This is a genomic window from Stanieria cyanosphaera PCC 7437 (genome assembly GCF_000317575.1).
Taxonomy (GTDB): Bacteria; Cyanobacteriota; Cyanobacteriia; order Cyanobacteriales; family Xenococcaceae; genus Stanieria; species Stanieria cyanosphaera.
Map to the genome: position 1 here is coordinate 565,344 of NC_019748.1, position 115,343 is coordinate 680,686.

The 115,343-nt window shown below is 35.3% G+C and carries 96 protein-coding genes and 5 pseudogenes (2 of these 101 cut by a window edge); 56 read left to right on the forward strand and 45 right to left on the reverse strand.

The genetic code is table 11. The features are described 5' to 3' along the window. Window positions 1-3,403, reverse strand: the 5' portion of a protein-coding gene (locus STA7437_RS26785) for a PAS domain S-box protein (RefSeq protein WP_015191771.1). Its footprint begins 2,420 nt before the window's first position; the window shows 3,403 of its 5,823 coding nt (coding positions 1-3,403); the start codon lies at window positions 3,401-3,403; the stop codon falls past the left edge of the window. Window positions 3,404-4,028: 625 nt separating this feature from the next. Between STA7437_RS26785 and STA7437_RS02400 the strand changes: the two genes are divergently transcribed. Next, window positions 4,029-4,724: a hypothetical protein gene (locus STA7437_RS02400; protein ID WP_015191772.1), complete on the forward strand. Its 696-nt coding sequence runs from the start codon at window positions 4,029-4,031 to the stop codon at window positions 4,722-4,724. Window positions 4,725-4,766: 42 nt separating this feature from the next. Here the strand turns inward: STA7437_RS02400 and STA7437_RS02405 are convergent, their stop codons facing one another. Together STA7437_RS02405 and vapB are read right to left on the reverse strand one after the other, a co-directional pair. Continuing rightward, on the reverse strand, window positions 4,767-5,096 hold the full coding sequence (locus STA7437_RS02405; RefSeq protein ID WP_015191773.1) for a type II toxin-antitoxin system VapC family toxin: 330 nt from the start codon (window positions 5,094-5,096) through the stop codon (window positions 4,767-4,769). Beyond that, complete coding sequence (gene vapB / locus STA7437_RS02410; protein WP_015191774.1) at window positions 5,093-5,329, reverse strand: type II toxin-antitoxin system antitoxin VapB; 237 nt, start codon at window positions 5,327-5,329, stop codon at window positions 5,093-5,095. The genes STA7437_RS02405 and vapB overlap by 4 nt, the downstream gene beginning before the upstream one ends. Before the next feature lie 261 nt (window positions 5,330-5,590). Here vapB and STA7437_RS02415 point away from each other — a divergent pair, with 261 nt between their 5' ends. After that, window positions 5,591-8,482, forward strand: a complete 2,892-nt coding sequence (locus STA7437_RS02415) for a hypothetical protein (RefSeq protein ID WP_015191775.1) — start codon at window positions 5,591-5,593, stop codon at window positions 8,480-8,482. Between the two features lie 92 nt (window positions 8,483-8,574). On the opposite strand, the gene STA7437_RS02420 is transcribed toward STA7437_RS02415, so the two are convergent. Next, entirely contained in the window at window positions 8,575-9,306 is a 732-nt protein-coding gene (locus STA7437_RS02420; RefSeq protein ID WP_015191776.1) for a polysaccharide deacetylase family protein, read from the reverse strand. A 276-nt stretch (window positions 9,307-9,582) separates the two neighbouring features. Here STA7437_RS02420 and STA7437_RS02425 point away from each other — a divergent pair, with 276 nt between their 5' ends. Then, window positions 9,583-10,299 carry a hypothetical protein gene (locus STA7437_RS02425; protein ID WP_150109028.1) on the forward strand — a complete coding sequence of 239 codons (717 nt, stop codon included), beginning with the start codon at window positions 9,583-9,585 and terminating at the stop codon, window positions 10,297-10,299. 161 nt (window positions 10,300-10,460) lie between these two features. On the opposite strand, the gene STA7437_RS02430 is transcribed toward STA7437_RS02425, so the two are convergent. Beyond that, window positions 10,461-13,214 carry a UPF0182 family membrane protein gene (locus tag STA7437_RS02430; protein ID WP_015191778.1) on the reverse strand — a complete coding sequence of 918 codons (2,754 nt, stop codon included), beginning with the start codon at window positions 13,212-13,214 and terminating at the stop codon, window positions 10,461-10,463. A gap of 267 nt (window positions 13,215-13,481) precedes the next feature. Here STA7437_RS02430 and STA7437_RS02435 point away from each other — a divergent pair, with 267 nt between their 5' ends. The 3 genes from STA7437_RS02435 to STA7437_RS02445 all read left to right on the forward strand — a co-directional run bounded on the left by STA7437_RS02435 (window position 13,482) and on the right by STA7437_RS02445 (window position 15,288). Continuing rightward, window positions 13,482-14,039 carry a manganese efflux pump MntP gene (locus STA7437_RS02435; RefSeq protein ID WP_015191779.1) on the forward strand — a complete coding sequence of 186 codons (558 nt, stop codon included), beginning with the start codon at window positions 13,482-13,484 and terminating at the stop codon, window positions 14,037-14,039. Window positions 14,040-14,219: 180 nt separating this feature from the next. After that, window positions 14,220-14,561 (forward strand): histidine triad nucleotide-binding protein, encoded by a 342-nt coding sequence (locus tag STA7437_RS02440; protein WP_015191780.1) that lies wholly within the window; start codon window positions 14,220-14,222, stop codon window positions 14,559-14,561. A 169-nt stretch (window positions 14,562-14,730) separates the two neighbouring features. Continuing rightward, window positions 14,731-15,288 (forward strand): retropepsin-like aspartic protease family protein, encoded by a 558-nt coding sequence (locus STA7437_RS02445; RefSeq protein WP_015191781.1) that lies wholly within the window; start codon window positions 14,731-14,733, stop codon window positions 15,286-15,288. A 148-nt stretch (window positions 15,289-15,436) separates the two neighbouring features. On the opposite strand, the gene STA7437_RS02450 is transcribed toward STA7437_RS02445, so the two are convergent. Continuing rightward, a complete protein-coding gene (locus tag STA7437_RS02450) occupies window positions 15,437-16,999 on the reverse strand; it encodes an iron uptake porin (RefSeq protein WP_015191782.1) in 1,563 nt (520 codons plus the stop codon). Window positions 17,000-17,225: 226 nt separating this feature from the next. Continuing rightward, the gene (locus tag STA7437_RS02455; RefSeq protein ID WP_015191783.1) at window positions 17,226-18,698 is read right to left on the reverse strand and encodes a leucyl aminopeptidase; all 1,473 of its coding nucleotides are present in this window, start codon (window positions 18,696-18,698) and stop codon (window positions 17,226-17,228) included. A gap of 277 nt (window positions 18,699-18,975) precedes the next feature. On the opposite strand from STA7437_RS02455, the gene mreB reads away from it, so the two are divergent. From mreB to mreD, 3 genes are read left to right on the forward strand one after another with little or no spacing between them, the layout of a single operon-like run. Beyond that, on the forward strand, window positions 18,976-20,022 hold the full coding sequence (gene mreB, locus STA7437_RS02460) for a rod shape-determining protein (RefSeq protein ID WP_015191784.1): 1,047 nt from the start codon (window positions 18,976-18,978) through the stop codon (window positions 20,020-20,022). Window positions 20,023-20,078: 56 nt separating this feature from the next. Then, entirely contained in the window at window positions 20,079-20,834 is a 756-nt protein-coding gene (gene mreC / locus STA7437_RS02465) for a rod shape-determining protein MreC (protein WP_015191785.1), read from the forward strand. Continuing rightward, on the forward strand, window positions 20,835-21,380 hold the full coding sequence (mreD, locus tag STA7437_RS02470; protein WP_015191786.1) for a rod shape-determining protein MreD: 546 nt from the start codon (window positions 20,835-20,837) through the stop codon (window positions 21,378-21,380). Between the two features lie 150 nt (window positions 21,381-21,530). Here the strand turns inward: mreD and STA7437_RS02475 are convergent, their stop codons facing one another. Genes STA7437_RS02475 through STA7437_RS02485 form a run of 3 tightly spaced genes read right to left on the reverse strand, consistent with a single transcriptional unit; the run spans window position 21,531 to window position 23,913 of the window. Beyond that, window positions 21,531-21,932 (reverse strand): hypothetical protein, encoded by a 402-nt coding sequence (locus STA7437_RS02475; RefSeq protein ID WP_015191787.1) that lies wholly within the window; start codon window positions 21,930-21,932, stop codon window positions 21,531-21,533. Between the two features lie 56 nt (window positions 21,933-21,988). Next, a complete protein-coding gene (locus STA7437_RS02480; protein WP_015191788.1) occupies window positions 21,989-23,542 on the reverse strand; it encodes a phytoene desaturase family protein in 1,554 nt (517 codons plus the stop codon). Between the two features lie 56 nt (window positions 23,543-23,598). Next, the gene (locus STA7437_RS02485) at window positions 23,599-23,913 is read right to left on the reverse strand and encodes a hypothetical protein (RefSeq protein WP_015191789.1); all 315 of its coding nucleotides are present in this window, start codon (window positions 23,911-23,913) and stop codon (window positions 23,599-23,601) included. 428 nt (window positions 23,914-24,341) lie between these two features. Here STA7437_RS02485 and STA7437_RS02490 point away from each other — a divergent pair, with 428 nt between their 5' ends. Then, a complete protein-coding gene (locus tag STA7437_RS02490; RefSeq protein ID WP_015191790.1) occupies window positions 24,342-25,409 on the forward strand; it encodes a YheT family hydrolase in 1,068 nt (355 codons plus the stop codon). Here STA7437_RS02490 and STA7437_RS02495 read toward each other — a convergent pair. Further along, window positions 25,406-26,302 carry a UTP--glucose-1-phosphate uridylyltransferase gene (locus STA7437_RS02495; RefSeq protein WP_015191791.1) on the reverse strand — a complete coding sequence of 299 codons (897 nt, stop codon included), beginning with the start codon at window positions 26,300-26,302 and terminating at the stop codon, window positions 25,406-25,408. The two genes, STA7437_RS02490 and STA7437_RS02495, sit on opposite strands and share 4 nt — an antisense overlap. Window positions 26,303-26,909: 607 nt before the next feature. On the opposite strand from STA7437_RS02495, the gene STA7437_RS24620 reads away from it, so the two are divergent. Continuing rightward, the gene (locus STA7437_RS24620) at window positions 26,910-33,341 is read left to right on the forward strand and encodes a PAS domain S-box protein (protein ID WP_015191792.1); all 6,432 of its coding nucleotides are present in this window, start codon (window positions 26,910-26,912) and stop codon (window positions 33,339-33,341) included. A 586-nt stretch (window positions 33,342-33,927) separates the two neighbouring features. Further along, entirely contained in the window at window positions 33,928-35,742 is a 1,815-nt protein-coding gene (locus STA7437_RS02505; protein ID WP_015191793.1) for an EAL domain-containing response regulator, read from the forward strand. Between the two features lie 9 nt (window positions 35,743-35,751). Here STA7437_RS02505 and STA7437_RS02510 read toward each other — a convergent pair whose 3' ends face one another. Together STA7437_RS02510 and STA7437_RS02515 are read right to left on the reverse strand one after the other, a co-directional pair. Next, on the reverse strand, window positions 35,752-36,855 hold the full coding sequence (locus tag STA7437_RS02510; protein WP_015191794.1) for a hypothetical protein: 1,104 nt from the start codon (window positions 36,853-36,855) through the stop codon (window positions 35,752-35,754). A gap of 159 nt (window positions 36,856-37,014) precedes the next feature. Next, complete coding sequence (locus STA7437_RS02515; RefSeq protein WP_015191795.1) at window positions 37,015-37,512, reverse strand: Spy/CpxP family protein refolding chaperone; 498 nt, start codon at window positions 37,510-37,512, stop codon at window positions 37,015-37,017. Between the two features lie 202 nt (window positions 37,513-37,714). Between STA7437_RS02515 and STA7437_RS02520 the strand changes: the two genes are divergently transcribed. Together STA7437_RS02520 and STA7437_RS02525 are read left to right on the forward strand one after the other, a co-directional pair. After that, entirely contained in the window at window positions 37,715-39,001 is a 1,287-nt protein-coding gene (locus STA7437_RS02520) for a sensor histidine kinase (RefSeq protein WP_015191796.1), read from the forward strand. Further along, window positions 38,994-39,620, forward strand: coding sequence for a response regulator transcription factor (locus STA7437_RS02525; protein ID WP_015191797.1), 627 nt, complete (start codon window positions 38,994-38,996; stop codon window positions 39,618-39,620). The genes STA7437_RS02520 and STA7437_RS02525 overlap by 8 nt, the downstream gene beginning before the upstream one ends. A 92-nt stretch (window positions 39,621-39,712) precedes the next feature. Here STA7437_RS02525 and STA7437_RS02530 read toward each other — a convergent pair whose 3' ends face one another. Next, on the reverse strand, window positions 39,713-40,198 hold the full coding sequence (locus tag STA7437_RS02530; protein ID WP_015191798.1) for a DUF29 family protein: 486 nt from the start codon (window positions 40,196-40,198) through the stop codon (window positions 39,713-39,715). Between the two features lie 155 nt (window positions 40,199-40,353). Here STA7437_RS02530 and STA7437_RS02535 point away from each other — a divergent pair, with 155 nt between their 5' ends. After that, entirely contained in the window at window positions 40,354-40,842 is a 489-nt protein-coding gene (locus STA7437_RS02535) for a DUF29 family protein (RefSeq protein ID WP_015191799.1), read from the forward strand. 228 nt (window positions 40,843-41,070) lie between these two features. Here the strand turns inward: STA7437_RS02535 and STA7437_RS02540 are convergent, their stop codons facing one another. The 4 genes and pseudogenes from STA7437_RS02540 to STA7437_RS27615 all read right to left on the reverse strand — a co-directional run bounded on the left by STA7437_RS02540 (window position 41,071) and on the right by STA7437_RS27615 (window position 42,330). Next, entirely contained in the window at window positions 41,071-41,283 is a 213-nt protein-coding gene (locus STA7437_RS02540) for a type II toxin-antitoxin system HicB family antitoxin (protein ID WP_015191800.1), read from the reverse strand. Continuing rightward, window positions 41,273-41,533: a type II toxin-antitoxin system HicA family toxin gene (locus STA7437_RS02545; protein ID WP_015191801.1), complete on the reverse strand. Its 261-nt coding sequence runs from the start codon at window positions 41,531-41,533 to the stop codon at window positions 41,273-41,275. The genes STA7437_RS02540 and STA7437_RS02545 overlap by 11 nt, the downstream gene beginning before the upstream one ends. A 134-nt stretch (window positions 41,534-41,667) precedes the next feature. Continuing rightward, on the reverse strand, window positions 41,668-41,991 hold the full coding sequence (locus STA7437_RS02550) for a helix-turn-helix domain-containing transcriptional regulator (protein WP_015191802.1): 324 nt from the start codon (window positions 41,989-41,991) through the stop codon (window positions 41,668-41,670). A 5-nt stretch (window positions 41,992-41,996) separates the two neighbouring features. Then, window positions 41,997-42,330 (reverse strand): annotated as a pseudogene (locus STA7437_RS27615) (type II toxin-antitoxin system RelE/ParE family toxin). Window positions 42,331-42,505: 175 nt separating this feature from the next. Here STA7437_RS27615 and STA7437_RS02560 point away from each other — a divergent pair. The 3 genes and pseudogenes from STA7437_RS02560 to STA7437_RS27620 form a co-directional block, all read left to right on the forward strand. Then, window positions 42,506-42,772 carry a type II toxin-antitoxin system HicB family antitoxin gene (locus tag STA7437_RS02560; RefSeq protein WP_041619703.1) on the forward strand — a complete coding sequence of 89 codons (267 nt, stop codon included), beginning with the start codon at window positions 42,506-42,508 and terminating at the stop codon, window positions 42,770-42,772. Then, window positions 42,765-43,004 carry a type II toxin-antitoxin system HicA family toxin gene (locus tag STA7437_RS02565; protein WP_015191804.1) on the forward strand — a complete coding sequence of 80 codons (240 nt, stop codon included), beginning with the start codon at window positions 42,765-42,767 and terminating at the stop codon, window positions 43,002-43,004. The genes STA7437_RS02560 and STA7437_RS02565 overlap by 8 nt, the downstream gene beginning before the upstream one ends. A 306-nt stretch (window positions 43,005-43,310) precedes the next feature. After that, window positions 43,311-43,478: pseudogene (locus tag STA7437_RS27620) on the forward strand (transposase); the annotation flags it as partial. Here the strand turns inward: STA7437_RS27620 and STA7437_RS27625 are convergent. From STA7437_RS27625 to STA7437_RS02580, 3 genes and pseudogenes are all read right to left on the reverse strand, one after another. After that, window positions 43,476-43,679, reverse strand: a pseudogene (locus STA7437_RS27625) (type II toxin-antitoxin system HicB family antitoxin). The pseudogenes STA7437_RS27620 and STA7437_RS27625 overlap by 3 nt on opposite strands. 30 nt (window positions 43,680-43,709) lie before the next feature. After that, window positions 43,710-43,976 (reverse strand): type II toxin-antitoxin system RelE family toxin, encoded by a 267-nt coding sequence (locus tag STA7437_RS02575; protein WP_015191805.1) that lies wholly within the window; start codon window positions 43,974-43,976, stop codon window positions 43,710-43,712. After that, entirely contained in the window at window positions 43,963-44,163 is a 201-nt protein-coding gene (locus tag STA7437_RS02580) for a hypothetical protein (RefSeq protein ID WP_041619704.1), read from the reverse strand. The genes STA7437_RS02575 and STA7437_RS02580 overlap by 14 nt, the downstream gene beginning before the upstream one ends. Before the next feature lie 682 nt (window positions 44,164-44,845). Between STA7437_RS02580 and STA7437_RS02585 the strand changes: the two genes are divergently transcribed. Beyond that, entirely contained in the window at window positions 44,846-46,135 is a 1,290-nt protein-coding gene (locus STA7437_RS02585) for a Card1-like endonuclease domain-containing protein (RefSeq protein ID WP_015191808.1), read from the forward strand. A gap of 285 nt (window positions 46,136-46,420) precedes the next feature. After that, the gene (gene glcD, locus STA7437_RS02590; protein WP_015191809.1) at window positions 46,421-47,902 is read left to right on the forward strand and encodes a glycolate oxidase subunit GlcD; all 1,482 of its coding nucleotides are present in this window, start codon (window positions 46,421-46,423) and stop codon (window positions 47,900-47,902) included. 104 nt (window positions 47,903-48,006) lie between these two features. Here the strand turns inward: glcD and STA7437_RS02595 are convergent, their stop codons facing one another. Then, window positions 48,007-49,191, reverse strand: a complete 1,185-nt coding sequence (locus tag STA7437_RS02595) for an RNA-guided endonuclease InsQ/TnpB family protein (protein WP_015191810.1) — start codon at window positions 49,189-49,191, stop codon at window positions 48,007-48,009. A gap of 51 nt (window positions 49,192-49,242) precedes the next feature. On the opposite strand from STA7437_RS02595, the gene tnpA reads away from it, so the two are divergent. Both tnpA and STA7437_RS02605 read left to right on the forward strand, forming a co-directional pair. Continuing rightward, complete coding sequence (tnpA, locus tag STA7437_RS02600; protein ID WP_015191811.1) at window positions 49,243-49,644, forward strand: IS200/IS605 family transposase; 402 nt, start codon at window positions 49,243-49,245, stop codon at window positions 49,642-49,644. A 256-nt stretch (window positions 49,645-49,900) separates the two neighbouring features. Then, complete coding sequence (locus STA7437_RS02605) at window positions 49,901-50,569, forward strand: PD-(D/E)XK nuclease family protein (RefSeq protein ID WP_015191812.1); 669 nt, start codon at window positions 49,901-49,903, stop codon at window positions 50,567-50,569. 42 nt (window positions 50,570-50,611) lie between these two features. Here the strand turns inward: STA7437_RS02605 and STA7437_RS02610 are convergent, their stop codons facing one another. The 4 genes from STA7437_RS02610 to STA7437_RS02625 all read right to left on the reverse strand — a co-directional run bounded on the left by STA7437_RS02610 (window position 50,612) and on the right by STA7437_RS02625 (window position 54,672). Next, window positions 50,612-50,872, reverse strand: a complete 261-nt coding sequence (locus STA7437_RS02610) for a MoaD/ThiS family protein (RefSeq protein WP_015191813.1) — start codon at window positions 50,870-50,872, stop codon at window positions 50,612-50,614. Between the two features lie 14 nt (window positions 50,873-50,886). Further along, window positions 50,887-51,816 (reverse strand): GTPase Era, encoded by a 930-nt coding sequence (gene era, locus STA7437_RS02615; protein WP_015191814.1) that lies wholly within the window; start codon window positions 51,814-51,816, stop codon window positions 50,887-50,889. Between the two features lie 30 nt (window positions 51,817-51,846). After that, window positions 51,847-52,968: a succinylglutamate desuccinylase/aspartoacylase family protein gene (locus STA7437_RS02620; RefSeq protein ID WP_015191815.1), complete on the reverse strand. Its 1,122-nt coding sequence runs from the start codon at window positions 52,966-52,968 to the stop codon at window positions 51,847-51,849. Between the two features lie 210 nt (window positions 52,969-53,178). After that, window positions 53,179-54,672 carry a site-2 protease family protein gene (locus STA7437_RS02625; RefSeq protein ID WP_015191816.1) on the reverse strand — a complete coding sequence of 498 codons (1,494 nt, stop codon included), beginning with the start codon at window positions 54,670-54,672 and terminating at the stop codon, window positions 53,179-53,181. A gap of 488 nt (window positions 54,673-55,160) precedes the next feature. Between STA7437_RS02625 and STA7437_RS26800 the strand changes: the two are divergent. The 7 genes and pseudogenes from STA7437_RS26800 to galE form a co-directional block, all read left to right on the forward strand. After that, window positions 55,161-55,475, forward strand: a pseudogene (locus STA7437_RS26800) (chromate transporter); the annotation flags it as partial. Window positions 55,476-55,645: 170 nt separating this feature from the next. Then, window positions 55,646-56,560, forward strand: a complete 915-nt coding sequence (locus STA7437_RS02635) for an alpha/beta fold hydrolase (protein ID WP_015191817.1) — start codon at window positions 55,646-55,648, stop codon at window positions 56,558-56,560. A 127-nt stretch (window positions 56,561-56,687) separates the two neighbouring features. Continuing rightward, window positions 56,688-57,110, forward strand: coding sequence for a hypothetical protein (locus STA7437_RS24625; protein ID WP_015191819.1), 423 nt, complete (start codon window positions 56,688-56,690; stop codon window positions 57,108-57,110). A gap of 651 nt (window positions 57,111-57,761) precedes the next feature. Further along, window positions 57,762-58,652, forward strand: coding sequence for a glycosyltransferase family 2 protein (locus STA7437_RS02645; protein ID WP_015191820.1), 891 nt, complete (start codon window positions 57,762-57,764; stop codon window positions 58,650-58,652). Between the two features lie 370 nt (window positions 58,653-59,022). Further along, on the forward strand, window positions 59,023-59,940 hold the full coding sequence (locus STA7437_RS02650; protein ID WP_015191821.1) for a DUF6492 family protein: 918 nt from the start codon (window positions 59,023-59,025) through the stop codon (window positions 59,938-59,940). A 659-nt stretch (window positions 59,941-60,599) separates the two neighbouring features. Then, window positions 60,600-62,915 (forward strand): carbohydrate-binding protein, encoded by a 2,316-nt coding sequence (locus STA7437_RS24630; RefSeq protein ID WP_171815439.1) that lies wholly within the window; start codon window positions 60,600-60,602, stop codon window positions 62,913-62,915. A gap of 343 nt (window positions 62,916-63,258) precedes the next feature. Beyond that, the gene (gene galE / locus STA7437_RS02660) at window positions 63,259-64,323 is read left to right on the forward strand and encodes a UDP-glucose 4-epimerase GalE (protein WP_015191823.1); all 1,065 of its coding nucleotides are present in this window, start codon (window positions 63,259-63,261) and stop codon (window positions 64,321-64,323) included. Between the two features lie 346 nt (window positions 64,324-64,669). On the opposite strand, the gene STA7437_RS02665 is transcribed toward galE, so the two are convergent. Continuing rightward, window positions 64,670-65,281 (reverse strand): Uma2 family endonuclease, encoded by a 612-nt coding sequence (locus tag STA7437_RS02665; RefSeq protein WP_015191824.1) that lies wholly within the window; start codon window positions 65,279-65,281, stop codon window positions 64,670-64,672. Between the two features lie 220 nt (window positions 65,282-65,501). On the opposite strand from STA7437_RS02665, the gene STA7437_RS25775 reads away from it, so the two are divergent. After that, window positions 65,502-65,837: a hypothetical protein gene (locus STA7437_RS25775; protein ID WP_216087085.1), complete on the forward strand. Its 336-nt coding sequence runs from the start codon at window positions 65,502-65,504 to the stop codon at window positions 65,835-65,837. Here the strand turns inward: STA7437_RS25775 and STA7437_RS02670 are convergent. Next, entirely contained in the window at window positions 65,753-68,281 is a 2,529-nt protein-coding gene (locus STA7437_RS02670) for a sigma 54-interacting transcriptional regulator (protein WP_015191825.1), read from the reverse strand. The genes STA7437_RS25775 and STA7437_RS02670 overlap by 85 nt on opposite strands. 305 nt (window positions 68,282-68,586) lie before the next feature. Between STA7437_RS02670 and STA7437_RS02675 the strand changes: the two genes are divergently transcribed. Further along, window positions 68,587-69,363: an ABC transporter ATP-binding protein gene (locus STA7437_RS02675; protein WP_015191826.1), complete on the forward strand. Its 777-nt coding sequence runs from the start codon at window positions 68,587-68,589 to the stop codon at window positions 69,361-69,363. A gap of 100 nt (window positions 69,364-69,463) precedes the next feature. Here STA7437_RS02675 and STA7437_RS02680 read toward each other — a convergent pair whose 3' ends face one another. The 3 genes from STA7437_RS02680 to STA7437_RS02690 form a co-directional block, all read right to left on the reverse strand. Next, complete coding sequence (locus tag STA7437_RS02680; protein WP_015191827.1) at window positions 69,464-70,567, reverse strand: hypothetical protein; 1,104 nt, start codon at window positions 70,565-70,567, stop codon at window positions 69,464-69,466. Between the two features lie 91 nt (window positions 70,568-70,658). After that, window positions 70,659-71,783 (reverse strand): ATP-dependent 6-phosphofructokinase, encoded by a 1,125-nt coding sequence (locus STA7437_RS02685; RefSeq protein ID WP_015191828.1) that lies wholly within the window; start codon window positions 71,781-71,783, stop codon window positions 70,659-70,661. Window positions 71,784-72,035: 252 nt separating this feature from the next. Then, a complete protein-coding gene (locus STA7437_RS02690) occupies window positions 72,036-72,464 on the reverse strand; it encodes a hypothetical protein (protein WP_015191829.1) in 429 nt (142 codons plus the stop codon). Window positions 72,465-72,504: 40 nt separating this feature from the next. On the opposite strand from STA7437_RS02690, the gene STA7437_RS02695 reads away from it, so the two are divergent. The 4 genes from STA7437_RS02695 to cysE all read left to right on the forward strand — a co-directional run bounded on the left by STA7437_RS02695 (window position 72,505) and on the right by cysE (window position 75,263). Continuing rightward, window positions 72,505-73,014 carry a GNAT family N-acetyltransferase gene (locus STA7437_RS02695; protein ID WP_015191830.1) on the forward strand — a complete coding sequence of 170 codons (510 nt, stop codon included), beginning with the start codon at window positions 72,505-72,507 and terminating at the stop codon, window positions 73,012-73,014. A 285-nt stretch (window positions 73,015-73,299) separates the two neighbouring features. Then, window positions 73,300-73,410 (forward strand): PEP-CTERM sorting domain-containing protein, encoded by a 111-nt coding sequence (locus tag STA7437_RS27630; RefSeq protein ID WP_407696426.1) that lies wholly within the window; start codon window positions 73,300-73,302, stop codon window positions 73,408-73,410. Between the two features lie 514 nt (window positions 73,411-73,924). Next, window positions 73,925-74,398, forward strand: a complete 474-nt coding sequence (locus STA7437_RS02700; RefSeq protein WP_015191832.1) for a hypothetical protein — start codon at window positions 73,925-73,927, stop codon at window positions 74,396-74,398. Between the two features lie 97 nt (window positions 74,399-74,495). Then, window positions 74,496-75,263, forward strand: coding sequence for a serine O-acetyltransferase (gene cysE / locus STA7437_RS02705; protein WP_015191833.1), 768 nt, complete (start codon window positions 74,496-74,498; stop codon window positions 75,261-75,263). Here the strand turns inward: cysE and STA7437_RS02710 are convergent. Then, on the reverse strand, window positions 75,260-75,844 hold the full coding sequence (locus tag STA7437_RS02710) for an Npun_F5749 family FMN-dependent PPOX-type flavoprotein (protein ID WP_015191834.1): 585 nt from the start codon (window positions 75,842-75,844) through the stop codon (window positions 75,260-75,262). The two genes, cysE and STA7437_RS02710, sit on opposite strands and share 4 nt — an antisense overlap. 543 nt (window positions 75,845-76,387) lie before the next feature. Between STA7437_RS02710 and STA7437_RS25335 the strand changes: the two genes are divergently transcribed. Further along, complete coding sequence (locus tag STA7437_RS25335; protein ID WP_015191835.1) at window positions 76,388-77,251, forward strand: CAP domain-containing protein; 864 nt, start codon at window positions 76,388-76,390, stop codon at window positions 77,249-77,251. A gap of 412 nt (window positions 77,252-77,663) precedes the next feature. Further along, on the forward strand, window positions 77,664-77,813 hold the full coding sequence (locus STA7437_RS26430; protein WP_171815431.1) for a hypothetical protein: 150 nt from the start codon (window positions 77,664-77,666) through the stop codon (window positions 77,811-77,813). Window positions 77,814-77,853: 40 nt separating this feature from the next. On the opposite strand, the gene STA7437_RS02720 is transcribed toward STA7437_RS26430, so the two are convergent. Next, complete coding sequence (locus STA7437_RS02720) at window positions 77,854-78,138, reverse strand: hypothetical protein (RefSeq protein ID WP_015191837.1); 285 nt, start codon at window positions 78,136-78,138, stop codon at window positions 77,854-77,856. 255 nt (window positions 78,139-78,393) lie between these two features. Next, entirely contained in the window at window positions 78,394-79,206 is an 813-nt protein-coding gene (locus STA7437_RS02725; protein ID WP_015191838.1) for a pantothenate kinase, read from the reverse strand. A 69-nt stretch (window positions 79,207-79,275) separates the two neighbouring features. On the opposite strand from STA7437_RS02725, the gene STA7437_RS02730 reads away from it, so the two are divergent. Together STA7437_RS02730 and STA7437_RS02735 are read left to right on the forward strand one after the other, a co-directional pair. Next, on the forward strand, window positions 79,276-81,003 hold the full coding sequence (locus STA7437_RS02730) for a diflavin flavoprotein (RefSeq protein ID WP_015191839.1): 1,728 nt from the start codon (window positions 79,276-79,278) through the stop codon (window positions 81,001-81,003). 209 nt (window positions 81,004-81,212) lie between these two features. Further along, on the forward strand, window positions 81,213-81,641 hold the full coding sequence (locus STA7437_RS02735) for a DUF29 domain-containing protein (RefSeq protein WP_015191840.1): 429 nt from the start codon (window positions 81,213-81,215) through the stop codon (window positions 81,639-81,641). A 127-nt stretch (window positions 81,642-81,768) separates the two neighbouring features. Here STA7437_RS02735 and STA7437_RS02740 read toward each other — a convergent pair whose 3' ends face one another. Beyond that, window positions 81,769-82,143: a nuclear transport factor 2 family protein gene (locus STA7437_RS02740; RefSeq protein ID WP_041619099.1), complete on the reverse strand. Its 375-nt coding sequence runs from the start codon at window positions 82,141-82,143 to the stop codon at window positions 81,769-81,771. Between the two features lie 308 nt (window positions 82,144-82,451). Between STA7437_RS02740 and STA7437_RS02745 the strand changes: the two genes are divergently transcribed. From STA7437_RS02745 to STA7437_RS27845, 5 genes and pseudogenes are all read left to right on the forward strand, one after another. Next, complete coding sequence (locus tag STA7437_RS02745; protein ID WP_015191842.1) at window positions 82,452-83,378, forward strand: alpha/beta fold hydrolase; 927 nt, start codon at window positions 82,452-82,454, stop codon at window positions 83,376-83,378. 14 nt (window positions 83,379-83,392) lie between these two features. After that, the gene (locus STA7437_RS02750; protein WP_015191843.1) at window positions 83,393-83,707 is read left to right on the forward strand and encodes a hypothetical protein; all 315 of its coding nucleotides are present in this window, start codon (window positions 83,393-83,395) and stop codon (window positions 83,705-83,707) included. Window positions 83,708-83,725: 18 nt separating this feature from the next. After that, a complete protein-coding gene (locus STA7437_RS02755) occupies window positions 83,726-84,376 on the forward strand; it encodes a DUF1361 domain-containing protein (protein ID WP_015191844.1) in 651 nt (216 codons plus the stop codon). Window positions 84,377-84,502: 126 nt separating this feature from the next. Beyond that, window positions 84,503-84,700: a hypothetical protein gene (locus STA7437_RS02760; protein WP_015191845.1), complete on the forward strand. Its 198-nt coding sequence runs from the start codon at window positions 84,503-84,505 to the stop codon at window positions 84,698-84,700. 433 nt (window positions 84,701-85,133) lie between these two features. Then, a pseudogene (locus tag STA7437_RS27845) lies at window positions 85,134-85,259 on the forward strand (DUF1614 domain-containing protein); the annotation flags it as partial. A 9-nt stretch (window positions 85,260-85,268) separates the two neighbouring features. Here the strand turns inward: STA7437_RS27845 and STA7437_RS02765 are convergent. Beyond that, window positions 85,269-85,523 carry a FeoA family protein gene (locus STA7437_RS02765; RefSeq protein ID WP_015191847.1) on the reverse strand — a complete coding sequence of 85 codons (255 nt, stop codon included), beginning with the start codon at window positions 85,521-85,523 and terminating at the stop codon, window positions 85,269-85,271. Between the two features lie 782 nt (window positions 85,524-86,305). Here STA7437_RS02765 and cphA point away from each other — a divergent pair. After that, window positions 86,306-88,924 (forward strand): cyanophycin synthetase, encoded by a 2,619-nt coding sequence (gene cphA / locus STA7437_RS02770; protein ID WP_015191848.1) that lies wholly within the window; start codon window positions 86,306-86,308, stop codon window positions 88,922-88,924. A 62-nt stretch (window positions 88,925-88,986) separates the two neighbouring features. On the opposite strand, the gene STA7437_RS02775 is transcribed toward cphA, so the two are convergent. Together STA7437_RS02775 and msrB are read right to left on the reverse strand one after the other, a co-directional pair. Next, complete coding sequence (locus STA7437_RS02775; protein WP_015191849.1) at window positions 88,987-90,114, reverse strand: hypothetical protein; 1,128 nt, start codon at window positions 90,112-90,114, stop codon at window positions 88,987-88,989. Between the two features lie 667 nt (window positions 90,115-90,781). After that, window positions 90,782-91,207, reverse strand: coding sequence for a peptide-methionine (R)-S-oxide reductase MsrB (gene msrB / locus STA7437_RS02780; protein WP_015191850.1), 426 nt, complete (start codon window positions 91,205-91,207; stop codon window positions 90,782-90,784). 129 nt (window positions 91,208-91,336) lie between these two features. Here msrB and STA7437_RS02785 point away from each other — a divergent pair, with 129 nt between their 5' ends. The 5 genes from STA7437_RS02785 (at window position 91,337) to STA7437_RS02805 (ending at window position 95,631) form a co-directional block, all read left to right on the forward strand. Then, window positions 91,337-91,843: a hypothetical protein gene (locus STA7437_RS02785; RefSeq protein WP_015191851.1), complete on the forward strand. Its 507-nt coding sequence runs from the start codon at window positions 91,337-91,339 to the stop codon at window positions 91,841-91,843. 64 nt (window positions 91,844-91,907) lie between these two features. After that, window positions 91,908-92,687, forward strand: coding sequence for a photosystem II S4 domain protein (locus tag STA7437_RS02790; RefSeq protein WP_015191852.1), 780 nt, complete (start codon window positions 91,908-91,910; stop codon window positions 92,685-92,687). A gap of 327 nt (window positions 92,688-93,014) precedes the next feature. Further along, a complete protein-coding gene (locus STA7437_RS02795) occupies window positions 93,015-93,653 on the forward strand; it encodes a hypothetical protein (RefSeq protein ID WP_015191853.1) in 639 nt (212 codons plus the stop codon). Between the two features lie 207 nt (window positions 93,654-93,860). Further along, window positions 93,861-94,295: a peroxiredoxin gene (locus tag STA7437_RS02800; RefSeq protein ID WP_015191854.1), complete on the forward strand. Its 435-nt coding sequence runs from the start codon at window positions 93,861-93,863 to the stop codon at window positions 94,293-94,295. Window positions 94,296-94,434: 139 nt separating this feature from the next. Next, a complete protein-coding gene (locus tag STA7437_RS02805) occupies window positions 94,435-95,631 on the forward strand; it encodes a Coenzyme F420 hydrogenase/dehydrogenase, beta subunit C-terminal domain (protein WP_015191855.1) in 1,197 nt (398 codons plus the stop codon). Window positions 95,632-95,748: 117 nt separating this feature from the next. On the opposite strand, the gene topA is transcribed toward STA7437_RS02805, so the two are convergent. After that, a complete protein-coding gene (gene topA / locus STA7437_RS02810; RefSeq protein ID WP_015191856.1) occupies window positions 95,749-98,388 on the reverse strand; it encodes a type I DNA topoisomerase in 2,640 nt (879 codons plus the stop codon). Between the two features lie 272 nt (window positions 98,389-98,660). Here topA and STA7437_RS02815 point away from each other — a divergent pair, with 272 nt between their 5' ends. After that, entirely contained in the window at window positions 98,661-100,238 is a 1,578-nt protein-coding gene (locus STA7437_RS02815; protein WP_015191857.1) for an NAD(P)H-quinone oxidoreductase subunit N, read from the forward strand. Between the two features lie 123 nt (window positions 100,239-100,361). Here STA7437_RS02815 and STA7437_RS02820 read toward each other — a convergent pair whose 3' ends face one another. Both STA7437_RS02820 and STA7437_RS02825 read right to left on the reverse strand, forming a co-directional pair. After that, window positions 100,362-100,742 (reverse strand): hypothetical protein, encoded by a 381-nt coding sequence (locus STA7437_RS02820; RefSeq protein ID WP_015191858.1) that lies wholly within the window; start codon window positions 100,740-100,742, stop codon window positions 100,362-100,364. Window positions 100,743-101,157: 415 nt separating this feature from the next. Beyond that, on the reverse strand, window positions 101,158-103,773 hold the full coding sequence (locus STA7437_RS02825; RefSeq protein ID WP_015191859.1) for a CHAT domain-containing protein: 2,616 nt from the start codon (window positions 103,771-103,773) through the stop codon (window positions 101,158-101,160). Window positions 103,774-104,392: 619 nt separating this feature from the next. On the opposite strand from STA7437_RS02825, the gene STA7437_RS02830 reads away from it, so the two are divergent. Then, on the forward strand, window positions 104,393-106,120 hold the full coding sequence (locus STA7437_RS02830; RefSeq protein WP_015191860.1) for a diflavin flavoprotein: 1,728 nt from the start codon (window positions 104,393-104,395) through the stop codon (window positions 106,118-106,120). A gap of 51 nt (window positions 106,121-106,171) precedes the next feature. Here the strand turns inward: STA7437_RS02830 and STA7437_RS02835 are convergent, their stop codons facing one another. Beyond that, the gene (locus STA7437_RS02835) at window positions 106,172-106,957 is read right to left on the reverse strand and encodes a DUF4079 domain-containing protein (RefSeq protein WP_015191861.1); all 786 of its coding nucleotides are present in this window, start codon (window positions 106,955-106,957) and stop codon (window positions 106,172-106,174) included. Window positions 106,958-107,337: 380 nt separating this feature from the next. On the opposite strand from STA7437_RS02835, the gene STA7437_RS02840 reads away from it, so the two are divergent. Together STA7437_RS02840 and STA7437_RS02845 are read left to right on the forward strand one after the other, a co-directional pair. Further along, complete coding sequence (locus STA7437_RS02840) at window positions 107,338-108,675, forward strand: hypothetical protein (protein WP_015191862.1); 1,338 nt, start codon at window positions 107,338-107,340, stop codon at window positions 108,673-108,675. A gap of 123 nt (window positions 108,676-108,798) precedes the next feature. Next, complete coding sequence (locus STA7437_RS02845; RefSeq protein WP_015191863.1) at window positions 108,799-109,197, forward strand: hypothetical protein; 399 nt, start codon at window positions 108,799-108,801, stop codon at window positions 109,195-109,197. A gap of 231 nt (window positions 109,198-109,428) precedes the next feature. Here the strand turns inward: STA7437_RS02845 and STA7437_RS02850 are convergent, their stop codons facing one another. Next, entirely contained in the window at window positions 109,429-110,646 is a 1,218-nt protein-coding gene (locus STA7437_RS02850; RefSeq protein ID WP_015191864.1) for a M20 metallopeptidase family protein, read from the reverse strand. Window positions 110,647-110,906: 260 nt separating this feature from the next. On the opposite strand from STA7437_RS02850, the gene STA7437_RS02855 reads away from it, so the two are divergent. Further along, window positions 110,907-112,103, forward strand: a complete 1,197-nt coding sequence (locus STA7437_RS02855; protein WP_015191865.1) for a hybrid sensor histidine kinase/response regulator — start codon at window positions 110,907-110,909, stop codon at window positions 112,101-112,103. A 7-nt stretch (window positions 112,104-112,110) separates the two neighbouring features. On the opposite strand, the gene STA7437_RS02860 is transcribed toward STA7437_RS02855, so the two are convergent. After that, complete coding sequence (locus STA7437_RS02860; protein ID WP_015191866.1) at window positions 112,111-113,403, reverse strand: sensor histidine kinase; 1,293 nt, start codon at window positions 113,401-113,403, stop codon at window positions 112,111-112,113. A 431-nt stretch (window positions 113,404-113,834) separates the two neighbouring features. Here STA7437_RS02860 and STA7437_RS02865 point away from each other — a divergent pair, with 431 nt between their 5' ends. Beyond that, on the forward strand, window positions 113,835-114,815 hold the full coding sequence (locus STA7437_RS02865) for an ABC transporter ATP-binding protein (protein WP_015191867.1): 981 nt from the start codon (window positions 113,835-113,837) through the stop codon (window positions 114,813-114,815). Window positions 114,816-114,987: 172 nt separating this feature from the next. Here STA7437_RS02865 and STA7437_RS02870 read toward each other — a convergent pair whose 3' ends face one another. Continuing rightward, window positions 114,988-115,343, reverse strand: the 3' portion of a protein-coding gene (locus STA7437_RS02870) for a DUF1815 family protein (RefSeq protein ID WP_015191868.1). Its footprint extends 16 nt past the window's final position; 356 of the gene's 372 nt are visible here — the last part of the coding sequence; its start codon lies beyond the right edge, outside the window — the gene reads right to left on this strand; the stop codon is at window positions 114,988-114,990.

Below are 115,343 nucleotides of genomic sequence, written 5' to 3' on the forward strand. Positions count from 1 at the left end.
TGTGGTTTGACTGTCTTTCAAACACAGCATTACTAGCTTGAAACCAACGATATTGACCGTTTTTATGACGCAGACGATATTCATGAAGCAAATTCTCTCCATCTTTAGCTACCCGAGAGCGTTTAACAAAGTTCATTGTTGCTTCGAGGTCTTCTGGATGAATCAAAACCTGTGCTTCTTCACTACTAATGGCATAGAATTCTGCTACAGAAAAGCCCAAAACTTGCTCGACGTAGTTGTTAACATAGACAACTTTATCGGTCACTAAATCGTAAAGAACAATGACAACTTTGGCGGTGTTGTTAATAGCCGAAATAAAAGCTTCGCGATCGCGCAAAGCTTCGAGTGCAGTGCGTTGTTGATGGATATCAGTGGCAGCCCCAAACCATTGTAAAATCTGACCATCTTGATCGAATAAAGGCTCTGCTCGAATCAAAAACCAGCGATAAGTTCCATCTGCGCCACGAATGCGATACTCGTGTTTAAAGGGTAAGCTTGCATTAACAGCATTTTGAAAATTAGTTAGAGAATACTCACGCTGATCTGGATGAATCAGATCAAACCAGCTAGATTTCTGCCCATCTCCAGATGATTGACCAGTATATTCACTCCAACGTCGGTTGCACCATTGAGTTACGCCTTGTGCGTCATTGCGCCAGAGTAGATCGGGTACAAGATCTGCAACTGTATGAAAACGTGCTTCAATTTCTGCTACTCGTTCTTGCGATCGCTTTTGTTCGCTAATATCTCTAAAGAAAATGCTAAGTCCTTCCTCAGAAGGATAGGCATGAATTTCTAGCCACAGATCATAGTCAGGAGGAGCATAGTAATGATGCTCAAAATGAACCGGTACTTGCTCTGCCATTGCTTGTCGATAATTATGCTCGATCGCTGTACCCACAGAGGCTGACCACTCTTCCCATTGAGTTTTTCCTAGTACTTGCGATCGCGGTTTTTGATTGATTCTTTCTGCTGCTAGATTTTGATAAACAATACGCCAATCTCGGTCTAACATCACAAAGGCATCAGTCATTTTGTCTAAGCGATCGCTTAATTGTTGTTGAACTGCTTCTTTTTCATTACGAAGCTTTTGCTCTCTCTGATTCGCCTCTTTTCTTAACTGAGCAAGTTTGAGAGTAGAATCAACTCTTGCCAATAGTTCTCTTGCCGAAAAAGGTTTGATCAAATAATCATCTGCCCCGGCTGCTAATCCTTCAACTCGTGCTTCTTCACCAGCCCTTGCCGAGAGTAAAATAATCGGAATTGATTGAGTTTGCGGGTTGTTGCGTAGCGATCGCAATAATTCAAAGCCATCCAGTTCAGGCATCATGACATCAGTCAGAATTAAGTCGGGAAGGTTCTGACGGGCAACAGACAAAGCAGCTAAACCATCAGCAACAGTTTCCACCTGATAATGCTGACTTAATAATCGTTGCAAATAATCCCGCATATCATTATTATCATCAGCCAGCAAGATGCGGGCAGGAGAAGGAAACTCCGTACCTTGGGAACTGGGTAAGTGGCGGATTGAAGAAAATCTTTCCTTTACCTTATCTCCCTCTCTTCCCATCTCTCTTTGCTCTTCGGGTAACCAACTCAAAACTTCTTCTAAGTAAGAAGTAGCAACTGTTGAAGTTGAAGCTTTACTAACACAGATATGATTTGGTGGTAAATGAGTTTTTCCTGTCGGAATCGCTACAGTAAAGCAACTACCTTCCTCAACCACACTAGTAACTTCAATAGTTCCGTTATGAATTCGCACCAATTCTTGCACCAGCGATAAGCCAATCCCCGAGCCTTCAAAACTACGTCCTTGCATACCTTTGACTCGGTGAAATCGTTTAAATAAATGAGGAATCTCTGCGACTGGAATACCAATTCCCGTATCTTTTACCTTTAATTCAACTCGATCATGTTGCCACTGCAAACTAACTTTAATTTCTCCTGTAAAAGTAAATTTAAAGGCATTGGAAAGCAGATTAAACACAATTTTTTCCCACATTTCCCGATCCACGTAGATTGGTTCGGGCAAAGCAGGACAATCAACCACTAAATTTATTTTTGCCCGTTCTATCGCCGAACGAAATAAACTAGTAAGTTCTGTCGTCAAGGTAGCAAGATCGGTAGGTTCGTAGGAAACTTCAATTCTGCCAGCTTCAATTCGAGAAAAATCAAGCAAGGTATTAACCAATTTCAGCAGGCGGAGTCCATTTCGTTGTACCATTTCTAACTGCTTTCGTTCTTGAGGTGGCAGTATGGCACAATTAGTTAAAGTTTCTTCTAAAGGACTTAGCATCAAAGTAAGGGGAGTCCGAAATTCATGGCTGACGTTGCTAAAAAAAGTTGTTTTAGCGCGGTCTAGTTCTGCCAAAGCTTCAGCCCGTTTACTTTCTTCTTCATAAGCTTGGGCATTAGCCAAACTAGCTGAAATTTGTGCTGAAACCAAATCAATGAATCTTTGATAATTATCGTCAAACAATCGAAACGGATTTAACCCGACAACTAAAATACCTATTTTGCCAGTCTCACCAGAAGGAGAAATTGGTACGACTACCACCTGATTAGGCGATCGCTCCCAAGCTCCTTTCGGTAAATTATTAAAATTGGTTGTTAAATCCGAAACAACAATACTTTGATTCTTTTTCAGGACTTCTTCCCAAGACCATAGCCAATTATTATCAAAATTTACTGTTTTTGGTGCTATCTTGTGACCAGGCTCAATTCCACAAGTTCCCGCCAAAAAAGCACCTTGTTGATCCCTATTGACCAAATAAATCATGGCAAAGGGTAAATCATAAGGATTTGTTTCTAAACATTGACTACTAAGAGTGCAAGCTTGATCAAAAGTTCTTGCGTCTGCCGTTTTAGCTGCTAGTTCTCGTAATAGTGCTAATTGCCGTTCCCCAATAATGCGTTGTGTGTCGTCTGTGTTGGCACAAATAATTCCGCTCGTATTGCCTTGATCATCAGGAATCGGACTATAAGAAAAAGTGTAATAGGTTTCTTCGCGATAGCCATTGCGTTCCATCATTAACATGAGAGCTTCGTCGTAAGTTCCCTCATTGTTAAGCATGACTGATTCTGCCCGAGGACCTACTTGATCCCAAATCTCTCGCCAAACTACTGAAGCAGGTTGCCCTAATACTTCTGGATGTTTACCCCCTACAATAGATTTATAAGCATCGTTGTAAAGATTGATCAGTTCTTTACCCCACCAAACAAACATTGGTTGACGAGAAGTCAGCATGATACGCACTGCTGTTTTTAAACTTTGTGACCACTTCTCTACCGAACCTAACGGAGTATTTGACCAGTCTTTAGCTCTGATTCTCGCTCCCATTTCTCCGCCACCAAACAAAAAATTGGTGTTAGGGTTGTTAGATGCAATTGACTGTTTTTTCATCTAAATTATAAAAGCGCAATTCTGGTTTTTTTCTTTTTTAAGTAAATATACTTAGATAAAACTAAAAATAATTTGCCGATTTTTTGCTTTGATATAGCGGTTCTCAGAGTAATAAGATACAGTTCATTTTCCTGGTTGAGCGTTGATAGTTGAGACCTACGGTAGTGCGCTTCGCTTATGTTAATAGTTGATTATTCATCCCTCATAATTCATAACTTTTTACTTTGATCCTTCGCTGTCGCTGGCTGACGCTTCGCGCTTTTTACTTCCTAATAACTGGTGTACCTCACCAAGAGCGAGAAAGGCTATACTCGTATCGTGGTTTGTTATTAAATTAAATTGACGGGGCATACAAGCTGCTAACCTCTTTAAAAAAAGTCTTGAGATACGTTAATAATATTAAATAAGTTTTTAAATTAATAGTTTCATATTATTAATAAAGCATAAATTAAAATTTACCAGAGGAGCGATGTTCAATAAAATTGTACTTATGATTTTACAGTAAAAATGATTGCTAATTGATTTCTAAATAAATTAAAAAATGCACAACACCTTACTCGTAATCACATTAACAAATAGATCTAACTCATTATTACTGAATAGCAAATTTATCTAAATGCTAATTATGACCACAATCACAGCATTAGATCGCTTTTGGAGTCTGGTGGCTGGAGTTTTAACGCTCAACAGTGAAACTTTTCAACTTTTAAACCATTTACCTTTGAGCTTAATTGCCAGTATCTTGGTAGTTTTGTTAGCAGCCTTGTCTCAAGGTATTGGTCAGAGTGTCGTTTTATTTATCAATCGAGTGCGACCAATTAGATTTATTTTATCACTTGCGATCGCAGCAGTTCTTTTTACTTTTAACTATAATTTTTGGGTTTTAAGTACTTGGTTGGTAGCTACTCAACTTTTTCATGCTTCTCTTTCTCTAATCGAAGTGATTCAAACTTTTGGCTTTAGCTATGCTCCTTTATTATTAGGTTTTTTGATGGTGATTCCTTATTTTGGAATGCCTATTTTTGTCATTTTATCGATTTGGACACTTTTAGCCATTGTCACAGGAATAGATGCCATAGCTAACTTAGGATTATGGCAAGTTTTTGAATGTTGTATTGGTGGTTGGATTGTGCTACAAGTTTCGCAACGTCTTCTTGGTCGTCCGATTGAAATAATTACTAATTGGCTGATGGAAAAAATTGCAGGAGTAGACTTAATTACCGATCAACTTGAATTAGAACAAATACTTTACACAGGCTTACCTATTGCGCCCGCACCTACTAATATTCCTAATTTTTTTGGTGATCTAGAAGAAAACTAGTAACATTATAAAAATAAGGATTTAACTATACAGTTCTCACGCCTAGGAGAGAGAATTCCCGCTCACAAAAGTTAAAGTATCTAAAGAGCCGATTGGAGTTTCTTGTTTTTCTAGTTTCGAGCGAATTATGCCATACATAGTAGTAGCAGCAAGATCGAAATCTACTACTGTTAAAGGCAGTAAAAATTGTGCTAATGCTTGTTGATTTTTTCCTGGAGATTGACTCTTCTGGACACCAAATTCAAGTTCAGCAACAGTAATTGAAGATATACCTATATCTCCGACATTGTAAGCTTTAAATTTCTTTAATACTGCTGAAGGCTTCTGTTTGATGATATAAATGCAAATATTAGTGTCTAGTAAAAATTTCATTCAAAAGCATTTTCTCGCTCTTGTTGTCTAGGTTGTTGACGGTTGCCATCCATAAAATCATCGGAAAATTGTTCTAAACTTTCAAATAAAGTTTCCCAAGAATTTTGATAAGGTAAAAGCACAACTGCATTACCCATACGCTTAATTAGAACTTTATATCCTGGAAAACGATATTGCTTAGGTAGCCGAACCGCCTGACTTTTACCATTTTGAAAAAGTTTAGCTGTTTCCACTGTTAATCAACATTAAATATATATTTTTAGTATATATTTGAACTAGAAATAATGACCATTCACCAAAAAAATAGTAATTGGCATTCTAAACTATTAGAGTTGTTGCATAAGTACTTTCATCCTTGGTTTAGTTGAAAAAACGGGCATTTATGCCAAAAATATTAATCTAGATTTCTAATCTATTTTTGCAAGAAGTCTATTAATTAAGAGTTAAGATTTTTTCTAATTTAAAGGAAAAAGAAGAAATTCATAGGAAGTGTAGTGAACAAGCAATCATTGAAAAGTTGGGCTTTAATTTGTTTAGCTTTAAGTTTAATTGTTTTTCTCTCTCCAATTAATATTTGGTGGTTAAGCTGGTATCGAGTTGCGGAAAATCAATTGTTTAACCTCAGCCTAGATCTGATCCGAATTGGTTTATTAACTTTAACCTTTGCTGGTTTACTCGCTCCTTTTGAAGCGTTGGGTTGGTGGGCAGGATGGTATGGCAATAATCCCGATCCTAAGCAACAACCGTTACTCAAAAAAAATAGTACAACTTATCGAGCGCAACCTACTTCAGATCAAGACAACACAAATCACTACATCATTTATCTTGATGGCATTGGCATTAGTTCCTTTGAAGATGCTTTTGGAGTGGGAACATTTTTAGAACGGTTAACCGAGGCAGTTGGCAGCGAGTTTATTTTAATTCGCGAGATTATGCCTTATTCAGTCTTTAATCTGCCTTTAACTTTGGGAAGACCCCTAGCAGCTTTTTGGCGATGGGTTAATCAAAGCAAAATTTCTGGACTTGGAGTTTTGATTCTGTTGCGGAATATGTTTCAGGTAGCAGTATCGGTTGATAGTCGCTACGGACCAATATTTAATCGGGGTACAGCACAAATTATTATTGATAGTTTACTTGAGCGTGGTTATCGCCCAGGAAGCGGTACTCCTGTCACAATTATTGGTTATAGTGGTGGCGGACAGGTTGCTTTAGGAACTATACCTTATTTAAAAAAAGTTTTGGCTGCGCCTTTGGAAGTGATTTCTTTGGCTGGAGTCTTGAGTGGTAACACAGAAGTAGTAAAATTAGAACATCTCTATCATTTAGTAGGGGAAAAAGATTTAGTTGCTCGTTTTGTTCCTTTTCTATTTCCGCAAAGATGGGCATTTATTTCTTGGTCAAATTGGAACTTGGCTAAAAGTCGAGGAGAAATCAGTTTTATTTCTTTAGGGCCGGTGGGACATGATGATATTGGGGGGCCTTTAGATGATACAAGTTATCTTCCTGATGGTCGTAGTTATTTAACTCAGACGGTAGAAATCGTTACTAAGATTTTGCTTCGTGAAGATGGAATTGAACCTTTTCCTGCTAACGTTCCAGAAAAAGCTTATCAACCAAGAATATTAAGTAATTACGAGCGTTATCTTCAAGCTCCTTTCAATCAATATACTTATTATCCAACTAAACAATCTGTACCATTAGGTTATCAACCTGTAGCTAATTGGATCGGTCGTTTAATTTTACCTAGGCTTGAAGAACGTTCTGAGATTAAAGGAATTTTTTTAGAAATTTATTATGTGCCGAAACAGTATCAAGATTTAATTGGAAAAAAAGTAATTTTAAGTTGGAGCGATCGCGCGGATTTACAAGTATATCTTAATCAAGTTAAATGTAGCATTCATTTTTCTGCTCAAGCGTACGAAAGTATGAAGCAGGGGATAGTTCACCCTCTTCGTTTGAATTTTTGGCGCGAGATCGATGCTTTGGAATCTTTGGTTGGTGCTAGACCAATTGATGATGTGATTGTTGCTTTAGAACCAGTAAAGATTATTTCTGAGGAACAACAGCCTACATTATATATTGAGCGAGAACCTACAGTTATTACTGGTCGCTTTTATGGTTTAGTAACTATTTTAGGTAAAGTAAACCAATCAGATCATTTTCGAGTTTGTCACTATAATCCCACTTCGCAACAGTTTGATGGTGATGCAGAAATTGTTTATCTTCCTCAAGTAATTCCCGATCTCAATGGAGTATTTCCTTCTACTACTAATAAAATTGAAGACTCTCCTGTCAATTCTACTGGTTGGTATATCTATGGCGAGTTTAATCAAGATCAAGTTTTTACCGTAAGAGCGATCGCGCCTAGAGCATTATTTCAACTTCAACCCCAACGAATTATTTCGGGTGTATCTGCTACTACCAATTACATCCATAACGAATATTGGCAGGATATTAAAGCACAAAAAGGTCAGATCGATTCAATTTTACTTAATCCCAAATCTCTATCCGAAACCGAAGCAATAGCTCAATATCAAGAAGGCGATCGCTTGTTACTGTTACACACTTATGGCGGAATTGGCGGAAAAAAAGCCGAAGTCCCCCCGATTGGTTTGTTTTTCGGACATTTTGCCTTTGGCATCGCTACAGTAATACGCGACCCGATCACACAAGAACTACGATTTAAAATAGTTTATGACCAAGTTTATACCCAAAATCTCGATGGCATTATTGCAGGTAACTTAGACTGGAGTAATTATTTAGGCGATCGCCAGTTTGGTTGGTTGGGAAGTCGTCCTGTGGTCGATATCATTGTCAAATTAGATGTTTTAGAAGAGTACAACTTTGGTGGCAATATTCGTTTTCCCCTCAATGCTTTAGCCTATCAATTAGAAAAGATGATGGCGCGTTATCGTACAGGAGATGGAACAGGTGCAACCTTTGCAGGACTTGCCAACTCTTGTGTGCAAGATTCCTGTCAAGCTTTATATCTAGCTATTAAAATGGTTTTAACCGAAATCAAAAGTAACTCAGAAATTCAAAACTGGATCGCAGCCTATCCAGAAGACCCTCAAACCAAACGCTTAGAAAGGTTAGTGGCATTGTACAATAATATCCAACGAAAATTAGTTCCCTGGAAAACAGTTCGTTCCGATTGGTTAGACCCCTATGAATCTTTAATTGGTACAAGACTCGCCGAACAACCAGTAACTACGATTATTAGTGCTTTAACCAGTTGGCGATCGCTTTTACCTCGTTTAGCTAACGATCAATTAGCAGAAATTTTACTTCAACATGGTGCTTCTTTGTGGTTGTTACGGACTAACCAAGTTGGCGGTTGGGACGAAGAAATTGAACCTATTGCACCAACAAAATTATGGATTTAGCAAGCTTGTTGATGGTTGATAGTTAATTGTTAATGGTTGATGATTAATCTCTCATAATTAGTAATTAGTAATTAGTAATTAGTAACTGCTAACTAATCACTATCCCACAGTTCACTCAAAGTAACTACACGATAATTTTTGCGTCTAAGTTCTTGAAGAATTATACTTAGTGCTGCTGCGGTATGTTTTGCTCTGGCAATAGAACCACCGTGTAGAACTAAAATAGCTCCTGGAAACACAAATTGATTAATATACCAAGCAATAAACTGAGGATTACCGTGTAAAATCTCATAAGTATCAATGGGAACCATCGAAGCTAACGCTAATTTTAAATTGTAATCAGTACTATCGCCAAGACGTTTGATTGCTTTGAGCATTTCTTGATTATAAAGACCACGACCAGGACGATACCAGCGAATTTGTTCTAATCCAGTCAAAAATAACAAGCGGTCATGAGCTTCCTTTAATTGTCTCTCGAATTCTTGTGGATGTAACCAAGCATGAGTATCATCAATCATGCCATGATTACCAATTTCATGACCATCTTGAAGAATTCGTTTGAGAATAGTGGAATGCTCACTCAGATGACCACCAATAATAAAAAAAGTAGCACGAGAACGCTCTTCGGGATTAGTAATGCCTTGGTTGTCACAAGCGATCGCATCTAAAATAAGTTGAGTAGAGTAATCGTCAGGATCTTCAGGCGTAGGTGCATCATCAATCGTCAGTGCCACAATTCGTTCTTGTGTCGGTTTATAAAAAAGAGCATCGGGAAATAGTTTTGATACTCCGAATGCCAATTCTTTTAGTAGTAGCTCAATCACTATTAGTATCTATCAACAAGTTTTAAATTGCTTTTATTTAATTGTAAAAAACTTTTGTTGTCGCTCATTTATAGTTAATCGCCAAATAATTTACAAAACGTGAGTTCTTTGTTACCTCTTGCCCGTTACCTTGGACAGACGAAAATTGTAATTTTACCAACCAATAACTATAGTCCAGTTTGATTGACACTTAACTTTTTTATAAGTTAATCTATGCTTCAATTAAATTTAACTTATGTTTAATCTATCTAATGTGATTTTCTCTAAATGAACTTTTTGAACAAAAATACACAATTCTTAGCATTATTGGTTTTGTTAGTTGCAACAGATTTGGTTTTTATAGTAGTTGGTTTTTTCTACGAGTGTTCTAGATTAGAATTAGCAACTTTTTGTCAAAATTTTCCTGTATATCATCACTATTCAATTGCTTCAGATAAAAGCTATGCAGAACTTTTCCAATATATCAAAGCTTATTGGATGATTCTTTTGTTTGGCTATTTAATAATTATTAGAAATAAACCAATATATTTAAGTTGGTGTTTCCTTTTTTGTTATATTCTCCTAGATGATTTAGCTCAGCTACATGAAGAAATTGGATTCAAGATTAGTAACCAATTAAATTTAGTTCCCGCGCTAGGTTTAAGGGCGCAAGATTACGGAGAATTGTTAGTTAGTAGTGTAGTAGGAATATTTTTTCTATGTGCAATTGGCATTAGTTATCGTTTAGCTCAACCTCAAGAAAAATCTGTATTTAAAAAGCTGATTGTAATGTTATTTGCTTTGGCAGTTTTTGGGATAGTCATTGATTTAGTTCATATTTTATTCGACGACTATAAATGGTGGGACGCCATTTTTACTATCTTAGAAGATGGTGGCGAACATATAGTTATGAGTGTAATAACTTGTTTTGTTTATTTGCTAGTGATCAAAACACCGCAGTTGAAAGGCGATGATTGCGATAAACGCATTCGACGGTCAATTTTTATCAATTAAAGCAGCAAATATAGCATTAAGTTTTTAGGTTAGAACATCATATTTTTTGGGTAGGGACGATTCATGAATCGTCCTTACAGTTATTTTTTTGTCCTACTATGAATTAGTACCGCTTTTAAAGAAACAATTAAAAAAGTAATTGAAATTGCATTCAAGTTATTTTACTCAACTTTTTGATTGAGTTGACGTAAAATTTGTTCTAATTCTTCCTGATAACGACCATATTCTAACCAATTACCTTGACGCAATGCCGATTGAGCTTGATTATAGACTCCCCAAGCAGACTGAATCAAACGAGGATCTATATTAGTCAAAGTAGATGGCGATTGTGGGTTTAAAATTGCTTCTCTCTCAAAGACAGCAGCTAAAGATTGTTCTAGTGTCGGCATCATAACTATTTCTTTGTCATAAGCTACGATCACTCGTTTTAATTCGGGTAATTGTCCTTGTTCGGCACGTAAATAAATAGGTTCAATATAAAGTAAAGCACCATCAATCGGAATTACTAAAATATCACCACGAATCACCCGTGAACCTTCTTGACTCCATAAAGTTAGTTGTTGAGAAATTTCTGGGTTTTGGTTAATACGTGCTTCAATTTGAAAAGGGCCATAAATCAGTTCTTGTTTAGGAAATTCATAAAGAACTAAGTTGCCATAATTATCTCCATCACAACGCGCTGCCATCCAGGCAATCATATTGTCTTTATTGACTGGTGTAAAAGGAAGAATCAGTACAAATTCTTCTTTAGGTTGTCCTGGCAAACGCATAATTAAATAATAAGGTTCAATTGCTTCTCGTTCGCTTTCAGACATTTTGTTAGCAAAACGCCACAAATCTTCGCGATTATAAAATACTTGAGGATCGCTCATGTGATAAGCAGTATAAATCTGTGCCTGGATGTTAAATAGATCGAGGGGATAACGAAAATGAGCTTTAATGTCGGCAGGAATCGTATTGTTTGCTTGGAAAAGATCGGGAAATATTTTGCTGTAGGTTTGTAGTACAGGATCGTTGGGATCGACTACAAAAAACTGCATCGTTCCGTTTTTCGCATCTACTAAAACTTTAACCGAGTTGCGAATATAGTTGATTTTCTGATCTGTAATTAATTCTGTGCTTTTGTTGCTAACTACTTCTGAATAAGGATAGCGATCGCTTGTGGTATAAGCATCAATAATCCACTGTAGTTTACCATCGATCAGGGCAATATAAGGATCATGATCATATTGTAAAAAGGGTGCTACATGACGAACTCGTTCTTCAATTTGTCGATAGTAGTGGATGCGAGTAGAGGCAGTTTGCGAACTGCCCGTACTTAAATAGTTAGAAATGAGAATTTTCCAACTGCCAAGATCATAGGCATAAGCTAATTTGCGCCAGAAGGAAGAAAGAGGGACACCACCTGTTCCTTGATAATAAACAAAAGCATTTTCATCACCTTTGGGATAATCAAATTCTGGTGTAGTTGTGCCTGTAAAAATATAGCGGTCTTTTTCTTCGCCATAATAAATAGCAGGTTCTTGTATTTGTAAATCTACTTGAGATACGGGAGGAATATTTCTAATCAATAAAATCGGTAAACCATCAGCAGCAACTTCGTTAACTGGACTCATTACTAACCCGTAACCGTGAGTATATTTTAAGCGTTGGTTAACCCAGGTTTTTGCTTGTTGAGGTACTTGTTCATAGGATAATTCTCTTGCTGCAAGCATGATCTGACGATAGTTGCCATCAAGGGTGTAGCGGTCAACATCAACATCATTAAATTGATAATAAAGACGAATTTCTTGAATTTGACGGTAGGTATCTAAAAGGGGTTGATAATCCCAAAGTCTAATATTATCAATTGTGGCTTGGTTTTCTTGTGAAAGGGTTAATTGAGCAGAAGCAGGATAATCAGTTGCATTGATTTTATCTAAATTGTAAGCTTGACGGGTATATTCCAGATTGTATTTTATATAAGGTAATTCTTTATTTAATTCATTGGGTTCAACGATAAATTTTTGTTGAAGCGCGGGATAAATTCCATTTACCAAAACCAAAACAGCTAAATAAATTGCTACTGCATACAGTGATAGTAAAAATCTGCGCGACCAAATCGTTACAATCAAAATAATACTGAGTAACAAAGACCCAATACTCATAATCCAGTAAGCAAACAATCTGGCATGAGTATCTGTATAACCAGCACCCCAAACCACACTACGAGAAGAATAAAGCAACTCATAACGCTCTAACCAAAAATAGACAGCAATAGTTAAAGCGATCGCAGCAAATAACAAACTAAGATGAGTTTTAATTCTATTATTTAATAACTTTTGCCATTGACGGTCGATAGTCATAGCTTTCCATCGCCAATCAAATCCAACCGTACCTTTAAACACATAAATTAAACTGGCTAAAATTAATCCTGCTAACAAAAGTATAATCAGCCAATTTTGAAAATCTTTGTAAAAAGGTAAACGAAACACATAAAAACCGATATTTCTGGCATAAATCGGTTCATTCAGCTTAAATTCAGTAGCATTTAAATACTTTAGGATAGTTTCCCAATGCGCTGCACTACTACTCGCTGCACTTAAAGAAATCAAAAAAATCAGGATTAAAGCCAAATAATTAGCAATTTTGTTGGTAAATAACTCTAAAGGATTACCCTCCAGAAACCGAAAAACGCGATCGCGGGTTAAATGAAGAGCAAGTCCATAATTAATTCCTAAAAAAGCAGCATAAATAACAAAAGTAGCCAACCAAACCACAATTTGCCAAGAAATTCGCGTCTGAAACACATTACTAAAGCCGACAGCAGCAAACCACCATGATTCTGTTAAAAGGTGAACTAAAGTTGAAGCAATAGTTAAACAAATTGCCATTACTAAAATTGTGGCGACAATAGCTTTCTGTCGAAGTTGCATATGTTAACGGCTACTGTAGTTAGTTATTTGGCTTACGATCTAAGCCTAGCTTAATTATGGTTATCTTGATTTCGTTTCCCACAATACTTAATTTCATTATTCTGTGAGTTTTGAGTTTATAGATTAAACAGCCTTAATCATTAATTTTTTCCTCCCAAAAATATGAGAAATAAATGAAAAGAAAATGACGAAAAAATGATAAGAAATGTTAAGCAAATCGGGTACACTTAAGTTGATCGCAAAATTCTTGATAAATAAAATTAATCTATGGAATTAGCTAATATTTCTTTAATTGGTATCGGTTTAGCTGCTGATGCTTGTGCTGTTTCCTTAAGTAGTGGTTTAGTTATTAGACATATTAAAATTAATAAAGCCTTAAAAATTGCCCTGGCTTTTGGTATTTTTCAAGGCATAATGCCCTTAATTGGTTGGATTACTGGCTTAACCTTTCGGGAATTTATTATTCAAATAGATCATTGGATTGCCTTTGTTTTATTAGTCGCGATCGGTGGCAAAATGATTTATGAAACCTTTCAAGAAGAAAAAGAAAATAAATTTAATCCTTTAGATAATTATACTTTATTAGGACTTGCGATCGCGACTAGTATTGATGCCTTAGCAGTTGGTTTGAGTTTATCGGTCTTAAAAACTTCTATTTTATCCTCAGCAGGAGTTATTGCTATTATTACTTTTTCTTTATCTTTTATAAGTGTTTATTTGGGTCATAAATGGGGCAATTTATGCAAGTTTAAATTAGAATTTGTCGGAGGAGTTATTTTAATTTTTATTGGTCTTAAAATTTTAATGAGTCATTTAGTAGCGTAGTTATCAGTAGAGGCAAGCTTACAAAAAGTAAGTTCTTTACAATTAAGAAGAAAATGCTGGTTTACAGCGATTCATTCCTAAGATTAAATTTTCTTAATTATTTTTTGCATTATATTCAATACAATCAACCTACTGTTTTAAAATTGCATCTGTGACTAGCAAAATTAGCTGATAAAAACTATGAGCGATACCATTTTTGGTAAAATTATCCGTCGGGAAATACCAGCAACTATTGTTTACGAAGATGATTTGGCTTTAGCTTTTAAAGATGTTCAGCCTCAAGCACCTACTCATATTCTTGTAATTCCTAAAAAACCAATTCCTCGTTTATCAGATTCAACTGAAGCCGATCAAAGTTTACTGGGTCATTTGTTATTAACTGTGAAAAAAGTTGCTGAACAAGCAGGATTAAAAAATGGCTATCGGATAGTAATTAATAATGGTGATGATGGCGGTCAATCGGTCGATCATTTACACTTTCATATTTTAGGCGATCGCCAGATGCAATGGCCACCAGGATAAATGGTTTTACTACTGAAAATAAACCTCGGTAAAAACCTAGAAAAAAAAATTAATAGTTTATTGAATCTTTTTATTTAATAGCACTCCTGAGTTTAATTACCTGGTTGTCTTTGGGCATTATTTGTTTAGAGATTAACAAAATCAATAATTAACTTAGGAGTATTTTTAAATGAAAAAACTTTTAAATTTATTATTAATATCTGTGATGTTTAATCCTATTGGTTTAATTGCTACAGCACAATCTGACTCAGAATGTCTTCTGTTAGATGCTAATGGGAAACCGATGGATCTTGGTTATCTTTGTGGCGGTCAAGTTACCCCTAAAACTAACCATTCCAATCTTTCAAATTCTTCTTCCAATTCAGGTGTTTTTACTGTCAAAATTAAAAGAAGAGAATTCGGCATTCCTGTAATTGATGTTCAATTTAATAATCAACACACTTTTGAAATGTTAGTAGATACAGGAGCAAGTTTAACCATACTTACTGAAAAAATGGCACAAACACTTCAAATTCAGCCACAAGGTACTATGTTACTCTATACCGCCAACAATTCTATTACCGTTCCTACCAGTACAGTTTCCTCTATTGCTGCTGCGGGAATTAGAAGTAAAAATATAGGAGTTGCGATCGCACCTTCTTTAGATATTGGTTTGTTAGGACAAAACTTCTTTGGTCACTACGATATCACAATTAAACAAGATGCGATCGAATTTAAAACGAGATAAAAAAACCCACGTTTAAGCGTGGGCTGTCAACACGAGGTGTGAAGTAAACTTAAACAATTTATGTTTATTTCTTCTTTTCAAGACAACTATGGCAAGGAATCATCACCAAGAAATCTTACGCCTCTAAAATAAAAACTTTCTTTGAGAATTAGAAAGTAAAGGTGGTTCTTAAGACACCAATAATGGCATCATCAGCATCTTTGTCTCCTCCAGGAGCATTCAACCAAATTACCCCAGGAGTAACAGAAATATTATCGTTTAATTGGTACTTGTAGAAACCTTCGACGTGGAGAGGTATATCATCTGTTTCTCCGTTATAAGGTTCTGCACCAACAATAACACCACCTAAACTACCTTCTTTAATCAAGTCTGGGAAAGCTAAACCAGCACCATAAGACCAAATTTCAGCTTCATCTCCATCACCTGTTTGACTGGCATCGGTGTACATACCAAAAGCGTTGAAGGCAATTTTGTCGGAAAGTTGAAACGAGCCTTCCAAACCAAAAGAGTTAGTATTTAATGCTCCAGCTAAAGGATTTTTGGCATTAGGTGTACCCACACCAAGATCGAAGATAGTGTTATCCTCGGGGGTAAAGTAACCACGAACGTATGTTGCAGCCAACTGGAGTTTCTCAAAAGGACTAAAAGTTACTTGTCCTAAAGCAGAATATTCACCATTGAACAAACCATTACCTTCGCTAGGATCGGGAGCATTACCACCAAAATAACCAGCACTAACAGTTAATTGCTCGAAGGGAGTAAAGTTAAATCCGATACCACCACCAGCACCAAGACCAATTTTATAAATCGGACTAGATTCACCAAAGCTAGATAGAGAACCTGTAGCACCAGTAAAAGAATCTAAATAAGGACTAACAGTGGGAACAAAATCTTGCCACAAAGGATAAGCTGCGGGTAAATAAACTTGAATTTTGTCGCCGATGGGGAAATAGTAAGCTAACCAACCAATTTCAACATTATTATCATTGTCAAAATTGTAAGTCAGAGTACCTTGGTCTAAAGGTTCTGTTTCTCCATTAAAGGTACTAGAATTACCTGCATCTAAACGAGTGTATAAAGAATCTTTACCAGTAAAACTAGAAACAAAGGCTAACCGAACTCGGTTTTGGAAAACAGCTTGGTTATCGTAGTTAAACTCTTGAGCAAGACTAAAAACTGCCTCCCCTTGTAGTTTAGTAGTTGTAGAGAATTGATGGTCTTCTAAGAAAGCAGTACGACTTTCTAAATCATCAACTCTGCCTCCTAGGGTAGCGAGTTCTGCTTCAAACTCTTGAGTCAGTCGATTAATAGTGTCTAAGTCTTCACGTAAAACTGATTCAGAAGAAGCAATCAAACGTTCGATTTGATTAAGACAAGAATTTAAGCCCGCAGCAAATTCATAACGCGATAAAGCTTGGCTTCCACGATAGGTCTGATTAGGATAACCGACAATACAACCATAACGATCTACCAACGAACGAAGTGCTTCATAAGCCCAATCCGTAGGTGAAACGTCTCTGAGTTGATTAACATTTGTAACTTGATTAATCTGATTTTTTTTGCCTTCTTGGCTGTAGTTTTCTACTTGATTGAGTAACTGACTATTATCAGTCTGAGCTATTAAAGTTTCAGCGTTGCTAGGAATTGCTGCAATAGCTAAACCAACTAGTGCTGGACTAACCAATAAAAAACCACGTAGTAATCTATACATAATTTCCTCACACCTTAGTATTACTACTTACATTAATTGCAAATTTACTATGTAAAAGTGTAAATTGCTCCAGCTAAATTAGCAAATTTTTTTGAGCTTTTTTTGTATTTTAAGATACAAAAGCCTGTCAATATTGAACTTGATGTGGTATGATTAGCTCCGCCCGAAGCCGAGACGAAGCGGATTGTTAAATACAGGTGAATTTGAGAAAATTGTCAGGAAATGATTAAGAATTCAGAATCCAGTTCACCAAAGTCCGTACAGGAAAACCTGTCGCCCCCACATTATTTACACCATTGGGTTTATCTGTCCAAACTGGACCAGCAATATCTAAATGTACCCAAGGAGTATCTTTGATAAACTGTTTCAAAAATAAAGCAGCCGTAATTGATCCTCCTGCCCGAGGTCCGGTATTTTTCATATCGGCAATAGCAGATTTCATGCCATCAAAATAAGGCTCTTCTAGTGGCATTTGCCAAAACTTTTCTCCTGCTAATTCTGCTGCGGTTTTGATTTGATTAGCTAAGTCGTCATCCGTACTCCATAAACCAGCAATCTGATCTCCTAGGGCAATGATACAAGCTCCTGTTAAAGTTGCTAAATCTACGATCGCGTCTAAGCCTAATTTTTCCGCATAGATTAGCGCATCAGCCAATGTTAATCTTCCTTCAGCATCAGTATTGTTAACCTCAATGGTTTTGCCATTAGCAGCTTTGAGGATATCACCAGGATGCATTGCACGACCACTAATCATGTTTTCTGTAGCTGCACAAATAAAATGAACTTCTACATTGGGTTTGAGTTGAGCGATCGCTTTAGCTGCACCAAGCGTAGCTGCACCACCACCCATATCCATTTTCATGGTTTCAATGCCACTGCCCGAAACTTTGAGATTGAGTCCGCCAGAATCAAAAGTCAAACTCTTGCCCACAATAGCTACTTTACGCTTTGGTGTTTCTGTTGGTTTGTAGGTAAGATGAATAAACTTAGGTGGGATGTCAGAAGCTTTGGCAACACCTAAAAACGCTCCCATTCCTTGTTCAAACTGCTCACAATCTTCCTGTTCAAGAATTTCCAGACTCAAACCATACTCAGACGCGATCGCTTCTGCGGTAGCTGCCATTGTCAGAGGAGTAACCTCGTTAGCAGGAGCATTAACTAACTCTCGTGCCAAAATCACCCCAGAAGCCACAATTTCAGCCCGTTTAATTGCTGCATCCTGACCATTTAAACCGAGTAAATCAATAGTTTCTAATTTGATTTCTTTTTCTTCTGGTTCAGACTTAAAACGATTATCTTGATGAAGAGCTAGTAAAATTCCTTCAGTCATTGTTTGAGCAACTGCATCTGGCGAGCCTTGAATAGGAAAACTTATAGCAAGACTGTGGTCTTTTTTCGCTAATCGAACGACTGTAGCAGCAGTATTCTGATAATTTTCTAGTTTAAATTTATCTGACTTACCCAAACCTACCAAGATCAGTTTGCGGAGGGAACTATTGCCCATTAAACGAGTTACTGCTGTAGTCCCGCTTTTACCTTCAAATTCTTCTACGGCAATTAATTCTTGAATTGTACCTGCTAATTGTTCATTCAGTTGTGCTAGCTCGCCAGTTAATTCTGTTTGTCCTTCAAAAATACCGATAGCGAGTGTATCACCTGTCCAATCTAATAATGACCGATCTGTAGCTAGAATTTGCATTCTTAATTTTTGCTCTCTTGAAATAGGATATGTTTTATTGTGACATTAACTATTTTGCCGAACATTGCACGCACTAAGAGCGATTGATGAGATAAAATTTTGTCGTAGCGTCGAGGAAAATACGATTAACTTTGCCATTAGTTTAAGCAAAGTACAGTAATTTCAACTATTGAAAGATAATTGAGTTTCGACATAATTGCTATATTGGGTGTAAATTGGATTCGACTCATATCAGATCAAGCAATAATACAAAAATTACCGGGAGTGATAAATCAACGTGGGGTTTTTTAAACGTTTAACCCTGTCAAGGGATATAGGAATTGATCTAGGTACTGCCAACACGCTTATATACATATCAGGCAAAGGAATTGTTTTGGAAGAGCCTTCAGTGGTGGCAATTGATAGCAAAACAGAAGAACCAAGAGCGGTAGGCAGAGAAGCTAAATGTTTATTGGGGAAAGCTCCAGAAAACATCCAAGCAATTCGTCCTCTGAAAAATGGTGTGATTGCCGATTTTGATGCTACGGAAATAATGCTCAAGGAATTTATTCGTCAAGTCTACGAAGGTAATCCTTTGGTTCATCCTCGAATGGTAATTGGTATTCCTAGTGGGGTGACTAAAGTAGAGCGCAGAGCAGTGATGGAAGCTGCTGCCCAAGCAGGAGCAAGAGAGGTAGATTTAATAGAAGAACCCCTTGCAGCAGCCATTGGTGCAGGATTACCCGTTACCGAACCGATTGGCAATCTGATTGTTGATATTGGTGGTGGAACGACAGAAGTAGCGGTAATTAGTTCTCAAGGTAAGGTTGTCAGTGAATCGATTCGGATTGCTGGTGATGAATTAACTTGGTCAATTGCTAACTATTTGAAACATACTTATAAACTTGCCATTGGAGAAAATACGGCTGAAAACCTTAAAATTAAATTAGCTTCGGTTCATCCCATCGGTAAAGTAGAACAAGACCAATCAACTGTCGAAGTAAGAGGTCTTCATCTTGTTTCTGGATTACCTAGAACGGTTACCCTTAAAGTAGTAGAGATTCGGGAAGCTATCTTAGATCCAGTTAAAAAAATTGTCGAAGCAGTTAAAATTACTCTCGAACAAACTCCTCCCGATTTGGCAGCAGATATTATTGATCGAGGAATTATGTTGGCAGGAGGTGGGGCTAATTTGAAGGGATTAGATGCTTTGATTAGTCATGAAACTGGAATTGTAACTCATATAGCTCCTGAACCATTAAAATGTGTGGCGTTGGGTACTGGTCGAGTTCTAGAAGATAAAACTCTTGACAAGGTTTTGAGCGATCGCTCTCAATTAATTTGAGTTGTCCTAGCTCTTAATTAACTCTTGATAAACATTAACCAATTAAGCCTAAACTAATGCATCGTTGGTGGGATCGATACGGTTTTCAAGCAACTGTTACGGTTGCAGTTATTAGCATTGCTTGGTTACTTAGACAAAGCCAAACCGCAGTCTTAACTGAAGCTTATTATTTTTTGGTAAGTCCTTTTCAGTCAAAACAGCAGTTGATTTTGGAAGATAGATTAAGTAATGCTCGTATTTTGGAATTAGAACAGCAAGTTATTGAACTAGAACAGGAAAATCGACAATTTAAACAGTTAATTAATTCTGATACTACCAAAAAATCCTCTCAAATAATCGCCCCAATTATTGGACGAAGTATCCAAGGTTGGTGGAATCAAGTTACTTTGGGTAAAGGTAGTAAGGATGGTATTCAACCAGGATTTATCGTTTCAGGAATTGGTGGAGTAGTAGGTAGAGTTATTCAAGTTACTCCTCATACTAGTAGAGTTGCTTTGATTAGCGATCCTGATAGTCGGATCGGGGCAATAGTAAGTCGTAATCGTCAGTTGGGATTTATTCAGGGTAAAGATTCTCAAACCTTGGTGATGCGTTTTTTTACTAAAGTTACCGATCTTAAACCTGGAGATGCGATCGCAACTTCTAATTTAAGTAATCTCTATCCACCCGGTTTACCAATTGGCAAAGTCAAATCGGTTAACTTTGATACTAGTTCAGTTCCCGAAGCAGAAGTTGAATTAACTGCCCCCATTGATGTTTTGGAATGGGTTGTAGTTGATCCTTTTAAACCAAAAATAAACCTGAGTCCGTAAATGTTCAATCTCACTAAAACTCCTAACGGTTTCTTACAATTATTAAATGGATTGATTATTTGCACTTCTGTTTGGCTCTGCTCAATCTTAGTTTTACTTCATTTACCAGGGATGAAGTTACTAGGAATGAGTCCCAATTGGTTTTTAATTTGGCTGGTTGCCTGGAGTGTCAAGCGGAAAGTTTGGCAAGCTGCGATCGCAGGATTAGCCTTGGGTTTAATTTATGATGGCATGACTACTTCTGAGCCTTCTCACATCTTAAGTTTTATTTTAGTAAGTGTTTTAACTACTAAACTCAATAAACAGCGATATATCGGCGAAGATTTTATTTCTGTAGCTTTAATTGTCTTTTTTATGGCAATTATGACGGAAACTCTCTTAGCAATTCAATCGATTTGGCAATCGACTCTTTCTTTGGGTGTAATTTGGCAAAATTATTGGCGTATTGCGATTGTTTCAGCAGTTTTGAGCAGTCTGTGGGCTCCTGCTCTTTATTTTCCTCTAGAAAGATGGTGGGAATATGTTCGTCAGCAAGAAAGACTCTAAATTAATTATTTGTTTAGATCAAAATCAAGGAAAGAAACAGTATTAGAGATTAATATTTTTCCTGCCAATTGTTTTTTTGCTCAGGAAGATGTTTTAAATAGCGATCGCTTGATTGAAGGGTAAGATCAAGTCTGTTTAATTAATTGATTTTTACTCCATATTATTATTATTATCGTTGCCAAAAACTCGATCTATGATGCGACGATTTTCGACTTGTAATCCTCTCACTTCGCTTTGCATTTCCCTAATGTCTGTTTGCATGGTTTCAATATTGGTTTGCATAGTCTGAATTACTCTGATTGAATCGATAAACATTTCAGTTGCTCTTCCCATTTGTTCTGTAAGTCGATCTACTCTATTAGTTAAACCAGCGATCGCTTCAAGATTAGTTTCAACTTTTTGACCGATTCGCTCAATCATTTCATTATTAGTTGCGACTTTTTCGCTTAAACTATTAATCTTGGCTGTATTACTATGACTGAGTTTAATTGCTGATTGAAGAATTTTTTCAATTTGGGTTAGTCTTTGTTGAGGGGTTAGCTCTTGGGTCATTTTATCGAAGAATTTTTAAATTTAATCCTAATTATAAAGCGATCGCTCTTCGTTTATTACAAGCCGATTTGAGACAACATTTCTAAATGTTGATGTAAAGGTGCAATGGTATTAGCTGCGATCGCGCCACTGGCTGCTACGGGTGGTAAACCAATCCCTGGAAAGGTTGAATCTCCACAACACAAAAATCCTGCTAAAGGAGTAGTTGAACCTGGAAATAAACCTTGATTGGCTGCAATAGCAGGGCCATAAGTGCCACGATGACGACGTAAAAAACGTTCGTGGGTTAAGGGTGTACCTACCAAAGTTACTTCACAACGAGAGCGAATATCGGGGATAATTCTAGCCAATGCTTGCCACATTATTTCTGCTCGTTTTTGTTTTAATTGGGCATAAGCTTCACTACGACGATCTAATCCTTGCCAAAGAGAATATGGTTCATTGCCAGGGGTATAGACGTGAATCACGTGTTTACCTGGAGGTGCTAGAGAAGGATCTAAAACTGAGGGGATAGAAACTACGACAACATTTTGTGGTGCGTTAATACCTTTGTTCCAGTCGTTAACCACAATATAATGACATTGCAAGTCTTCAGCTAATCCTGTTGCGTCGATACCTAAATGTAGATGAAGAAAACTATCACATTCAGGAGTTGCTTGTCTTTCTTGAATAAAACTGTCTGGTAATGCCGATGATGGTAATAACTTTAAACTGTCCCAAACCGAAGCATTGGAAACAACGGCTTTAGTCGCTCTAATTTCTTGTCCTCCTCGTAAGCGGACTCCTACCGCACGATTGTTTTTAACTACAATCTCTTTAACGTGGGCATTGAGTAACAACTTGCCACCATGTTTAGTAAATGCGTTTACTAATGCCTCTACCATCGCACCGCTACCACCTACAGGATAATCTAGTACCACCCCAGGTTTGTACCATTCAGCAAACATAAAAGCCATTTCTGCCCCACTTGTACCAGTGGCAGGTAACCCTGAGAGGAGAAAACATAATAAATCTAGCCAATTACGGATAAAGGAATCGCTGACAACTTCATCCATAATCTTGCTAAAAGGTTGTGTTAGTTGTAGAAGATTAGGAGTATGCCGAATTAAAGAAGGTAAGTATCGCCCTACTGTAATGGTTGCAGCCCAATCATTTCTAATTGCTAAAGTAGGAAGAGCATTAACCGCTTCTGCCAAAGGTTGCATGACGCGCTGTAATTCTCGCCATTGTTGTACAGCCTGATTTCCTCGCAGCTTGGCTAAAACCTCACAAAAGTGATCCGCCCCGACAGTTGTGTTGAAATTGCCTTCTGGTAACTGACAACCCCAAGTATCATAATTAATCCATTTCAAATCTGCTTCAACAGCATCGAAAACTTGACGTAAAGGATTGTTAGAAGGGCTGTAAGACATTCCCGAATAAAGAGAGGGGCCCGAATCAAACTTGAAACCATTTCGTTCAAAAGCATGGGCTGCACCTCCAGCGATCGCATGACTTTCACAAACTACTACTTGAAAACCATAACGTGCTAGTAATGCAGCACAAGATAAACCACCAATTCCGCTACCAATTATTACTACATCTGTTGTTTCTAGATCAGAGGCTGTCATAATTTTGATTCGTTTGCTAACTTTTAAAAAATGTAACAAACTTCTCTGTTTATCTTTTAAGTCAACTCGATAATTTGATGTGTGGCTTTGGTAAAAACGTCTTCAATAATAGATTCCCACGATTCGTATTCTTGAGCATAATCAGGATTACGAACAACTAGAAATTCTTGATCTGGGGCAACACTGAGATGAAGAGTAACTCGATAAGAAGTTCCACTTTTTTGATATTCATGGGCATTTTCAATGGCTATATAACAATTTTGAATGGCATGGCAGACAGATTCTAATTGATTTAGCTGTTCTTTGATTAAGGAATTAACTTTTTGATTTTGTTCTAGATTGAGGTAATTGATGGTTGGTGTAATGTTCATTGATTCAGTGATAATTTTTTTTATAATAATTTATAGTTTGAAATAATTTTTAATTTAGTTCTTCTATCAAAAGCAAGATGCAAAGTTAATTTATTTTTTTGAATAACATTATCTAACTATAGCGTTTCTTATTTTCGTGAGGTACATTAGCACCCTGGTTTTTGTTAATGGTTAATTAAAAATTGGTAACTAGTCACGGATAATGGTGTACCTTATAACTTCGAGAATTGCTATATTGTTTTACTCCCCTAGATAGATGTATTTTTTGATTTACTTAAATCTAGTTATTATTTTTTATTCGCAAAAAACGAAAACAAATGAAGGCAATAGTTTAAAGCTTGGGAAAAATTAATCATAATCAAGTCTAACTTTGGACGCGATCGCTTTGATTTTTATCAATTATTTGTTGTAGATTATTTAAAATTAAAATGTTTAATTCTCAACGTCAAAATCAAAAACAATTTAGCACAACAAAGCTGTCTAATTATCTTCCTCCTCGCTCGCTTCAAAATGGTTTATTAATGACGTTATATGTTGCTTTTAGAGCTAATAAAATTTGGCAAAAAAATATTATAGAAACAGAACCTTTTTATCAAGAAAAGATTTTTTTAGGCGCGCAAGAAGTTCCTATTTATGGATTAGTTGCTATTCCAAAGCAGGCTAAAGGTACAATTATTGGGACTTATGGAATTACTGGCGATTTAGATAATCAATGGTTTTTGAGAATTTTAGGTAGAAAAGCCTACGCTAGAGGTTATGCAGTCGTACTATTTGACTGGCGCGGACATGGAAAAACGGCTTCATTATCTCCCACTCTTACTTCCGATGGTTTGTATGAAGGAGAAGATTTTGTCAAAATTGCGGGCGCAGCAAAAGAAATGGGATGTCCTGCACCTTTTTGGTTTACAGGATATTCTTTAGGAGGACAATTGGCATTATGGGGAATTAAATCAGCTTTAAATCATCCAGATCTTGCTGGTGGTGCAGTTATTTGTCCTAGTTTAGATTCTAATCGCTCTTTAACTTATTTAGAACAACATCCTGTGGGTAAATATGTGGAACAAAAAATTGCCCAAAGTTTAAAACAACTTGCTTTAAAACTTCATTCTTATCATCCTAACGATTTTGATTTGGCAGCAATTAATCGAGCAAATAGTATTAGATGTTTTGACCACGAACTAGTTATTAATAGATTAGGTTTTAGTTCAACTGAAGAATATTATGAAGCTTGTAATGCTCTTTATTTATTACCTCAATTAACTAAGCCTACTTTAATTCTTTATGCAGAAGACGATCCTTTATTTAATCCTGCTATTATTCCCGATTTAAAACAAGCTTGTGACCATAATCGAGCGATAGACTTAATCTTAACTAAATATGGTGGTCATGTTGGTTATATTAGCAATCAAACTTGTCAACAAAACTACGGCGATCGCGATTGTTGGTGGGCATGGAATCGAGTTTTAGATTGGTGCGATCAAACTGATTTTAATTAGTTTTTAGAATTCTGATAAAAATCAATCATAGTCTGACGATAAAACAAAGGCATTCCTGTATCAAAATATTGTCCTTGAACTAAATAACCGAGTGTAGCTTGCTCTTGACGTAATTTATCTAAGCAAGTAGTTAACTGAAATTCTCCTTTAAATCGATAGTTATGATTAATATCCTCTTCTAGTAAATCAAAAATTTTTGACTCAAGAATATACATTCCAAATACGCCTAAAAATTCATCCTTTTTCATTCCGTTAACTTTTAAATTTTGACGAGCATATTCTAAACTTGGTTTTTCATATATTTCAGTTATTTTTAAAAGCGAATTTGGCTGTTGCCAAACACCAGTAACACAACCTGCCTTGTGGATGATTTCGGCTGACATGATCGTCAAACCAATAATATTTTGTTCAAATTGTTGATAAACATCAAGCATTTGTTTAGCACAAGAACGCTCTGTATTAGTTGTATAAACATGATCGCCTAGTAACAATAAAAAAGATTCTTGATCAACCCAATCTTTAGCACAATAAACTGCATGACCATATCCTTCTTGTTCTGTTTGAATCAGAATAGTAATTTGTTTACCTAAATCTTGTAAATATTGACTGTATTTCTGATTTTCAGGAGACAATTTTTTAAATAATTCTGGTTTAGGTGGAGCTTTAAACAAGTCAGTAAATAATTCTCGATCTTCTGGTTGAACGACAATTCCAACTTCTTCTATCCCTGCATTAATTGCTTCTTCTACAATTGCCATAATAATTGGTTTGGCTCGTCCATCACGATCAATAATCGGAAACAATTCTTTTTTGACAATTTTTGTAGCTGGAAATAATCGAGTACCAAAACCAGCAGCAGGAATTAAGGCTTTACGGACTTTCTTTTGAGACATATTTATATCATAAAAAACTAAATCAATTAACAATCGACTCTCATACTGGAGTGTAGCTCAGTTTTCAACTTAAGTTCTTTTTTTTCGAGAGAAAGTTTTGCTTTGTTTTTACTTTACTCAACTAAAATGTTAATGAATAAATAAACAAGTCTATTTTATGTAATCTAGATTTCATTTTAAAACGAGCAATTTTTCTAGCATTCGTTTTCAAGCGCAATTAATATCAAACAATGACTAATAAATTAATTTTTATTGATAATTAATAAACTCCAGCTAATAATTATTAATTTTTGTTTCATTTTAACAAGACAAAAAAATCATTTGCTTTCGCAAATAGAGCAAACAAAGAGTATTAATAAAGCGATCAGCCAAAGGCTGGCACTGCGTGATCGCGTTTAAATTTGTTTTTTGATTAAAAACAGTAAAAAAAAGAGAAAATAAGTTAGTAAATTAAAAAGTAATTTTAGTTAAATATTTATATTTCAACATATATTTTAATTTTTCTTTTCTAGATTATTTGTGTTACATTCGATTGTTTACTTCTAACCTTAAATCAATAAAAACCACTCAGTTTACAAATTAAACAGACAAAAAACTGCATTTAATAATGTTCTTTGATCTTTTAGCAGAAATCGATTTATCAAACGCTTTGATCCACAATCCTTTGAGCGTAGCATCTAATCTAAAAATTGCTGAAGCTATTTCTTTAATGAGTGCAAGTAGAACAACCTGTGAACTTGATTTAGAAAAGTCTTCAATTCTTACTGAAGCTCAATCAAGTTGTGTTTTGGTAGTAGAAAATAACCAACTAGTTGGCATCTTGACAGCAGGAGATGTCGTGCGACTGGCGACAAAAAAACAACTTTTAACAGAAATTACTCTTGCTGAGGTAATCAGTCATCCTGTGGTGACTCTACAACAATCTGAATTGAGTGATTTGTTTGTTGTTTTGAATTTGTTTGAGAATCATCAAATTAGCCACCTACCTGTAGTTGATCAACAAGGATTAATAGTAGGATTATTAACTGCTCAAAGTCTAGAACAACTTTTTGTATCGATTGATTGGTTACGTTTTCGACAAGTAGCTGAAACCCAGACTTCTCAGGTGATTCATGCTCAACTAACTACTTCCGTTGCTACACTGACTCAACTTATGGCAGATCATCAAGTGAGTTCAGTTGTAATTGTAGAGGAAAAAGAAAACCATAAATTGTATCCAATCGGAATTGTCTCAGCCAAAGATCTGGTGCAGTTACTACCTTTAGAACTAAATTTGGCACAAGTTCAGGCACAGCAGGTGATGAGTTTTACTGTTTATTGTGTCACACCAGATGACTCTCTCCGAACAGTTTGGATGATGATGCAACACAAACAAATTGAGCAGGTAGTGATTCAAGATCATCAAGATTGTTTATTAGGTACTATCACGCTAACTGATTTATTAAAAGCTTTCAACCCAGTCGAAATCTATTGTATGGTTGACAAGTTAGAAAAACGAGTGTCACAACTAGAAGCAGAAAAACTAGAACTGATAGAAAGCCAATCACGAGAATTAGAGAAACAAGTACAGAAACGTACTACCGAATTACAAACTCAGTATCAAAAAGAACGTTTAGTAGCAGATATCACCAGCCAAATTCGAGAATCTTTAAACCTACAAAATGTTCTCAATACCACAGTAGCTGCGGTACGATCGTTTTTACAATGCGATCGCGTTTTGCTTTACCAGTTCGATCAAAATTGGAATGGCAAGGTTGTGGTTGAATCGGTGAGTAAGGGTGAGTTATCTATTATTAATCAAGAAATCAACGATCCTTGTCTCATTTCCAAATGGCATAACCTTTATCAACAAGGTTGGATCACGAGCATTGATAATGTTGAAACAAGCTTGATTGAGTCCTGTCATAAAGAAATGTTGGCTAACTTTCAGGTACGTGCCAATTTAGTCTTGCCTATTTTACAAGATGCTCATCTATGGGGATTATTGATTGTTCACGAATGTTGTCAGCCTCGCCATTGGCATCTTTCAGAGCTAGATTTACTGAAACAAATTACTGAGCAAGTAGCGATCGCACTACAACAAGCAGCAGCCTATGAACAAGCTCAAATCGAACTAGAAGAACGACGACGCACAGAACAAGCCTTACGAGAAAGCGAAGCACAACTGAAATTAGCTTTTGCAGCAGCGCGCATGGGAAGTTGGAACTGGAATATTCAGAAAGGCAAAATCAAGTGGTCAGATAACATGGAAAGCCTATTCGGGCTAGAACCAGGGCAGTTTGATGGCTCTTACGAAATGTTTGTTGCTAGCCTTCATCCCCAAGACCGCGATCGCGTTTTAAGCGCAATCAACCATGCTGTTACCACTGGTGCAAATTACGATATTGAATTTAGGGTAGTTTTTCCTGATGGCACAATGCGTTGGGCTTTAAGTCAAGGCAAAGTTTTTTACGACCACAACGGGCAACCAGTTCAAATGGCTGGTGTAGATCTAGACATTAGCGCTCGCAAGGAAATTGAAACTGAATTGTATCAACTAAACCAAGAACTAGAACAAAGAGTAGCAGAACGTACAGCAGATTTGCAGCAAAGCGAAGCTCGCCTTCAAGAAGCCCAAAAAATAGCTCGGATGGGCAATTGGGAATTTGATGTTATTACAGAAAAAATTACTTGGTCACCTGAAGTTTTTCAAATTTTTGGTCTTGATCCAGAAAGCAGTGAACCAATTTACAAAGATTTAAATCAATATATTCACCCTGATAGCCGAGATTATCACCAATTTCTAGTCAACAGAGCAATTGTCGACGCTGAATCTTATGAAACAGATCTAAAAATTCTTCGTCAAGACGGAACGTCAGGTTACATGTTTGTCAAAGGACAAGCATTTTGTAATCAGAAAAATCAAGTAGTTCGGCTGTTTGGAATTGTTATGGATATCACCGAACGCAAACAAGCAGAAGCAGAAATTCAACTGTTACAAGAACGGTTACAATATTTGCTTTCTTCTAGTCCCACCATGATTTTTGCTTGTAAGCCCGATGGAGACTTTGGAGCAACTTTTATCAGTGATAATATTAAAACTATCTTAGGCTACACATCACAAGAATTTATAGCTGATTCAGCATTTTGGTTTAGTCTTATTCATCCAGAAGATTTAGACAAAGTAAGAGCAACACTAGTCCAAATTTCAGAGTTGGAATACATTCGCTACGAATATCGTTTGTTAGATAAAGATGGTAACTATCGCTGGATGCAAGAAGAATCTCAACTGATAGTTAATCAAGAAGGACAAGCGATCGAGATTGTTGGCTCTTTGTCTGACATCACAGAACGCAAACAAACAGAAGCAGCATTAGAGCAATATACTCGCGAAGTGGAAGATTTGTATAATAATTCCCCCTGCGGATACCACTCCCTGGATACTCAAGGACGATATCTCAAAGTCAACCAAACAGAATTGCAATTGTTAGGCTACACTCGCGAAGAAATGATTGGTAAAGGCATCTGGGAATTTTTTACCGAAGCGAGTCAGCAAAATTTCTTAACAAACTTTTCATTGTTTAAGCAACAGGGTTGGATCAAAGATCTTGAATACGAAATGATCTGTAAAGATGGCAGTGTTTTACCCGTAATGATTAGTGCGATCGCTGTCAAGGATGAAGCAGGAAAGCTGCTTTATAACCGAGCCACACTGGTTGATATTACAGAGCGTAAACAAGCTGAAGCAGCCATAGCACAATCTGCGCGAGAAGTCGAAGATTTGTATAATAACGCGCCTTGTGGATATCACTCCCTGGATGCCGAAGGACGGTTTATTAGGGTTAATAACACAGAATTACAATTTTTAGGTTATACCCGTGAGGAAATGCTGGGTAGATTTTTTGTTGAGTTTATCACCGAATCTAGTCGCAATAACTTTATCAAGAACTTTCCTCTCTTTAAACAACGGGGTTGGGTCAAAGAGCTTGAATACGAAATGATTTGTAAAGATGGCAGTATTTTAAATACAATGCTGAGTGCTAGTGCAGTCAAAAATGTAGACGGAACTTTTTTATATAGTCGCTCTACTGTAGTTGATATCACAGAACGCAAACGAGCGGAACTAGCTTTACAAGCTTCAGAAGCCAAACTCCAAGGTATCATTCAGAGTGCGCCAGGTTTTATTACGACCTTTGATCGTCACGGAACAATCACCTATGTAAATCGTACAACGGAAAGTTTTTCTGTCGAACAAGTCATTGGCAGAAATATCTCAGAATTTTTATTGCCTCAATATCAAGACTTACAAAACAATTCACTCAAGCGACTCTTTGAGCAAGGAGAAACCGTTCAATTTGAGGTCGAAGGTTATGTCGATCAAAAAGGCAATACAACTTGGTATAGAGTGCAAACCAGTCCAGTCTGGGATGGCGAACAAGTAGTGATGGGAATTTCCACCGCGATCGATATTAGTGATCTTAAACAGGCAGAAACAGACTTACGAGAAAGTGAAAATCGTTATGCAACTTTAGCCGAAACAGCACCAGTTGGGATTTTTCGGGTTGATACTACGGGTAAAAGTATTTATGTCAACCATTATTGGGTTGAAATGACGGGAAGATCAAAAGAAGCAGTTTTGGGAGATGGCTGGATCGAAGCTTTACATCCAGAAGACCGCGAGCAACTCCTCTCCAAATGGTCTGAAAGTATCAAACAGCAACAATTTTATCGCAATGAAGCGAGATTTCTTCGTCCTGATGGTAGTATTGTCTGGTTTTTCTGTCGGGCATTACCTGAAACTAATCTAGAAGGTAAGATTGTTGGCTACATCGGTACTGTAACTGACATCAGCGAACTCAAACAAACCGAAGCAGCATTACGAGAAAGTGAACGCCGTTATGCAACCTTGGCAGAAAATATTCCTGTTGCTCTGTTTCGATTTAATTCAGAAGGCGACTGTATTTATGTCAATGAGCGTTGGCAAACAATGACAGGAAGACCAACTCAATCGGCATTAGGAAAAGGTTGGCTTGAAGCCGTTCATCCAGAAGACCGCGATCGCATTGTTAAAGAAAGTAAAAAAAAATTGACTGAGCCAAGTAAATTTCAATCCGAAGGAAGGCATTTGCTTCCCGATGGCACGATTAAATGGTTTTTGACCCAAACACTACCCGAAATCGCTCCTGGTGGTCAACAAATTGGTTTCTTTGGCACTTTGACAGATATTACCGAGCGTAAAAAAGCAGAACACATCATTCATCAACAAGCACAAAGAGAATTATCTTTAAGATTAATTACCCAAAGAATTCGTCAATCTCTTGACCTAAATATCATTTTTGATACGGCTGTCTATGAAATTCGTCAATTTATTCAAGCCGACAGAGTGGCTATTTATCGCTTTAACTCTGACTGGAGCGGTAACTTTGTCGCAGAATCGATGACAGAAGGTTGGACACCATTAGTAGGAACTTTACCCAAAATCCGCGATACTCATCTGCAAGAAACTCAAGGTGGTAGGTATGCTCACAATGAAACTTTCGTCGTTAATGATATTTATCAAGTAGGTCATGCTCAATGTCACCTGGAGTTATTGAAACAATTTGAAGCCCAAGCTTACGCGATCGCTCCGATCTTTCAAGGCGAAAAGCTTTGGGGATTATTAGCTGCTTATCAAAACTCTGCTCCTCGTCATTGGGAAGAAGATGAAATTTCTTTACTACGCCAGATAGGTTGGCAACTTGGAGTAGCTCTTCAACAGGCAGATTTATTTAAACGGCTACAAAAAGAATTAACAGAAAGAAAGCAAGCAGAAGCAAAACTTCAGCACATGAATCAACAATTAGAATTGAGTAACCAACAATTAGAGCGTGCCACTTCTCTTAAAGATGAGTTTCTCGCCAACATGAGCCACGAATTTCGCACACCTCTCAACACGATTTTAGGAATGTCCGAAGCTTTACAAGAAGAAGTATTTGGCAACCTCAACGAAGAACAGCAAAAAACCATTGCTGCAATTGAAAGTAGTGGCAGACACCTGTTGGAATTAATCAACGATATTCTAGATGTAGCCAAAATCGAAGCAGGTAAATTAGAATTACACCTCTCTGCCATTTCCCTTCAACAGCTATGCCAATCCAGTCTAATCTTTATTCAACAACAAGCTATTAAGAAAAGAATTCAACTCAATACTAAGATTACGTCAGATCTAGGAGTGATCCAAGTCGATCAACGGCGGATGCGACAAGTTTTAATTAATTTACTCAATAATGCCGTAAAATTTACTCCCTCGGGTGGGTTAATTACTTTGGAAGTTCAAGTAGAGTCAGCCGAACGCTATGACAATGCTCAAACAAATCAATTAATCTGTTTTTCTGTGATTGATACAGGTATTGGTATTGCTGCCGAAAACCTCAATCAACTCTTTCAACCTTTTATTCAAATTGATAGTGCCTTAAATCGTCAGTATTCAGGAACAGGTTTAGGACTCAGTTTAGTCAAGCAAATTACTGAACTGCATGGCGGGTTTGTGACTGTAAGTAGTGAATTGGGTTGTGGTAGTTGTTTTAAAGTATATCTACCCTACACTCCTCAAGCAAACGAAACAAAATCTTCTGAGCTAATTTCTGCTTCCCGTGCCAATGGTTTAGAAACCATCCCAAATTCTGTATTGCTTGAAATCCCTCAATCTCAAAGACAACGACCAGTAGTCTTATTAGCAGAAGATAACCAAGCAAACGCTGAAACTTTTGCTGATTATTTAGAAAGTCGGGGCTATCAAATTATTGTGGCTCAAAATGGGCAAGAAGCGATCGAGTTTGCCATCACGCATAATCCTGATTTGATTATTATAGATATTCAATTGTCAATGATCGATGGATTAGAAACTATTCGTCATTTACGCACTATTTCTCAGTTTATTTCTATACCAATTATTGCTTTGACTTGCTCGACTATCGCTCAAGATCGAGAAAATGGTTTAGCAGCAGGAGCTACAGAATATTTAATCAAACCAGTGAGACTTAAACAGCTTGTAACCACGATTGAACAATTATTAAATTAATAAATAGCCTCAAAACTTGAGAATGTATTAGTTTTTACGAAGGTGGAGTACCTTCGACCATTTATTCAAACTTCAAAAATCAAAAAATATGTTATAAAAGTGGAACAAATAACGACATAGTTAAGCTAATGAATATTAGTCAGTTAGTTAAAATTGACTATTTTTAGATTTATTTTTATTGAAAATATGTTTTAATCCAGCCACTAAGTTTTATTTATGAAACTAGGACTAAACAAAAATTGTTTCACTAATCTGTTATTCAAACTAGACTTCTAAAACTTTTATCAATTTTAACTTCAGTAAAAAAAATAGTTAATTGTCCGTAGTTATACGCAAGGGTTAATCTTTAAGATTTTTTCTGAAAATTGATTATTTTAATACTCAAAAATAAAATAAGAAACCGAGCAAAATTTACAAGAGATTAACTTGTGGTTTTAAAAAGGGTTAAAAATGGTTTCAAAAAGTAAACTAGATTACTTAACTACTTCAAAATTGTCCAATATTTGGCGTTTATCTTTTACGTAATAATAATTAGAGAAAATATTTAAAACAAAATTTGAAAAATTATTTAGAGTGAATTGTGCCAATGAATTCATTTTTTTCCATTATGGTTGTTGATGATGAACCCAATAATTTTGATGTAATTGAAACTCTTCTTTACACCGAAGGTTATGTGTTGAACTACGCTTCCAATGGTCAAAAAGCGTTAGAGAGATTGAATAAGTATAAACCCGATCTTATTTTGCTTGATGTCATGATGCCTGAGTTAAATGGGTTTGAAGTTTGTCAAAGGATCAAAGCCAACCCAACTTCGCAGCATATTCCCATTATTATGATCACAGCACTTGATTCCAAAGAAACTTTAGCACATTCTTTAGAAGTAGGAGCCGATGACTTTATCTCTAAACCAGTCAGTGGAATTGAATTAAAAGCAAGGATTCGCTCTTTATTAAGAATTAGTCAACAGCATCAATCAATTCAGGTACTTTGTCAACAACTCCAGGGTGTTAATCAACAATTAATCGAACTTAATGCTGTTTTAGAACAACAAGTTGAAGAAAGAACTGCTCGGTTAGAAAAAATAATTTTGTATGATGAGTTAACTCAACTACCTAGTCGCATATTTTTATTTGAGAAATTAGAAGAAATTCTGCGATACAGAAAAAAACAATCTCAAACCCAAAATATGTTTGCATTGCTCTACCTAGATTGCGATCGCTTTAAATTGGTCAATAGTGCTTTAGGATATCAAATGGGCGATCAATTATTAGTTGCGATTGCTCAACGTTTACAACAATATTTATCTCCGCAAGATCTGCTTGCTTATTTGGGAGGAGATGAGTTTTGTTTTTTTCTAGATCAAAGGAAAAACAAGTCAGAAATCGATCAGTTTGCTCAAACTATTTTAGAAAGCTTTAATTTACCTTTTATTGTCAAAAACCAGGAAATTTTTACTACAGCTTGTATTGGTATTGCGCTGGAAGATTGTACTTATCAAACGCCTCAACATTATCTACAAAATGCAGATACGGCAATGTACAAAGCCAAATTAAAAGGTAAAGGATGCTATCAATTTTTTGATATGCTCATGTACACTTCCAGCATTCAAAACTTGCAACTCAATAATGATTTGCGACGGGGATTAGAAAGACAAGAATTTTTGGTTTACTATCAACCGATTGTTAAACTTACTACTTTAGAAATTATTGGATTTGAGGCTTTAATCCGTTGGCAACATCCTCAACGTGGTTTAGTTGCTCCCAGTGAATTTATTCCCTTTATCGAGGAAACTGGGTTGATTATCCCGATTGGATTGTTAGTTCTTAAACAAGCGTGTCAACAACTTCGACTTTGGGAGCAAAATGGCTATTCGGATTTAATCATGAGTGTTAATTTATCAGTTTATCAATTTGCTCATCCTACTCTTTTAGAAGATATTGACCGCATTTTGGCAGAGACTGAGATTTCTCCTGCCTGTCTGAAATTGGAAATTACCGAAACTGCCATTATGGAGAACACCAACACGGCAATTTTACTTACTCAAGAGTTACAAGCAAGGCAAATCCAAATTAGTATTGATGATTTTGGAACTGGTTATTCTTCCCTTGGTTATCTCAGTCAATTTCCTGTTGATAGCATTAAAATAGACCGTTCTTTTGTGAAGAATATTAGTGATAATCAGCAGAATGTCGAAATTATCAAAGCGATTACCAGTATTGGACATACACTCTCGATGACAATTATTGCTGAAGGAATAGAAACCCAACAACAACTTGCTTATCTACGAGATTTAGGTTGTGAACTTGGTCAAGGTTATCTTTTTGCTAAACCTCTCAATAGCGAACAAGCAACAGCTATATTAAAGCATCGGATTTTAGATACCAACAAAGCAATTAACTAAGCAATTTAATCAAAATAATAACTCAGTCGCCAAATTTTCTTGCCAATCAACCATAAATTCATTAGCTCTTTGATAATCAAGAGAATCTTTAGGTATTAATTGCGCTGCTGCGATCGCACCTACAAAATCTCCTTGAGCAGCACGAGAATGAGCAATTAAGTATATTTGTTTACTCCACCTCCCGATCCAATGTTGAGCTAATTGATAATCTTGAGCATCAACAGGAACTTGTCGTAAAACTGCGATCGCTCGATTATAACTAGAAGCTTGACTAGGCTCGATCATTGTTTGGGCTACAGTTACCAAATTTTGCTTTCTTCCTTCTATTTGTGCTTGTAACTGCCATTGTCGAACTGCTACTTCGGTTTCCTCGATCAGAGATTGGATTGGAGGTTGTTGTTGCAGAATTAATTGTGCTGCTGCGATCGCGCCAACCCAATCCCCTTGACTAGCACGTCCTTGAGCAATATCTAAAATTACATGACTCCAACGAATAATATCTGATTGTGCTTCGGAAAAGAATGGTGAATTTGGTTGAACTTCTTGAGCTTTTTGAATTGCTTTTTGAAAATCAGAAGCTTGACTTGATTGAAGATAGCTTTTGCCACTTTCAGGAAGAGCAGTTGTTACCGAAGAATCTAAATGAAGATAAATTTTGGCTTTTGATAAAAGCTCATGAGCATCGGAAGTATTCGGTAAAATTAAAATCACGCTAATACCCCACAACAACCATTGCCACCAAAATCTTTTGGTTGAAGTAGATATTTTTGGTTTGAAATTATGATTCTGATGAGGAATCACCTCAGCACAAGTCATGGCTACCGCAGTTTTAGAATAAATAAATGAAGGTAATTCTGGGTGTTTATGAGTAACCGAATTTTGAGCATTAGCCCGTAGAAACTGTTGATTTGAGATGATCTCAAAAGATGTATTGGTGATCCTTACTGGTGAAATTTTAGTCCTAATAGGTTGAGTTTGACCGCCCTTCTCACAGGGCGACGGAACGTCGGATGTGCCGACGAGGAAACTTCGGCTTACAGAATCGCGGTGTTGGCAAAAAAAAGGTAGAACTGGTTCAGGGTTCTTTTTTAAGGTGGATTCATAGCTATTCATTTGCTCAATTTCCACTCAACTATAAGACTAAAAAATATTTGTCCTTACAGTCTACTCGCTTTCTTAAAATCTGGTATAAATTTTTTTTAAGCGGTATATTTAAGCGAGAAGATTGCATAAGCGCAGAGTTTTAATACGCTCATAATTACAAAAAACTAATTAGCGATCACGCATACCTCTTCTTTGGTGATGTTGTTCAATTAAATCAGCCATTTGGGTAAGTTGTTCGGGAGTTAACACCTCTCTCATTTGCAACATTGTTTCAAATTTTTGATTTTTTAACTGTTGTTCAAGATTCTGAACTTGTTGCTGTTGTTGTCGAAGTTGCTCGACACTAGTATCACTACTAGCTAAAAGCGATCGCATTTGGTCTTTAGCTTGCCGTAATTCTTCACGCAAAGTTTCGTGATCTGCTTGAGAATTTTGCTTAATTGTCTCAATTTGTTCTGATTGCTCGGGAGTAAGATTGAGTTGCTCAAATAATCTCATAGGCCCTTTTTTTTCACTTCTAAAATTGTCATCAGGAGGAGTTTGAGCGATTGATTGAGATACTATTGAAGTAGATTTTGTTTGCTGTGGATGGAACTGTGCAGCATAAGCACTAACAGGTAGTATTAAAGATAGTGCTGCTACGGTAGAAAGAGTACGCCACTTCATAATTAATTTTTTCTTCCTCAAATTAAAGGTTGTCTGTTGAATAACCCAATCTTAGGCAATTTTGCCTTGAAGCAACTTCGATCCTAATTCCCAACTGATCTATAACTTTGGTACTAAATTAATTTGGTACTTTGGAACTAGAGTGAATCAATTAATTCAATGACATGATCGTTACATCAGCTTTTTAAGTAAATTTAAACTGATGAATTATGAATGGAAAAAACACCCTTTTCGTTTACTACTTTATCTAGAGTGGATTTTGCTTGGAATTGCTTTAGTAGCAGGATTTTCTCTATTTCTAGAACGTCATCGATTGCCATTTCCTGTTCATAACCCAAGCACAATCTTTCCTATCGGCGCAACTATTAGTATCATTCTTTTAGGAGTGATGGGTTGGAGATTGCCAATTGGTTCTCGATTGGTACAAGGATTATATATTAGTTTTGGGTTTGGTTTAAGTTGGTTGGCAGTGCTGTTAGGAGGTAGAGGAGACAGAGTTTTTCCTGCTTTACTTTTAATTGTGGTCATTCGTGCTTGTTTGCTTTTTCCTTGGAGTGGGAGGATTGTTGTATCGGTTTTCAGTTATCTGAGTTTTCTTTTGCTACAGGTAATGTCTTGGCTCAAAATTAGTCCTTTTGGTATTCCCCTAGGTAAACCTTTACCGCGAGTAATTAGATATTTGCCCTCCGAAGAATTACAGAATCTTCTTTTGAGTTTAATCATTAACTCGGCATTACTATTTGGATTAGTGTTAGCTTTTGTATTGTTATTAGTAGGAGCAGTTTTAGCCGAAAACCAAAGTCGAGAAAAATTAGCTGTTGCCAACCGTCGTTTACGTCAGTATGCTTTAACCATCGAAAATCAAGCAACTTTACAAGAAAGAAATCGAATTGCTCGTGAAATCCACGATTCTGTAGGTCATTATCTGACTGCTCAAAGTATTCAATTAGAAAATACTGCTTTATTCTTATTTCAAGAACCTCAAAAAGCTGCCAATCATCTTCAAAAAGCAAGACAATTAGGTAAAGAAGCCTTACAAAATGTTCGCAATGCTGTCGCAACCTTGAGAAACGATCCGCTCAAAACGCGATCGCTTTCTATTTCTTTAGAACAGTTAATTACAGAATTTAAACGCAATACTGGGATTGAAGTTAAGTCAGAAATTAATTTATCTGTAGGACTTGCTTCAGAAGTTGCATTGGTTTTATATCGTATTATTCAAGAAGCATTAACTAATATTTCTAAACATAGTCAAGCCACTTTGGTGCAATTAAGGTTAACCGAACAGAAGCAAATGATTCAACTTCAAATTGAAGATAATGGTCAGGGTTTTAACCCAACTGACAACACCACAGGTTTTGGTTTACAAAGTATGCGAGAACGCACCGAAGCACTGAATGGTAATTTTTGCCTAGCTAGTAAACTAGAACAAGGATGCCACATCAAAGTTGAGATTCCGCTTTGGAGAATAATCAATCGCGATGATTAAAGTATTGATAGTAGACGATCAAAGTATAGTTAGGGAAGGATTAACTAGTTTACTGCAAACCAAACCCGATCTAGAAATAGTCGGAGAAGCAGAAAATGGGCGAGTAGCAATAGAACAAACTTTGGCGTTACAACCCGATGTAGTTTTGATGGATGTGAGAATGCCTGTGATGGATGGAGTGGCTGCTATTCGGATTCTAACAGAACAAATGCCTGGAGTTAAGGTGTTAGTTTTGACTACTTTTGACGATGATCAATACGTCACCCAAGCCATGAGTTACGGTGCTAAAGGCTATCTTCTCAAAGATACTCCTTCTGAAGAACTAGCCCAAGCAATCCGTTCGGTTAATCAAGGCTATACTCAATTAGGACCCGGATTATTTGAAAAAGTCATTATTAATCATCACTCTACCAAAAAATCTCCTCCAGAATTAACTTCTCTAACCCCTAGAGAAAAAGAAGTATTGCAACTGATAGCCAAAGGCTACAATAATCTCGAAATCGCCGAAAAACTCTATATATCAGAACGGACTGTCAAAAATCACGTTAATAGTATCTTACGACGTTTAAACTTACGCGATCGCACTCAAGCTGCTATCTTTGCGACTAATTATTTATAAAGTTTTTTGTTTTTGATCTTAAAAGCGATCGCGCCTTCTGATTCTACTGGTTACTGATAATGCGATCGTATTCTATTTAAATCGTTTCAGTACTATTCTAAACTTCCAATGGGAAAGCGATCGCAAATTAAGTTGATTATACTATCTGCATCCAAAGTATAAATAAGATCGAGTAATTCTAAAGCAAGATTTTGCAAAGAATTGAAATCAACTAAAGACTTGAGTTCTGTTATTTCAATTCCTCCAAAAGTTTCATCAGCAGCTTTAAAAATAGCATCTGCATAAATAGCTTTAAAATGCTCGTTCCATTGATTTGGTTTGATATAGTGCGATCTATTACCTAATCTGTTACGTTTTTGAATTTCTCTAAAACTATTTACAATTGAACTACGCCAACTTCGAGTCACTCTTTTTTCTACTTGAATCTTAATAAGATGAATCAACAAAATAACTAAAAAAGATTCTAAATTATTAATCTTATCTTGTCTGCCCATCAGTTCTAGTTCTTCAACTATAGTCATCGCACGTTCGTATTGACGATTTAGCAGACACTCTTTTAACTCTAATATTTCTTCCATAATCTACTCAATCGCGGATTTGGAGGTTTTACAGTTCAATTATAAACAGTTATATTTTTATCTTCTCTTAGCGATCGCTCTACTTATTCTATTTGTTGCTCTAGATAATATAAACTAGAAACAACGTAAGTATAGAGTTCTAAGGTATCGAAACAATGGAAGAACTCGCAAAATTGAGACAGTTGCTGGTTGCTGGTAATACGAGAGAAGCGATCGCACTTGTTGATGAACTAGAAGAAATGAGCAAGAAAGCGATTATTAGAAATATTGAATCCTATTTAGTATTGTTGTTAGCTCATTTAATTAAATATCAAGCAGAACAAAGAATTACTAATTTCTGGTTGGCTTCGATTGTCAATGCAGTAGTGGGAATTAAGAAATTAAACCTCAGAGATAAAAACTCTTACTATATTAAAAAAGAAGACGACTGGAATGATTATTTAGAAGAAGCGATAGAATTAGCTAGTTTAGAAGCAGCCAAAGAAGCGTTTGGTGGAATTTATTCTGTCGAACAATTATCGACTAAATTTGACCGCGATCGCGTGATAAAAATGGGATTTCAACTATTGCAATTAACTTATCAAGAAGAAACCAAAAAATTACCACAAATAATACAAGAATTTTTAAGCGATCGGCCTACTTGAAAATTTAAAATGCGACCGCTGCGAACAAGAGTACTTTTGATTAAATTAGCTAAATCTCAAGTTGAAAACTAGCTACAATGCAATCATTTTATTTATTTCATTTTTACTTATAGCGATCGCTCTACTTATTCTATTTGTTTTGTTGCTAAGGATGCAATTACGCTTATATTGAGATGGAACATCAAAGTGGTCGCGATTTTACCCAATCATTTTCATTGTTGATGGACATTAAGCATAAAGTAAACGACCTTTGGGAGTAGGAATAGTACGCCCTAATTCTTGAGCGGTTTCAATCCATTCTTGGATTACAATTTGTACATTAGTTACTGCTTCAAGATAAGTTTGACCATCTGCCATGCATCCAGGTAATTCTGGAACTTCTACGATAAAAGCTTGGTCTGACTCACTCCAATAAATAATTAATTCGTATTTAATCAACATCACTATCTCCTAAACCATACTTCACGATGAGATTCCTGATTTGCTTGACTTGATAACCTTTAGCTTTGCCACTTGTGGGTTGAATGTTAATTATTTCTTCTACATTATCTTTAGTAAAAATGTAATGATCGCCTCTAATTCTCTCTTCAAACCGCAGTTTCTTGAGTAGCTGGCATAACTCAGAAAATTTAATATTATGATCAGACGTACCGAAAAGTATTCTTTGCAGTAATTTTTTATATTTTCCCATAATCCCATCTAATCGGCGATCGCTTTTATCGTTTCTAGCAGAAGAATTGGTTTTTGTTATTGTAAATTATGCTAAATCTGGATAATATTGCTCTACCTGAAAATTTAAAAGATGATCACTGCGAGCAATACTATCTATGAAGAGGAAACCGTATGAACTTCTAAATTAACATTTAGTTGTTTGCGTAAAACAGTGAAAATAGCAGTCAAATTATTCATGGTTGGATTACCTTTTGCCGATAACATTCTGTGTAAACTTTTACTTGGTAATGAAGTTTCACTAGCTAGTTTTTCAAAGCCTGTAGTCGCATTAACCAAGTCTCTTAAAATAAGTCTGGCTGTTTCTGGTTCGCCGTTCAGAAAAAGAGAAGCAGCTTCATCTAGCAATGCTTTAGCAAATTCAGGTTCTCTTTGAACCCTGGCATTAATTGTTTCTTTAAAATTTCTAGTTATAGACATAATAATTACCTTTTTTTCTGCTTAGATTTTTTCTTCCGCTCTTTGTATTTTTTGTATAACTCTTTAGCTCGTTCTAGATCGGCTTGCTGCTTTTTCTTTGTTCCACCACCAAAAAAATTATAAGTTGCTTACCTTCTTGTGCTAGATATATTCGATAACCTGCTCTCAATTAATCCTGTATTCACCGATTCCATCAAACCATTTAATATTTGAAGTATTACCTAACTCTAGACGAGCTTTGGCAACTGTTACTTTGGCAGCAGCTTGAGGTTCTAGACTATCGAACCATTTTTGGTATGGGTTTGAACCATCTTCTCTGATATATTCCTGAACTTTCATTTGATTATAGTAACATTTATGTTACCATAAATCGCATCCATTTTTAACTCGTTTCAACTCTCTCGTAGGTTGGGTAGAACGAAGTGAAACCCAACATCAACAAACAAAAGTTATTTTTATTGATACGATTTAAGAAATGTAGAGCATAAATATCCTAATGGAACAATCGATTAAAATGGATTTTTACACTGTAGTTTTGCGAAAAAGTTCACTTTACTGGGTTGCTCTTTGTTTAGAAAATGGAATTGTTGGTCAAGGAGATACGCGAGATGAAGCTATTAAAAAGTTAAAAGAAGCAATCGAATCTGTGCAAGATATTCTTAAAACTGATTTTGACAGTCAATCTACTCCTATTTCCATTAAAGAATTACACGAATTTTTAACTGTAGAGTCAGAACAACCTATTACAGAAGCTTACGAACTTAGAGCTGTTTATGCCTAAAAATATTCCTTCTCTAAAACTGAAACAACTTATCAAAATTTTGGAGAAAGGAGGCTGTAAATTTTATCGAGAAGGAAAAGGAGACCACTGTATCTATATTCGCATTATTGATGATAAAAGATGGATTGTGCCAATCGATCTAGGAGCAAGAGAAATGTCTCCTGCTTATGTACTAAGGATTTTTAGACAGTTTGGTTTTACAGACAAGGAAATTGAAAAACTACTTAGATAAGCAGATAACTTGATTTTTGTTGAGTAGATGATTGCCATCGAGTTTTAAGTATTTATGGCTTTTCCAACAGATAGTTATTTGGTTTTTTGTTTCCACGCTCGCGCCCGTAATTCCAGTTTTCATACATAGGGATCGCCCTACTTGTTTTATTCTTCCCAATAAATAACGGGATCGCACCCTCCTAGGTTGGGGAGCCACTGCGTTGCGGAGGTTTCCTCAAGAGTTTATAAGCCCCGTTCCGTTGTAGCACGTGGCGTTAGAACAAAGTGAAACCCAACAACCAATATTCTCGGCTATGATTAATTCATGCAATATCGCCGAGCCAAAGTCCCAGGAAGTACCTATTTTTTTACTTTAGTCACTCACAATCGGCATCCTATTCTCTGTGAGCCTGAAAATATCAATTTATTGCGCGATTGTTTTAAAAGAATAATGAATAAGCATCCTTTTACAATTGATGCAATTGCAATTTTATGGATAATCAAAGGATTCGGCAATAGGACTTAGGGTTGTATCTGTTTGAGATTCGAGCAGTTTTTGGGCAACATCACGCGCAATTTCTAAAGTTTCAGTGATGGTTTTACCTTGAACAACAAGTCCTTGAAGGTCATCTGTTGTCGCTAAATAGTAACCTTATGGAAGTTTCTCGATGTGCAAGTTAATAATCTTTTCCATTGCTATTTATAAAGTGTAGGTTATAAACAATTACTGCTTACGATAAATTTCTCGACGATGACCAACTTTGATAATTTCTATTGTTAATACAGATGATTTTATATTATAAATAATGCGATAATCTCCTACACGAATACGATAGATAGAGTCACTACCAATCAGTTTTTTACTACCTGATGAATAAGGATTATCTGCTAAATCTTCTATAGCTTGTAAAATTCTGAAAATTATTTGCTTATCCAGCTTTTTTAGTTCTTTTTTAGCCGACTGCTTCCATTCAATTTTATATGATGCCATCTTGTTTTAACTCAGCAATTAAATCTTGATGGCTAATAGTTGGTTCGTCTCGCCTTTCTGCTACGATTGCTAAATCTTCTAGATCTTCTAGTAGTTCTTCAAATTGGGCAATAGATAAGATAACTGCTGTTTTTTCCCCTAATTCATTAGTAATGTAATTTAAAGCTAAATCTTTAGTATTAATCATGCTTGCCATTATTTAGATTATAGAATTAATTATAAACAGTGATACCTTTGGTTAGCTGCCATCTATGGGATCATCCTCATAGCTTGTAGGTTAGGGAGCCACTGCGTTGTGGAGGTTTCCGAGGGGCTGTCTCTTGAGGAAACCTCAAGAGTTTATAAGCCCCGTTCCGTTGTAGCACGTGGCGTTAGAACGAAGTGAAACCCAACAAAATTTATTCTCGGCTATGATTAATTTATGCAATATCGTCGAGCCAGATCCCTAGGAAGCACCTATTTTTTTACTTTAGTCACTCACAATCGTCGTTGTTTTCTCTGTAAACCTGAAAATACCGATTGGCATGGATTAGTTTGTATTTGTTGAGTTGAGGAACGAAACCTAACCTACAAGATCGGCGATCAACTAAGATCACACTTTTTGTCAACACTTCAATATATAAATAAATTAATTAATATATGTTTTAAATATATCGTGATTTAAGGATGTATAAAGACAAAAAAAAATTATTTTTATACATCGAAATTATCACATGGAGTTTTAGTTTCAATGAAAAAAGAATATATTAAAGAAAGTATTTTAGCTGCTTCCGCTGCAATGTTACTTACTGGATTAATAGGATTAATACCATCTAAATAATCCCAAATTTTTTCTATTACTAAGTGCTGTAGGAGCAGGTGGAGTAACATTGGCTCTTAAAAGATTTGAGTTAAAACTTACAGAAAAAATAAAACAAGATATTAAAACACAACTTAATTATCATGAATCTACACAAAATCGACTCCATTATCTTGGAAATCAGTTGCAAAATCTTGATGATATCTTGCAAAATCTACAAAAAAATATCCCATCAGAAGTTATAACAGAGAATGAAATCAATAGCTTTCTTAATCTACATCAGGCGGAATTTGAGCAAAAACTACTAAAAATTAATGGACAATTAAAAGCTTCAATAGAAACATTAAATCGTCAGAATCAATCAGCACAAGATCAGATTAAAAATATCAAACAGAAGTTAAATACTGTTGAACAATCTAACAAACCACAGCCTGCTACTCAGGAATGTTTACCTACAAATATTAACCAGGAAGAAATAGAAATTTCTAAAGGTGATGCAGTTATCAAATGGCTAAACGAGCGGGATATCAAAGTTGAAAAACATTTTCTAACAAAAGGTTCGGCGTACGATCAAGCATTCAAGAAACTAGCAATCTATTTAGGGAAAAACTACGCTAGTCTTGCTCAATTTCATGAAAAACTGATAAATAGTATTAACCAACATGGTAATAAATTTCAGTTACCTCTGAGAAATCAAACTCAAAATGATCTTCAAATTCACACTCAATTTGGTTCATATTTAAAAAATGCTGGCTGTTTTTCAACTTATTATTATGATCAAAAAACTAAAATTATAAATTTTGCCGTTCATGCCAGAGAAGATTTAAAAAGGTTTTTATGTGGTGATTGGTTTGAGCTTTTTATATTTGATAAAATTTCCAAATTCTTTAGATCACGAGAATTAAGCTACGAAAGTTTAGTTAATGCCAAAGTAATTTTTCCAAATAATGACATATGTGAATTAGATTTGATTTTTCTAGTCCAAGAACATCTCTTTTGGATAGAATGCAAAGCAGGTAAGAACTTAGATAATATTGAGCGATATCTGCCTAAATACTCCAATAATCATCAAAATTTTTTACAAATTCCTAAACCAAATGCTTTGATAGTGTGTCTGCATCTTAATAACGAAAAAGCAAATATACGAACGGCTGGGTGGAAAAATGTAACAGTAACAAATCCAGAATTACTTCTAACATCAATTCAATCTGTTCTAGAAGGAACTGTTAACTATGAAATAGCAGACGAGAACAATAAACAACCAATAACACCCAATTCTGAAAAAAATGGTGATTTAGTTTATCTATATCCTTCAACTATTTCAGAAGATAAATCAAGTGTTCAAGCTTTAGTGTTGTAATGTGGAGAGAAAAACTTAAGAAACGTTAATTTCACCAAAAAATTGGGATTAAATTAAATAGTGATTATTTGTAGGCTTGGCTTAATCAAGTAAATTAGCTTATTTTTAAAAATTTAAAGCTTTATTAAGGCTTAAGCAGTTAATCAACTCAGCCAATATTTTTAAGATGCCTAAATGATTTAGGAAATTTTACATTGATACAGAGAAATTAAAGGGCGTTATGGTTTATCGTTCGGTTGCTATAAAAGGGATAATAAAAATAACCTAGATATTAATTAACTAGCAATGATGCTTCGCAATCTCTTTAAACCGACAGATAACAAATGGCAACCGATTATTAACCAATTAGAAGCTGCGATTGGTAAAGATGGGGTTGTGCGTCGCAAAGAAGAATTACTTACCTACGAATGTGATGGGTTAGCTAGTTACCGTCAACGCCCTGCTTTAGTCGTACTACCTCGCACTACCGAACAAGTAGCAGCAGCAGTAAAAATCTGCCATGACAATGATATTCCTTGGGTGGCTAGAGGTGCAGGTACGGGTTTATCTGGTGGTGCTTTACCTGTAGAAGATTGCGTTTTAATTGTTACGGCTAGGATGAAACAAATTTTAGATATTGATCTTGAAAATCATCGTATCACCGTACAACCAGGCATTATTAATAATTGGGTAACTCAAGCTGTTAGTGGTGCAGGTTTTTATTATGCCCCCGATCCTTCTAGTCAAATTATCTGTTCGATTGGTGGGAATGTAGCGGAAAATTCTGGTGGAGTTCACTGTCTTAAATATGGTGTCACTACCAACCACGTAATCGGTTTAAAATTAGTTATTCCTGACGGTTCGGTTATTGATGTCGGTGGTACAATTCCTGAAATGCCAGGCTATGATTTAACTGGTTTATTTGTGGGTTCGGAAGGTACGCTAGGTATCGCTACAGAAGTAACACTACGTATTCTTAAAACTCCTGAATCGATTTGTGTAGTTTTAGCCGATTTTCCAAGCATTGAAGATGCTGGTGCAGCCGTGGCAGGGATTATCAGTGCAGGGATTATTCCTGCGGGCATGGAAATTATGGATAATCTTAGTATCAATGCCGTAGAAGATGTGGTGGCAACTGGATGTTATCCTCGCGATGCCGAAGCTATTTTGTTAGTAGAATTGGATGGTTTGGAAGTAGAAGTTGCAGAAGGTAAAAAACGCATAGCAGAAATTTGTCGGCAAAATAATTCTCGCAATCTTACCTCGGCTAACGATGCCGAAACCCGTTTAAAATTGTGGAAAGGCAGAAAAGCAGCCTTCGCAGCAGCAGGACATATTAGTGTTAATTACTTTGTCCAAGATGGTGTAATTCCCCGTACTAAATTAGTTTCGGTACTAAAAGAAATTAATCGTCTTAGTGAAGAATCTGGGTATCGTATTGCTAATGTTTTCCATGCAGGTGATGGTAATTTACATCCTTTAATTCTTTACGATAATTCTGTCCCAGGTGAGTTTGAAGAAGTTGAGAAATTAGGAGGAGAAATTCTTAAACTCTGTGTGGAAGCAGGAGGAAGTCTTTCCGGTGAACACGGTATTGGTTCAGATAAAAATTGTTATATGCCTTATATGTTCAATGAAACTGATTTGGAAACAATGGGATATGTACGCAATGCCTTTAATCATAAAGGTTTAGCTAATCCAGGTAAAATGTTTCCTACACCCCGTACCTGTGGCGAAGTTGCTAATGCAGGGATGATTAAACCAATTAAAGATGCAGAATTGTTTTAACGACTCCCGCCAACTTTAGTGGGGGATTTTCTCTTCACTAGGAAGTGCTAACGTGCGTAAGTCTTACCTTTTTGTTATTAATGTATTTGGGTTCTTTGACATACTCACTGGGCTGAAGCCACAGTGATTCTTGACACTTCATCGAGTCCTGCCAGCGAACTGGTCCTACAGTCTCTCTGCGTCCGTTTAAGGTCGTGGCAATGCCCTATCCCGACCATTTCTATATTTTTTGCTGCATTTTCGTCTCTGTCTTGCTCTATACCGCAACTCAAACAGACTACAAAACGTACTGAAAGATCGATCTTCCCCCACCTGAAACCACAGTCACAGCAAACTTGGCTAGTCGGTTGCCATCTATCAATCGTTTGAAATGTCCGACCAGACTTTTCCGACTTAGCTTCACACAAATTTCTAAACTCTCGCCAGCCTTGCAAACTAATCGCTCTGGCTAATCGACGATTCTTAACCATTCCTGACACATTTAAATCTTCCAAAACAATCACTTGGTTGTCGTTAACTGTTTTAGTCGATAGTTTATGTAGAAAATCTTTCCGAGTCTCGACAATCCGATTATGCAGTTTGGCAATTTGAAGACGAGTCTTATTTCTCCGTTTAGAGTCCTTTTGTTGGCGTGCTAACTTCTTCTGTAGTTTGCGAACTTTACGATTCTGTTTCGAGTAGTCGGGGCTTGTTGCCTTAAAGCCATTGCTCATCACAGCAAACGTTTTGATACCCAAATCAATTCCAATACTTTGATTTTTAGCCTCAACTTGATTAGGTACAACCTCAACTACAAAGCTTAGAAAATAGCGTCCAGCACAATCTTTAATCACAGTTACAGAACTTGGATGTGAGGGAAGTTCTCTAGACCAAACTGGCTTTAAATTACCAATCTTAGCTAAATAGACTTCACCATCAGAAACCTTAAAAGCCGTATTGGCAAAGGTTGCTGACTGGCGACTCACTTTCTTCTTAAATTTAGGTGAGCCTACTTTGCTGCCTTTTCTCTTTCCATTTCTGGACTCGAAAAAGTTCTTGTAGGCAGTGTCTAATTGTCTTAAGGATTGCTGCAATGGGACAGAAGAAACCTCCCTTAACCATTCTCTTGTTTCGAGTCTTTTGGTTTGAGTCAACCTGGCAGCAAGCTTGTTATACCCTGGCAGCTTTTCCGACTCCTTGCAGAAAGCTAAGGCATCATTCCAGACAACTCGAACACAGCCAAACAGTTGAGCTAAACTCACCTGTTGTTGGATGGTTGGGTAAAATCTGTATTGATATCGAGCTTTCATCGCTTATAATAAGATTGGTCTGTGATTCGATTATACATTGGTCTGTTAAAAATGACAACTCAACTTCGCCAGGAAAGACACAGCGTATCTGACCTTAAGATTCACTTGGTCTGTGTAATTAAATACCGTAGGTCGATTCTAACGGCTGAAAGCCTGAGCGTAATTGAGAAATCTTTTGCGGAAGTTGCGCGAAAGATGAATTTCAAAATTCTGGAATTTAATGGAGAATCTGACCATATCCATGCGCTCATTGAGTTTCCTCCAAAGTTGTCTGTATCGCAGATGGTTAATGCTTTAAAAGGAGTCTCTAGTCGTCGCTATGGTCAAGCAGGGTTTAAAAAGCCTTACGGAAAGGACGCTCTGTGGAGTCCAAGCTACTTCACTTCAACCGTAGGCGGCGCACCTCTTGAAGTCTTAAAGAAATACATTCAAAAGCAAGAAAAGCCCTGCTAGAAGCACGGGGTTTTAAACCCAAAATTTTCGATAAATCAGGCGATCGCTCTTATAATTATCAAACGCCTATTAGTTCTTATACTCATCATTTGTGTCCGTTCTATGGCACTAATTACAAACAAATAGCTTCACTGAAAGAATGGAAAGCTAAATTAACGCACATTTCTACATCCGAAAAAGAGAAATTATAACCATAATAAAAATAAGATTCATGGGTTTATCTATTTGATTTGCTCTTTAACGAAAAAAAAATTAAATGTTTATTCCTTATCAACCAACTTATCAAACGATTAATCGTAAAAAATATTTTTGTATTGATAATTTGATTTATCCTTCAGTTACCAGTATTTTATCTGCTACTAAACCCCAAAAAGATAAACAAGCTTTACAGCGATGGCGTAACAAAATTGGCAAAGCACAAGCTCAAAAAATTACTATAGATGCTTGTAATCGGGGTATTTCTTTGCACTCAGGCATAAAATCTTTTCTCAATCGACAAGAAATCCCACCAGAAATTAATGATAATCCTTATTGGCATTCAATTGAGCCTGTTTTAAACCAAATAGAACAAGTTCATCTCATTGAATCTTTTACTTACCACTCTAAGCATCAATATGCAGGTTATTTTGATTGTTTAGGAGAATGGCAAGGAGAACTTTGTGTATTTGATTGGAAAACTGCGTCTCGTCCTAAAAAAACTGAATGGATTGGTGATTATTTTTTACAAGTTGTAGCTTATCTTGCTGCTATTAACAATTTATATCAGGTGAAAATTAATCAAGGAATTATTGCAGTTGCACTACCCGAAGAACCAGCCCAAATTTTTACTTTAAATCTAGATAATTTGCAAGTGTATTGGGAGCAATTTTTACAAAGATTAGCTCTTTGGCAACAACTTTACTCCGATAAAATTGTTGATAATTAATTGTTTAATTTTTCACTGGTAACTGATAACTGATAACTGAAATCACCCACCACTTACAGGCGGAATAAATACTACTTCATCACCATTATGTAAGATAGTATTTTCTTCAACAAATTGCAGATTCACTCCAAAGCGAGTAATTGTTCGCCATTGTTCTAATTGAGGTTTTTCCTGTACCATAAAATCTAAAACTTCTTGCACAGAAGTATTGATTGGAAAACTTAATTGAAGTTCTGGTACTCCATAGACTTCTTGATAAGCAGCAAATAGCTTTACGGTTATTTGAATTGAAGATTCTCTCATTCAAAAAAAACACATTATTCCTCTACACGATAACCAAACTCTGCCAAATGAAATCTGGATTGTCGCCATTTTGGTTCGACTTTGACAAATAATTCCAGATAAACATCTCCAGCAATTAATTTTTGAATTTGCCGACGAGCTTGAATACCTATTTCTTTGAGCATACTACCTTTTTTGCCAATAATTATTCCTTTTTGAGAATCTCGCTCAACATTAATAGCAGCATAAACTTTAGTTATTTTGGGAGTTTCTTCCATCCGTTCAATTGTAATGGCAACTGAATGAGGTACTTCTTGACGAGTGAGTAACAGAATTTGCTCTCGAATTAATTCTGCCATAATAAAACGTTCTGGTTGGTCGGTAACTAAATCGGGAGGATAATAATAAGGGCCTGTGGGTAAATTTTCAATCAGAAGTTGTTGTAACTGTTCTATTCCTTGACTGGTAGTAGCAGAAAATTTAATAGTTTGCCAGTTGGTTGCTTCGATTAATTTGGCGTAACTATCATCAATTAACTGAGAATCATCAGTTGGCAAATCAATTTTATTTAGTCCTACAATCACTGGAAGAGAAGTATTTTGTAACAATTGAACGATAAATTTATCTCCTCCTCCTGCTGGCATAGAACTATCAACTACAAACAAAATTAAATCAACAGTATTAATTGCTGCTTGAGCATTTTGAACTAAAATCTTGCCAAGTTCGTGATGCGGTTTATGAATTCCTGGAGTATCAACAAAAATAATTTGTGCTTCAGAAGTAGTTAAAATCCCACGCAAACGGTTACGAGTAGTTTGAGCAACAGGAGAAGTAATAGCTATTTTTTGTCCAACTAATTTGTTCATTAAAGTTGATTTACCTACATTTGGTCTACCAATAATGCCGATAAATCCTGATTTAAATCCTTCTGGTGCAATCGGGATAGTAACTAATTCATTGCTCATGGCTAAATTTTAATAGCTAGTTGTCAGAAATTAATCATTTAAAAGATCGAGAACATATTCACCTTGATTGACACTTTGATTAGTGGAAAGATCGAAAATTAAACCATCTGTTTCTGCATAAACATTAATTACTTCTGGTAATTTTTGATGTTTATTAAAACTAAGAAGTTGATAAAGTCTTTCCCCTGTTCGTACTTTTGTTCCCAATGCAACTCTATTTTGAATCATACCGCCCGTAGGGGCATGGTAGCTTATAAGTTTATTTTTATTAACTAGTTTAATTGATTCTGTTTGAAGTTCGTCTTTTGCTGATAAGACATTTTTATAAGCTAAATAATTTTTAATTCCTTTAACTCCTTTTACTACTGATAGGGGATTAATTTGCATTCCTGTACCTAATTCTAAAGTCCAGGATTCTAAATCAAATTTAATTACTTTTCCTAAGTTAGCTAATTCTTTTTCTAAAGCCAACCAAGGTTTTAAAAATGCCTCATCAAAAGCCTCTCCCTCATATTCAGTCATCAAAATTCCATATTCAAATAAAAAATATTTAGCACTTTCTTCGCTGCCTTGAAAGCAAAATAAATAATCAATTCCTTGATTACTAGAACTATGAATATCAATTACATAATCAGCATCCAAACACAAAGATTGAAGTCGATAACGATATTGTTCAGCAAGAGGAATACTACTAGGTTGATTAATTTTTTCTAATTGTTGTTGCCAAGCAAGATAGATTTTTTCAAGATAATTTTTTCTAATTATTTCTGGTTTTTTATTTAATTGCGACCGCGCAAATTCAGACAAATCTAAACATTCTTTTTCATAATCCCAAAAAATACGATTCCAGTTTTTGCCATCGTAGCTACTAAATCTTCCTGTAGAAAAAACATGATGGCGTTGATTAATTCCCAAAGGATTACAAACAGGAACTAACCATATTTCTCCTGTAATTTGATTGGGTTCTAAAGTTGATAAGTATTCAATTAATTGGTGAATTACTGCGTTACCAACTATTTCTGAGCCATGAAGATTAGCTTGAATATAAACCTTTTTTCCTCGTTTTTCACCAATAAATTTATAAACTTGAAGGGATACAAAATCCCCAGACGCAAGTTTACATAATTCAACATTAGAAATAATTGGAGTCATTAGTCATTGGTTGATAGTTAATGGTTGATTATTCATATAGCAGTTTTCATCTTGGTGAGGTACAAAGTTAGTCGTTTTGAGGCAGGGGGCAGAGGGCAGAAGGCAGGTATTAGTTGTACCTCATCAATTTAAGCAACGCTATAGCTGATAGTTAATTGCTACTTGTTACTTAATCTTTGGTAACTGATAACTGATAACTGCTCACTGAATTCACCCCCCAATTCCTAATCGACCTGCTAAACTTGGACTTAAAGGAATTAAAGTAGCTAACATTAAAAATAAAGCTAGTAAACCCCAAGCAGCCCTAGCATCATCTGGTTCAGATAATTCATTCATCGTTGGACGTTCTAATTCTCTTTGAAGAAACAAAATTAAAATTGCCCAATACAAAGGAATAGGATTACTAGGATTAAATAAAGCTACGATACCTAAAAGAATTAAGGTAGCAATCGTAGCTCGTCTCGCAGTTTTGCGTCCATAAATAGCATGAACTATTCTGCCTCCATCCAATTGTCCTGCGGGCAATAAATTCAAAGAAGTGATAACTAAACCTAACCAACCAATTAAAACTAATGGATTAACATCAACTATATTTGTTTGCAAAGTTGAACCTAAAACTACTTTAGCTAAAGCTCCTACCAAAATTGATCCTTGAAAAAATACAGTAGGAATTTGAAACATACTTCCTGGATGGGATAAAACTAAACCAATTACTAATAATAATAAAGATATTAAACCTCCTGCTGCGGGTCCAGCAAAGGCAATATCAAATAAAGCAGTACGGCTAGGTAATAAAGATTCAAAACGAGTAATTGCACCAAAAGAACCAATTTGCCAAGTAGGAAGAAAGAAAGGAACACTTAGACGAATATCATAACGTTTTGCTAGAATTCGATGACCAATTTCATGAACAGCCAAAATAGTCCACAATCCTAAACTTAAAGGGATAGCTTCTTGATATCTATTAAAATTACTAAATAAATCAAAGCCAAGTAATAAACCAGCAGCTTCCAAGCTTGTAACAATTGTAGCTAGTAATAAAACTAAAGCTAAATTTTTTTGTGCCAAGGTAGTAGGCTGGGGATCGTTTGTACTCGGTAAAATAACTATTACGGGTTTTTCTTCTGGACTTTCAACCAAAAAGAGGCGATATTTATCTCCTAATTGTTGTTTAAGTTTATTCGTTAAACTAGTGTGAACTAAATCTGCTTCACCCCTAAGATTGCCTTTAAAAATTGCTCCATCTTGATAAGAAATTGTTTCGGTGGCAAAAAAAGTATCAATCCCAAAAATTCCTTTGATTTTTGCCAAATCTTCTTCAGGAATTGGTACTACTTCTACTGCAAGAGTTTGATTATCAGTGTTGCTTGACTGTTGTTGAGAGACTGTTTCTGCTTCAATACGTTGAGCAGCTTTTTGTTTTAAAATAACATCTTGTCCCTCAGCCCGAAGTTGTTTTCCTAACCAAATGTATACGGCAATGGAAACTACTAACAGCAGTAAAATTGCCACTAAATTTAAATAAATACCTACTGCAAATAAGCCGAAAAATAGCAGCCAAGGAGTCATTAGTACTACCGACTGCAACCAAGCTAAAATTCCCAGCTTGCCATAAGCTCTTGAACGGTTGTAACCCCAAGCTAATATGGCAAAAGCAGCTAGGACAATTAAAAATGTTGCTATCGATTCCGAACCATTAAACATTGATAAATATTAATTAGTTGTTATGAGATTTTCTCTTATGAGGATCGGTTAGAGTTAATTGAGGTTTTGTTTTTGGTTTGTTTTGCCCACTCACTTCAATGACAAACAACTGACGACCACTAAACTAATCTCTATTACCTTGCCTTCTGTTTTTTTATCATATTATCTAGATTGAATCCCCACAGATATTATTTTTAATCTCAATCCAATCATCTTGGCACAACTTACTAATTGACAAAGTTCCTTCGTTCCTTGCGCACACAATAACCTAACTTACTCAAGTAAATCTTGTGTAATGTAACCAAAAAAGAGCATCTCTATGGCAGTATAAACAAATATGATGATGATGCCAATCAATTTACGTAGGTTAAGATTGGTTTAATTGTGGTACTAATTTTTTGAACGACGAACAAGATTCTTTTAAAGAGAACGCGATCGCGCTACCAACAGTTGATAATAAAAGTAAAGATTCAATTATGAAAATACTGGGAGCGATCGCTGGTACAATTGGCATTTTTTTGCCTGCTTTTGTGCTAGTTTGGGTAGTTAACCCCTGAGTTTCTAAATTACGTCAATCTGCTTGGGTAAGTGGATTTTTAGATGGTGTGAATGCAGCTTCTTTAGGATTAATGGTAGGAGTCGCCTACACACTGGGACAAACAGCATTGGTAGATTGGTTAACTATTATTTTAGCAATTTTGAGTGCGATCGCACTTTTCCGTTTCACTATCAATTCAGCCTGGTTAGTAGTAGCAGGAGGAGCAATCGGGCTTTTCTCACATCTATTGAAATTGATAAACTAAAAAATCAAAAGATATGTTTTCTCCACTATTAGTAAGATGTTTGATCCTTGCAACTTAGTTTAGATCATAAGTAAGCAATTGCTAATTGTTTTTTTACTCTTATCAAAAAATTATTATTTAGTATGAGCAATTAGCATCCACAAACACCAAAATAAAATAGGAAAAAACTAATGTTTATACCAGTTGGCTTTAATCAAAACTCAATCTCAACCAGTCTTGGGACGATGGTTTACTACACTAATGAAAGTAATCCTTGGCATGAGACGAAAAATTTTCAGCAAAAAACTTTAGTCTTTTTACACGGTTTAGGTGGTGGTTCTTCTGCTTATGAATGGTCAAAAGTATATCCAGCTTTTGCTGCTGATTATCGTATTCTGGCACCAGACATGATTGGTTGGGGTAGATCCGAACATCCAGAACGTAATTATCGGGTTGATGATTATGTCAAAACTATAATCGAGTTCATGGAAAAAACTTGCGATCAGCCAACTACAGTAATCGCTTCAGCTTTGACTGCTGCCTTTACTATTCGTGCTGCGATCGCTCGTCCAGAACTATTTAAATCTTTAATTCTTACTACCGCAGCAGGATTATCTGAATTTGGCAAAAATTATCAAGACAACTTTTTTACCAAGATAGCTGCTACACCTTTAATCGATAGATTACTTTATAGTACTGGTGTATCTACCAGTTTTGGCATTCGCAGTTTTTTAGAACAACGTCAGTTTGCTCGTTCAGAACGAATTTATCCTGAAATAGTAGAAGCTTATTTACAATCTGCTCAACAACCTAACGGAGAATATGCAGCCCTTTCCTTTGTTCGTGGCGATCTTTGTTTTGATTTAACTAAATATATTACTCAACTCACTATTCCAACTGCTTTAATTTGGGGACAAAAATCTGAATACACAGGACCAGAAGTAGGTCGTCGTTTAGCTGAGATGAATCCTCAAGCAATTCGGTTCTTTTATCAGTTGGATGATGTTGGTTTTACTCCGCAACTAGAACTTCCTGCCGTCACAATTGGACTAATTCGTAAATTCTTACCAATGCTTGAAGAAAAAACAACTTTAACTAAATTATGATCTTAAGAGCGATCGCTTTAGCTCAAGCAATGAGTTATTTATTTGCTGTTTTCTACATCTTAGTCCTCAATCAAGATGGTTGTTGTTTGAACGATTTCAAAAAAAATCTACCGTAGTTTAGTTAATCATGAATAAATTTTTATTCTTAGCCAAAATCTTATTAGTTCTGATCGTAATTGCGTTCGCTCAGACTAATAATCATTGGACAATTGCTGAAGCTAATTCATTACCTAGTTTAGTTCCTGCACCTAGTTTACAAACAGAACAACCAGTCAAAGAAAATATTTCCGAGCCAACTACTTTACCACTTGAAATTCAAAATGCTGTCTTGGAAGATATTAGTAAGCGAACCAGTAAAAATGTAGCTACTTTTCGGATCGCTGAAGCTGAGAAACGTACTTGGTCCGATGGTTGTTTAGATTTGTCTGAACCGAACCAGTTTTGTACTCAAGTTCTTACACCTGGATGGCAAGTAATCGTTACTGATGGTGAAAGCAAATGGGTATACCACACTAATAGTTCAGGCAATTTAGTTAAATTAGCCAAATAATTAACCCAATCTACCAAATATTTTCAGATTTATAATCAATTTTTCTTGACAGGTAGTTTAGGTCGCTATTACTCTGTAATCAACCCCCAAACAGAAATCAGAGACTTGCGATCGCTAATTACCAAAGGCTTTGTTTTCAAAAAAAATCAAACTAGTTACCTTCACTGAACTTTTTCCGTCTCTGATGTAGAAATAAATAAATACCAAAATTATTTGTACGCTTTTGATCTCCTTTTACCTATTCCCCATTGGATGTTCCCTATACTTACCATCTAATTAATTTGGCACGACATAGTAAAAGACAAAAACTTTATAGTTTTTTTACACTCCAGCAAAAATTTTGTTCATAACTTTATATACAGAATTAGCTTAATTGCCTGATAATAAGCTAAATATTACTTAAGTTACCTTGATATTCGATATTAACCGCCTAAAAAGATGGTATTAGACTTTTATTTAAGTATTTTCCTATTTTGCTTAGATTTTTAAATCAGTGATTATACTTGACTTCAATTTTTTCTTGAAACTAAAGCAGAAACAAAAGCTAAAAATATTGCGCTGTAAGTTAGTGGAGGTTTAAAACTTTATTGTCTTGCTTCAGATGATTTTCTTAGTTTTCAGTTATTTAACTTATTTTTAATCTATTGAACTATGTCTAATCCTCGTTTAGTTATTGCTTTAGCTGTGTATAACGGTGAAAAATATCTTAGCCAAGCAATCGAATCTATTTTAAATCAAACTTTTTCCGATTTTAAGCTTTTAATTGGTGATAATGCTTCAACTGATGCCACACCAGTAATTTGTCAAAAATACGCTCAACAAGATTCCCGTATTACTTATTACAGACATCCTAAAAATATTGGTGCTTCTAGTAATCACAATTTTTTATTTCAGCCAGGAGACGCACCCTATTTTAAATGGGCAGCCCACGATGATGTGTTAAAACCAGATTATCTAGAAAAGTGTATTGCATTGCTAGATCAAAATCCCTATCTCGCGATCGCCCATAGCTTATCTGTTGAAATAGACGCTAATGGCAAACAACTAAAAACCTACGACTACGAACTCCGACTTAATGGTGTTCTTCCCAGAACAAGATTTTGGAGTATACTTTGGACAAATTATTTTAATGAAGTATTTGGTGTAATGCGTACCCAACTGATCAAAAATACCAATTTATATGGTAGTTATGTCGGTGCCGACCGCAACTTTACCGCAGAAATGGTTCTTCAAGGAGATGTTGGTTACGTTGACGAATACCTCTTTTTACGCCGTCATCATCCTCAAGCTTTCACTGCTGAATTACTAGATGATGCTTCTCGACTGAAATGGTTTGATCCCGAAGCTAAAACTCCAACCTTCCTAACTTCCGTGGTTAAATTTCAAAAGTATTTTGATTCAATTTTTCAATTACCTCTACCACTTTCGGAAAAAATTGCTTGCTTCAAACTTCTGTTAGACTGGGCAATGCGGAGAGGTATAAGATTACCTTTTACTAAAGATAATCAGTTCCAAGACAAACTTATTTCTAAGCATTCATAGTTATCTCAGTTTGTTTTTTAGTTGATTCAAATGGTCAACCAAAGGTCAAAGTAGGTCTCATAACGGTCTTGTTTTAAGGAAACTCCAGAACTTTGTCAACCCAGTTTAGTTTGAGTTTATCTTAAGTTTGGAGTCTGCTTTGACTAAACGCAATATGGAAACAAGAAAAACAACATTATTATACATATTTACTTTTATTTTTTTAACTAATTCTTTGCAGGAATATCACTCTTCTAATCTTTAAATTTAACAAAAAAAGATTTGTTCGTTCTTGACACCGAAAACAAAGGCAGACTCATTGTCAGTTAGTGTAATAAACCCAAATTAAGCCAATAGCTAATAGTGTATGAGTAAAATAAGGAACTTAACTGTGAACTATTACCAGGAAACAACTTTGACTACATCAAAATCAAAGATAAATAGCTTTGGTATCATAACACCTAGTTATGCACCTGACTTTCAAAGATGCCAACTTTTGTGTCATAGCATTGATAAATTCCTCAGCCCTAGCGTCAATCATTATATTATTGTTGATCAAAAAGATTTATTATTATTTCGCCAATTAGAAACAGCAAATCGACAAGTAATTACTAAAGAATCAATTTTACCTTGGTGGATTAAACGGTTACCCACTCACAAAAACTTATGGCTCAGTTTTAAAACCCTTCCAGTTAGAGGCTGGTTAATTCAACAAATAATTAAAATAGCAGTAGCGCAACAAATTAAAGAAGAAATATCTGTCTTTGTAGATTCAGACGTAGTTTTTGTCCGTCCTTTCAATTTAAACAATTTTATTAAAAATAATCAAGTAAGGCTGTTTCGCGAAACTGTTGGGAATGAAGTACAGAAAAACATCCAATATAAATGGCACAAAGCAGCAAGTCGTTTACTTGCTCTTCCAGATGTAGACGATAAAATTCCTGATTACATCGGTCAAATTGTGACTTGGAAAAAATCTCACGCAATTCAATTATGCAATTATCTTGAACAAATATGGAGCAAAAGCTGGGTAGAAATTTTAGCTAATTCTTGGCACTGTTCTGAATATACTTTATATGGGATTTTTGTAGATCGTATTTTGAAAGAACAATCGGAACATTATTACGATTCTCAAATTATTAGTCATGATTACTGGGAGCCGGTTTTTTTATCGGAATCTCAGTTAGAAAACTTTATTCAACAAATTAAACCAGAACAAATAGCTATTATGATCTCGGCTAAAGCAAAAATATCTCCCCAGTCTTATCAGCCTATAATTGAAAAAAATTTTAGCTTAACAACAACTTAATAGTTAATTTCAATATAAAGCTCGGAAAGAAGTATTTACAAAGATTCTAAACTTCTTAAAATTACTTTTGTTACTTACCTCTTAAATTGAGCTAATTTTTACTCGAATTTGAAGAAAATTTGATTGTGATAATAATCACTAGTTTTTTTATGATTTCATCACATTAATATTTATCAAAATTTTACAAAATAGAAGTGTAAATCAAGAATTTGTAAAGAAATAGATAAGTTCCCACAAATAGCAATGCCATGAAAAGTTAAACACCAATTACTCAAGTGTAATTAGCTTAAATTAACTACAACTTTATCGAACTAGCATCATCAATTATATTTGAATGGCAGCCAACAAAAATAGTAATTGTTATATTGATATCGAATTATCAACCGCTACGTCAAAAAAGTTTTGACACTGGTATTTTTTCTAGAAGTTAGAGTAAAACCTCAATTAAAACTAAATGCTAATCTCAAGTCTAAGACTAATATATTTACTAAATAGTCTAAAATTAAAAATCAGATTTAATTACACAAATCTTAGATAAAACCAATTAGCTACAGTTTACTTTAATTGAGTTTGATATGGTCTGGAAAAAGAAAAAAAGTTTATCTATTTCTTTATATTTTTTTCTTGGTTTGATTGTGTCGTTATTATTGTTTCAACCAATGAATAAATCTACTCAATTAAATCAATCTATTCGTATAGAAGCCGAAGATTATTTATCTGGTAATCAAGGTATTACTTATTATGATTCATCTATTGGTAACTACGGTCAAGCCTATCGTCAAGATTGGGTAGATCTTGAAAAAACTACTGATGCTGGTGGTGGTTACAATGTTGGTTGGATTGACTCAGGAGAATGGCTAACCTACGATTTACAAGTTCCTGTTGATGGTACCTATGAAATAGTTGCTCGTGTTGCTTCACCAAAGGATGACAATCACAATTTTGGCATTTCTGTTAATGGAAAAGAATTAGACCGTCTCAATTTCAATAGTACTGGTGGATGGCAATCATGGCAAAATGTGCGAGGGAAAAAAATTAACTTAACTGCTGGGAATCACAAACTGCGGTTAGATATGTATAGTTCTTTATTTAATATCAACTATCTTGAACTAATTCCTGTTACTTCACCCGCAACAGAAGGCAATAAAGATATTAGAATAGAGGCGGAAGATTATCAGACTTTTTCTGATTTAACTTCAGGAAATATTGGTCAAGCATATCGTCAAGATGACGTTGATCTTGAAAAAACTAGCGATGCTGGTGGTGGTTATAATGTCGGTTGGATTGACTCAGGAGAATGGTTAACCTACGATTTAGAAGTTCCAGAAAGTGGTGTTTATAAATTAGTAACTCGGATTGCTTCTGACTATAATATTGACCACGGGATTAAATTTTCTCTTGATGGTAAAAGTATTGATCAAATTAACTTTCAAGATACTAATGGATGGCAATCTTGGCAAGATGTGGCTGGAAAAGAAATTTATTTAACTGAAGGTAGTCATCAACTTCGGTTAGATGCCGTTAGTTCTGGGTTTAATATTAACTACATAGATTTTGAATACGTCTCGCCTCATCAGGCAAATAATCCGCCAAAACCAATAGATAATCTGCCACAACCAGTAGAAAATCCGCCAACACCGATAGAAAATCCACCACTACCAGTAGAAAATCCTCCCTCTCTCGAAGGAGCTACTTATTATCTTGCTCCCTACGGTAACGACTCTAATGATGGCTCATTGGAAAATCCCTTTTTTAGCTTAGAAAAAGTCTCTAGTATTGCTAAACCGGGAGACGTAATTTATTTAAGAGGAGGAGAATATAAATATACTACACCTCAATGGCTCTCAGCCCAAGGAACGGAGGAAGCCCGTATCACTTTTATGTCAGCCCCTGGAGAAACTGCAATTCTTGATGGCTCTTATATATCTGATCACATCTCAGTCAAAGATATAGTTGGCATTACTGGCAAATATCTTGATTTCAAAAATTTGGAAGTTACAAATTCTAAGCGTCATGGTATTAGTGGTTGGGGAGCATCGCACGTTAGACTGATCAATAATTATCTGCATCATAATCAACATTCTGGTGCTTGGTTTGGTTATCAAGACTTAACTACTAGTACTGGTATAGTCTTTGATGGCAATTTGGTTGAATATAATGATCTCGTCAGTCAATATGATGCTCCTGCTGGACATCCAGGTGCATTGGTTACGATGGGCGCAAGTAATAGTACCTTTGTTAATAATATTGTCCGTAAAAATTATGGGGAAGGTATTATTAGCGTACTTACCAAAGGAAGCTACATTGCCAATAATCAAATATCAGATAATGTCAGTGTTAATCTCTATCTTGATAATACTTCTGATGTAATAGCCGAAAAAAATCTGATCTACAATACTGGCGATACTCGTTTTCATGTGGTTGGTAGAGCAGCTTCAGGAATTCAAGTTGCCAATGAAAAATACGATTTTTACTTTAATCTTTCTAATCAAGAAGGAGGATTTAAAATCGTTAACAATATTATTGCTGATAATGCTTATGGGTTTTTCTACGGTAGTTACGATCAAGGTGGAGGATTAAGAGATTCGCTTATTGCCAATAATACTTTTTATCATGCAGATAATACTCTACTGTTTATTTCAAAGGATACTGGTCATCAAAATACCACCTTTGCTAACAATATTTTTATTCAAGAACCTGACGATAAGTTACTCTCGTTTGAAGGATCATCGGGCATTAATTGGTCAAATAATGGTTGGGTTGGTGGAAATCCAGGTGCAGCGACTGGTGCAAACGATGTGATTACGAATAATCCTGTATTGATTGCTCCTAATTTAGACAATATTTCAGGATTTGGATTGCAAAATAATTCTCCTTTTCTTGGTAAAGGACTTAGTAATTTTGGGATCGCAGAAGATTATTTTGGTACTGCAAGAGATGGCTCTATTGATTTGGGAGCAATTCAAAATTCATAAGTAAACTGAATTTCTTTGCCAGCTAAAATTTTATTTATTAATCGTTACCTGCTTGATATGTTTGCTGCCTTTTGGGCAGTTTTTTTTGACAAAAATTTGCTGTTAACAAAGATCAAATTGCTAAATTTCTGCTACCAATAAATTTAGTACGGACTTAACAGTACCAAACTCTACCCACGATCTGTAACAAACAAAAAGCAAATTAATATAAAATTATCTCCAAGATAATATTTAAGTAAAATTACTGATTTTTTACTACCGAAATTGATTGACTTAGGTATAATCATTTAAATATGAATTTTTATCTAAAAATAAGTTAGTCATAATATCGAGAGTAAAACTTGTGTTTGCAACTAAACCCACTATTCTAGTAACTGGAGGAGCCGGTTATATTGGCTCTCACGCAGTTGAATCTTTACAACAAGCTGGTTATAACGTCATTGTTTTAGATAGTCTTGTGACTGGTCATCGAGATTTTGTAGAACAGCGTTTGCAGGCAAAATTAATTGTTGGAGATCTTAACGATAGCAATCTTTTAGCTGATATTTTTAATAGTTATCAAATTGATGCAGTGATGCATTTCGCTGCTTTTGCTTATGTAGGCGAATCGGTAGTTAACCCAGCTAAATACTATTGGAATAATGTTACTGGAACTTTAAATTTGCTGCGAGCAATGACTCTTGCCTCAGTCAAAAAAATTGTTTTTTCTTCTACTTGTGCAACTTATGGAGTTCCTAGCATCGTACCAATTCCTGAAGATCATCCTCAAGTACCAATCAATCCCTATGGCACTAGTAAATTGGTGGTGGAAAAAATGCTGGCAGATTTTGAGGTAGCTTATGGTTTAAAATCAGTTATTTTTCGCTATTTTAATGCTGCTGGAGCGCATCCCAACGGTTTATTAGGTGAAGACCATTATCCTGAGACTCATTTGATTCCTTTAGTACTGCTTACTGCTTTGGGTGTTAGAGAATCAATTTCTGTTTTTGGCACTGATTATTCTACCCCAGATGGTTCTTGTATTCGCGATTATATTCATGTCAGTGATCTAGCTGATGCTCATGTTTTAGGATTGGAATATCTTTTGAAACAAGACCGCAGTGAAATATTTAATTTGGGTAATGGCAATGGTTTTTCGGTTAAAGAAGTCATCAAAGTTGCTCGGCAAGTTACTGGCAAGACTATTACTGTTGTCGAATGCGATCGCCGTCCAGGAGATCCACCCATTTTAGTAGGCAGTAGTGAAAAAGCAAGAGCTTTATTGGGTTGGCAACCTCAATATTCACAATTAGAAACAATGATTGCTCATGCTTGGTCTTGGCATCAACAACGTCATAGTCTACCTAGAAGTGAGCAAGTTACAAAATTGTCTTTAGTTTCTAAGCCAATTTATAATACTGGCACTTAATTAAACGAGCTTCAAACAAGCTCGTAACTCTTCGATGGTTAGTACTCAGGCAAAATCAATAAATGCGATCGCCGTTGAGCTTATTTTTGATTTATTGTCCCGATTTAGTAATAGTGGATCAAGCTAATACTGCCAGTAATTTGGCTAGCGCAAAGCGATTACTACAAAGGCTCGTATAATAAATTAAAAGATTATCTCCAGCGTGTCATGGTAGCTATTGACTGTTTGAGTGAAGGGATCAATCTCCAAAAACATTTTACTGCTACTATTGAATACGATTTGCCTTGGAATCTCAATAGATTAAGAACAAAAAGATGGTATTGATTGGTTTATCTATAGAAACGATTTAACTAATTTCCTGTAAAAAAGCTTTTTTTAGTATTCTTGGATTACCAGTTAATACCTGACTAACATATTTATTTAATAACTTCACATCTAAGTCAGCTAAGTTATCGCTGTTGTTCTGTTTTTGATAGCTATCATCGACAAGTACGTAAATTTCTAGCCGATTATTAATCCAAAACCAAACTTCTTTAACACCTAAACTTTGATATTTTTCTAAATCTTCGATACTGCCACTACTAAAAATTATTTCTACAGCTAAGTCAGGAATTTGTTTCAAATTATTAAAACAAAAACTAGTATCTGGTTCTTTACCTACAGATTTATCTTTTTGTTTGAGTGTTGTTGAACCTAGAGGATAATAATCCAATTCAATCGCATCGCAATAAGCAACTATAAGTAAATAAATAAAATCTTTAATGATTTCATGATTGCGACTGGGGGACATTATTTTGAGAACCCCATTGAAAAAAGAAATTCTGTATGCTGAAGAGTTAGCTTTTTGTTGTAAAATTGCCTCATAATCATCCCAAGAAGTATTAGAACAAATAAATAATTTGTCTTTTTGCTGTAAATTGTCTCGTTCAATAAAATCTACAAACTTTAACTGAGTCAAGTTACTTTGCTCCAATAAAATCTTCTGGATTAAAATTTTACTTTTAGTATATTATCTTTAGATCTTAAAATTGCCGTTCTTACCAAGAATAAAGGTATTTCCATCTTACCGCGATCGCTTACCGACAGAAATCTTTGATAAAGATATTTTGCCAACCTAAAAGAGGAGAAATATCTGATACGAAATCCGATTACCAAAACATATTTTTGCTCAAATTGTGGTGAATTTGAAGCTTTTTTGTGCGATCGCACAAGGGGAACTACCAATGCTTTGTCCTAGCTGTAATGAAATTTTGCAGCGGATTTTTTCACCACCTAATATAAATTTAAATTCTGGTAGTCTTGCTGCCATTGGACGTTCTAGTTCTGAACTTCGGTTAATTAAAGGAAAACTAGAACCAGCTAAACCTAAATCTCAAAGGGATAATCAAGGAAGACCTTGGATGTTCTCTCATGTATCTAAACTAATGAATTATGTTCCGACAATGATTTGCCACATTGCGATCGCTAAAGTTATGGTAACTAGATGTTGTGGTAATAGTAATTGTAATGGTTGACGAGCAATTTTTTGGGTTAAAAGAATTGAGAACAATACACCAAAAATTAAACTGACTCCTTGTAAAAAAGCAATTACCGCAGGATGAGCAATTACGACAGGTAAACTATTACCATTTAAACCAAAGGTAGCAAAAGCAACGGGTATAATTTTGCCTCCTTCACCCAAACCTAAACGTAAATAATGAGCTACATTTCCTGCTAAAACTAAGGGTAAATAACCGTAAGCTATTTGAACAAATTGTAACGATTTAGTTTTGCCTTTGACTTTAGTTAATAAACGAATTAAACCATGAGCAAGTAAAGGTAAAAGCACAGGTAAACTCAAAACAGCAACAGAAATAATCGCATGATTAGCAAATTTTTCTAGATGCAAATTCCATCCTAAATAACTTTCTATTTCGGGTAAACGATGTAAAAATATTACATTTAAAAGTAAAAATAATAAAGCAACTTCATAACTATGAGCTATGTGAGTAGTCCATAATTCTATTCCTGGTGGACGTAAATTAAATTCTACCGAACGATGAGGACAAGCTTTGAGACAAGTCATACATAAAACACAATCTCGATTGTCTTCTAATTGAGCAGGATGAGAATATAAAGGACAACCATCAGTTGCCATTCCTTCTCCTTTTTGAGGGCCACCTTTATAACATTGGTAAGTAGTACATTCTGCCGAACAAATTCCCTGTTGCGCTCTTAATTCGGTCATAGAAAGTTTAGCAAACATCCCATTCATTCCACCAATAGGACATAAATAACGACACCAAAATCTGCGTTCAAAAATTGCTGAAAATATCATTGCGCCCGCAGTGATTAATAACAGTAAACAAGCAGAAAGATAGGCAGTATTTTCTAAATTCCATAATTCTTCCCATAACAAAATTAAAGCAAAAAAACCGAATAAAAACCAACCACCCCATTGTTCTGCTGAATGTCTGGGCCATTTTTTTAGTTGCCTAGGAAATAGCCATAAAGATAGTTTTTGAGTTATTTCTCCATAAATCATAAAGGGACAAACTGCACACCATAATCTGCCGACAAAAGGAAAACCAATTAAAACCAAAGGCCACCACCAAGCCCAAAACATATTAAGAGCAAAATTTTCTTGTCGATTTTGTGGAGCAATAAATAAAATTAAAACAATGAAAGCAAAAAAGCCAAAAGTAAAGCCATAATTAAGGCGCTCAGGATACCAATCACTGCGAAGAAAATGACGTAAATCAGGATATTTATTTAAAAGATTGAGACGATATTGTTTTTTCTTACTTTGAGATTGCCAAACAATTTCTTCGGTAATATCTGTACAACCTTGTAATTGAATTAAAGCTCGTTCAACTATACTTTCTAATTCACGTAAATTATTAGGAAAGTCATAGGTTTGTAATTTTCTTAAAGCTTCAGGAGTAGTTTTAGGTTTAGTAAGACATTTATTGCGACTAATTAGATTAATATAATATTTTACTTGTTCAGAGATATCTTCTTTTCTGACTCTTAAAGGCGGAACTTTGATAAAGTTTTTAACAACAGAATTTAAGGCAGGAATATTTTTTTCTGAGACAATAATAATTCGAGCTAAACACACTTTTTCTTCAACTAAATTTTCTCCTGGACGATTAACCAAAGTATATTTATTAGTTTTAACTAACTCAATAATACTTGGTAATAATTCTTGAGGAAGTTGTTGGATATTATTAAAAATTAAAGTCCCTTGTCCTAGAGCCTCAATTAATCCGGGTTTACCTCCAACTCTGCCAAATAACTCTGCTCCACTAGCCTGTATTTTTGAACAATCTACTTTAATAATTGGCTCACGACGAGCATTAGAACCAAAATGAATTAAAGCTGCTAAATTATCTTTTTCTAATCCTGGTTCACCAAAAATTAGAACTGAATCTTTAGAAGAAGAGGCTTGTTTTAATTGCGATCGCAATCGAACTGCATAACGACTTTTACCAATTACTCCTCGTTTAGCTTTATTAACTAAATATGGTCTTAAAATTAGTTGTCTTTCTTGTTCAAAGTTTAATTGGGATGATAATTTATCAACTTCTTCTGCTAGTTGTTGAGAAAAAGCTTTAGTAATTTCGGGATAATTATTAATTAATTCCTGGATTTCTTTTGTAGGAATAAACCAAAATTGACTTTCATTGAGGGTTTTTACCGTATATTGAGCATTACGATTTAATAGTAAAGCGTATAAATTAAGAACTGTACCTGGTAATAAACTAATAGTTTTATTTTGAATTTTACTAAAACTTTCTAAATGTCCCGATCGCAAGATGTATAATCCTGTTGGTGTGGTATCTTCTTCAATGACAGTTTCTTGCTCAGGAATTGTTTGCTCTTGTAGTTTGGGAACAAGATTTTCCAGAATATCATCTGGTAAAACAGCTAAAGCAGTTCTTTCTTTTAAAAAAGTTACTAGATCGGGAAAACTCATTTAATTTACTCTACTATTTATTTAATGATTGAACCAATTAATTTTTTAGTTCCTCTAGCTTTATTGTTTTTAATTATCTTAGCTGCTATCTTTTTTGCTAATAGTAAATAAAACTTTTAGTAGTTATCGACAGATATTTTAATACTTGGGTTTTTTGTCGATAGTTAATGGTTGATTGTTAATTAAGGATACAGAAAATTTTGCCTTTTGAATTTTGAACTATTATCATAGACCTATAAAAAACGCTATAAATTAGATTTAAATTATCTAAAATTATTGATTTACGCTTGAACGATTAAAATAAAATGACACAACAGGTACAATCAGACTATTTACTATCAGCAACTGGACTCAATAAAAACTTCGGTGGTATCAAAGCAGTAAGTAATGCCGAAATTAAAGTTAATCAAGGAAGTATCACAGGTTTAATCGGGCCTAATGGTGCAGGAAAAACTACTTTATTTAATTTATTATCCAACTTTATTCGTCCCGATCGCGGTCAAGTTATTTTCGATCATCAACCTATCGATCATTTGCAACCTCACGAAATTGCCCAACGAGGATTTATTCGTACTTTTCAAGTAGCAAGAGTACTCTCTAAACTTACTGTACTCGAAAATATGTTACTTGCTACTCCCAAACAAACAGGCGAAAATTTTTTTCAAGTCTGGTTAAATCAATCACAAGTCAGACAAGAAGAACGGGAAAATAAGCAAAAAGCTTTAGGAATTTTAGAATCGGTTGGTTTGATTGAAAAAGCTTATGATTATGCTGGCGCATTATCTGGAGGACAACGAAAACTCCTGGAAATGGCACGGACACTCATGACTAATCCTAAACTGATTTTACTTGATGAACCAGCAGCAGGAGTCAATCCTACTTTAATTAATCAAATCTGTGAACATATTATTAATTGGAATCGTCAAGGAATTACTTTTCTGATTATTGAACACAATATGGATGTGATTATGTCTTTGTGTAACCATGTTTGGGTATTAGCCGAAGGAACTAATTTAGCTGATGGTACACCAGAAGAGATTCAAACCAATCCTGATGTTTTGGAAGCTTATTTAGGAGAGTAAACTATTAGTGGTTAAGTTTGACAGAGAGACAACAAGATAGGGAGATACGGGAACGCGGAGAAAAAGTTTACTCATCGTTAATTAATTGACGAAACACTGCTTAAGCATTTGAATCAAGTCCAGATGAGGTTTCCTCCAGTATTTTTAAACGTACTAAGCGATCGCCATCTTCATCTAGATGAACTTCAATCGTTTCGTTAGTGAGAGTTTCTAAACAAGTTAAAAGCGATCGCAAATGGGGATTAGAAGCCCCTGTTTCTACGTATAAGCGATCAGCTACACTACCTAACTTTTTCCAGGTAGTATAAAGTCTAGCCACAGTTTGTTCTAAGGTAGTAGCTTGTTTAACTAGATCGGCTGCGGTATTCAAACAATCAATTCGCAAAGCCTCTTCTAATGCCATTTCCATATCAATGGTGGCATCTCTAAGGGTTTGTACCTGGGCTGCTGCATCGAGATATTTAGCTAAATTACGCGCCTCCGTAGTCATTAACTTAACCGTATCGATATCGGGACTAGCAGCAATTTCTTTTTGAATTTCTTCCAAATGGGAATCTGGTAACTTTTCCAACTCCTTTACTAAAGGTGCTAAATGACGAGGCGGTAATGCACCTTCGGCTGCTTTATCTTTAACTTCTTCTGGTAGTAAATCTGAACTCATCGCTGTCCATTCATCAGCAAGTTGTTTAACTTCTTTTCTGGTAATGCGATCGCCTCTTTGGGCTGCTTCACTTACCAATTGTTGTACTTCTGGTTCAGCTTTAGCAGTTTCAATAAAAGCTCGTTTACTAAAATTATTAATACTATTAGGATCGAGTTGCCCTTCTGCAAGTAAGGTATCCGCACTATTAGCCAGTTGAATCAAAGCATAAGCTTGAGATTTAGTAATTTCGCGATTTTTTAACCAATTAAGAAAACCCGAACCTCTACCATCACCACCCTTTTTCTCTCGATCTCTAACAGTACGTAAAATTCGACCGCGCCAGATATCCGTTTGTAGATCAAAGCGATCGCATACTTCCCAAATACTGTCTACTTGCTGTTGAAATTCAAATTCTTGGATTTGTTCATCTTCAGGATCGGGTAATTGAAAATTGAAATCTACTGGTGTTTTAAGGGCAGCTACAATTTCTTCCTGAGATCTAGAACTATTTTCATCTTTGAGGGAGGTAACTTCAGAAGTTGGTAGGGTTATTTCTTCCATGAATTAATTATTTCAATTTCAACAGCCGACATATTATTGTACAGGATAGGCAAAAGGCAGAAAGTAAAAACTGGTAACTGGTCACTGATTATCAGTCTCCCAAACAAATACCCAATCCTCTCGCTGTTTTAACTAATGTATCTTGAGGATCGACTGCTCGATACCTTGCGATCGCATCTAGAATCGGAACACTGATCACCTGTCGATTTTGCCAAGTAACCATATAATCATATTTTTCATGAGCAATTAAATCTACGGCTGCCACACCAAACGCAGAAGCTAAAATTCGATCCAAAGGTGAAGAAATACCGCCTCGTTGAGTATGTCCTAAAACTGTTACTCTAGTTTCTGCACCACTTTCCTTGCTAATACGATCCGCAATATACTGCCCAATCCCACCAAGAAGACATTGTCCAAATTGTTGCATACGAGCGATCGTTTCACCAGCTTCAGTACAAACTGCTTCGGAAACTACCACAATTGAATAATCTTGTCCTTGTTCCTGTCTTTTTTTAATATAATTACAAATATTTTCTAAGCGATAGGGTATTTCAGGAATCATAATAATATGTGCGCCTCCAGCAATACCTGCATTCAGAGCGATATGCCCAGCATCTCTACCCATGACTTCAACAATCATTACTCGACTGTGACTAGCAGCAGTAAATTGCAAACGATCTATTGCTTCAGTAGCAATATTAACTGCCGTATCAAAACCAATCGAACGTTCGGTAAGATCGACATCATTATCAATAGTTTTGGGAATACCAACAAAATTCATTCCCCCTTGTTGAGCTAACTTGCGTAAGATCGCTAAACTACCATCTCCTCCAACTCCAATCAAAGCATCCAACCCAAGCAGATGATAGCCTTCAATAATTTCTTCAGAGCGGTCTATTATCTCACCATTCGCCATTGGATAAGCAAACGGATTACCTTTATTAGTAGTACCTAAGATAGTACCGCCCATTGTTAAAATTGAATCTACTTGATTGACTGTTAGCTGCATTACTTGGGGAGGACGACTCATCAAACCAAGCGTTGCTTTACAAATCCCGAAAACTTCCCAATCATAAACATTAATAGCACAACGAGTTACTGCCCGAATTACAGCATTTAAACCTGCACAATCTCCACCACTCGTAAGAATCCCAATACGTTTATGAAGCTTTTTGGGTGAAATTTTTTGATATGAAGTCTTTTCGGCGTTTTCCATCTTATCTGTTTCTCTCTTGTTCCTCAATCAATGCTAAAACAACGAACTTACAGGCATTTTGACTGATTATTCTAATACTGTAGATTTCAAACTAATTAGAGTACCTGTTGTATATTACCAGATAGGCTTAAGGCTACATAAAACTCAATATTTTCTTATTGATAATCTGGTTCTAAGCTTAAAGTTGCACAACTGCATCCAATAATTGCGATCGCCTATTTATTTAAAATCAACAAATACACTTGTAAATTGTTACTGTAATACACTCAACCAGATTCCGACAAAAGCTATTGCTGTGACTATTAAGGAAACAATAAAAGCATTTTTAGTCTTTGGAGAAATCTGTGCTTGCTCTCGAAGCTCTTCAGTATTAGCACTAATAAAACGTTGTCTTTGAATAGTGAAGTAAAATACTTGTACAGCCACCAATAAACTGAGAGGAAAAATAACCAAGCGACTTGCGATCGCTAAACCAATACCACTAAGCAAAGTGAGTAATGAACTAATCAATAAAAATTGACTGACTAACTTGTCTTCTTTTTCTTGAGTAAGGGATTCGATTGCAGAATCAATAAAATTAGCTTCTTGAGCCATTTTAAAAGCGATCAAACCACCAACAATCCAGAAAATTCCAAAGATACGAAAGAACCATTCCAACAATAAAATTAATATATCAGCCATAATCAAGTGCTATCAAAGTAAAGTTAGGTAAAGTTGTTCAATGAGCTTAGTATTTGAAACTCAGAGATTACTATTAAAACCGATCTTAAAAAGTGAGCTTGATAGATTACACAATATTTTGATTGACCCTTACGTGCGAAAATATTTGTGCGATGACAAGATTTTTTCTTGGCAGCAAACTGAAGCGATGTTATTAGAAAATCAAAGGCTTTTTAAGGAAAAAAAATTAGGTCTTTGGTTGATAGAAACTAAAAATAATCAAGAAGTAATTGGATTTGTTGGTTTGTGGGATTTTTTTTCAGAAGCTCAACCTCAATTAGCTTATGCATTAATACCAACAGCAACTAAAAAAGGTTATGCAACTGAAGCAGCAACCAAAATAATAGAATATTGTTTTAATGAACTTGGTTACAAATACTTAATTGCAAGTTCTGATCAACCCAATCTTGAATCTCATCGGGTAGCAGAAAGATTGGGCATGAAAAAAATAGAAGAAAAAATAATTAATAATAATCCTATTTTGTTTTTCAAAATTGAAAAAGAACAATAATTTATTGTCGAGAAAAATAAAGCGATCGCTTTAGCTTAATCCAAGCTTAATTTTTATTTTTTATAACCATCCTTGGAGAATTTTCTTTTAGGGCAGTTAATTTACATCATTAATCATTTTAATCCTAACTTTAAACAAAATTTGCAAAACTACCTAATTAATTGAAGAGATGATTAACTTCTGTGCTTTTGGCTCGATTTCTCTAGACACTAAGGAAAATACCTAGATATATTTAACTAGAAAATATTTAAATAAGGATACGAAAGTGGTGGTATCGAGAGTTTTATTAATCAAGGTAGCAATAATACTCAAGAAGTTCCTGAACCTGGAACAGCATTATCTTTTGGTTTACTAGCTCTTAGCTCTTTATTTTCTCTAAACAAAAGAACAGTTTAAGTTGATTTAAAACCTTAAATAATTAGATATAAAAATAGTTTAATCTTTTCATATTTACTGCTTGATTGCACAAATCAAAAAATTTTATTTATCTCTAAAAGAAAAAATTATTTATTTAATTTTCTCCCAAACACCAGCTTAAAACAAATAAAATAACTAGAGAAAAAAAGATCCAACCAAAAGAACCTAAATAATTAAAAAAATCAATTGGAAAAAAAACAAAAATAGAACATAATAGCCAATTGCTTAAAAGCAAAAAAATTACAATAATTCCAATCAGCATTTTAGTTTTATTAAAAGTTATTAGGTTTTTTTTATTAAAAATTTTTCTAAAAAAATCTCAAAATAAGCGAAATGGTTTGAAGAGTTTCAAGCTTATAAGTAAATAAAAAAAAATTTACTTCATTACTAATTTTGTTTTAAGCTAATTTTTATCAATTCAACTACCGACAGATGAATAGTAGTTGCAATTTTTAATACAATTACACATCTTCTCACACACAAAATAATAAAAATGTTAAAATCACGTAGTCCTAGCCTAATTTTAATAGTTTTGTCAGGGTTTACATTACCAATTTTACCTGTTTTAGCACAAAAATATGATTTTAATGATTTTAGTTTAGCAGCAGGTTTTAATCCTACAGAAGTTATTGTGACTGGTTATACTAGTGGTGCTTATTCTTTAGCTTCAATTGTTAATCAAGATAAGTACGGAAATCCCTGCATGGGATATGGCGATCCCAAACCAGACCATGTAATGATTTTAGAAGATGATTTTCCTGAGCTTACTATACAAATAGATAGTGGTGGTCAAGATACAACTCTAGTTATTAAAAGCTTCAATAATGACATTCGCTGCGGTTTTGGTCAAAATAACCTTAAAGATGCGTTGGTTAAAGGTTCAGATTGGCAAGCTGGAGAATACTATATTTGGGTAGGTTCAATTGTTCCTAATCAGAAAGCTAATTACCGTTTATCTGTCAAATGATTAAGACGGATTTTTCTACCCAAAGTAGTGTAATAAAATAGCCTTTGAGCGATAAGATAGATTAGTGATTAATGATACTAACAGATAGGAATTTCTCGTGCTATCTTCATTGTCTAAAGACTTTCGCATCATTTTCGACCGTGACCCGGCTGCGCGTAACTGGTTAGAGGTATTATTTTGCTATCCAGGCTTGCAAGCTCTTGTTTTTCATCGTTTTGCTCACTGGCTCTATTGTGTTGGCATTCCCTTCATTCCTCGACTTGTTTCTCATTTAGGGCGTTTTTTAACAGGAATCGAAATTCATCCTGGGGCGCAAATCGGTCAAGGAGTCTTTATCGATCATGGTATGGGCGTAGTGATTGGTGAGACTGCAATAGTAGGAGATTACTCTTTAATTTATCAAGGGGTAACTCTTGGTGGGACAGGAAAGCAAACAGGAAAACGTCATCCTACCATAGGGGAAAATGTGGTTGTGGGTGCAGGCGCAAAAGTTTTAGGTAATATACAAATTGGTAATAATGTCCGTATCGGTGCGGGTTCAGTCGTTTTGAAAGATGTTCCTTCTGACTGTACTGTGGTAGGTGTACCAGGTAGAATTATCTATCGTTCTGGAGTTCGAGTTAATCCTTTGGAACACGGGAATCTTCCAGATTCAGAAGCTTTAGTAATTCGTGCTTTGGTAGATCGAATTGAGTCTTTAGAACAACAAGTAGAAAGTTTACAAAAATCTCATCAGCAAAATAATTCTTTAGTAGCTGCAGTATTATCAGAATCAAGTGAAAAAGAACTTCTTGAAGAATTAGGTGAATGTTGTCGATTAAGAGATAAAGAAATTAGAGAATTTTTAGCAGGAAGTGAATTTTAAGGATTAACTGGTTTAATGATCCAGCTTTGGTCTTGAGATAGAATATACCAACAACGATTTTGTGGCTCACCCTTTAATTCTAAATGGTCTACTTTTTTAGGCATCAACAATAACAAACAAAAATTTTTTAAAGGTTCTAGTTCTGAGGGAGCAGGGGGTGAAAAAGCCTCTTGATTTGACTCTCTGGTTTGACCGGGATTTGGCCAAGCAAATTGTAAGCGAGCAGGAGAAGATAATTTTTGCCAAGCTATTTGACGAGCTAACCTTAACCAATCATCTTGCTCTTGTTCTGTAATTAAAATAAGAGTTCCAAAAATACGAAATTGTTCTCGACTTTTAGTGAAATACCAACAAATTTCAGCCTCAGATTGGTATTGAATTTGGTCAATTTTTGAGCTACGGAAATCAGTGATTATTTGTAAATAATTAGTACCTTCTAAAAAACCACGAAATACTACAGTGCGGTTAGCAGGTAATCCTTCTGGAGTAATAGTAGCTAGTTGTAAATAACGAGAATGAGCTTGAGAACGATTGAGATGAAGAGCGCGAGCTAAATGCGATCGCCAAGGAGCTACAAACATATAAATTTTTTATTTGATAACCAAAAGTAAACTGAATTTGATTGTTTTAGATATTGTAATTGATGAAAATACTCATATTTTAAATAATTTAATTTTTAAACATGATTTATTTAAATACATTTGCTGTAATTATTTTTTGAAAATCTTTTATTGTATTACAAAATAATATATTTAGCAATATATAAAAATATATAGAGTAAGTAATTGCGATCACAATAAGTTAGTTTATGAAAATTTTATAAATAGAAGGGTAATGTTAATTAAGAACTAATGAAGTAATCATAAATCAGAGGGTTATAGGCTAGGTCTTACTTAGCCTTATTTCAAATTTTCTCTAAGTAACTTTTCTAATTTATTTTTATTAAAATGACCACAATTTTTTCAAGAAATAACTTGAATTAATGGCAAATTTCTAGATTAGCAAACAACACAATCAAAAAACATATTTTTTCTTAAAAAATAATAATTGCTCAAGCTTTTTGCAATTGAGGTTATTTATTCAAATCTTTTGATTGATGTATTTATTTTATAGGTGTAAAAAAAATGTCTTCTGAATTAATTAATCAAGTACTAGAACTGACAAATGCAGAGCGTACTAAAGCGGGTTTAAAACCTTTAAAATTAAACTCTAAATTAGTTAACGCTGCTCAAAATCATAGTAAAAATATGGCAGAAGATGACTTCTTTAGTCATACGGGAGAAGATGGTTCTAGTGTTAGCGATCGCGTTCAAGATGCTGGTTATCAATATTCAAGGGTAGGAGAAAATATTGCTGCTGGTCAAAAAACTGCCGAACAAGTTGTACAAGGATGGATGAATAGTCCTGGTCATCGAGCTAATATTCTTAATTCTAATTTTACAGAAATTGGTATTGGTTACGAATATTTAGAAAACGATACAGGTTCAGTTAACTATAATTATTATTGGACTCAAGTTTTTGGTAATTCACTTTCTAACAATAGTAATGAAAATTCTAATCAAGAAAATGTATTAGAAGAAGAGAATAATAATTCTACTCCGATTAAAAATGATGATCTAGTTGAAGATAATAATCAATCTCCTCCTGTTGAAAATACTGATAATAATTCTTCTAATGAAGAAACAAATCAGCCAGTTGTCCCATCAAATAATACTAATGATGATTTGACGGGAGAAACTAATAATCCTGTACTTACAGGTGGTAATGATTCGGTTAATTTTCCTGTCAATGAAGTAGAACCAACTAAAAATCAATTAAATGGTAATACGTGGCATAATTTCCAGGATATTTTTAATAGTTCATGGTTAGGAAACTCTATTAATAATGAAAATAATTATGAAGCAATAGGCATTGAAGTTATCTCTGATTTTAGTGTTGAAGACGATAAACAAATTGTTATTAAAGAACAAGCAAATTTAGTTTTTTAAATTTAAATAATTATTTGATACATTTTAATTGTAAATAATATTTGGTAATGGTGCATAATAATGCACCTTTTTATATATATATCTTCTGTCACTCTTACCCCAAAAGCGATTGGCAAGCTATTTACTAATAAAAAATAAAGCAGCACACAAAAAAACTACAATTCTCAAATGTCGTATCTGCAAGTAATTACTATTAGTAAAAGAGGAATAGATGCGATTAAAAATAACCAGCGCAGTTTTTTTCAGAACAGTTACTAATAATTTTAAATTTTTTAATACTATAAATAATACCCATAGCTAAAATAGAGGCTAAGATTATTTGTATTTGATTGAACTATCAAAATATACTATAAAATAATATTGATAGTTTATCGCTCATCGACACATGGGTAAAAAATCACGACTCAGAAAAATGCGTAAAGAGTCCCACTCTAGCGAAAATCAAACTACACAACGCGATTCTACACAATTTGTTGAGCAATTAGAACAATTAGGTTATCGATTAAAACAAATACAAAGATCTCCTGACTTACCTCAGCAAAACATTGAACCGAAAATATAAAGTTCAATTAGATTTATTGTGGTACAAAATATTTTCATACTTAGCTTTCGTGATAACCTGTTTCTAAAGTTTCTGGATTAATAGGTGCAAGTTGGTGTGGTGATTTAATTTTTGTTTGATGACGACGTTGTGCTTTTGCTTTACCAAGTAATTCAATGACAGATATAGGTAAAATAATTGGCCAAAAGAAAGGAGCAATTAGCAGAACTACCCAAGATAAAAGATGATTGTTTGGGGTACTATTGTCCTTTAAAAATAGCCCAAACCAAACACCAAAAACTATTAAAGCGATCGCGAGATACCAAACTAATATATTATTTAACATTATTTTTGTTCACTTGTTACGATAATTGAAGTATTTTTCAAAATTCATAAATAGATTTATATTCTTTTTTAAATCAAATTAGCAATAAGTATAATCCAAAAATATTCAGTAATTATACGGAGTCAAAATCAAAAATTACTCAATTGGAAATTAAAGATAACCATCTTGGTTATTTTGTGAAGATTTATAAAAGAGCAATGAATTTTTAAAATTGATTTTTAATAATACCCCACTATTAATTGCCTTATTATAAGCCTAATTTTTTTTAAATATTTTTGATTGATTTGATTGCAAATAAGCCAATCTCATGCCCCAAAATAATAGATGAGGTTCTAGTTTAGTTTTGGTAGCCATTTCTGGAATAAATTTTGGTAAATTTTTGTATAAATAATAAGCATCTCCACCAGTAAAAACTACTGAACTATTAGGAAATTGTTGCCACCAATCAACAATAAAATTAGCTATACCTGCCAAAACTGTATATATAATTCCACTTTCAATGGCAGTTATTGTATCTACAGCCCAACGGAGTGGTAGGGTGGAAGTTAATTCAACCTCTGGCAAAGCTGCGGTGTGTTGACCAAGAGCTTGAAATTGTAATCGTAAACCAGGTAAGATAGCCCCACCCACTAAACTGTGATTACCATCTACGCCAGTAAAAGTTAAAGCTGTACCTGCATCAACTACTAAACAAGGAAAACCATAAGTATCTCCTGCACCCCAAACGGCTAAAGCGCGATCAATACCTAAATTACTATAAAGATTATTTAGAGGAATATTTGATAAAGTAATAACCTGAACTAGTGCTGCATTTCGCCACAACAAAGTTTGTTCGGGAACGACAGAAGCTATACATAAAGGTAGTTGGGATAAATTAACTGAAACTTGATTGGGGGGTAAAACTTCTGGAGGAATTTGGCAATTTTGTCTAAACCCACTTAAGTGTTGACTATCCCAAGCCAGTTGAATTACTTCTCCACGAAACCAAGCCCAATGTAATCTGGAATTCCCAATCGCTAAAGCTAACCAATCTTGTTTTTTATTGGTAATCTTGGCTGTTTTTCCCATCAGAAGCAATAACCCGTGTAACAATAAAGAAAAATAAAAGAATATTACAAAGAGTAAAGGAGAGGGGAAATGGTAGCAACGCCTATGCCAACCCAAAAGCGACTTAGCATTCAGACTGCCGAGGTTGCCCCTGACACTAAAGCGATTCGTTCGTTAGATTGGGATCGCGATCGCTTTGATATTGAATTTGGTTTACAAAATGGTACAACTTATAACTCCTATTTAATTCGTGGTGAGAAAATAGCTTTAGTTGATACTTCTCATGAAAAATTTCGTCAGTTATATTTAGATACTCTGACTGGTTTAATAGACCCCAAACAAATCGATTATTTAATTATTAGTCATACCGAACCCGATCATAGTGGTTTAGTTAAAGATTTCTTGCAATTAGCTTCTCAAGCGATTGTAGTCGGGGCAAAGGTAGCGATCAACTTTTTAGAAGATTTAGTTCATCAACCGTTTCAGAAACAGTTGGTTAAAAGCGGTGATACCCTAGATTTGGGTAAAGGTCACGTCATCGAATTTGTAAACGCACCTAATTTACATTGGCCCGATACAATTTTTAGTTACGATCGCGGTACGGGAGTATTATTTACCTGTGATGCGTTTGGGATGCACTACTGTTCTGATGCCACCTTTGATGAAGACTTGACAGCAATTGAACCAGATTACCGTTTTTATTATGAATGTCTAATGGCTCCCAATGCTCGTTCCGTCCTTTCAGCAATGAAGCGGATGGATAAGCTAGGAGAAATTAATCTCGTTGCCAATGGTCATGGGCCTTTATTACGGTACAATTTAACCGAATTACTCAAACGTTATCGAGATTGGAGTCAAGCACAAGCAAAAGCAGAAAAAAACGTAGCTGTTTTCTATGTGTCCGATTATGGTTATAGCGATCGCTTGAGTCAGGCAATTGCCAGAGGTATTACTAAAACTGGCGTTGCGGTAGAAATGGTTGACTTACGTTCGGCAGAAAATACTGAAGTACAAGAAATTATCAATCGTACCTCAGCCATTGTCTTAGGAATGCCTCCGTTATCAGGTAATAATCTCAAAGAAATTACAGCAAATATTGGTACGATCCTCGCAGCAGCTAATGAAAAACAATTAGTTGGGATGTACGAATCCTATGGTGGCGATGATGAACCAATTGACCCCATTTTCACCAAATTCCGAGATGTGGGATTAAAACAAGCATTTGCCTCAATTCGGATTAAAGAAACACCAAACGAAGCAATTTATCAACTTTGTGAAGAGTCCGGAACAGATTTAGGACAACTGTTAACCCGTGACAAACTGGTACAACAGATGAAATCGCTCGATCACGACTTAGATAAAGCGATGGGACGTTTGAGTGGTGGACTATATATTATCACTGCAACTAAAGGTAACGTTAGTAGTGCAATGTTAGCTTCTTGGGTAACTCAAGCTAGTTTTGAACCCCCTGGTATAACTATAGCCGTAGCTAAAGATCGAGCGATCGAATCTTTAATGCAGGTAGGCGATCGCTTTGTTCTCAATGTTTTGGCAGAAGGTAAATATCAGTCTTTAATGAAGCACTTCCTCAAACGGTTTAAACCTGGTGCCGATCGTTTTGCAGGCGTAAACACTCAAACTGCTGCTAATGGTTCGCCAATTCTCACTGATGCTTTAGCTTATTTAGAATGTGAAGTAGTTAGTCGGATGGAATGTAGCGATCATTGGATTGTTTATAGCAAAGTTGATGTAGGTAGGGTTTCCGATCCTGATAACCTGACTGCCGTACATCATCGTAAAGTGGGCAATCATTATTAATAGGTATCAACCTCTGTAGGGGCGAACGGCGTTCGCCCTAACCAAAATTCAACAAAAATTTTTATCAAGTTGAATAATATTGAAATTAAGCGCGACTCTTGTAGGTTGGGTTGAGGTACGAAACCCAACAACTGCTAAGGATATCGGTTAAAGATTATATTTTATGTATTCTATATTGTGTCGAAAATATAAATAAAAATGGTTTTTATATGAATAAAATTAAATACGAAGAAGACTATTATTTGTGGACTCAAACAATGGTCGAAAAATTTAAAAACAAAGATTATTTAAATATAGATTGGGATAATCTAATCGAAGAAATTGAAGATCTGGGGAAAAGTCAAAAACGCGCTGTTGAAAGTTTATTGCTGCGTTTGACTGAACACATATTAAAACTGAAATATTGGGAAACAGAAAGAGAAAGAAACAAAAAACATTGGCAATCAGAAGTAGTTAACTTTCTGGTTTTACTGCGAAAAAGACTGAAAGAATCTCCTAGTTTAAAAAACAACTTGGCTGAAATATATGAAGAAACTTTACTTGATTCAAAGCGATCAATGAGTAAATTATTCGATTTACCAGAACAGATTGAACTAACTCTGGCGCAAGTTTTAGATGAAGATTGGTTTCCTAATTAAAAAAATTTGTTTCAGCAATTTTTATGTATAATGAAGTTTAAATCTATCGTAACTATTAAAATTTAAAATCATTTATTGCATCAAGCTCCATAAAATATTTAAGCAAAACATCTTTTTATTTTTAAAACTAATTATCATTTTTAAAGAATGGCTCAGCATCTTTGATTTCAAAAATACTTATTAAGCCATTTTCAATTGTAAAAATTTGCTGAACAGTTTTTTCTATTAGCAAATTTCCATCTAAATCTCGAATAATTTGATGAACTGTCACAAGATTGCGATCGTTTTCGTCTATATCGAAATTTAATGGTTTAAGCTGTGGTTGAATCATCTCGAACTGTTTTCGCCAATAATCACGCACTTGGTTACGTCCGTAAACAAAACCACCTTCCATGCCGTTCGCCCATTTTACATTTGGATGCATCGACAAAATTATTCTTTCAATTTCACGATTATTAAATGCTTCGTATAAATTTTGTAAAAATTTTTGATTTTGATTCATTTTGTTCACTTTTAAGATAAGAGCTATTGTTTTAATACGAGCAAGTATCAATAATTATTATCCTTTATAAATTTGAGTAATTACTGTCGTATTTGCAATTTTTTAAGTGGTCAATAACAGGTTCTTTTTTCTAATGCTTTGGTAAGTTCTGTTTCGATTTTACAGTAGCTCAAAGAAAATTTTTCTTTTAATTGGTTGTATGCCGTAATCTAACATCAATTAGTGTATTTGTTTTAAGATTTACTTCAGACACAGTTTTTTGAACAAACTCAAAATTATTTTTACTGTATTAACAAATAACTAATACTATGGCTTCTTTAACAACTAGCGATTTTGCTAACACCACTAAAATTTGGAATTGGCGTGGTTACCCAATTACTTATCAAAGCTATGGTGAAACTGGTGCTGCGGTAGTATTAGTTCATGGTTTTGGTGCTTCTTGTGGTCATTGGCGGAAAAATTTGCCAGTCTTGGGACAAACTTGCCGTTGTTATGCTTTAGATTTGATTGGTTTTGGTGGTTCAGCTAAACCTACTCCAGGAGTTGACATTGAATATAGTTTTGAAACGTGGGGACAACAAATAGCTGATTTTTGTCGTGAAATAGTCGGAAGTCCAGCTTTTTTGGTTGGTAATTCGATTGGTTGTATTGTAGTCATGCAAACTGGGGTTGATTATCCAGATCTAGTTTTGGGAATTGCAGCGATTAATTGTTCTTTAAGACTTCTCCACGATCGCAAGAGAATAACTCTACCTTGGTATCGTAATCTTGGCGCATCTTTTGTCCAACAATTATTAAGCTACAAAATCATCGGTAATTTATTTTTTGCTCAAATTGCCAAACCAAAAGTAGTCAGAAACATTCTTTTACAAGCTTATCGTCGTCCTGAAGCGGTGAGTGATGAGTTAATTGAAATGTTGATGAAACCTGCCACAGAAGTAGGTGCAGCCGATGTTTTTTGTGCCTTTACTCGTTATTCTCAAGGACCTTTACCAGAAGATTTATTACCTCGTCTTAATTGTCCCACTATTCTGCTTTGGGGAACTGAAGATCCTTGGGAACCAATTGCTTTAGGTAGGGAACTAGCTAACTTTCCTGCGGTAGAACAATTTATTCCTCTCGAAGGTTTAGGGCATTGTCCTCAAGATGAAGCTCCCGAAGTAGTTAATCCAATTTTACAAGACTGGATTAGACAGCAGTGGGAACGGAAGCTAAGATTAACGAAAAATGATTAAATTTGGAGATCAGGATGAATAAGGAACTACTGACTGTTTTGGGTTGTTCTAGTTCTCTAGCTTTAGCTTTAATGACAGCCAATTCTGCTGAAGCTAATAACGCTAAAGAATATGTTTTTACTGCACCTAATCTCAACAACCTACCAGTCGCTTCTGAAACAGATTATCCTTTTTATGATTGTAGTTGTAGTGAGTATAATCAAGCCGATATAAATAGAATTGATCGCCAAGGTGATCAAGCGATTAATTTGTTTGGTTGTGATTGCGCTGGTTGTCGCAATCTTGTCCGTAATCTTGAAGAAACCCCTCAATCGGCACCGCGAATTTAATTAGGAAGGAAATATTAATTGCTTAATTGGTTATCTTCAGCTTTAGACTTATTCAATCTTAGTAACCATCGCATTGTTTGGAACTTATTTTTAGCTTTTATTCCTTTATTATGCAGTTGGTTTTTATTCCGTCCATCGATTAATCCTTCGATTATTTGGTGGGCGTTTTTCTGTGTTTTTATAGCGTTTTTGCCCAATGCACCCTATATTCTGACAGATACAATTCATTTGATTGAAATAAGCCAACAAGGTTATGCTCTTTCTTTGATTATTTTAGTTTTAATTCCTCAATATTCTTTATTCGTCTTAGCTGGATTTGGAGCTTACGCGATCTCGCCCTCGGCGAGGCACTGCGTGATCGCTTTAATGCGGTTAGATAGTTATTTAATCGAACGAGGACAAGCAAAATACGTTATTTCAGTTAATTTAATTATTCATGCCTTATGTGCCGTTGGAATTTATTTGGGCAGATTTGAAAGATTTAATAGTTGGGATTTGCTCACACAACCCACAATGATAGTTTCCCGTATCAGCAAACATTTGTTAAATAAATACTATTTGTTAGGTATTTTAACCACTTTCACTATTTTATCTCTTCTTTATTGGTTTTTAAAGTTTGTAAAACGCCAAATTCTTACCAAGATTTCTTTTGATGTCTCTCAAATTTAATTATTAATTTTTATTAACAAATAAAAAACAGTAAAATTTGTTACAGAATTATGATATATTTATGTTAGCAAGGGAATTAAATAAAATAGATTTTTAAATTAAGCAACTCGGAGGGTTTATATAATTATGTCTACTCAACAACAAGCTCGTGCGCTCATGATGCGTCATCACCACAATATTAAAAATCGTCAACAATCAATGTTGGGTCGTACCGCGTCAGAAATTGGCGTGGAAGTAGATCAAGATTATTGGAGCAATATTCAAGGAAAAGCTCATCCTACTTTTCGTAAATCCTATGATCGTAGTGGTGCATCTTTAAGTTAAAAAACGATTAAAACCGTTATCATTTTCAATCTCAACCTTTGTTCAACAACTAAAGATTACGTACTTTTCTGCTAAATGTAAGAGTTGGGTATTCTTTCGGTGGGAGCGTCAAATAGTCAGGAATTATGCCTGTGGTCTATATGGATGGATTTATCCTCCGTATAGACGTTTTGTTAATTAAGGGATTAAATAGCTAAGAGTGTAATTCCTAAAAACCTACAATTATGAGTGTCGCGGTTCAAGCAATTATTCCTTGGTTGAAGCAAAAAAAACAATCTCGCGAGGCGCTGCGCGGACAGCTTCGCAGCGACGAAGGCGACCGCATTTTTCAGGGAAGGTAGATAAGACTAACTAACCTCTAAGCTGATAAATTAGCCTTATATCATATCCTGTTGAATCGTTATGTTATTATTGGGGGACGGCAGGAGTACTTTTGCCTTTGATCTGCTTTGCAATCACGCTGGATGTAGTAGAATTAGCTGTAGCCAAGCTTGGTTTTTCTGCTAATGTTGCCTTACTAGTTTTTTTCATTGTGATTTTGGGCAGCACTATTAATATTTCAAATTAATTAAACTTCTTCTTCTTTAATTTCTTCGATGCAAAGAGCATCTACTTCTGGCTTCGAGAGTTTAACAATTTTTTCTGGCAGCATAATTGCAATTTCACTTCCGGGAAGAGTCAGATTAAGAACGGTAAAAGTTGTTCCAGGAGTCAAACCTTTTGCCAATAACTTACCGATGTAACCACCATAGACTTTATCGAAACCAACAACGGTGGCAACAGAACCCATAGATAATTCTTTGATATTTGTCTGAACTAGCATTACTTTTCTCGATCAACAGGAGCTATAGAAGCAATTTGACTCACTCTTATTTGAGTGATGAGAAATTACTTACTTCGATTGTCGCTAAAGGAAAATTTAAAATTATTATTCCTATCAACACAAATAGCACAGTCAAAGCTTATTAGTAAAGATATTCAAGTAGATTTTATATTTCTACATTTTGGTTGCTAAAAATATGTCTCTGTAGTAATTCTTCTAAATTGTTGAAGCTGATATTTGACTAATTTTTAAGATTATTGAGGAAAATTTAGCAATTGATGGTTATTAATTTTCATTTTTATCCATATTAGCTTGGATTAATTAAGAAATCTTACTATTGTTGGTTTTCAAAAGATTAATATCGATATTAAGCTTATCGCTAATAATAATTAGTTATGATTCGGCTCGGAGTTTAATTGCTAGAATTTATAGCGATCGCATAAAAGACGACACTATTTCATTAATTATTTTTTTATCTAATAATTAATAATCATCATTCTTAAATAAATTTAGAAAAAAATTTAATAGCTAAACAGCAAAATCAAACCTAAAATCTTTATTTAGATAGATGCTTACTATTGACTGATATAAAATTGTTGCTACTTGAGCTAGATTAAATCAGGAAAACTTGACCTTTATACTTTACACTAACCAGTTTTTCTCATCATCTAAAAAATTTGGAAAACTGTTCATCAGTAACAGTAGAGCAAATCGTGAGAAAGAGAGACTATTATATGCCTAATGCTGTGCCTTTTGAGCCTGACCTCTAGAACCAAGCAAATATGCGAATTCTAAAAACACAAACCCTACGTGGTCCTAACTACTGGAGTATCCGTCGACACAAGTTAGTCGTCATGCGCCTTGATTTAGAAGAATTAATTGAAAAAACCTCTGATCAAATTCCTGGTTTTTATGATGGGTTAATCAAGGTACTACCCAGTTTAATTGAACATCATTGTTCTCGCGGTCATCGGGGTGGTTTTTTAGAGCGAGTTCAAGAAGGAACATTGATGGGGCATATTATTGAACACATAGCCCTAGAATTGCAGGAATTGGCAGGAATGCCAGTTGGATTTGGACGTACCAGAGAAACTTCGACTCCAGGGGTGTTTAATGTAGTTTATGAATATGTAGAAGAACAAGCAGGACGTTATGCTGGTAGGGCAGCAGTGAGACTGTGCAATTCTATCGTTGAAACTGGAACTTATGCGATCGCAGAATTAGAACAAGATCTCGCTGATTTAAGAGATTTATATGCTAACGCTGCTTTAGGACCTTCTACAGAAACAGTAATTAAAGAGGTAGAAGCGCGAAAAATACCTTGGATGTGGCTCAGTGCGCGTGCGATGTTGCAATTGGGCTATGGAGCTAAACAAAAGCGTATTCAAGCAACTCTAACTCAAAATTCGAGTATTCTTGGGGTTGAGTTGGCTTGTGATAAAGAAGGTACAAAAACAATCTTAGCCGATGCAGGAATTCCAGTTCCCAAAGGTACAGTTATTCAATATTTAGATGAATTAGAAAACGCGATCGCGGATGTCGGTGGTTATCCGATTGTGATCAAACCTCTCGATGGTAATCATGGTAGAGGTATTACTATTAATATCAATAGTTGGGCAGAAGCAGAAGAAGCTTACGATCTAGCTAGTGCTGCTTCCAAAACTAAATCAGTCATTATTGAACGTTATTATCAAGGCAGTGATCATCGAGTATTAGTAATTAATGGCAAGGTAGTCGCAGTCGCAGAAAGAATTCCTGCTCATGTGATTGGTGATGGTAAGTCTACTGTTGAACAATTAATTGAACTGACCAATCTCGACCCCAATCGAGGAGAAGGACATGATAATATTCTGACTAAAATCACTGTAGATCGTACTTCTCTAGCCGTCTTAGAAAAGCAGGGCCATACTATGAGTACGGTTTTACCAGCAGGCGAAATAGCTTATCTACGTGCTACAGCAAATCTTAGTACAGGAGGAATTGCAGTAGACCGTACCGAAGCAATTCATCCCGAAAATATCTGGTTGTCACAAAGAGTAGCTAAAATAATTGGTTTGGATATTGCAGGAATTGATATTGTTGCTGCTGATATTAGTAAACCTCTAAGAGAAATCGATGGGGTAATTGTAGAAGTTAATGCAGCACCAGGATTTAGAATGCACGCTGCTCCTAGTCAAGGCTTACCCCGCAATATTGCTGCACCAGTATTAGATATGTTGTTCCCACCAGGAACTTCTAGTCGCATTCCGATTATTGCCATCACAGGTACTAACGGAAAAACTACCACCACTCGTTTGACTGCTCATTTGTATAGACAAACTGGTCAAGTAGTTGGTTATACTACTACCGATGGGATTTATATTGATGAATATTTAGTTGAAAAAGGTGATAACACTGGGCCTTATAGTGCAGGAGTAATTTTAAAAGACCCCACTGTAGAAGTAGCTATTTTAGAATCGGCAAGAGGAGGCATTTTGCGTTCGGGACTCGCCTTTGATAGTTGCGATATTGGTGTAGTTTTAAATGTAGCTGCCGATCACTTGGGTATCGGTGATATTGATACCATTGAACAAATGGCAAAAGTCAAAAGTGTCGTAGCGGAAACTGTCAAAGCTGAAGGGTATGCTGTTCTTAATGCTGATGATCCTTTAGTTGCAGCTATGGCACAAAAGGTTAAATGTAAGGTAGCTTACTTTTCTATGAATCCCGATAATCCAATCATTATCGATCATATTCGTCGCAACGGATTAGCAGCAGTCTATGAAAATGGTTATCTTTCCATTTTAGAAGGACAATGGACTTTGAGAATTGAAAAAGCAGTTAATATTCCTATGACGATGGGAGGAATGGCTCCGTTTATGATTGCTAATGCTTTAGCTGGTTGTTTGGCTGCTTTTGCTCAAGGAGTAGATCTAGAATTAATTCGTCGGGGAATAAGAACCTTTAAGCCATCTGCTGATCAGACTCCTGGAAGAATGAATTTATTCAATCTAGGAGATTATCACGTTTTAATAGATTATGCTCATAATCCTCACGGTTATCAAGCTGTAGGTGGTTTTGTTCGTAATTGGGAAGGCGAAAAAATTGGCGTTGTCGGAGGACCTGGCGATCGCAGAGACGAAGATCTGATCTTATTAGGACAAATCTCAGCCCAAACTTTTGACCAAATCATTATCAAAGAAGATGAAGATACCAGAGGCAGAGAGCGAGGTGAAGTAGCCGATTTAATTGCTAAAGGAATTGTGCGAGAAAATCCTCACATCTGTTATGAAAAAATTCTCAATGAAACTGAGGCGATTGAAACAGGTCTAAGTATGGCTAATCAAGGCAGTTTGGTAGTAATTTTACCAGAAAGCGTGACTAAAGCGATCGCGCTAATTAAACCACGAATCAGCAATTAACAAGACAATCTTGAAGTTTTTTAATTTCAAAAATGTATTATTATGAACTGATGTTTTCGCCCTTATCCTTTACTTCGACCACTATACAAAGGTTTGATCTCAACTTTCCAGATAGTCACATCAGTATTATGAGCAGCTAAAACCACACTTCCTTTTCTACAATCTCCTCCTTGATGTCTTGCTTCAAGTTCCCACTTAAGAGGTTCTTCCTCATTAGCAGACCATACTTTTGTCTGATATAGAGTAGAAGAATCAGCTTCAGTTTTGGCTGATATTTTATATATGTATCGTTTTCCTAGTTCAATTAATTTTCCTTTCTTTTGTTCGGCATATACCGATCCTTTTCCTAGTCCACCAGCAAACATTCGCCAGCGACAATTACGCAAATTAGAGTTAAGAGTAAACTCCATCGCAGCACCTAGAGGATACCATTTTCGACGAGGCTGATAATCGTCATCGTGATGTCCTCTCCAACCTGCACCTATACCAAAATGAGTCACATTATAACTAGGAGGCTTTTTAAAAGGTGGAATAAAGTCGTTAATTGTAACTTCGGCTAATACTTCATAATTTTCCCAATTCATTTCCCCAAAAGCTAAAATGCGGTCATAGTAGGGAAAAACAGTTCTTGCTCCTCCGCGTTCTAGAATCCACTTACCATCTACTATTTGGGCAACATCTTGGATATTTTTAACCTTAGCAAAATCGACATAATAAGGTAAAGACCATTGTTGATTGCTCGTGTAATTAACGACTACTTTTTGAGAAATACTTTTGCCAATAGTATTAGTGGCATTGATTACTATATTGTTTTCTCCTGGAATTAATTCATTTAAATTAATTTCAAGATTAAAATCTCCAGTTTCAGCTAATCGATGTTGATCTGAACCTAGAAAAAAAGGAATTTCATCCGAACTATTAATAGTGTAAGTTGTAGATTTGATTGAGTTATGATCAGGTATACTAATATTGCCTAATATATTGATAAAACGCTGAGGATTACCTAAATGACCAAAATTTTGATGTAAACCGTACCAAACATTAATGCAAAATTGTTTGGGTAGTAAAGATACTAAGTTATTTATTTCAGAAATATTATTTGATTGAGGTGCATTTTTTCTAGAAAAAATCTGATTATATTTTAATCCTAACCAGGAAATTAATACTAAAATAAAAATAACTAAAATCATTGTTTTTATTTAAAAATTACATTAATTTAATCACAATTTAATTTAGTTATATCTATTAAATAACTAAAAAAATTAAAAATAATCTGAAAAAATAGTTTGCTCTAAAAAGATCAACAATAACTGTTTTATTTAAACATAATTTCTAAAAGATAATATTTTTACATATACATATAATAATATTTTTGGAAATATTTGTGAATATAATTTCTGATTTACTTTAATTTTGATAAACGTATTGTATAAAAAAAATAATAGCAAGAACAAGATTTTTCTTTTTGCACTCAGCTTTTCTTGATTAAAGTTGTTTCTAAAACGTAAACACTTTATTAAAAATTTATTTTTATATAGTAATTCTCAAAGTTAAAAGGTACACCATTATCAGTGAGTAAGAAGTAAAAAGCGCTTCGGCGTCCTGAGTGAAACGAAAGATCAAAATAGTAATCAGCAATTAACAAAAACCAGCGAGTTAATCTACCTCACGAGCAGAATAAACGCTATATATATAATTCATTGAGGTAGACAATTAGAGCAAATATGAAAACAAAAAAAAATCTATTAATTTCAATTAGTTTTTTATAGAAATAATTGTGTCTAGGGCGCATCAATATACGCCCATACTCATGGAATTATTTAACTGAACTTGAGATAAATGATTGTTGATTTTAACCTAATTGTTATTTATTTCAGATTGAGGTTTAAAATCTAGGGAAACACCATTCATACAATAACGTTGACCAGTTGGACGAGGGCCATCATTAAATACGTGTCCTAAATGCCCGCCACAACGACTGCAATGCACTTCTACCCTAGTCATAAATAAAGAGCGGTCAATTGAAGTTTCAATAGCTCCTTCAATCGGTGCATAAAAACTAGGCCATCCTGTACCACTGTTATATTTTGTTTCAGATGTAAATAAAGGTTGACCGCAGCCAGCACAAACATAAGTCCCTTGATCATAATTTTTATCTAGCGGACTTGTTCCTGCTCTTTCTGTACCGTGTTTACGTAAGACTCGATACTGTTCTGGTGTTAAGATGTTTTGCCACTCTTGTTCAGTTTTATTAATTTCAAATTCTTGTTTAGAAGTTGCCATAAATCCTCTTGATTATAGAAAGATTGTTAAAATTTACATATCTTAATATTAAACCGATTCAAATCTCTCTTCTAGTCAAGGTAACCGATAATCTAAATAAATGTTTTACTGTAATCCGAACAAAATAAAATGAACTATTTAGTTGCTGTACTATCCGATCGCATTAAAGCAGAGGAAGCTTACACAGCATTAGAAAAAGCAAATTTTCCGAAAGATCAAATTGCAATTTTAGGCAAGGGCTATAAAACTGCCGATGAGTTTGGCTTGATCGATCCGATGGAACAAGCCAAAAAAAGAGCGATTTTAATGGCTTATTGGTTAGTTCCCTTTGGTTTTGCTGCTGGTTATTTATTTAATCTTATTACTGGTTTAGATACTTTGGATTGGGCAGGAGAACCAGGCAATCACATTGTTGGTGGAATTTTAGGTGCTATTGGTGGAGCAATGGGTAGTATTTTTGTTGGTGGTGGTGTAGGTTTAAGTACGGGTAGTGGTGATGCTTTGCCTTATCGCAATCGTTTGGATGCAGGTAAATACTTAATAGTTGTCCAAGGTTCAGAAAGTTTAAAAAATCAAGCAACCAAAATTTTACGTCAGTTTGAACCAGAAAATCTGCAAGGTTATGAAACTGAGTAGGGGTTATTCATAAATTACCCCTACTACAATCAAACATATACAAATAAATTTGCTGAAGTACTCAATGTTGCCAAGAGAAGAATTATTAGCAGGGGTAGAAAATAGAGAAGAAGTTGCTCGTATTATTGATCAAGCAGAGCAAGCAATTAAAACTTGGGAAGTAGTTTTGACTGATTTTCTTTCACCACGAGTATTGATCGAAACCCAAGCAATTTTTAGTAAGTTAACCGAAGTAGAAATTGTAGCTTGGGGTGGTTATCCGCAAGCAGAAAGACAAAGATTAGGTATTGCTCGTCAAGATATTCCCATAGATCAATCTCAAATTGACTTAGTTGCTTTGGATATTGCAGGTAATTTTCTGTTCGATCCTGCTACTCATCGAGATTTTTTAGGAGCAATTTTAGGTACGGGAATAGTGCGAGATAAGGTAGGAGATATTTTAGTTTTAGGAGAAAGAGGCGCACAGGTAATTGTAGTTCCTGAAATGGTAGAATTTCTCGAAACTTCCTTGACACAGGTACGTTCAGTTCCTGTAAAAACTCAAAGAATTGATTTGAGTGAACTAAAAGTTCGTCCACCTCAGAAAAAAGAAATGACTACGGTAGAAGCATCAATGCGTTTAGATGCGATCGCGTCTGCTGGTTTTGGGATGTCTCGTAGTAAAATGGCTGATGCAATCTCTAGTGGTGATGTGCGAGTTAATTGGAAGGAAATTACTCAGCCTAGTTACAGTGTCAAAGCTGGAGATTTAATTTCTGTTAGTGGTAAGGGAAGATTGGAAGTAGGAGAAGTGGCAGTTACTAAAAAACAACGCTATCGAATTAATTTAGTTCGATTTAAATAGTTTAGTTAAATAGTATAGCAGTACAAAGGAAGATTAGGACATTATTGTAGCTCGTAGGTGCGAACCGCCGTTGGCTCTTACAGGGTTTGTGTCTTCAGTTTAAAAATAAGAACCTACCACACATTTTTACAGAATCCCGAACTATATAATTTTATCCTTGATGTTTCATTTCAAGATGAAATTTTTCTCATAAAACCTTCATAGACATCCCATAAAAGGTTGTTTTAATAAATATTAGAAGTTAGGTAATCAATTAGCCAGAACCTAGTCTAAACGAGATGACCTAAGCATCTTGCCCAAAGCGAGCAAATCAAGGAGTTGAGAATTATGGTCGAACAATCGAAAACCGTTACTAACAATATCGATCAAGAGCGTGAAGAGCAACAAACCAATCGAACTAAAGCAGCTTTTAGTCTTTTAGATCATTTTGTCAAAGCATATAATAATGGCGAAACCTATATCAAGCGTGGTTTGACATTGTTCGGATTAGGAAGTATTCTCGCTGGAGCTTCTTTTAGCGTTGGTCAACGTTTACCTAATAATGAAGTAACACTTCCTCAAAATTCCAATACTTCTACTTCTAATGTTTCCTCTCCTTCTACTGCTCAACCCGCTCCTCAACCTCAAATTATTTATATTACACCACCAACTCAAGCGAGCGCAGACAATACTCCCGAACCGAATAAAACTTCAATTTCAGTTGATAGTAAACCTGAACCAGTAGTGACTACGCCTCCACCTACACCTACTTCTCAACCATCTGAGTCTGTAGTGACTACGCCTCCACCTACGCCTACTGCTCAACCATCCGAACCAGTAGTTACTGCTCCCCAGATTAAATCGCCATCAGTTCCTAAAGAACTATCTCAAGTGAAACAAACATTAGATTCAGTTCAACAAATTTCTGGTGCTATGACACAGCTTAAACAAGATTTTAATCCCCTGTTTGGAGAAGAGGATGATTAATGAATTACCTAAGTTTTCTTAAGCAGTAAACACGGAAACCGAATTTAGCTAAAATATAATCTATATATATTTGATGTTATATAGAAAATACCATATGATTGCTCATTAATAATAACAATCAAAAATCCGAGCTTTCTTAACACTCAATTACCCTAATTACGTTAAAGTTGAAAATCGAAAATCAGTTTAAATTAGGGAAAAATATCTATGGTTTTAGCAGTCGGAACCGTTGCACCATCCTTTACCACTACAGACGATGAAGGTAATACCGTTTCTTTGTCTGATTTGCAAGGCAAAATTGTAGTGATGTATTTTTATCCTAAAGATGATACTCCTGGTTGCACCAAACAAGCTCAAAGCTTCCGTGATAATTATGAAGAATACCAAAACAAGGACATGGTGGTTTTAGGAGTTAGCAGGGATGACGAAACCTCTCACAAACAGTTCAAAGAAAAATATGGTTTACCTTTTAAACTGCTAGTTGATAGTGATGGCACAATCACTAAAGCTTATGATGTTGACGGCGGTGGCTACGCTAAACGAGTAACTTACATTATTGATGGTGAAGGTAAGATTACTCATGTTGATGCTAATGTCAATACTAGCTCTCATGCTCAAGATATTCTTTCTGTAGTTGGCTAGATAATCTCAATGCATTTTTTGAGGTGGGCAAATTTTGCCTGCCTTAACATTTCTTGACAATTCTTGACCTTTAACCTGGTTCTTACCGTAATCTGAACAAATATTAGAGAAAAAGTTTATTCAGCCAACTCAACTAAATATGACCTCGGTTATTCCTCATAAAAAAGCCAAAGCCCTCAAACCTGGTAGTCTTCGTCCTGCGAAAGAACTTTGTAGCGAATGTGGACTATGCGACACTTATTATATTCATTATGTCAAAGAAGCCTGTGCTTTTCTCAATCAACAAGTAGCCGAATTAGAGGCACAAGCTCACGGGCGCAGTCGAAATTTAGATCATGAGGATGATTGGTATTTTGGGGTACATCAGGAAATGATGGCAGCCCGAAAAAAACAACCAATAGCAGGAGCGCAGTGGACAGGAATTGTTAGTACTATTGCTTGTGAGATGCTCACTCGCGGTTTAGTTGAAGGGGTTGTTTGCGTACAAAATACCGAGGAAGATCGATTTCAACCTAAGCCCGTGATTGCTACAACTCCTGAAGAGATTTTAGCAGCTAGAGTTAATAAACCAACTCTTTCTCCTAACTTATCGGTTCTCGAACAAATTGAACAGTCAGGAATGAAGCGATTATTAGTGATAGGGGTAGGCTGCCAAATTCAAGCTTTGCGGGCAGTAGAAAAAGAGTTAGGGTTAGAAAAACTTTATGTTTTAGGTACTCCTTGTGTAGATAATGTTTCCCGTGAGGGATTACAAAAATTTTTAGAAACTACCAGTAAATCTCCTGAGACGGTAGTTCATTACGAGTTTATGCAAGATTTTCGCGTTCACTTCAAACATGAAGACGGTTCAATTGAAAAAGTACCCTTTTTTGGCTTAAAAACCAATCAATTAAAAGATGTTTTTGCACCTTCTTGTATGAGTTGCTTTGATTATGTTAATTCTCTGGCAGATTTAGTGGTTGGCTATATGGGTGCGCCTTTTGGTTGGCAATGGATTGTGGTTCGTAACCAAACAGGTAAAGAAATGCTGGAATTAGTACAAGATCAATTAGATACTGAACCAGTTATGTCTCAAGGCGATCGCAAACAAGCTGTGCAACAAAGTATCCCTGCCTATGACAAAGCAGTAACTCTTCCAATGTGGGCAGCTAAAATGATGGGTGTAGTGATCGAGAAAATTGGTCCTAAAGGACTAGAATATGCGCGTTTTTCGATTGATTCGCATTTTACTCGTAATTATCTTTATGTCAAACGCCATCATCCCGAAAAATTAGATGCTCATGTTCCTGAATATGCTAAACGTATTGTGGGGCAGTATCAATTACCAAAATCTTAAAGATGGTTCAACCGTCGAATATAGTTGCTCGCCATGCCCTGTCAAGACAAATGTAGAGATAATTCATGAATTATCCCTACAGAAAAAGCTTACGTTTACTGCTTGCGAAAATGAACACTAAATTGCTTTTTTCTTTTTGGTTGTTTTCTTTTTAGCAGTGGTTTTAGTAGTAGTTTTAGATTTAGATTTAGTTTTTTTAGTGCCTGCTTTATCTGCGAGCAATTTTACGGCTGTTTCTAAAGTAATGCTTTCTACGGTTTCCCCTTCAGGAAGCCCGACATTAACCTTGCCGTGTTTGATGTATTCTCCATAAGGACCTTTGTAGACATTAACTGGCTCTTTATCTTCAGGGTGTGCGCCTAATTCTTTGAGGGGTTTTTTCGTGCTGCCACCACTACGAGAACGTTTGGGTTGAGCTAATAGTTCTATTGCCCGTTCAAAACTCACAGTTAAAACATCATCCTCTGCTTTAAGAGAACGATAGTCTTTTTTCGCTTTTTTCTCTACTTCGTCTTTGTATTCGTGAACTACATAAGGCCCGAAGCGACCCAAACTAGCCTTAATATTCCCTCCCGTTTCAGGGTGGACTCCTAACATCCTGGGTAAAGATAATAAACCTACTGCCATTTCAACGTTAACGTCATCGGCGGTCACACCTTTCGGCAAAGAAACTTGTTTGGGTTTAGGATTTTTTTCTGTTTTTTCTCCTAATTGTAAGTAAGGGCCATAAGGACCTGTCAACAGGAAAATTGGTTCGCCTGTTTCAGGATGCAAACCAACCTTATCAGGACCTTCAATTTTTTGGCGAATTAAAGATTCAATTTGTTCTGGACTTAAATCGGCTGGGGTTAAATCTAGAGGAATTGAGGTTTTAACGACCTCATCCCCATTAGTAACTTCGATATATGGGCCATATTTACCAATCCGAACTGTGGCATCTAAATTTTCGAGTTGAATGCTTTTAGCAGAAGCTGGATCTATTTCCTTTTCTCCAGCCTGGACTTGTGTTTCTAAGCCTTCTTGTCCCGAATAGAATTTTTTCAAATAAGGTATCCATTGGGCTTCCCCTGTGGCAATTTCGTCTAGAGTTTGTTCCATTTTGGAAGTGAAACTCGAATCGACTAAATCAGGAAAATGTTGTTCCAATAAACTGGTAACGGCAAAGGCAGTAAAAGTTGGAACTAAAGCTTTATTACGCATCTGAACGTAACCACGATCAATAATTGTTCCGATGATGCTAGCGTAAGTACTAGGTCTACCCACACCTTCACTTTCTAGAGTTTTGACTAAAGAGGCTTCTGTATATCTAGCTGGTGGTTGGGTTTCGTGACCAATCGCTTCTAATTCTTTACAATTAGGGCGATCGCCTTCTTTGAGGGGTGGTAAAATCATTTCTTGATTTTCTAAAGCTGCTTCAGGATCATCCGAACCTTCTACATAAGCACGGAAAAAACCAGGAAAGTCAATTCTTTTACCCGAAGAACGAAACACGGCATCTTCTACATCAATATTGACGGTAATTTGAGTCAACCTTGCTTCTGCCATTTGACTAGCTACTGTTCGTTTCCAAATCAGATCGTAGAGAGCAAATTCTCTACCTGACAATCCTGTTTCTTGGGGAGTCCGAAAACTACTACCAGCAGGACGAATAGCTTCGTGGGCTTCTTGGGCAGATTTACTTTTAGTACTGTATTGACGAGGTTTAGGACTAAGATATTCTTTGCCGTACATTTGTTCGACACAACTGCGAGCAGCAGCGATCGCTTGATCGGAAAGATGGACGGAATCAGTCCGCATATAGGTAATGTAGCCCTGTTCGTAGAGTTTTTGTGCCACACTCATCGTTTCTCTCGCCGAGATACCCAGTTTACGGTTAGCTTCTTGTTGGAGAGTTGAAGTAGTAAAAGGAGGGGCTGGATTGCGTTTGGTAGCTTTTTCCTCTGTTTTACTAACTGTCCAAGTTTTATCAATTAATCTTTCTTTGAGAGCGTTAGCTTCAGCTTCGTTGAGTAAGACGACATCTCTTCCTGCGGTAATTCTGCCTGTATTTGGGTCAAAATCACTTCCTGTAGCTAATTTTTTCCCTGCCAAGCTGATTAATTTAGCTTCAAATCGACTTTTTTCCTGTTCCAAAATTGCTTTTAAATCCCAATAATCCCCTGATTGGAAAGCCCGACGTTCTCTTTCTCGTTCGACTAACAACCGTACAGCTACAGACTGAACTCGACCAGCCGATAAACCTCGTTTAATTTTTTTCCACAACAAAGGAGAAAGGGTATAACCGTACAAACGATCTAAAATACGACGGGTTTCTTGGGCGTGAACCAAATCTTGATCGACTTCACGACAATTTTTTAAAGCTTTTTGAATCGCCTCACGAGTAATTTCATGAAAAACCATGCGCTTGACAGGAACTTTAGGCTTGAGTAGTTCTAGCAAATGCCAGCTAATACTTTCGCCTTCTCGGTCTTCATCCGTTGCCAAGATTAATTCTTCTGCTTGTTTGAGTGCGTTTTTTAGTTCTTGAACAATCTTTTTTTTGCTTTTAGGAATCACATAAATCGGTTGAAATTGATCTTCTACATTGACTCCTAAATTCGCCCAAGGTCGGTCTTTACATTCAGGAGGAATTTCATCGGCAGATGAGGGTAAATCGCGGACATGACCCATCGATGCTTCTACCTGATAACTAGAAGGAAGGTAGTTACGAATTGTACGAGCTTTAGTAGGAGATTCAACAATAACCAGAGTTGACATAGAAACTAACTTAACGCAGTAAAATAACAGAAGTTTGTTTAGATAAAGATTGATGCCTTAATTTACAGTTATAGTCGTTTGTTTAAAAAACATCCTTGCTTAACTTGGATTTAACTTAACTATATTCAACAATTAGCACTACTTTCTTATCTCTATCTGTAGATAAGAAGTACTGGTTTTGTCAAGAGTAAGTTACCTCACACGTTACAATCCTCTGTAAAGGTTTTTAACGATTTGCTTACCAGCTATCTTTCTTACCATAACGACAACCTATGGATTTTTCTAGTACTATTGCTACTCAACTTAACGCAGGAACAATTTTGCCCGAAGGCATAGTGATTGTTACCCTGATGGTCATTTTAGTTGGAGATTTAATTCTCGGACGTAGTTTTTCTCGTGGGTTGCCTTACGTGGCAATGGCGGGATTACTCGCTGCAATTGTTGCACTTTATCTTCAATGGGATACCCCCGATCCCAATTCTTTTTTAGGGGCATTTAGTAGCGATAACCTGAGCATTATTTTTCGTGTGATTGTCGCCCTTTCTACCCTTGTCACTATCCCAATGTCAATTCGCTATGTCCAACAATCTGGGACTTCTTTAGCCGAATTTATTGGCATTCTGTTAACGGCAACTTTGGGAGGAATGTTTCTTTCTGGGGCAAATGAATTAGTGATGGTTTTTATTTCCCTGGAGATGCTGAGTATTTCCTCTTACCTCATGACTGGTTATATGAAGCGTGACCCTCGTTCCAATGAAGCAGCTTTAAAATATTTGTTAATTGGGGCTTCTTCTTCAGCCATTTTTCTCTACGGGGTATCTCTCTTGTATGGTTTGTCTGGAGGAGAAACTAATTTAAATGCGATCGCTACAGCTATTACCGATGCCAGTGGTAGTCAATCTTTAGGACTTGCGATCTCTTTAGTGTTTGTGATTGCTGGTATTGCTTTTAAAATTTCTGCTGTACCTTTCCATCAATGGACTCCTGATGTTTACGAAGGTTCTCCTACTCCTGTAGTTGCTTTCTTATCAGTAGGTTCTAAAGCTGCGGGTTTTGCTTTAGCAATTCGTTTGTTAGTTACCGCATTTGCGCCTGTGACTGAACAATGGCACTTTATTTTCACTGCTCTGGCGATCTTTAGTATGATCCTAGGCAATGTGGTAGCCTTAGCACAAACTAGTATGAAACGAATGCTAGCGTATTCTTCAATTGCTCAAGCAGGTTTTGTCATGATTGGTTTGATTGCAGGTACTGATGCAGGTTATGCCAGCATGATTTTCTATCTGTTGATCTACTTGTTTATGAATTTAGGTGCGTTTACTTGTGTGATTTTGTTTTCCCTCCGCACTGGCACAGATCAAATTAGTGAATATGCTGGTTTATACCAAAAAGACCCTTTATTAACTCTTTGTTTGAGTATTTGCTTGCTTTCTCTCGGTGGTATTCCTCCTTTGGCTGGTTTCTTCGGTAAAATTTACTTATTCTGGGCTGGTTGGCAAGCAGGTATTTACGGTTTAGTATTGCTTGCTTTAGTCACTACCGTTATTTCTATTTATTACTACATTCGAGTAGTCAAAATGATGGTGGTTAAAGAACCTCATGAAATGTCTGAGGCAGTACAGAATTATCCTGAAATTCGCTGGAACATTCCAGGAATGCGTCCTCTACAAGTGGGTTTGATTGTATCAGTAATTGCCACTTCAATTGCAGGAATTTTATCTAATCCTTTGTTTACTTTGGCTAATGATTCTGTTACTAGTACGCCAATTTTACAGTCTACTTTCTTGACTCAAGAATTACCACAAAAGCCAATCAAGGTTTCTGTTTTAAATACTTCTTTCAATGATTGATTGTTTAATTAATCAAAATTATTTAATTAGCCTGGTTGAGCCAGGCTTTTTTTTATAGCAATTGAAGTAAAGGTTAAAATACTTGCTCAAATTCAAAATTTAAAAAAGTTTTTTTTGCTACATTTAATTATTAATTTGCTGTTCAATTGTTGTTAATCTTTGATCGAAATTTCTAACATCTTCTTTTAATTCAATTAATAAAGTAGCTAACCTTTCAAACATTGGATCACTTCTGCCAATAGATTGACCATTAACACTAGGAGGATTAGAAATAGATGGTAAAGATTCTTGACTTGGTTGAGTATAAGCGCGATCGCTTCTTAAATTCATTTGATTAAGACGACGTACATCGCTTTCTAAACGACTAATTCTACTTCTTAAACTACTTATTTCTCCACTAAATTCAGTACTTGATTGAGATAAAATTTTTTGATGGCTAGATAAGTTAATAGCAAGAAAAATTGCGATGATTAACAACCAAATAAAAATAAATTTGATTTTCATTGATTAAATAAAATTGGATTTTTGTTAATGATTTATGGTTAATTGGTAGGCCGTAGAAGTTAGGAGGCAGAGGAGCAAAAGGAGAAAGGGGAACAATAACCAGTTATTACTGGTAACTGTTCATTTTTGATAGTTGATTGTTAATTTTAATTGGTATAGTTGTTTCAAATAAGAATGAAACATTTTTTCGGCTGAAAGCCTTTTTTAGCAAGAAGAGATTGTCTCACTCTAAATTGAAATGACTATAACTTACTACTTGAGAACTGATCACTGATTGATTGTTTGTCCACAGATGCACACAGCCTGTAGCAGATGGAGTTTTCGGTTGGTAGTGTTTTTTTGTTGATTGTTAATGGTTAATCTCTCATAATTAGTAATTAGTAATTAGTAATTAGTAATTACTAACTAATAACTGTTAAAGCCAATTTCCAACTAAAATATAAGGCGACCAATAAAAAGGATGTTTATAGGCAGGATTGTTAATTAAAGCTAATTGAGCTTGTCTAATAGCTTTAGCTTTAGTAATATCTTTCTTGGCTAATTCTTGATAAAATTGACTCATTAATTCGGCAGATGAGCGATCGTTGACTGCCCAAAGAGTAGCTAAGGTACTTCTTGCACCAGCACGTACTGCCATACCTGCTAATCCTAAAGCTGCCCATTTATCACCAATAGCGGTTTCACAAGCACTAAGTACTAATAATTCGATCGCTTGTTGTTGAGAAGGACTTCGAGTTTGTAAAATCTGGTCTAATTTACCAATATTAATCCGAGTATCCCAAGCAAGCAGAAATGTTTCATCGAGTGTGGAACTAAACTGTCCGTGGGTAGCAATATGAACTACAGGATAGTTAGAAAATTTGATTTGTTGTTGGAGAGTTTTTGCCGTAAATTTTTCATTGAGCAAAACAACTGTTTTGATTTGCTTTTCGATTTGTGTTAATTCTAAATTAACATATTCTAACGCAGCAAAACCTTGTCGTTGTTGAGTTAATCCCGCAGCTAAAGTTTTGAGTTTAATTTGTTGAAGGGGACGAGGTGCTAAAAGTTGTAAACCTGGAGTGAGAGCAACATCATATTGTTCGACGAGGTATTTTTTACCGTCATACAAAGCGGACATGGGAATATTTCGTAAAGTCCCGTCGGGAACAAAGACAATAGTTTTGATTTGATATTTGATCAATTGGGGTAAAGCTGGACGAATTAACCAATTGTAGAGTTGTTGTGCAGGAAAATAAAAATCTCTTCGACTACGGATCACAATGGTTTGACGCATTGTTTCGATTACTGCTTCCAATTTTGGTTGAGAGATTTTGGTTGAGTAATGATAGAGAGGTTGTTGAGGGATACTAACAATTACTTCCAAGCGATCGCGTAAAATAATTGGATAGATCACTGCTGATTGAGGATCTACTTGGTCAATATTAACTGGTTGAGCGTCTAAGCAAGCTTCACGGAAAAAATTGTGTAATTCCGCTATTTGAAGTAATTCGATGGTATCTCTAGCTTGAACCAAATTAGCTTGAGTAGGTTGGGTTTCTAATAATAAACTAACTAAACCTCGATAAACTGGTTCAACACTTGAGCGAAAAGAATATTGAAGCTCTGGATCGATCGCAACTAAATCTTGACTAAGAGATTGAAGTAAGTCTATAGCTTGGGTATAAAAATCAATCGCACCTTCACGATCTCCTTGTGCCTGAACTATTCTACCTAATTGCCATTGCCAAAGATAACTAATCTCTGGTGCATTGATTGTCTGAGCAATCATTAATGCTTGTTCGGTTAAATTTTCGGCTTTTAACCATTGTTGCTGAAATTCTGCTATTTGACCGAGTAAACCCACTGCATAGGATTCCGCCCTTGATGAGCCTAAATTTTGAGATTTTTTGATAGCAAGCTCAAGTATTTGACTAATTTCTTGCCAACTAGGAAGATTAGTTGAATTTTTATGTTCTTGTTGTGCTTTTTGCCTTAATTTAATTAAGCTATTAGCAAAACTAATTTGCTTGTAAACATTAGTTTGACTGAGAGGCAAATTAGCCAGACTCACTCGAATTTCTGGAATTAATTCTGAAGCTCTGTGCCAAAATTGTGTATCCAGTAGTAAATTAAATTGAGCTAAATTAATTTGCACAGGTAAATTACTCTTGCCACAAACAAAACTTGCTTGACAAGTAAGTAATCCTTGTTGGTAAGACTCCAACGCTTTTTGATAATCGTCATTTGCCCAGAAAATATTACCTAAACTTAATCGAGCTTTAGCTTCGTCTTCTAAAGATTTTAATTGAGTGGCAATAGTTAAACTTTTTGTTACCGTTTCTTTTGCCTGGGAAAGCTCTCCTACTAAACGAAGAATATCTCCATAACTTCTTAAACTGACAGCTTTGAGTAGAGAAACTGGTTGTTGAGCTAAAGTTTGGTTAAGCAATTCTAAAGTTTTGGCAGCACGATGATATAAACCCAATGCTTTAAAAGCATTAGCTTGATTAATAGTGGCGCGAATTACTCCCTCTTGATCGTTTAGTTGTTGATAAACTTCTGTAGCTTGTTGCCAAGAAGCGATCGCATCTTCGGCTTGACCTTGTTCTAGTTGTAAAATACCTTGATTATTCAAAATTTGAGCAATTAAACGCTGTTTTTGAGTTGAATTATCCGATATTTGTTTCAATAATTGAAAACTAGCTTTAATACTTTGCTGCGCTTGTTGCCATTTTCCTAATTGCTGATAAGCAAGAGCAAGATTACTCAAAACTCTTCCCTGACTGATGAAATCTTCTTGACTAGCATAACTACGAACAACTTGTTGCCATAGAGCGATCGCCTTATGCCATTGACCTTGAGTATAATAGTTTTTACCTTGTTGTTCAATAATAGCTGTCTGTGAAGCATTGGTTGCAATTTGACTTTGCTCATAACTTGCTAGTGTTTGAGCAATCATAGGAAGATTAGTTCCCAACAAACTCGTAAATAAACCAATTGAAGCTAAAGTAAGTAATAAAATCAAACGCTTCTTAATATTTAGCTGCATGAATTACAAAAAAATTCCTGTCGAAACATTCGCATTTTTTTCAGAATAAAAATTAAATATCTGGTGTAACTCTTTAATTGCGCTCAAAATAAGATACATTTAATTCAAGCTGCTCATTCCTAATTTTTTTGTAGAGCAAACACGATTATAGGTTTACTTAAATTAAAACGCCCACCACTCAGTTTGAGCATTGAATTTTAGTGGTAAGTAGGTGAGCTAATTCATATTTATAAAATGCAGGAAGAAAAAAGAAGCTTCAGGTGCAACAGGAGAGAAATAAGCGTTTTTATTTGATATTTTTCATATAGCGGCCCTAAATCATTTGTGAAAATAACTTCTGCCTCCTGCCTTTCCTCTTTAACAATTTTCATGACTCAAATAGGATTGCTATAGTAATTAAACGGACTTGAGATTAAACTTCTCATCAAAATAGCGATCGCTTTAGTTTTAGTTAAAGAAAAATTTTCAACAATTTATCTCACTCTGTTGCTGTTTGAGTAAGTTACAAAATTTGATTTCAGGTTAAACGAGTTACATTTTATTTTGCATTAAGGTCAAGTTTTCCGATACTCTCTAAATTAAAGGTGGTTTATTAAATTAGTATTAATCAGCAAGCATTATGTCTCCAAATCCAGCCAAAGACGTTCAAGTTTTTCCGATTGCTGCTAATACCAGAGTAATGCGATCGCGTACTTGGGAGAGATTGAAGTTTGAAATTGAATACGCTTTACAAAAGGGAACTACTGCTAATTCCTATTTAATAGAAGGAGACAAAACAGCTTTAATCGATCCACCAGGAGAATCTTTTACGGAGATTTTTTTGGCTGCGCTAAGAGAAAGAATCGATCTAAGTCAACTTGACTATTTGATTTTAGGACATCTTAATCCTAATCGTGGTACTACCATCAAAGCTTTGTTAGAGCTTGCACCTCAACTTAAGCTCGTTTGTTCTAATCCAGGGGCAATTTCTTTACGTAAAATTCTCTCCGAAACCGAATTAAACATTACGGTAATCAAAGGAGAAGAAACTCTAGATTTAGGAAAAGGTCATCATTTAGAATTTTTACTTACTCCTAATCCTCGTTATCCCGATCAACTTTGTACTTACGATCCGAAAACTCAAGTTTTATATACAGATAAACTATTTGGGGCGCACGTTTGTGGTGAACAAGTTTTTGATGAAGGCTGGACGGTTTACAATGAAGACCGTCGTTACTACTTTGATTGTTTGATGGCTCCCCATGCCCGTCAAATCGAAGCAGCTTTAGATAAAATTGCAGGAAAAAATGCCAAAATTTATGCTACAGGTCATGGGCCTTTAGTTCGCTACAGTTTAACAGAATTAACGCTAGATTATCGAGCTTGGCTCAAAAACCAGAGCGATCGCGATGTGACGGTGGCTTTGATTTATGCTTCTGCCTATGGTAACACCGCTACGATTGCCCAAGCTTTAGCAAGAGGAATCACCAAAGCAGGGGTAGGAGTAGAATCGATTAATGCTGAATTTGCTGAACCAGAAGAAATTAAAGCAATACTAACCAAAGCTTCAGGAATAATGGTCGGTTCACCTACTTTGGGAGGACACGCACCGACTCAGATTCAAACTGCATTAGGAATAATTTTAGCTAATACTGATAAAACCAAATTAGTCGGTGTGTTTGGTTCGTTTGGTTGGAGTGGAGAAGCGATCGATTTATTAGAAAGTAAATTTCGTAATGCTGGTTATAGTTTTGGTTTTGAACCAATTCGAGTTAAATTTAAACCAACTGATCTGATCCTCAAAACTTGTGAAGAAACAGGCACAGATTTCGCTCAAGCACTGAAAAAATCCCAAAAAGTCCGTAAAGGAAAACAAGGAACAATAACTTCTGAAAGCGATCGCACTGAACAAGCCTTAGGCAGAATTGTAGGTTCTCTTTGTATTGTGACTACTAAATTTCATGAATTAAAAGGAGCAATGTTGGCTTCATGGGTATCTCAAGCCACTTTTAATCCTCCTGGTATTACTGTAGCTGTCGCCAAAGAACGAGCGATCGAATCTTTGTTACATCTAGATAGTAATTTTGTTTTAAATATTTTGCAAGAAGGTAAGCATTTAGGTTTAATGAAGCATTTTCTCAAACCTTTTGCCCCAGGAGAGGATCGTTTTATCGGAGTTGCGACTGAAGAAGCAGAAAATGGCTGTCCAATTTTGACCGATGCGTTAGCTTATGTAGAATGCCAGATCAAGAGTCGATTAGAATGTGGAGATCATTGGGTCATTTATGCCACAGCCACTCAAGGTAAACTATTACAATCTGAAGGCATTACTGCGGTTCACCATCGTAAATCTGGTAGTCATTATTAGATGCCGTTATCAGTTATTAGTTACTAATTACTAATTATGAGAGATTAACCATTAACAATCAACTTGATTATTGTCTGGTAGAAGCGGATTGATTGCCTGACAACTTCTTTTATTAAAATTACACTTATAAACTGCTGGTTTTTGCCAAGACAGAGGAATTTCTAATAAATCTCGTGCGCCAGTTATCCCCTGACCAAGAAATAACAGTAAAGCTAAACAATTAAGAATAATGTGGACATAACGCCAACGATTAGCACGATCTTTGTAAATATCCTCAATAATTGCCAAAGAAAAAATCATTAACAAAGAAACAGCAATTCCATAATAATAATGCGACCAATACCACTCATTACCTAATCGATACACTCCATCTTGACTACCCAAAATAATTAAACCCATCCCACTGAGAGTGGCAAAAATTCCTCGCCATAAAGATTGTCTGGCACGATAAAGCAAGATTAAGGAAGCTATGGTAGCAATAAACATCAAAATAATCAGAATCAGTTGAGTAGTGTTTAAATTTCCCTTAGTTTGCTGTTCCAAAAAACCACCAGAACCAAACACTACTGAATAAGCTAAAGCAATTAAAGTAACTCCTACTACTGCACCAGTCAACCAACGTCCCATTTGAACGTGTTCTCTACCGACTACAGGAGGAATTTTACTCTTATCACCTGCTGCGATTTGTAATCTACGTTGACGAGTTTGCCAAGCATAATTAACTACTATACCGATGAGCGGAAAAACAAAAGCAACTGCGATCGCAGGATGAATTAAAGCAGCCAGATCTTCACTTTTGAGATAAGTAAAGGCAAATAAACTGATTAAATTAATCATAAAATCACCCTCATTCCTTTGGGTTTTTCAATATCTTCTCAGGAAAATAAAACGCAATTATTAAAGTTACATTAATTTTTTCTGAGAAAAAGATAAATTTTTGTCTGAACAAGATTTTAGTGATGACCTAAAGCTAATTGGGGAGATACTTGAGATGCTATTAACTGCAAAGAATAAAGCAGAAAAGAAACTTTAAAGAAACAAACAAGAGTAATTAAAATAGTTTACAAATTTATGAAATTCTTGTAAGTTATTGTCCCAAACAAGCTAGAAAATCTCAAATATCTGATACTATTTCAGGCAGTGTTTTAGAAGTAGCGATTATTTTAAATATTTTAGCTCAATTTTATTTATGTCAAATTTTTAGGATTAGAAGCAAATTGCATCAAGTTGTTTCTAACCCACAAACTTATTTATTTACATTTTTTGCTTGGATTAACTTAAAACAGACTAAATTCAATTCCTATCTCAGTGGAATTTTACTGTTACTCGGTTCATCTTTAATTATTCCCTTCGGAGATTTTCGCCAGATAAATGCAGTACCTAGATTTTGGCTTGGTATTGCAGTGATGAGTGTAGGTTTTATTTACTCATGGCGACTTGCTTCTTTACAAAAGTGGTGGTTTTGGACAATTGTGATTGTGACACGCCTGTTACTACTCTTGATGTATCCAGGAGATGAGATTTGGCGGTATCTTTGGGAAGGCTATTTACAAACTCAAAATTTTAGTCCTTACGATTTCGCTCCTAATGCCAACGAATTAATTCCTTATCACACCGAATGGTGGTCTTTAATTAATCATAAAAATCGTGCAACAATTTATTTTCCGTTAGCACAATTAGGTTTTAACTTATTAGCAACTATTTATCTTGATATCATTACTTTTAAAATAGCTTTTGTCTTGGCTGATTTATTAATTTGTTGGTTATTAACTCGACAATTTGCTCAACTCAAAACAACTCTCTACGCTTGGAATCCTTTGGTGATTTATGCTTTTGCTGGTGGTGGATACTACGATAGTTGGTTTATTTTACCTTTGGTAACTGCTTGGTTAGTGTTCGATCATACTCGTTATAATTGGCGATGGTTGGGAAGTGCCTTACTGTTGGGTATTAGTATTGCTATTAAATGGATCTCTTTGCCAATTTTGGGTTTTTTGGCTTGGCAAGCTTGGCATAAACTTAATTTAAAACAAGTAATAGCTATTTTAATTTACGGTTTTTTGCCTTTAGTGTTTACTACGGTTGATTTTTGCCACTCTAGCTCTTGTTATGTGATTTATAGTAGCTCTAATTTGATTGTTTCTGGACGAAGTGCCGATTTTGTGCCTTATATTTTGGAAAAAATTTGGCAACCATTATTAAAAGTTAAAGCAATTCTGATGATTCCGATTGGATTGGTAGGAACTTGGTTATTGTGGCAAAAGAAAACTTTTCGGCAATTTACAGAAGGCTATTTATTTACCCTCCTAATATTTTCTCCTTTAATTCACAGTTGGTATTTTACTTGGATCATTCCTTTTGCTGTCCCTACTCAAAATTTAGGAGTACGTTTAGTTAGTATTTCTGCTTTTATTTATTTTGTTTTACCCTATCGTCAAGCATTAGGCACTCGCTCTGAGCAATTAACTGAAATTGAGACTTTTTGGTTATGGTTTCCTTTTGTCTTTGGTTATGCCTGGAGTTTGTGGCGACAACGAACAACAAATCAAGTCTGATTTCAAACGCAATAGTTTAGCTATAAATGTGCATAAATCTATCAATACTTGCGTAATCAATAACTGAAGACAGCAATTACTGCTTCGTTAAACTTTGAGGTCTAGAAATATTGTGAGGTTAATATGAAATTTAGATTTGTTTCTTTGAGTCTATTATCTTTTTCTGCTTTATTACCCTTAACTCCTTCCTTTACTCCTGCTGCTAAAGCTTGCTTGATCTATGATGTGACTACTCAAGTTGCCATTCGCGGTTCTCAAACTCCCGCTCAACAAGAGAATAATGTTACTACAGGCAGTGATGATAAATGTTTTAACAATGTTGTAGGTGGTACTACTACTCAAGTCGGAATTGGTGCTGGTGAAGTAAAACAAGGTCATGATGCTCAATATTTTGTCGGTGGTGGCAATCAAAACAATACTGGTTTAACTACTCCTACAATTACTGTTACTCCTACTACTCAAGTAGACGTTTACAGTCCTGCTCACGATCCTAATTTTATCAATGGTGTTACTGGTCAGTAACGATGATTGCAAGTTTAAAACAATACTAATAATACCTAAAGCGATCGCTCTTGAACTAAGTTGCTGATTAAGAAAAGGCAAGCATAAGCTTGAAAATAATATGCAGCTTTTTATGCACATCAGCTTAATTACTCAATTGATCTTTAAATTTAAACTTTATTCAAACTATATATCAAACAAAAATAGAAAAGGACATCGATACACTAAACATCGAATTGTCCTCTTTTACTTTTAATTGAGTGATAAAAATTGCTCAACACAACGAACAAACATTTCTACTCCCATTGCTAAAGCAGTTTCGTCAAAATCAAAACGTGGATGATGATGAGGATAAGCTAAACCTTTTTCAGGATTTGCTGCGCCGACAAAAAAGTAACAACCTGGAACTTCTTTTAAAAAGAAAGACATATCTTCCCCTCCCATCGTCTGACATTCAGGGACTACACCGAGAGGAGTTTCTACTACTTTAGTTGCTACTGAACGAACCAACTCAGCCATAGTAGCATCGTTAATTACTGGGGGATAAAGTTGCCAATAATCCAATTCATATTTAGCTCCATGACTTTGACAAACACCAGCAATAATTTCTTCAATTCTTAGTTGAATTTTTTGTTCTAAGGCAGGATTAAAGTAACGCACAGTGCCACTGAGACGAGCAGTATCAGCAATAACATTTAAAGCTGTACCTGCATGAAGCTCACCTACTGTTACTACCGCCGAATCGATGGGGTTAATATTACGAGCAACAATGGTTTGTAAGGCATTGACAATTTGTGCGCTTACTACAATTGAATCAATCGTTTGATCTGGCATTGCACCATGTCCGCCTTTGCCGAAAATTGTACAGCGAAAACATTCTACTGCTGCCATTAACGCTCCGCTACGGACTCCTACTGTCCCTAGAGGTAAATTATTCCAAAGATGTAAACCTATGATCGCATCAACATCAGGATTTTTTAAAACTCCTGCTTCAATCATCGGTTTCGCTCCACCAGGTCCCTCTTCAGCAGGTTGAAAGATAATTTTGACTGTACCACTAAAATCTTGACGATGTTGAGTAAGATAATAAGCTGTTCCAAGAGCGATCGCAACATGACCATCATGTCCACAAGCGTGCATTTTGCCTGGGTGTTGGGAACGATAAGTAACTTCATTAGCTTCTTGAATTGGTAAAGCATCCATATCAGCACGAATAGCTAAGACTTTCCCCGGATCATTGCTTTTAATCGTAGCTACTATACCCGTTTGAGCTATTTCTGTTTGAGATTCAATTCCCCATTCTTGTAATTTTTGAGTAATAAATTCTGCGGTTAGATGTTCTTGAAATGCTAATTCTGGTTTTTGATGAATTGTACGTCGCCATTCAACCAATTGCGCTTGTAAAGCTCGAATTTCCAAACGAATTTGTTCTAAATTAACTGAATAAGAGCGGGGAAGACTAAAAACCATTTTTGTTAACTAATCTCTTGAATATTATTTTTAGATATTAAGATAACTCAGCAGAATGGGTGGAAAAATTACGCTATTGTGCCGATGAACTTAAAAAAGCCTATTGCCTAGAATCAAACTATATTTTCCATGCATTTTGATTGACCGAGCAAGTTTTCTAGTTTTATTTTCGACTGAAATCACCGAGTATTTGTTAGTCTAACTCTTCTTGAGGAAGTTATCAATTCATGAACAACTACTTAATCTTGATAACATAAATTATGTCAGTTACAATTGGTGAATTTTCCAAGATTTTAATAATTACTAACGACATAAAAATTCGTCATAATCTAGAACAAGTTTTATCTCAATTTTACGAATTATTTTGGGCTGATGAAGAAAAAAGTGCCTTAGAACTTATTAAGTCTGATTGTCCTAATTTAATTATCCTTGCTTTAACTAATACTGAAATCAATAATATTTGTCTTTTTACTCAATTACGAAACAAACCAGAAACCGCTTTAATTTCAGTGATTGTTCTGACTACAATTGCTAATCCTCGACAATGGCGAACAGCAATGGAAATGGGTGCAGATGATGTTCTTTTCTTGCCTTGTACCGATACAGAATTACACAAGGCGATCGCAACTAGACTAACTAAACAAACTTGTTATTTAGCTTATACACAACAAGAATTAGATCAACTCAGAGAAAATATTATTAAATTTTTGCCTCATGAAATGCGGACTGCTTTGACAGGAATTTTATCAGCCTCAGACTTATTAATTAATCAACAATATTCTCTTAACTGGTCAATTATTAGAGAAATGCTGATTTGTATTAATTCATCTAGTCAAAGATTATTGAGATTAATAGATAATTTTTTACTGTATGCAGAATTAAAAGTTATTGAAAACAATCCTGATATTACTCAGCTTTATTGTCTTCATCAAATCGATTCAGTTAAAGAAAAGATTAAAGCGATCGCGCATAAGTCTGCTCAAAAATATTATCGTCAAGATAGTTTGATTATAGACCTACAAAATGCTTGTTTACAAATTAATGAAACTAATCTAACCAAATTAATTGAAGAATTAATTGATAATGCTTGTAAGTTTTCACCAGAGCATAGTGCAATTCATATTAACTCTCAAATTGATAAAAATCAATTTATCTTAACTATTAAAGATTATGGTCGAGGTATGACCCATAAACAAATTGCTTCTATTGACATGGGAATACAATTTGAGCGTAACTATTATGAACAACAAGGATTTGGTTTAGGACTGGCAATAGTTAGACAAATTGCTCAAATATATAAAGTAAAATTAGAAATTAAAAGCATACCTAAACAAACAACAATAGTCAAGTTAGTAATTCCTTTAGCTGACTGCTCAAAAAATTCAACTTATAGCAAAATTACTCATATATCTAATTGGTATTCTACCCAAACTATCAATATTAATTACTCCTTCTAGTTATTTTTTATTGAGAATAAAATTTAACAGATACAGAATTTTTTAAAGGTAAAGTAAAGTAAAAAGTAGAACCTTTTCCTAACTCTGATTCTACCCAAATTTTGCCTCCGTAACGCTGCACTATTTTTTGACAAATAGCTAATCCAATCCCCGTGCCAAGATACTGTTCTTGAGTATGCAATCTTTGAAAAACTTGAAAAATTTCTTTGAAATATTGAGATTCGATTCCAATCCCATTATCTTGAACCGATATTAGCCATTGTTGTTCTAATAACTTAGTATCAATTACAATCTTCGGTTGAGCTTGACTACAAAATTTTAAACCATTGGTAATTAAATTTTGAAACAGTTGATTAATTTCTGTTGGATTAACTTGAACTATAGGCAAATTTTTGATTGTAATTATTGCATTATTTCTTTCAATAGTTTCGTGTAAATCTTGAATAACTAGTTGCACAATGTCTTTGAGATCAATCGAGATCCAAGTTTGCTCATTTTTTCCGGCTCGACAATAAAGAAGTAAATCTTTAATCAAAGCCTGCATTCTTGTAGCTCCATCAACAATATATTTAATATATTGATTAGCTTCGTCACTTAATTTATTGTGATATTCTTGAGCCAATAAATCAGCAAACATATTCAACGAACGTAACGGAGCTTGTAAATCGTGGGAAACAATATAAGCAAATTGTTCTAATTCTTGATTGGATTGAATTAATTCAGTATTAATTTTTTCTAACTTTTGCTTTGCTTGAACTAATTCAGTAGTTCTTTCTAAAACTCTTGTTTCTAATTCGCAGTTAACTTTTTCAAGAATCTGTTGAGAGTGCTTAAGTTTTGATTCCGTACCTTGTCGAATCGAAATTTCTTTTTTAAGCTCTTTATTTTGTTCTTGTAATTGTTGTCTTATTTTTCTTAAAGTAAGATGAGTTTTAATTCTAACAATTAATTCCTCTTCCTCTATCGGTTTAGTTATATAGTCAATTCCCCCGGTATTAAAACCTTTAACTTTATTATCAGTGTCAGTTAAAGCGGTCATAAAAATAATGGGAATATCTTGAGTTTTTTTATTGTTTTTTAATTTGAGACAAACTTCTAATCCATCAAATCCTGGCATTAAAATATCCAGTAAAATCAAGTCTGGCTCTGCATATTCGGCTTTAGATAAAGCACTCATTCCATCTTGAGTAACTATGACAGTAAAACCATTAGATTGTAAAATTGATTGTAATTGTTGTAAACTACTTAATGTATCATCAACAACTAAAATAACATCAGCACGAATAGTATCTTCAGCCATTAGTAATTTATCTGCTAGACGAATATAATAAATACCTCAAACTCTTTTAGCTTAAGTTTCAATTTTTGGCTAAAACTTTTAATATTTTAAATATTATAATGAAATAAAAATTAGTTTTTATCAATTAGCTTACTCTTAGCTAAATAATAATTTTTACTCAGATTGACGGTAGTAGATATTTTGTTTATTAGTCTAATCAAAAAGTAATTAACTCGTCTCAGTTATTTTACGGAATTTGTTTTTTAAAAAAGTTTAATTTTTATATTAATAAATTTTATTTCAGTATTAATACTGGAGCAACAAACAAATCTAGATTAAAGAACAATAGCTTCAAAAAATAGTTTTAATTCAACCTAATTATCAACTGTTAAAAAATTAGAAAATTTTGGGCATTATTGAAGTGTCGCTGTTTGCTCAAAAGAATTACTAAAATGTATTCTGCTGCTGATTTACCAACCGAACCTATTCAAATTAATGCTGTACCAGTAGTACAAACTTGGAACTTAAGTAAAGTTTATCGCACTGGTTTTTGGCTGAATCAAAAAATTGAATCTCTTAAAGATTGTTCCTTAACAGTATATCAAGGAGAAACTTTTGGTTTATTAGGCCCCAATGGAGCAGGAAAAACGACTTTATTAAAAACTCTTTTGGGAATTGTACGTCCTACTTCAGGCAAAGCAGTTTTATTAGGACATCCGATTGGTAATCTCAACGTCAAACAAAAAATTGGTTATTTACCTGAAAATGCTTATATTTATGATTATCTTACTGCTTGGGAATTTTTAGACTTTATTGCTGGATTATTTCATCTTCCTTCATCATTACGACGCAAAAGAATTACTGAATTGTTAGATTTAGTAGGATTAGCTAGGTCTACTGCTTTGAAGAAAAAACTAAAACAGTATTCTAAAGGAATGTTGCAAAGAGTAGGAATGGCTCAGGCTTTGATTAATGATCCTGAAATTGTTTTTCTCGATGAACCAATGTCAGGACTTGATCCTATGGGTCGTTATCGAATGCGAGAAATTATTTTATCTTTAAAAAAACAAGGAAAAACTATCTTTTTTAATTCTCATATTTTAGCTGATGTCGAACAAATTTGCGATCGCATTGCTTTACTAGCTTTAGGCGAATTAATTTGCCAAGGTTCTTTGAATGAGTTGTTAGGAGATGGTAATGCTTATCAAGCGATTGTTAAAGGAGGAAATTCTGAAACTTTAACCCCTTGGTTAACAAACTTAAGTTGGGAAAATAGTTGTTGGCATGGTCAACTTATCGGCGAACTAGATCAGTTTTTAATTCATCTCAAACAGTTCGATCTTCAGTTAATCAGTATACATTTGGCTCGTCCTTCCTTGGAAGAATTTTTTATTCAACAACTGAGAGCAAGAGGAATTGAATTTAGCCGTTAATTGTTAAGGTAATCCTAAATCATTCATGAAAAAATATTAACCTAAATTCTGCCTTCTGCTTTTGCTCCTTCTTTTCACGTTTCTAACGCTTCGCGCTTTTGTACAGACGTAATATGTTACGTCTCTACTGTTTGCTTTTTACTTTCTTACAACTCGCTTAGGATTGCTCTAACTATTTATAAACAATTTCTAGAAAATCTAGGTCAGTTGGATGATTGCGAATTTTAGAGTCCGATGGAGAGATTTGATATTTAACTAAATCAGCTAAATCTTGTAATTGATTAATTGCTTCTGCCCCTTCAAGTTTCATTAATTCTCGGTCATCGCGCATTTCTGTCCAAGTAATACCGTAGTCAGAAACCAGAAAACGGATGAGATGATTATCTCCTAAACTAACCATAAATGATGCGCTATTCATCTGGCTGCCACAGGTATAACAAGAAGCCAAATAACCTTTTTTTTCTAACACAATCGCTAGGGCTTGCAAATTCATTACCAAGTCCCGAACAAATCGACGGTGTTGTTGTG

What these genes read in the sequence shown, in the direction of transcription:
- STA7437_RS02400 (WP_015191772.1), top strand. Translation starts at nt 4,029, where the DNA reads ATGACCACAATCACAGCATTAGATCGCTTTTGGAGTCTGGTGGCTGGA.
- STA7437_RS02405 (WP_015191773.1), bottom strand. Translation starts at nt 5,096, where the DNA reads ATGAAATTTTTACTAGACACTAATATTTGCATTTATATCATCAAACAG.
- STA7437_RS02430 (WP_015191778.1), bottom strand. Translation starts at nt 13,214, where the DNA reads ATGCAACTTCGACAGAAAGCTATTGTCGCCACAATTTTAGTAATGGCA.
- STA7437_RS02435 (WP_015191779.1), top strand. Translation starts at nt 13,482, where the DNA reads ATGGAATTAGCTAATATTTCTTTAATTGGTATCGGTTTAGCTGCTGAT.
- STA7437_RS02440 (WP_015191780.1), top strand. Translation starts at nt 14,220, where the DNA reads ATGAGCGATACCATTTTTGGTAAAATTATCCGTCGGGAAATACCAGCA.
- STA7437_RS02445 (WP_015191781.1), top strand. Translation starts at nt 14,731, where the DNA reads ATGAAAAAACTTTTAAATTTATTATTAATATCTGTGATGTTTAATCCT.
- STA7437_RS02450 (WP_015191782.1), bottom strand. Translation starts at nt 16,999, where the DNA reads ATGTATAGATTACTACGTGGTTTTTTATTGGTTAGTCCAGCACTAGTT.
- STA7437_RS02455 (WP_015191783.1), bottom strand. Translation starts at nt 18,698, where the DNA reads ATGCAAATTCTAGCTACAGATCGGTCATTATTAGATTGGACAGGTGAT.
- mreC (WP_015191785.1), top strand. Translation starts at nt 20,079, where the DNA reads ATGCATCGTTGGTGGGATCGATACGGTTTTCAAGCAACTGTTACGGTT.
- mreD (WP_015191786.1), top strand. Translation starts at nt 20,835, where the DNA reads ATGTTCAATCTCACTAAAACTCCTAACGGTTTCTTACAATTATTAAAT.
- STA7437_RS02475 (WP_015191787.1), bottom strand. Translation starts at nt 21,932, where the DNA reads ATGACCCAAGAGCTAACCCCTCAACAAAGACTAACCCAAATTGAAAAA.
- STA7437_RS02480 (WP_015191788.1), bottom strand. Translation starts at nt 23,542, where the DNA reads ATGACAGCCTCTGATCTAGAAACAACAGATGTAGTAATAATTGGTAGC.
- STA7437_RS02485 (WP_015191789.1), bottom strand. Translation starts at nt 23,913, where the DNA reads ATGAACATTACACCAACCATCAATTACCTCAATCTAGAACAAAATCAA.
- STA7437_RS02490 (WP_015191790.1), top strand. Translation starts at nt 24,342, where the DNA reads ATGTTTAATTCTCAACGTCAAAATCAAAAACAATTTAGCACAACAAAG.
- STA7437_RS02495 (WP_015191791.1), bottom strand. Translation starts at nt 26,302, where the DNA reads ATGTCTCAAAAGAAAGTCCGTAAAGCCTTAATTCCTGCTGCTGGTTTT.
- STA7437_RS24620 (WP_015191792.1), top strand. Translation starts at nt 26,910, where the DNA reads ATGTTCTTTGATCTTTTAGCAGAAATCGATTTATCAAACGCTTTGATC.
- STA7437_RS02505 (WP_015191793.1), top strand. Translation starts at nt 33,928, where the DNA reads ATGAATTCATTTTTTTCCATTATGGTTGTTGATGATGAACCCAATAAT.
- STA7437_RS02510 (WP_015191794.1), bottom strand. Translation starts at nt 36,855, where the DNA reads ATGAATAGCTATGAATCCACCTTAAAAAAGAACCCTGAACCAGTTCTA.
- STA7437_RS02515 (WP_015191795.1), bottom strand. Translation starts at nt 37,512, where the DNA reads ATGAAGTGGCGTACTCTTTCTACCGTAGCAGCACTATCTTTAATACTA.
- STA7437_RS02520 (WP_015191796.1), top strand. Translation starts at nt 37,715, where the DNA reads ATGAATTATGAATGGAAAAAACACCCTTTTCGTTTACTACTTTATCTA.
- STA7437_RS02525 (WP_015191797.1), top strand. Translation starts at nt 38,994, where the DNA reads ATGATTAAAGTATTGATAGTAGACGATCAAAGTATAGTTAGGGAAGGA.
- STA7437_RS02530 (WP_015191798.1), bottom strand. Translation starts at nt 40,198, where the DNA reads ATGGAAGAAATATTAGAGTTAAAAGAGTGTCTGCTAAATCGTCAATAC.
- STA7437_RS02535 (WP_015191799.1), top strand. Translation starts at nt 40,354, where the DNA reads ATGGAAGAACTCGCAAAATTGAGACAGTTGCTGGTTGCTGGTAATACG.
- STA7437_RS02540 (WP_015191800.1), bottom strand. Translation starts at nt 41,283, where the DNA reads ATGTTGATTAAATACGAATTAATTATTTATTGGAGTGAGTCAGACCAA.
- STA7437_RS02545 (WP_015191801.1), bottom strand. Translation starts at nt 41,533, where the DNA reads ATGGGAAAATATAAAAAATTACTGCAAAGAATACTTTTCGGTACGTCT.
- STA7437_RS02550 (WP_015191802.1), bottom strand. Translation starts at nt 41,991, where the DNA reads ATGTCTATAACTAGAAATTTTAAAGAAACAATTAATGCCAGGGTTCAA.
- STA7437_RS02560 (WP_041619703.1), top strand. Translation starts at nt 42,506, where the DNA reads ATGGATTTTTACACTGTAGTTTTGCGAAAAAGTTCACTTTACTGGGTT.
- STA7437_RS02565 (WP_015191804.1), top strand. Translation starts at nt 42,765, where the DNA reads ATGCCTAAAAATATTCCTTCTCTAAAACTGAAACAACTTATCAAAATT.
- STA7437_RS02575 (WP_015191805.1), bottom strand. Translation starts at nt 43,976, where the DNA reads ATGGCATCATATAAAATTGAATGGAAGCAGTCGGCTAAAAAAGAACTA.
- STA7437_RS02580 (WP_041619704.1), bottom strand. Translation starts at nt 44,163, where the DNA reads ATGATTAATACTAAAGATTTAGCTTTAAATTACATTACTAATGAATTA.
- glcD (WP_015191809.1), top strand. Translation starts at nt 46,421, where the DNA reads ATGATGCTTCGCAATCTCTTTAAACCGACAGATAACAAATGGCAACCG.
- STA7437_RS02595 (WP_015191810.1), bottom strand. Translation starts at nt 49,191, where the DNA reads ATGAAAGCTCGATATCAATACAGATTTTACCCAACCATCCAACAACAG.
- tnpA (WP_015191811.1), top strand. Translation starts at nt 49,243, where the DNA reads ATGACAACTCAACTTCGCCAGGAAAGACACAGCGTATCTGACCTTAAG.
- STA7437_RS02605 (WP_015191812.1), top strand. Translation starts at nt 49,901, where the DNA reads ATGTTTATTCCTTATCAACCAACTTATCAAACGATTAATCGTAAAAAA.
- STA7437_RS02610 (WP_015191813.1), bottom strand. Translation starts at nt 50,872, where the DNA reads ATGAGAGAATCTTCAATTCAAATAACCGTAAAGCTATTTGCTGCTTAT.
- era (WP_015191814.1), bottom strand. Translation starts at nt 51,816, where the DNA reads ATGAGCAATGAATTAGTTACTATCCCGATTGCACCAGAAGGATTTAAA.
- STA7437_RS02620 (WP_015191815.1), bottom strand. Translation starts at nt 52,968, where the DNA reads ATGACTCCAATTATTTCTAATGTTGAATTATGTAAACTTGCGTCTGGG.
- STA7437_RS02625 (WP_015191816.1), bottom strand. Translation starts at nt 54,672, where the DNA reads ATGTTTAATGGTTCGGAATCGATAGCAACATTTTTAATTGTCCTAGCT.
- STA7437_RS02635 (WP_015191817.1), top strand. Translation starts at nt 55,646, where the DNA reads ATGTTTATACCAGTTGGCTTTAATCAAAACTCAATCTCAACCAGTCTT.
- STA7437_RS24625 (WP_015191819.1), top strand. Translation starts at nt 56,688, where the DNA reads ATGAATAAATTTTTATTCTTAGCCAAAATCTTATTAGTTCTGATCGTA.
- STA7437_RS02645 (WP_015191820.1), top strand. Translation starts at nt 57,762, where the DNA reads ATGTCTAATCCTCGTTTAGTTATTGCTTTAGCTGTGTATAACGGTGAA.
- STA7437_RS24630 (WP_171815439.1), top strand. Translation starts at nt 60,600, where the DNA reads ATGAATAAATCTACTCAATTAAATCAATCTATTCGTATAGAAGCCGAA.
- STA7437_RS02670 (WP_015191825.1), bottom strand. Translation starts at nt 68,281, where the DNA reads ATGAGTTTTCCCGATCTAGTAACTTTTTTAAAAGAAAGAACTGCTTTA.
- STA7437_RS02675 (WP_015191826.1), top strand. Translation starts at nt 68,587, where the DNA reads ATGACACAACAGGTACAATCAGACTATTTACTATCAGCAACTGGACTC.
- STA7437_RS02680 (WP_015191827.1), bottom strand. Translation starts at nt 70,567, where the DNA reads ATGGAAGAAATAACCCTACCAACTTCTGAAGTTACCTCCCTCAAAGAT.
- STA7437_RS02685 (WP_015191828.1), bottom strand. Translation starts at nt 71,783, where the DNA reads ATGGAAAACGCCGAAAAGACTTCATATCAAAAAATTTCACCCAAAAAG.
- STA7437_RS02690 (WP_015191829.1), bottom strand. Translation starts at nt 72,464, where the DNA reads ATGGCTGATATATTAATTTTATTGTTGGAATGGTTCTTTCGTATCTTT.
- STA7437_RS02695 (WP_015191830.1), top strand. Translation starts at nt 72,505, where the DNA reads ATGAGCTTAGTATTTGAAACTCAGAGATTACTATTAAAACCGATCTTA.
- STA7437_RS02700 (WP_015191832.1), top strand. Translation starts at nt 73,925, where the DNA reads ATGTTAAAATCACGTAGTCCTAGCCTAATTTTAATAGTTTTGTCAGGG.
- STA7437_RS02710 (WP_015191834.1), bottom strand. Translation starts at nt 75,844, where the DNA reads ATGTTTGTAGCTCCTTGGCGATCGCATTTAGCTCGCGCTCTTCATCTC.
- STA7437_RS25335 (WP_015191835.1), top strand. Translation starts at nt 76,388, where the DNA reads ATGTCTTCTGAATTAATTAATCAAGTACTAGAACTGACAAATGCAGAG.
- STA7437_RS26430 (WP_171815431.1), top strand. Translation starts at nt 77,664, where the DNA reads ATGCGTAAAGAGTCCCACTCTAGCGAAAATCAAACTACACAACGCGAT.
- STA7437_RS02720 (WP_015191837.1), bottom strand. Translation starts at nt 78,138, where the DNA reads ATGTTAAATAATATATTAGTTTGGTATCTCGCGATCGCTTTAATAGTT.
- STA7437_RS02725 (WP_015191838.1), bottom strand. Translation starts at nt 79,206, where the DNA reads ATGGGAAAAACAGCCAAGATTACCAATAAAAAACAAGATTGGTTAGCT.
- STA7437_RS02730 (WP_015191839.1), top strand. Translation starts at nt 79,276, where the DNA reads ATGGTAGCAACGCCTATGCCAACCCAAAAGCGACTTAGCATTCAGACT.
- STA7437_RS02735 (WP_015191840.1), top strand. Translation starts at nt 81,213, where the DNA reads ATGAATAAAATTAAATACGAAGAAGACTATTATTTGTGGACTCAAACA.
- STA7437_RS02740 (WP_041619099.1), bottom strand. Translation starts at nt 82,143, where the DNA reads ATGAATCAAAATCAAAAATTTTTACAAAATTTATACGAAGCATTTAAT.
- STA7437_RS02745 (WP_015191842.1), top strand. Translation starts at nt 82,452, where the DNA reads ATGGCTTCTTTAACAACTAGCGATTTTGCTAACACCACTAAAATTTGG.
- STA7437_RS02750 (WP_015191843.1), top strand. Translation starts at nt 83,393, where the DNA reads ATGAATAAGGAACTACTGACTGTTTTGGGTTGTTCTAGTTCTCTAGCT.
- STA7437_RS02760 (WP_015191845.1), top strand. Translation starts at nt 84,503, where the DNA reads ATGTCTACTCAACAACAAGCTCGTGCGCTCATGATGCGTCATCACCAC.
- STA7437_RS02765 (WP_015191847.1), bottom strand. Translation starts at nt 85,523, where the DNA reads ATGCTAGTTCAGACAAATATCAAAGAATTATCTATGGGTTCTGTTGCC.
- cphA (WP_015191848.1), top strand. Translation starts at nt 86,306, where the DNA reads ATGCGAATTCTAAAAACACAAACCCTACGTGGTCCTAACTACTGGAGT.
- STA7437_RS02775 (WP_015191849.1), bottom strand. Translation starts at nt 90,114, where the DNA reads ATGATTTTAGTTATTTTTATTTTAGTATTAATTTCCTGGTTAGGATTA.
- msrB (WP_015191850.1), bottom strand. Translation starts at nt 91,207, where the DNA reads ATGGCAACTTCTAAACAAGAATTTGAAATTAATAAAACTGAACAAGAG.
- STA7437_RS02785 (WP_015191851.1), top strand. Translation starts at nt 91,337, where the DNA reads ATGAACTATTTAGTTGCTGTACTATCCGATCGCATTAAAGCAGAGGAA.
- STA7437_RS02790 (WP_015191852.1), top strand. Translation starts at nt 91,908, where the DNA reads ATGTTGCCAAGAGAAGAATTATTAGCAGGGGTAGAAAATAGAGAAGAA.
- STA7437_RS02795 (WP_015191853.1), top strand. Translation starts at nt 93,015, where the DNA reads ATGGTCGAACAATCGAAAACCGTTACTAACAATATCGATCAAGAGCGT.
- STA7437_RS02800 (WP_015191854.1), top strand. Translation starts at nt 93,861, where the DNA reads ATGGTTTTAGCAGTCGGAACCGTTGCACCATCCTTTACCACTACAGAC.
- STA7437_RS02805 (WP_015191855.1), top strand. Translation starts at nt 94,435, where the DNA reads ATGACCTCGGTTATTCCTCATAAAAAAGCCAAAGCCCTCAAACCTGGT.
- topA (WP_015191856.1), bottom strand. Translation starts at nt 98,388, where the DNA reads ATGTCAACTCTGGTTATTGTTGAATCTCCTACTAAAGCTCGTACAATT.
- STA7437_RS02815 (WP_015191857.1), top strand. Translation starts at nt 98,661, where the DNA reads ATGGATTTTTCTAGTACTATTGCTACTCAACTTAACGCAGGAACAATT.
- STA7437_RS02820 (WP_015191858.1), bottom strand. Translation starts at nt 100,742, where the DNA reads ATGAAAATCAAATTTATTTTTATTTGGTTGTTAATCATCGCAATTTTT.
- STA7437_RS02825 (WP_015191859.1), bottom strand. Translation starts at nt 103,773, where the DNA reads ATGCAGCTAAATATTAAGAAGCGTTTGATTTTATTACTTACTTTAGCT.
- STA7437_RS02830 (WP_015191860.1), top strand. Translation starts at nt 104,393, where the DNA reads ATGTCTCCAAATCCAGCCAAAGACGTTCAAGTTTTTCCGATTGCTGCT.
- STA7437_RS02835 (WP_015191861.1), bottom strand. Translation starts at nt 106,957, where the DNA reads ATGATTAATTTAATCAGTTTATTTGCCTTTACTTATCTCAAAAGTGAA.
- STA7437_RS02845 (WP_015191863.1), top strand. Translation starts at nt 108,799, where the DNA reads ATGAAATTTAGATTTGTTTCTTTGAGTCTATTATCTTTTTCTGCTTTA.
- STA7437_RS02850 (WP_015191864.1), bottom strand. Translation starts at nt 110,646, where the DNA reads ATGGTTTTTAGTCTTCCCCGCTCTTATTCAGTTAATTTAGAACAAATT.
- STA7437_RS02855 (WP_015191865.1), top strand. Translation starts at nt 110,907, where the DNA reads ATGTCAGTTACAATTGGTGAATTTTCCAAGATTTTAATAATTACTAAC.
- STA7437_RS02860 (WP_015191866.1), bottom strand. Translation starts at nt 113,403, where the DNA reads ATGGCTGAAGATACTATTCGTGCTGATGTTATTTTAGTTGTTGATGAT.
- STA7437_RS02865 (WP_015191867.1), top strand. Translation starts at nt 113,835, where the DNA reads ATGTATTCTGCTGCTGATTTACCAACCGAACCTATTCAAATTAATGCT.